The organism is Rhizobium sp. ERR 1071 (genome assembly GCF_007828675.1).
Lineage (GTDB): Bacteria > Pseudomonadota > Alphaproteobacteria > Rhizobiales > Rhizobiaceae > Rhizobium > Rhizobium dioscoreae.
Genome location: NZ_VITM01000012.1, coordinates 57,672 through 143,190 on the forward strand (window position 1 = coordinate 57,672; position 85,519 = coordinate 143,190).

The window sequence follows — 85,519 nt, forward strand, 5'->3', positions numbered from 1 at the left end:
TGCGGGCTGTCATAAAGATAAACCTTCGGCATAGGCAGGCCGGCATTGCGGGCGAGATCGCGAACGATGCGGTAGAATTCCGGCGCGCTTCGCTCATCGACCTCCTGCGCACCATAGGTGGACAGCACCATGCGGTCGGAATTCCAGTAGGAAAAGAAATTCATGCCGGCGGCGGCGACCAATGCGATCAGCATGCCCGATTGGCCGCCGATCAGATAGCCGACGCCCATGAAGAGCGCGGTCATGAAGGCAAGCAGCATGGCAGTACGCATGAGATTCATCGAGGGGTCTCCAACACGATCGGCAGTCCGAACCTTTTTCTTTGCGGCCGGACGCACTATGATTTGGCTATTCCTCCCTCCATTTCAATATTTCGGAGGTCGCGCGAGACCATGCAAACCGCAGATAACGACAATAGACTCGACACCGAAGCCGGTGAAATCACCCGCAAGCCGCTCTCACCCGCGGCCAAGCGCGCCCTCGCCGAAGCAGAAGAGCGCCGCAAGGCGCAGGAAGCTCAAGCACAGGCCGAGCTTCCCCCCGAAATCGGCGGCCGCGGCGGCGCCGACCCCGCACGCTTCGGCGACTGGGAAATCAACGGCCGCGCGATCGATTTTTGAAATGAGTTTAGGTTAGCCGTAATTCGATGAGAGAATAATGCCTGTAGGTTTCTCTCAAGGTCTGTCCTTTGATAGGAAACGCGCAAACTGGAGCCGGACGGGCCACCGCCCTTTGGCTTGGTGCGCGTGGTATCCGGCCAATGATGATGCGGTCGAAATCGCACCCTCGCCGTCCTGGTTCAAGCAAAAGCCGGTCGCGCCCAACGCGCCGATGAAGAAATCCACCGATGCGCGCTCTCTGGTGTTGCTGTCTCACGGATCGGGCGGCCTTGCCATTGGCCTGGAATGGCTCGGACATCGTCTGGCGCAGGCCGGCTTTGTGGCCCTGGGCATCGATCATCACGGCCACACAGGTTCAGAACCTTACAGAGCCGAGGGATTTCTCTGTCTCTGGGAGCGGGCGGCCGATCTGACCGCCTTGCTCAATGCCAATGACTGGAGAGAGGTTTTGGGCGGGGCTATCGAAAAGCATGCCTACGTCGCGGGTTTCTCCGCCGGCGCCTATACCGCGATGCTGCTCGTCGGCGCGCGCGTTGCGTACTCTCAGTTCGAACCGGATAACCCTCAGAAGAGCCCGATACGAGGACCGAGAGAATTCCCTCATTTGGCGGATCACATTCCCTCGCTTCTCCAATATGAGATATTCCTGGAATCATGGAATCGACGACGGGACAGTTTTAGGGATGATCGATTAAAAGCCGCTTTGGCGATCGCGCCAGGTCGGTCGGTTCTCGGCTTTTCCAAGGAAAGTCTCGAGGAAATAACAGCACCAGTTCAGGTCGTTGGCGGCGATGCGGATGTCATAGCGCCGGCCCATGAATGCTGCACATGGCTCCACGAGAATGTGCGCTCGAGCTCCCTTGAAATCATGGGCGGCGGGGTGGGCCATTATACGTTTTTGCCTGAACCCACGCCGCAAGGCCTGAAGGCCGCACCAGCTGTCTTTACCGATGTTGCTGGCTTGGTGCGAGAAAACGTGCACAACTATGTTGCTCAAATGGCAGTTGCTTTTTTCAGCACCGCAAGATGAAAGATTTAGGCGAGAGCCAAGCTCTCGCCTAATGTCAAATGACCCAGTGCCCCCTGGCTCAACCTACGCCGCATCCGCCTTGTTCTGCCTGTTAGCGATCAGATCGTCGACGACAGCAGGATCGGCGAGCGTCGAAGTATCGCCAAGCGCGCCGAAATCATCTTCGGCGATCTTGCGCAGGATGCGGCGCATGATCTTGCCGGAGCGTGTTTTCGGCAGGCCAGGGGTAAACTGGATCTTGTCCGGTGAGGCGATCGGGCCGATTTCGGCGCGGACATGCTTTATCAGTTCCTGTCGCAGCGCTTCAGTGCCTTCCATCCCGACCATCAGCGTGACGTAGCAATAGATGCCCTGGCCCTTGATGGAATGCGGATAGCCGACGACGGCTGCCTCCGAGACATGCTTGTGCGACACCAGCGCTGATTCCACCTCTGCCGTGCCGAGACGGTGGCCAGAGACGTTGAGCACGTCGTCGACGCGGCCGGTGATCCAGTAATAGCCGTCCTCGTCGCGACGGCAGCCGTCGCCCGTGAAGTACTTGCCCTTGTAGGTGGAGAAATAGGTCTGGATGAAGCGCTCGTGGTCGCCATAGACGGTGCGCATCTGGCCGGGCCAGCTGTCGGCGATGACGAGATTGCCGTCGGCCGCCCCTTCCAGCACGTTGCCTTCATTGTCGACCAGCTGCGGCTGCACGCCGAAGAAGGGCAGCGTCGCCGAACCGGCCTTCAGATCGGTCGCGCCCGGAAGCGGTGTGATCATGTGGCCGCCCGTTTCCGTCTGCCACCACGTATCGACGATCGGGCAGCGGCTGTCGCCGACCACCTTGTAATACCATTCCCATGCTTCGGGATTGATAGGCTCGCCGACGGTGCCGAGGATGCGCAGGCTGGAGCGCGAGGCCCGCTTGACGAAATGGTCGCCGGCGCCCATCAGCGAACGGATCGCTGTCGGCGCAGTATAGAAGATATTGACCTTGTGCTTGTCGATCACATCCCAGAAACGGCCCTGGTCCGGATAGTTCGGCACACCTTCAAACATCAGCGAAGTCGCCGCATTGGCGAGCGGCCCGTAGACGATATAGGAATGGCCGGTCACCCAGCCGACATCCGCCGTGCACCAGTAGATATCGCCGGGGTGATAGTCGAACACATATTCATGCGTCATCGCCGCATAGACGAGATAGCCGGCCGTCGTGTGCAGCACGCCCTTCGGCTTGCCCGTGGAACCTGACGTGTAAAGGATGAAGAGCGGGTCTTCCGCCTTCATCTTTGCCGGCGGGCACTCCGCCTTCACCTTGGCGGTTTCCTCGTGATACCAGACATCGCGGCCGGGCTCCCAAGCAACCTTGCCGCCGGTGCGCCGCACGGCGATGACGGTCTTGACCGCGACCTTCTGCTTGGCGGCGATCTGAATGGCCTTATCGGTGTTTTCCTTCAGCGGGATGGACTTGCCGCCGCGGACACCTTCATCGCAGGTGATGACGACGGTCGAGGCGCAATCGACTATACGGCCGGCGAGCGCTTCCGGCGAGAAGCCGCCGAAGACGACCGAATGCACTGCGCCGATACGGGCACAGGCCAGCATCGCATAGGCGGCTTCCGGGATCATCGGCATGTAGATGGTGACGCGGTCGCCCTTCTTGACGCCGTGCTTCTTCAGCACATTCGCCAGCCGGCAGACCTGCTCGTAGAGCTCGTTATAAGTGATCTTCTTGTCGATATAGGGGTTGTCGCCTTCCCAGATGAAGGCGACGCGATCGCCATGCTTCTTCAGATGCCGGTCAATGCAATTATAGGAAACGTTGGTGACGCCATCCTCGAACCACTTGATCGAGACCTTGCCGGTAAAGGACGTATTCTTGACCTTGGTATAGGGCTTGAACCAGTCGATGCGCTTGCCGTGCTTGCCCCAGAACTTGTCGGGATCCTCGACGCTCTGCTCATACCATTTCTGGTACTTCGCCTTGTCGATCAGGGCGCGCGCCTTGACCGGTTTCGTCACGGGATGGATCTTCTCCGACATTGTTTCCTCCTCAAATCCTCGCACGCCGATTTTGTAACCGCGAGTGCTCTTTCCGCGCAATAAATAGCAGGTCAAACTACGACAGCAATTGGACAAAGTGCATTTCATGCGCAAAGAATTGCAATTCCGCGACACTATCGCTATATAGGGCCGTATTTCCCGGACAATGTGGTGTTACACCCCGGACCGCGACACCGGCGCGGACTGACAGAAGGACTATATCCATGGCTCAACAATTGCTCATGCCGAAGGCAACTGCCATCTGGCTTGTCGACAATACGGCCTTGTCATTCGACCAGATCGCGCAGTTCTGCAAGCTGCATCCGCTCGAAGTGAAGGCCATTGCCGATGGCGAAGCAGCGCAGGGCATCAAGGGCCTCGACCCGATCTCGACCGGCCAGCTGACCCGCGATGAAATCGCCCGTGCAGAAGCCAACCCGAACCATAAGCTGAAGCTTTCCGAACCGAAGGTCCGCGTGCCGGAATCCAAGCGCCGCGGCCCGCGTTACACGCCGGTCTCCAAGCGTCAGGACCGTCCAAACGCTATCCTCTGGCTGGTGCGCAATCATCCTGAACTGAAGGATGCGCAGATCTCACGCCTCGTCGGCACCACCAAGTCGACCATCGAGCAGATTCGCGACCGCACGCACTGGAACTCGGCCAACCTGACGCCGATGGATCCGGTCACGCTCGGCCTCTGCAGCCAGATCGACCTCGACATGGAAGTCGAAAAGGCATCGAAGGGCCGTCCGCTGCCGACCGCCGCCGAACTCGGCGCAACCCTGCAGCCGGCTCAGGAAACCGAAAAGCTCGGCTTCAGCTACGATCGCGAAGAAGAGAAGGAAAAGGAAATCGACGCCGACGCTGTTTTCGCCAAGCTGAAGTCGCTGAAGTCGACCAGCCGCGACGACGAGGACGACGATCAGTTCTGAGATCCGGCATAGCGGATAAGAATGCAAAGCCCCGGCCGAACCGGGGCTTTTTTTGTTTGTCGGAGAGCATTGTAGACGTCGTCTCCCAGCAGGCGTTGAGAGGGGACAATTCCATGATTGCCTTCTTCAGGACTGAGGGATTCCGTCAAATCTCCAATCCAAGCCAGTCCTGTGCTCCACACACCAAGGCCTTCCGCACCTTTTGTTTTCGGCAGAACTACCGCGCCCCAAAAATCGCCGAGCCGACCCGGACGCTTGTCGCGCCGAAAGCGACGGCGATTTCGTAGTCGCTGGACATGCCCATGGAGAGCTTTTCGACACCGGCCTGCTTGGCAAGCTTGGCCAGCAGGGCAAAATGCGGCCCCGGATTTTCCTCCGCCGGCGGAATGCACATCAGGCCCTCGATCGAAAGCCGAAGCTCTTTGCGGCACAGCTCGACGAAAGCGAGGGTATCATCGGGCGCGAGCCCGGCCTTTTGCGGTTCTAGCCCGGTGTTGACCTGCACATAAAGCCTCAGTGTCTTGCCCTGCCGCTTCATCTCGTCGGCGACAGCGCGCGCGATCTTTTCCCGGTCGATGGTCTCGATGACATCGAACAGCGCCACCGCATCTGCGGCCTTGTTCGATTGCAGCGGCCCGATCAGATGCAGCTCGATCCCGGGCGTCTCCGCCTTCAATTCCGGCCACTTGCCCTGGCTTTCCTGCACGCGGTTTTCGCCGAACACGCGCTGGCCGGCCGAAATGGCGGGCCGGATCTGATCGGCAGCGAACGTCTTGGAAACGGCAACGAGCTGCACCGAGCCGGGAGCTCGGCCGGCCTGACGCTCGGCGGCTGCGATATGGGAACGGACTTCGTTCAGGCGCTCTTGAAGTTCCATCTTTTCGCCTCGATATTTGGCTTGCTTCTCAAACTTTGCAGTAATGAGGCTCGCAGGCTTTGCCAAGGGCGAATGCACCCGAATCCGGCTTTGCTTTGCAAGATAAGGCACTTGCTGCACCTGCTAAACTTGACGCTTGGGTGGTTTCGTGGTGAAGGTCACGCCTTAATCCCCATGATTTTCCGGAATACAAGAACAGATGACTAGCGAACGTTATAATCCGCGCGACGCCGAGCCCCGCTGGCAGGAAAAATGGAACGAAGAAAAGGTCTTCGTGACAGACAATGCCGATCCGCGTGAGAAGTACTACGTTCTAGAAATGTTTCCCTATCCCTCAGGCCGCATCCACATGGGCCATGTGCGCAACTACGCCATGGGCGATGTCGTTGCGCGCTACAAGCGTGCCCGCGGCTATAACGTGCTGCATCCGATGGGCTGGGACGCCTTCGGCATGCCGGCGGAAAACGCAGCGCGCGACAACAAGGTGCATCCGAAGGAATGGACCTACCAGAACATCGCCTCGATGCGCACCCAGCTGAAGGCCATGGGCCTGTCGCTGGACTGGAGCCGCGAATTCGCGACCTGCGATGTCGATTATTATCATCGCCAGCAGATGCTCTTCATCGACATGATGGAAAAGGGCCTGGTCTACCGCAAGAAGTCCAAGGTCAACTGGGACCCGGTCGATAACACCGTTCTCGCCAATGAGCAGGTCATCGACGGGCGCGGCTGGCGTTCCGGCGCGCTCGTCGAGCAGCGCGAGCTGACGCAGTGGTTCTTCAAGATCACTGAGTTCAGCCAGGAATTGCTGGATGCCCTGGATACGCTGGATCATTGGCCGGAAAAAGTGCGGCTGATGCAAAAGAACTGGATCGGCCGCTCCGAGGGCTTGACCGTTCGCTGGGAAATTGTGCCGGAAACAGCTCCCAATAGCGATCGCGAAATCACCGTCTACACGACCCGTCCGGATACGCTGTTCGGCGCCTCCTTCCTGGCGATCTCGGCCGACCATCCGCTCGCCAAGGAAGCGGCGGCCAAGGATCCGGCCATCGAGGCCTTCTGTGAGGAATGCCGTCGCGCTGGCACCTCGCTGGCAGCCCTGGAGACGGCCGAGAAGAAGGGTATGGACACCGGCATCCGCGTCCGCCACCCCTTCGACCCATCCTGGGAACTGCCCGTCTACATCGCCAATTTCGTGCTGATGGACTATGGCACGGGCGCCATCTTCGGCTGCCCGTCCGGCGACCAGCGCGATCTGGATTTCGCCCGCAAGTACGGCTTGCCGGTCGTTCCCGTCGTCATGCCTGCCGATGGCGATGCGGCGAGCTTCACCGTCGGCGATGTCGCGTATGACGGCGACGGCGTGATGATCAATTCCCGTTTCCTCGACGGCATGAGCACCGACGAAGCCTTCGAAACCGTAGCAACGAAGCTCTCCGAGACCAGCCTCGGCAATGCACCGCAGGCCGAGCGCAAGGTGAATTTCCGCCTGCGCGACTGGGGCATCTCCCGTCAACGCTATTGGGGCTGCCCGATCCCGGTTATCCACTGCGATGATTGCGGCGTGCTGCCGGTGCCGAAGAAGGATCTGCCGGTCAGGCTGCCCGACGACGTGACCTTCGATCAGCCGGGCAACCCGCTCGATCGCCACGCGACTTGGCGGCATGTCGCCTGTCCGCAATGCGGCAAGGACGCCCGTCGTGAAACCGACACGATGGACACCTTCGTCGATTCAAGCTGGTATTTCGCGCGCTTCACCGCCCCCTGGGAAAGCCAGCCGACGGATCCCAAGGCCGCCAATCATTGGCTGCCTGTCGACCAGTATATCGGCGGCATCGAGCACGCGATCCTGCACCTGCTCTATTCGCGCTTCTTTACCCGCGCCATGCGCGAGACCGGACATCTTGACGTGAAAGAACCCTTCAAGGGCCTGTTCACGCAGGGCATGGTCGTGCACGAAACCTATAGCCGCGGAAGCGGCCTCACGCGCGAATGGGTGTCCCCAGCCGATATCAAGATCGAGGAAGTGGACGGCCAGCGCCGCGCGACCCTGCTGTCGACGGGCGAGGACATCGCCATCGGCTCGATCGAAAAGATGTCGAAATCGAAGAAGAATGTCGTCGATCCCGACGATATCATCGCCTCCTATGGTGCCGATACGGCACGCTTCTTCGTACTCTCCGATTCGCCGCCCGATCGCGACGTCATCTGGTCGGAAGCTGGTGTCGAGGGCGCGCATCGTTTCACGCAGCGCATGTGGCGTCTGGTGTCCGAAGCCGCCGACGCCCTGAAAGCGGCCGAATCGACTCCGGCTAAGGAAGGCGAGGCACTGGCGATTTCGCAGATAGCCCATCGCACGCTGAAGGCCGTTCAGGGTGATTACGACAAGCTCGCCTTCAACAAGGCCGTGGCACGCATCTATGAATTCGTCAATGCGCTGGCGGCACCGCTGACGAAAGTGGCCGCCGGCCAGGCGGATGGCGCCTATCGTTCTGCCGTCCGCGAAGCCGTCGAGATCCTGATTGCTTTGGTTGCACCGATCACGCCTCACCTGGCCGAGGAATGTTCGGCCGCCCTCGGCAACACGCATATGGTCGCGACTAGCCCATGGCCGGTCTATGACGAAGCTCTCGTCATCGAGAACGAGATCATCTATCCCGTTCAGATCAATGGCAAGAAGCGCGCCGAATTGACAATCGCGCGCGATGCAGACCAGAATGCCGTGCAGCAAGCCGTGCTCGCCCTGGATGCCGTTACGAGCGCATTGAATGGTCAGGCGCCAAAGAAGATCATCGTCGTTCCACAGAGGATCGTAAACATTGTCGTCTGATAGTCTTTTCAAATTCGCCCGCATCGCCAGCGTTGCGTCTCTTGTGGCCGTTGCCAGCCTTCTGTCGGCCTGCCAGGTTCGGCCGCTCTATGCCGTCAGCACTGGCGTCACGCAGAAGCTGTCGGAGGTTTCCTTCTCCGACGTTGGCTCGCGCGTCGGTCTACAGGTGCGCAATCAGCTGATCTTCATTGCGGGGCGTGGCGCAGGCGAGACCAAGACGCCGAAATACAATGTCGATCTGAGCGTCAGCTCCGGTACTGGCGGTGTGCTTTATCTTCCGTCTTCGAGCACGTCGGCCGCAGGCCGCACGACTGTGACCGTCTCGTTCACATTGAGGGAGATCGGCACCGGCAAGGTCATCAAGTCCGGCAGCCGTTCGGTGACGTCGCTGGTCGATTTCCCCACGCAGGAATTCGCCAAGCAGCGCGCAATTCGTGATTCGGAAGACCGTGCTGCCCGCGAAGTCTCCGAGATGGTCGCAGCCGATATCGCTGCCGCACTCAGCCGCTGATAAAGAGCGCGGCATGGCAGAGATCAAGTCTCACGAATTTGATGGATTCCTGCAAAACGCCGCGCGCAATTATCGGGTCTTCGTAATCTACGGCCCGGATCGCGGCCTCGTTTCCGAACGTGCCGCACAGATTGCCGCCAGGACCGGCGTCGATCTCAATGATGCCTTTTCCCTCATCAAACTCGATGTCGGTGACCTGCAGAACGATGCGGGTCGCCTGCTCGACGAAGTCAACGCCATCGGTTTGTTCGGCGGCGAAAAGCTCGTCTGGATTCGCGGCGCCGCCAATGAAAAAGCATTGGTCGATTCGCTGCAGATCATTGCCGAAAGCCCGCCGGAGGCAAGCTTCGTCATCATTGAAGCCGGCGATCTGAAGAAGGGCGCAGGTCTGCGCAAAGTGGCGGAACCGACGCGCTCGGTCGCAACCATTCCCTGCTATGCCGACGATGCCAGAGCGCTGAATGGTCTGATCGATACGGAACTGGCAAATGAAGGGTTGCGCATCGCCCCCGCAGCCCGTCAGGCATTACTCGAGCTTCTGGGCGGCGACCGGATCGCCTCTCGAAACGAGGTGCGCAAACTGGCGCTTTACTGCCGCGGGCAGGGCACAATCGAAGAGAACCATGTCATGGAGATCATCGGCGATGCCAGCGCGATTTCCACTGACGATGCCGTCGATGCCATCTTGAAGGGGGATTCCGAGGCCTTTCTGCATGCCATGCAAAAGATCGCCTCCTCCAAAACTCCGATGTTTCTCGTGCTGCAGAGCTGCCTGCGGCAATTTCAGATGCTCGATACGATGCGAGCCGAAATGGATGAAAAGCGCGTTGCCCCGGCACAGGTCATGCAGACACATGGGCGCCATCTGCATTTCAGGCGTAAGCCGATCATTGAACAGGCCCTCAAGACCTGGTCGGGCCCTGCGATCGCCCGCGAGATGAACAGGCTGCAATCCGCCATTCTCCAGACACGCCAGCGTGCGAGCCTCGAAGACACAATCGCAACACAAACCCTGCTTGCGACCACATTGCAGTCGGCGCGCAGAGGCTGATGTTTCACGGGAAACGGACTTGGACAGGCATCCGCCATCCGGACGCCGCAGCAGCCTATCCCATTGTTTTTACAGAACTATAGTAACCTTCCGCACAATTGTGGAGAAGCAAACAGCGGGAACCATTTGACGTTCCATACAGAGCAGAGCCGTCTTAGCGGCGCTCCAGAAGCCGGCAAATTTCCTCGAGTTGTTCCAGCGTCTTATAGCTGATCTTCACCTGGCCACCATTGCCGCGATGATTGATGGAAACATCGAGCCCTAGCGTGTCAGACAGCGTACGCTCGAGCGCCAGCGTATCGGAATCCTTCTCATCCCGGCGCGCGCCGACGGGGCGGGGGTCGTTCTGAGCCTTGATGTCATTCTGCGCGAGACGTTCCGCATCGCGAACTGACATGCCCTTGGAAACAACAGTTCGCGCCAGCGCGGTCGGATCGGAGGTCGAAACGAGAGCGCGGGCATGGCCGGCGGAAAGCGAGCCTGCGGCAAGCATATCACGTACCGGGTCAGGAAGCTTCAACAGACGCAGAGAGTTGGCGACATGGCTGCGGCTCTTGCCGATGATTTCGCCAAGATCGTTTTGTGTATAGCCGTGTTCAGCGATCAGTTGCTCGTAACCGAGCGCCTCTTCCAATGGATTGAGGTCCGCGCGTTGGACATTCTCGACAATGGCGATCTCAAGCGCGGTCTTGTCATCGACGTCGCGAACGATCACTGGAATTTCGATCAGACCCGCAAGCTGTGCCGCTCGCCAGCGCCGTTCACCGGCAATGATCTCATAGCGATCGGAAGAGATGGTGCGGACCACGACCGGCTGCACGATGCCGTGCTGGCGAATGGAGCTGGCGAGATCATGCAGCTCTGTCTCGTCGAAATAGCGGCGAGGATTACGTGGATTGCGGCTGATGAATTCGATCGGCACCAGGCGATCGGGATTGACGGCCGGTCTGCCGGCATCCACAGGCGTCGGCTGATCCATCTCCCCGATGAGAGCCGCCAGTCCGCGCCCGAGACGCCGCTTCGAAAGATCATCATTCATCGCCGATACTCACTCTGGAACAAATACTACGTCATATCAGGCGGCAGCTTTTCGCTGCCGCTCTCTTTGGATTACTTCCGAAGCGAGCTGCAGATAGGCCTGACTACCCGCGCACTTCAGGTCGTAAAGAATGGCGGGCTTGCCGTAGGACGGCGCCTCGGACACGCGAACGTTGCGTGGAATCAACGTATGGTAGACCTTCTCGCCAAGATGAGTCCGTACATCGGTGACAACCTGCTGCGCCAGATTGTTGCGGGAATCGAACATGGTCAAGACGATTCCCTGGATATCGAGGGACGGATTGACCGTGCGCCTTACCTGATCGACCGTCTCCAGCAGCTGGCTGAGGCCTTCCAGGGCGAAAAATTCGCACTGTAACGGCACCAAAACAGAATGAGCCGCGGCCATTGCATTCATCGTCAGAAGGTTAAAGGAAGGCGGGCAGTCCACCAGAATATAGGAAAAGGCGAGGGCGTCCGACGCATTCAGTGCGCGCCGCAGCTTGAAAACGCGGTCCGGTTGCTGCGCGATCTCCATCTCAATACCAAGCAGATCCATGGTCGATGGCACGATGAAGAGATTCGGAACGGCCGTCTCCTGAACCGTATCCATAATCCCGTGGCTACCTACCAATAGATCGTAAGAAGACAGCTTGCGGTCACGCCGCTCGATGCCCAACCCCGTGCTGGCATTGCCTTGGGGATCGAGATCGACAATCAGGACGCGCTCACCAATGGCGGCAAGAGCCGTCGCCAGATTGATCGCGGTCGTGGTCTTGCCGACGCCGCCCTTTTGATTTGCGATGGTAATAATCCGGTTTCGCTCGCCGATCATCTGCCGCACATCCAATTATGGTTAAATCAGGCGTCGAAGGCGACTGAGCTCCAGAATAACGGAATCTCGCTCAACGACACTCTGATGTTTTACCAGATCGAATTGCCAACGACCACGGGCTTTCTGCAGCTCGCGTTCGTAATCCCGGCCTTTGTGCAGGAAGAGACGCAGATTTTCGTTGCGCTCGAGCCAAGGGGCTGCGTAATCCAGCAGCATTTCAAGCTCCGCAAGAGCCCGCGCTGAGATAACGTCGCAGGTCTGGATCGCTGCCGGTGCCTCTTCGATGCGAGTGGCATGAACAGCGCCCCGGGCCGCGCATTCCCGCAGGCAGACCCGCAGAAAAGCAGCTTTTTTCTGATTGCTTTCAACCAGATCGACGTGTCCCGCACCTTTTTCCGCCAACAGGATTGCCGTTATCACACCCGGAAATCCACCACCACTCCCCAAATCTACCCAATGATCCGTTGTCGGATGCAGCTGGAAAATCTGCGCACTATCCGCGATGTGACGGCGCCAGAGATCGTCAATCGTGGATGGCGCAACAAGATTGATGGTCTTCGCCCATTTCTGGAAAAGCTGCGCAAAATGCTGCAGCCGTTCCTGTGTTTCACGTGAAACACGTACACCGTTCAGTTCCATGCTATGGACTCTCTAACCTTGTAGTATTGTCAGGAAACGAGCTTCTGTTCTTCCGACACGCTCATTTTCCTCAGATAAGCCAATAACAAAGAAATAGCCGCCGGCGTCATACCGTCGATTCGCGAGGCCTGGGAGATATTCTTCGGCCGGGCTGCTTCCAGCTTCTGTTTCAGCTCATTGGACAATCCTGAAAGAACCGAAAAATCAAATTCCGCCGGAATGACGCGCTCTTCTTCCCTGCGGGCCTGAACGATATCGGCTGTCTGACGATCCATATAGACGGCATAAGCCGCCTCGATCTCGATGGCCTCGGCTATGTTGCCCTCGATGGACTGCAATTCCGGCCATAGCCGCGACAGGTTCTCTACGGATTGACCAGGATGAGAAAGAAGCTCATAGGCCGAACGCCGCTGACCGTCCTTGTTAAGATGCATACCTGCCTTTTCGGCTTCGTTCGGTGTTACCGTCAGGCTTCTCAGCTGGTCACGCGCCTGTTCAAGCCTCTTTACATATTGGCCGAAACGCGCTGCACGGCTGAAACCGACGCAGCCCAAGGCCAGTCCGACGGGCGTAAGACGGACGTCAGCATTGTCAGCGCGGAGCGACAACCGATATTCCGCACGGGACGTGAACATACGATACGGCTCCGCCACACCCCGAGAGGTCAAATCGTCGATCATCACACCGATATAGGATTCCGTTCGGCTGAACTCGATGGCTTTGCCACCGCTGGCGAGACGCGCGGCATTCAGCCCGGCGACGAGACCTTGAGCTCCAGCTTCCTCATAGCCCGTCGTGCCGTTGATCTGGCCCGCTAGGAAAAGTCCCGGAATCTTTTCCACTTCGAGGGACAGCTTCAATTCGCGCGGATCGACGTGGTCATACTCGATGGCATAGGCGTGCTGGAGAATACGGACTCGTTCCAGACCCGGAATGGTCTTGATAAATTCATCCTGAACATCCTCGGGCAGGGAGGTCGATATGCCGTTTGGATAGACCGTGCTATCATCCAATCCCTCCGGCTCAAGGAAGATTTGATGACCGTCGCGTTCGCCGAATTTGACGATCTTGTCTTCGATCGAGGGGCAATAGCGTGGTCCGACGCCTTCAATCTGACCAGAATACATTGCTGAACGCTTCAGGTTTTCAGCAATGATCCTGTGGGTTTCGGACGTGGTTCGGGTTACCCCGCATTCGATCTGAGGATTCACGATGGAATCGGTCATGAAAGAGAAGGGTGTTGGATCTTCGTCCGCCCCCTGACGTCCGACGGAATTCCAATCGATGGTCGTTCCGTCAAGGCGAGCAGGCGTTCCAGTTTTCAATCGCCCCAGAGCAAGGCCGTGTCGCAGCAATGTGGCAGAAAGCCCAAGCGATGGCTCCTCGCCAACGCGGCCCGCCGGGATCTTCTTGTCGCCGATATGAATGAGACCGCGAAGAAAAGTGCCTGTGGTCAGAACAACAGCACCGCAGCGGATGGCTCGCCCGTCCTTCAAGATCACCGCGGCCACCCTGCCGTGCTCGAAGGTCAGATCGAAAGCATCGCCCTCGATAACATCAAGATTATCAATTGCGCCGATTTCCGCCTGCATGGCTAGACGATAGAGCTTGCGGTCCGCCTGAGTGCGCGGACCGCGTACGGCGGGACCCTTCTTGCGGTTGAGCATGCGGAACTGGATGCCGGCAGCATCCGCAACACGACCCATTAAACCGTCGAGAGCGTCAATTTCCCGGACTAGGTGGCCTTTGCCGAGACCGCCAATGGCGGGATTGCAGGACATCACACCGATCGTGTCGCGCTTATGTGTTATCAATGCCGTGCGCGCACCGAGGCGTGCGGCCGCAGCTGCAGCCTCGCTGCCCGCGTGGCCGCCACCCACAACGATCACATCATACGCTTTATCGAACATCATCAGGTCCTCGGTCGTGCCGCACTTGTTTGGCACACCAATTTCAGGAGTCAAGAAGGTTTCACGTGAAACGTCCAGCGAGAGTATATGACTCTCTGTTTCACGTGAATCATTTTCCTATGCAGAATTCTGAGAAGATCACGTCCAGCAAATCTTCCACATCGACGCGGCCGGTGATGCGTCCAAGGCTTGTGGCCGCCCGTCTTAGGTATTCGGCTCTGATATCCAGGCCGCGATCTTCCGAACCTAGCGCAGCCTCAATTGCATCAAGGCTCTCTGCAAGTAGGGTGCGATGACGCAGTCGACTCGGCAAAGCGAGCGATAGCGCCCCAGAACGGGCCTGCAGATCCTGCCGCAGAAGGTTATGCAATTCCGCCAGGCCTGAGCCGGTGGTCGAGGAGATCAGCAAATCATATTGATTGGTTTTCTCGGCGTGAATATCGGCTTTCGTACCGACAGTCAGGACCTTGCCGGCAAAACCCGGAAAACTCCGCTGTGCCTCACCGCCAATCTCGGCCAGAGACAGAACAAGGTCTGCATCCGCAACCGTCCGCAGTGCCCGACGAATGCCCTCACGCTCCACCACCTCATCCGTATCCCGCAACCCAGCCGTATCATAAAGCTTAACGGCATACCCTGCTATATTCAGATCGACATGTAATACGTCACGGGTCGTGCCGGCGATATCGGTGACGATCGCCACCTCGCGCTTTGCCAAGGCATTCATGAGACTGGATTTGCCAGCATTAGGCGCGCCTGCAATGACCACCTTCAAGCCATCCCGGATGATCTCGCCGAGATCGGCGCCTGCGAGATGGTCGGAAATTTCAAGACGCAGCCGCTTCATCTCGGCCCATACCATATCGGAGACCGAACCAGGCACATCGTCTTCATCGGCGAAATCGAGTTCCGCCTCGATCAGGGCGCGTGCCCGCGTCAGCCTGTCGGCCCAACCGTTATAGAGATCCGACAGCCCGCCGGCCGCATGCTCCAGCGCAAGCCGGCGCTGCATCTCCGTTTCCGCGCCAATGAGATCGGCAAGGCCTTCCACCTCTACCAGATCCATCTTTCCATTCTCGAGTGCGCGCCGCGAAAACTCGCCATGTTCCGCCATTCGGCAATGCTCGAAGGTCGAGAGCTCTTCCAGAAGCGCGTTCACCACAGCTTTACCGCCGTGGACATGAATCTCAACGCAATCTTCGCCCGTAAAAGAGGCTGGACCAGGAAAAATCAGGACAAGGCCGCGGTCTATCACCAGACCGTTACGAATCCGAATCGTTCTCAGCGCGGCCTGCCTCGGCTGCGGCAGCGTACCGGCAAGGGATTCGGCAACACGGAGCGCCTGACTTCCGCTGATACGGATCACAGCAACGCCGGCCGGTAAACCGCCGCTGGACAAAGCATAGATCGTCTCATTCATCGTCAACATAAGATTGATCCGCATCCGAATCGATTGTCGAGCGACCCTTGAACCCGACTTCCGATCCCACAAAACAAAATCGGGCTGCAATTCGCAGCCCGATCATAACAGCATGGAAGCACCGCTGAAGCGGCAATATAACGAATCCGGCTAAGGATTACGTATTCATCGAATCGAAGAAATCCGGATTGTTCTTTGTCTGCTTGAGCTTGTCGATCAGGAACTCGATCGCGTCGGTCGTGCCCATCGGCGCGAGGATACGGCGAAGAACGAAGATCTTCTGCAGATCCTGGCGCGGCACCAGCAGGTCTTCCTTACGCGTACCGGACTTGAGGATATCCATCGCGGGGAAGATGCGCTTATCGGCAACCTTGCGGTCAAGCACGATTTCCGAGTTACCGGTGCCCTTGAATTCTTCGAAGATCACTTCGTCCATACGGCTGCCGGTATCGATCAGGGCCGTCGCAATGATGGTCAGCGAGCCGCCTTCTTCGATGTTACGCGCAGCACCGAAGAAGCGCTTCGGGCGCTGCAGGGCATTGGCGTCGACACCGCCGGTCAGAACCTTACCGGAAGAGGGGACCACGGTGTTATAGGCGCGGCCAAGGCGGGTGATCGAATCGAGCAGGATGACGACGTCACGGCCATGCTCGACCAGGCGCTTGGCCTTCTCGATGACCATTTCGGCAACCTGGACGTGGCGCACGGCCGGCTCGTCGAAGGTCGACGAGATGACTTCGCCGCGCACGGAGCGCTGCATATCAGTCACTTCTTCCGGACGCTCGTCAATCAGGAGAACGATCAGGTAGCAGTCCGGATGATTGGCGGTAATGGAATGGGCGATATTCTGCAGCAGGACGGTTTTACCCGTACGCGGCGGTGCGACGATCAGGCCTCGCTGGCCCTTGCCGAGCGGCGCCACGAGATCGATCACGCGGGGCGAAAGATCCTTCGAAGTGGGAACGTCGAGTTCCATACGGAAACGCTCGTTCGGATAGAGCGGCGTCAGATTGTCAAAGTGAACCTTGTGACGGATCTTTTCGGGATCATCAAAATTGATGGTGTTGACTTTCAGCAGCGCGAAATAGCGCTCGCCTTCCTTCGGTCCGCGGATCGGTCCCTCGACCGTATCGCCCGTCTTCAAGGAGAAGCGGCGGATCTGGGAGGGGGAAATATAGATGTCGTCCGGACCGGGAAGATAGTTTGCGTTAGCGGAACGCAAGAAACCGAAGCCATCCTGCAGAACCTCGACGACGCCCTCGCCGATGATTTCTACGTCCTGGCTCGCCAGTACCTTCAGGATCGCAAACATCAATTCCTGTTTGCGCATCGTGCTGGCGTTTTCCACCTCGAGCGATTCGGCAAAGGCCAGAAGATCGGTCGGGGATTTATTTTTCAGTTCCTGAAGCTTCATTTCAGCCATGAAGGGAATTACTCATTTTTTAGGAGGGGAAAGGCAATGTTGTTCGTATTCAGAACCGCGATAGGGGCGCTCGCGGGCGACAGAATGGATACATGCCACGAAGAGAAGATGGCGGGAAAATAGCGACTCACTTTCTGAACCGCAAGGGGGGCACGCAAAATGAAAGAAATTTTACGTCACCCTAATACAGCCCCACCTCATGCAAATGGCTTGACGACCACAAGAATGACGATTGCGATCATCAACAGCGTCGGCGCCTCGTTCATCATTCGCCAATAACGCGCCGAGCGCTTGTTTTCATCCCTGGCGAAGGCGCGCACTGCAGCGCTGAAATGGCCGTGAACGGCCGATAGAAGCACAACAAGTCCGATCTTGGCGTGCAGCCAGCCGCCCTGGAAATCATAGACAGACCAGGCAAGATAAAGCCCGAATATCCAGGTCAGGATCATCGCCGGGTTGATGATATAGCGCAGCAGACGCTGCTCCATCACCTTGAAGGTCTCGGATTGCTGCGATCCCGGCGCGGCATCGGTGTGATAGACAAACAGCCGAGGCAGATAGAACATGCCGGCCATCCACGAGATGACGGCGATGATGTGCAAAGCCTTGATCCAGAGATAGAGATCGGCCGGATGCCAGGCGAACAGACCGATCGCCAGCACCGCAAAGATCAGGATCATGAAATAGGCCCGCCGTCCGGCCTTCTGGCCCGGCGCGGAATCCGTCTGCTTTTCCACCGTCATCAGCTCCTCCATCCCCGCACGCGTTCGACCAGCGCCGCCACATTGGCCGGATCGGCCTGGGGCGTGATCCCATGCCCGAGATTGAAAATCAGCGGGCCATTTCCGAGTTGCTGCAGGATATCGTCGATACCGTCGTCCAAAACCTTGCCGCCGGCAACCACGCGCATCGGATCGAGATTGCCCTGCACCGGCCCGTCCTTCTGCAGTTCCCGAGCAAAGGCCAAAGGCACCGACCAGTCGAGGCCGATCGCATCGGCACCCGTCTTCTGCCGATAGGTTTTCAAGAGATAGCCCGCACCCTTGGCGAAGGCGATCACCCGAGCCTGTGGCCGCCGCGCCTTGATCGATGCGATCATCTTCGCAACCGGTTTAACGGCAAAAGCCTCGAATTCTTTCTCACCAAGCACACCGGCCCAGGAATCGAAGATCTGCACGGCATCCGCACCGGCATCGATTTGCGCCACGAGATAATCGGCTGATATGTCGGCAAGCAGCATCAGCAGATGTTCGAAGGCCTTGGGATAGCGATAGGCAAATAGCCGCGCAGGGGCCTGATCCGGCGTGCCGTGTCCGGCGATCATATAGGTCGCAACGGTCCAAGGAGCGCCGCAGAAGCCGAGAAGCGTGGTTTCCTGAGGCAAGTCCTGCCGCAGCCGGCGCACCGTCTCCATGACAGGCTCCAGATACGCCGTGATGCCCTCCGGTTTCAAAGCCATGATGCCCGTCTCGTCGATCGGGTCCATTTCCGGCCCATGTCCTTCGGTGAAACGCACATTCCGCTTCAGCGCATCGGGGATGACGAGAATATCGGAAAAGAGAATGGCCGCATCAAAGCCATAACGGCGGATCGGCTGCAGCGTCACCTCGACGGCGTGATCCGGCGAATAACAGAGATCGAGAAAGCTTCCCGCCTTCGCACGCGTTTCACGATATTCAGGTAGATAACGGCCTGCCTGTCTCATCAGCCAGAGCGGGGGAGGGGTGAGCGTTTCTCCGCTCAAGACCCGCATGATCTTCCGGCGTTCATCAGTCACAGACGTCGTCCTATATAAAACCAAACATATATTGAAAGGTTTCTATTTCTTAGAGTCGGTGAGTAGCAAGGATTAAAGTTCATCCCTTGCCTGTCCAATTTGTCGCGCCTCGCGCATAAATTTGGAGAGATTTCGAGATCGCAAGCCAATATGTGGATAAGAGAGGTGATTTTTCAATCTTTTGAGGAGGTTGAGGAGAAATTCAGCTTTTCGTCTTCTGGGGACAAGTCGGGGATGAGCGAGGTGTTGTCGATCTTATCCACATTGCCCACAGCCGCCGTGAAAGCCTCCTCTCGAAAATTCCAAATGTGGAAAACTCGGCCGTTTTCCACTTGCCCAAGATGGCCCCCTTCTCGTACCTCTCTTTTCTCCCGAGATATCAACAGGCGATGGAAAGTAGCGTGGAAAACCGAACTAGCTTCTTTCATCTGCATCTGATTTCTGACTCAACGGGCGAGACTCTCATCTCCGCCGGCCGCGCGGCCTCTGTGCAATTCCATGCTAGCCAGCCGATTGAGCACGTCTATCCGCTGATCAGAAATCGCAAGCAGCTTCTGCCTGTATTGGAAGCGATTGATCACAGCCCCGGCATTGTCCTCTATACGATCGTCGATCGCGAACTTGCCGATTTCATCGCCGAGCGCTGCAGGGAGATGGGCGTACCATCCGTCAATGTTCTCGAGCCGGTCATGAACGTCTTCCAGACCTATCTCGGCACGGCGTCGCGTCGGCGCGTCGGCGCGCAGCATGTGATGAATGCGGATTATTTCGCCCGCATCGAAGCGTTGAACTTCACCATGGATCATGACGACGGCCAGATGCCCGATGACTATGATGATGCCGATGTCGTCATCATTGGTATCAGCCGCACCTCGAAAACGCCGACGAGCATCTATCTTGCGAATCGCGGCATCAAGACGGCCAATATTCCGATCGTCCACGGCGTGCCATTACCGGAAAGCCTGATCAAGGCGACAAAGCCGTTAATCGTCGGATTGGTGGCGACGACGGACCGGATCTCGCAGGTTCGCGAAAATCGCCTCCTCGGTACGACTCCTGGCTTCGACCGCGGCGACTACACCGATCGGGCCGCCATCTCCGAAGAGCTGAAATATGCCCGCTCGCTCTGCGCCAGACATAACTGGCCGATCATCGATGTCACGCGTCGTTCGATCGAAGAGACTGCTGCCGCGATTGTTGCCCTCCGACCCAAGCTGCGCTAAGCGCTGCACATGATTATCTCGGAGGCAGCCGTCATGACCTGGCCCCTTATCCTCGCATCGTCCAGTCCGTTCCGCCGGATGCTGATGGAAAATGCTGGACTGCATTTTCAGGCTATTGCTGCCGATATCGACGAGCGCGTGATCGAAGCACCCCTGGAAATGGGTGGTGCCAGCCCGGATGCTGTCGCGCTCGTGCTGGCAAAGGCGAAGGCAAAAGAGGTGAGCGATCGCTTCCCCGGATCGCTCGTGATCGGTTCGGATCAGACCATGTCGCTCGGTGCTCAGGTCTTTCACAAGCCGAAGTCGATGGCCGAGGCGGAAAATCATCTGCGGACACTATCGGGTAAAACCCATCGGCTGAACAGCGCCATCGCTTTGGCACGCAACGGCGACATCATCTGGGAGCATGTATCCCACGCCGATCTGACCATGCGGGAGCTGCCGGCCGATTTCATCCATCGACATCTGAGCCGCGTCGGGGAAAAGGCATTGTCGAGCGTCGGCGCCTATCAGCTTGAGGGCGAGGGCATCCAGCTTTTCTCGAAAGTCGACGGCGATTATTTCACCATCGTCGGTTTGCCGATGCTGCCGCTTCTGGAAAAACTGCGAGAGTTGGGGACGATCGATGGATGATTCACGTGAAACACAGAGCGTAAACGCTTTCGTAACGGGTTATCCGGTCCGGCATTCGCGCTCGCCCTTGATCCACGGTTACTGGCTGAAGCAGCTCGGGCTTGCCGGTAGCTACCGGGCACACGAAGTTCCCGTAGAGGCTTTCGAAGCCTTCATCTCATCCTTGAAGGATGGTTCCAGCGGCTTCGTCGGCGGCAACGTCACCATCCCTCATAAGGAAGCAGCCTTCAAGCTCGCCGATAGGCCCGACGAAATTTCGGAAGAATTGGGCGCGTCCAACACCCTGTGGCTTGAAAATGGCAAGCTGCATGCAACGAATACCGATGGCCGCGGCTTCACAGCGAATCTCGACGAGCGTCATCCCGGTTGGGATCGCAATGATCGTGCGGTCATCCTCGGAGCAGGAGGTGCCAGCCGCGCTGTCATCCAGGCGGTGCGCGACCGCGGCTTCAAGGAAATCCATGTGGTCAACCGCACGGTTCAGCGAGCGCAGGAACTGGCGGATCGCTTTGGCGCGAGCGTTCATGCGCATCCGATGGCCGCACTCGGCGAGGTCATGCAGGGTGCCGGCCTCTTTATCAATACGACCTCGCTCGGCATGGATGGCGAAGTGGCACCCCGGATCGATTTCTCTCCTCTTGTGGAAGGCGCCGTCGTCACCGACATTGTCTATGTACCGCTGAAGACGCCGCTTCTCGCTCAGGCCGAGGAGCAGGGCTTCGCCATCGTCGATGGTCTTGGCATGTTGCTGCACCAGGCCGTGCCGGGCTTTGAAAAATGGTTCGGAAAGCGTCCTGCGGTCGATGAAACCTTGAGGGCATTGATCATCGCCGATATGGAAAAGCACTAGCATGATCAGGATCGGACTGACGGGATCGATCGGTATGGGAAAGTCGACCTCGGCGAAACTCTTCGTTGAAGCCGGAATTCCGGTGAACGATTCCGATGCGGTCGTGCATGATCTCTATAGCGGCGAAGCCGTTCCCTTGGTCGAAGCTGCTTTCCCCGGGACAACGGCTGACGGCAGGGTCGATCGGCAGAAGCTAAGCCGAAAGCTTGCTGGCGATCCCTCTGGCTTCAAGCGTCTCGAAGCCATCGTTCATCCGCTGGTGCGCGATCGCGAGCGTCAGTTTCTGGAACGTCAGCGCAAGGCCGGCGCCGATATGGTGGTGCTGGATATCCCGCTGCTCTTCGAAACCGGCGCCGACAAGCGATTGGATAAGATCGTGGTCGTCAGCTGTGATCCACAGATTCAGCGGGAGAGGGTGCTTGCTCGACCGGGCATGACGGAGGAAAAATTCAACATGATTCTCTCCCGCCAGACGCCGGATGCGGAAAAGCGGGCACGCGCCGATTACGTCATCGATACCAGTGGAAGCATCGAGGCGGCCGGCGAACAGGTCAAAGAGATCATCGCGGATCTGCGGCGCAAACAGCAGAGCAAGAAATAGGAAAGCGGAGTTTCGATATGCGCGAAATCATTTTCGATACGGAAACCACCGGCCTCGACAACAGGGCTGACCGTATCATCGAAATCGGCGGCATCGAGCTCTTCAACCATTTTCCGACCGGAAAGACGCTGCACATCTATATCAATCCGGGCGACCGCAAAGTGCATCCCGATGCTCTGGCCGTGCACGGCATTACCGATGAGTTCCTGACGGGCAAACCCCTCTTCGAAACCGTCGCGGACGAAATTCTTGAATTCTTCGGCGACGCCAAATGGATCGCGCACAACGCCACCTTCGACATGGGCTTCGTCAACGCGGAGTTCGCAAGGCTTGGCCGCCCGCCGATCCTGCCCGACATGGTGATCGATACGCTCGCCATGGCGCGCCGCAAGCATCCGATGGGGCCGAATTCGCTGGACGCGCTTTGCCGTCGATACGGCATCGACAATTCGCACCGCACGAAACATGGAGCGCTGCTCGACTCCGAACTGTTGGCCGAAGTCTACATCGAGATGATCGGTGGCCGGCAGACGGCGCTCGGGCTCGGCAGTTCTGTCGGTTCATCGGCGCGCTCGCGCCAGAGTGAGGATGCTGGAGAGGTGGTCGTCGATATCTTTACTCGACCCAATCCATTACCCATTCGGCTGAGCGAGGAGGAGCTTTCGGCTCATGCTGCACTGGTCAGCAAGCTCGGCGCGAAGGGCATCTGGTCCAAATATCGCACATCCGAGTAAATTGCTTTTCTAGCGTACAAAAAGAAATGCCCGGATTGGTGTCCGGACATTCCTCTTTCCAAGAGATGGAAATCTTAGTTCGGAACAGCCGAAACCTGAGCGCGGGCCTGTTCTTCGGCCATGCGCTGCGTGAACATCTGCGCAAAATCGATCGGGTCGATCATCAGCGGCGGGAAGCCGCCATTGCGCGTGACGTCGGCGATGATCTGACGTGCGAAGGGGAACAGCAGGCGCGGGCATTCGATGAAGAGCAGCGGCAGCATGTGTTCCTGCGGGAAGCCGGTCACGCGGAAGACGCCGCCATAAACCAGCTCAGTGTGGAAGAGAACGCGCTCGCCATCCTTGGCTTCGGCACTCAGCGTCAGGACCACGTCGAAATCGGAATCCGACAGCGGGTTGGCGTTGACGTTCACATTGATATTGATGTCGGGAGCATTTTCCCGGGCCTGGAGCGAGCGCGGAGCACCCGGATTTTCGAAGGAAAGATCCTTGGTGTACTGAGCAAGGATGCTGAGGCTCGGGCTGGCTGCGCCGTTGCCGTTGGTCTCGTTGGCCATGGGGGTGTCCTCTCACGTCTCGATGGGTGTCGCCATCTAGCATTTAGAAAAGGGGCTTACAACCCTTATGGCTCCGGCGCTCCGGAGGCCGTTGTCTAGTCTTCCAGCCGCTTTTGATCCGACCAGGGCGAGTTGCGGTTCGGCTCCCGATGGAAATCGCCTTCGTCGAGATCGACGACGTTTCCGGGTTTGTTCGGCCGGCCTTGCGGTCCGGCGCCCGGGCTTTGCCCGCGGCGGAACGCCCGCGAATTGCCGACGACGACGATGCGCTTGCGCATAACCTGCCAGGCGAGATCACGTACGGCCGGGATGAAAAGCAGCAAGCCGATGATATCGGAGATGAAGCCGGGCAGCATCAGGAAGAAGGCGGCAACGACGATCATGGCGCCATGCACCATCTCGCGGCCGGGATCGCCGCCGTTGCGGCTTTCGGCCGAGATGCGCTGAAGAATACCGATGCCCTGTATCCTCAAGAGAGCGGCACCGAGTAATACGCTGAGGATGACGAGCCCCAGTGTCGCCCAGACGCCGATCATCTTTCCGACGACGATGAATCCGGCGATTTCAGCCAGAGGCATCAGAAAAACGACGACAGGAAGAAGTGATAGGCGCATGTTACGGTGGTCCTGAGAGCGGGTTTCTTCGCGTAAGCGTTGGTTTCTCGCATATAATAAAGAAACCGGGCCGCTATTTGAATGATAGATCGATGCGGACTATATGGGGACTGATCTTTTAATTTTAACGGTGGTTCCGATACGAGATGGGTGCAAACGACTTTGTGACGATCTTTTTCCTGGTGGCGGCGGTGCTGATCTTCTTTCAGCTGCGCAGCGTTCTTGGCCGCCGCACAGGAAATGAGAAGCCGCCGCGCGATCTCTACGGCTCCGCAGATCCGGTAAACGGCCCGACGCCGCCGGATGCCGGCAAGGTGGTGACCTTGCCGCGGCGCGATGGCACCGAAGAGGAAGACCGTTTTGCCGCCATCGATGCCTTCACCCCGGCCGGCACGCCGCTTAATGATTCGCTGCGCGAAGTGAGCAAAGCCGATCCTTCCTTTAATCCGAAGGAATTCGTCAACGGTGCCCGCATGGCCTATGAGATGATCGTCATGGCCTTTGCCGAGGGCGATCGCAAGTCGCTGAAGGGACTGCTGTCGCGTGAGGTCTATGAGGGCTTCGATGCCGCCATCGCCGATCGCGAAGCCAAGGGTGAAAAGGTCAAATCGACCTTCGTCGGCATCGACAAGGCCGATATCGTCACCGCCGAAGTGAAAGGCACGGATGCCCTGATCACCATGCGCATCATCAGCCAGATGATCTCTGCCACCTACGACAAAGCTGGCACCTTGATCGATGGCGATGCTGAAGCTGTTGCCGAGATCAGCGACCTCTGGACCTTTGCCCGCGACACACGTTCGCGCGATCCGAACTGGAAACTCGTGGCGACCGAATCGGAACAATGACGAGCCCATCGCAGGAATTCAGGCTGGAGCCGGTAACCTTCGCCAATCTGAAGGGCTGGGAGGAGGACGATCCTTCCAGCCTTTTTCGCGCCATGAAGGACTGTCGCACTCACATCCGCGATGTGAAGCCCTATCGCACGGGGGCGGTGGGACTGACGGCCGACGATCTCCTGACGCTCCTCGATGCCGCAGAAGGGAAGGAACCGCGCAATGCGGCAGAAGCCCGTGCTTTTTTCGAGGAGCACTGCCAGCCTTTCTTCATTCGCCGGGATGGCGGTGCCAGTGGTTTCGTGACCGCTTTCTTCGAGCCGGAAATAGCCGTTTCGGCTGTGCCAGACGGAACCTATCGGTACCCCTTCTATCGCAGACCGGATGATCTGATCGATTTGGATGATAGCAACCGGCCCGCCGAAATTGATCCGTCCTACATGTTCGGCAGGCTTCAGGGTGGCGCAATTTCCACCTATCCAGACCGCGGCGAGATCGATCGGGGCTATCTCGAGGGCAAGGGGCTGGAAATCGCCTGGGCGAAATCCAAGGTCGACGTCTTCTTCGTGCATGTACAGGGCGCGGCGCGTCTGCGCTATCCGGACGGGCGCCTCGGCCGCATCACCTATGCCGCCAAGGCTGGTCATCCCTTCTCGGCCGTCGGGCGTTTGCTGATCGACCGTGGGCTGCTGGATCGCACGACGATCTCCATGCAGACGATCCGCGACTGGCTCTACGCACATCCGGAGCAGGTCGATGAAGTCCTCTGGCACAATCGGTCCTATATTTTCTTCCGTGAGGCCGATGTCAGCGATCCCGCTCTCGGGCCGATTGCAGCGGCGAAGGTGCCGCTGCTGGCTGGCCGTTCTCTTGCGGTCGACCGGCTCATTCACACTTTCGGTTTTCCCTTCTTCATTCGGTCTGAAAGCCTGACCCATCTCGATGCCGGCAAGCCCTTCGCCCGGCTGATGCTGGCGCTCGATACGGGCTCCGCTATCGTCGGGCCGGCGCGCGGGGATATCTTTACCGGTTCGGGCTACGATGCAGGCGAGCTGGCCGGCACCGTGCGCAACGATGCCGATTTTTATATACTCATTCCGAAGGCGGCGGCGCAGAGGTTCGGCTGATGGCCCCGGAACGGAAGGACAAGGAACGAAAGCTCAGCGCGGAGGATCGCATCCTCTGGGGTAAGGTCGCCAAGAGCACGCGCCCTATGCCAGGACGCGTGGCTGATATCGAGGCCTTCGAAGCCGCACTGCAGGCAGAAGCCGAAAGCGAGGAACGCACCCGGGCTGCAAAGACGAAACCCGTATCTCCCTCGGCTGAAACGCAGGAAGCCCCGGCGCCGGCCAAGCAGCCCGCCGGTCGTCATCATCCGCTCGAACGTCCCGTCAAACGCAAGATCGCGAGGGGTCATCTGGCGCTGGAGGCGAGGATCGACCTTCACGGCCTCTTCCAGAGCGAGGCCCATGGCATGCTTCTGGATTTCCTGATGCGCGCCCATAGCCGCGGCCTGCGCCATGTGCTCGTCATAACAGGTAAGGGCAGCTCCATGGGCAGCGAGGGGGCGCTGAAGCGTGCCGTGCCGCTGTGGTTCTCCAAACCTGAATTCCGGTTCCTGATTTCTTCCTACGAGACGGCAGCGCAGCATCATGGCGGCGAAGGTGCGCTCTATATTCGCCTGTCGCGCCTGAAAGGGGAGAAGCCTTGACCCCGTTCGGCGAAGCGGTTCGCAAGCTGCGCCTGCGCAAGGGCGTCTCGCAGAAGCAGATGGCGGCTGCGCTGAACGTGACTCCGGCTTATTTATCCGCCTTAGAACACGGAAAGCGTGGTCTGCCAACCTTCGATCTCCTGCAGCGCATCGCCGGCTATTTCAACATTATCTGGGACGAGGCCGAGGAATTGTTCCTGCTCGCACGATTTTCCGACCCGCGCGTTGTCGTCGATACATCCGGGCTTGCACCGGAATATACGGCCTTTGTCAACCACTTGGCGGGCAAGATCCGCAACCTTGACGCGGCAACGATCCGCGAACTGTCAAAGGTTCTGGAAAATGCCGGAAAAACCGGCTGAAAACCGCCTTAATCCCCTGTTTTATACCTGATTTCGGGGCCTTCCGTTTGGAACTTCAGGGTGAAACATCCTATATTCAGGCTAGGAAAAACCGCTGATTCGCAAGGGATTGGCGATATTCTCTAAACGCTGGAAAGACTTCAATAAAATGACCGATATTACCGATAATGGCGGCAATGCCGAATATGGTGCAGATAGCATCAAGGTTTTGAAAGGCCTTGATGCCGTGCGCAAGCGTCCGGGCATGTATATCGGTGACACGGATGACGGCTCGGGTCTGCATCACATGGTTTATGAGGTCGTCGACAACGCAATTGACGAAGCCCTGGCCGGCCATGCCGATATCGTGACGGTGACGCTCAATCCCGACGGCTCCGTTACCGTCACGGACAATGGCCGCGGCATCCCGACGGATATTCACAGCGGCGAAGGTGTTTCGGCGGCTGAAGTTATCATGACCCAGCTTCACGCCGGCGGTAAGTTCGACCAGAATTCCTACAAGGTCTCCGGCGGCCTGCACGGCGTCGGTGTTTCGGTCGTCAACGCGCTTTCCGTCTGGCTGCGCCTGAAGATCCGCCGCCAGGGCAAGATCCATGAGATGAGCTTTACCCACGGTGTTGCCGACGCGCCGCTGAAGGTAACAGGCGATGCCGGCGAAGCCACCGGCACCGAAGTCAGCTTCATGCCGAGTGCCGAAACCTTCACCATGACGGAATTCGATTACGGAACGCTGGAGCATCGCCTGCGCGAACTCGCTTTCCTGAATTCCGGCGTCCGCATTCTCTTGACCGACAAGCGGCATTCCGACGTCAAGCAGGAAGAAATGCTCTATGACGGCGGCCTGGAAGCCTTCGTCTCCTATCTCGATCGCGCCAAGAAGCCGCTCGTCCAGAAGCCGGTATCGATCCGCAGCGAGAAGGACGGCATCACTGTCGAAGTGGCGATGTGGTGGAACGACAGCTACCACGAAAATGTGCTCTGCTTCACCAACAACATTCCGCAGCGCGACGGCGGCACCCATATGGCCGGCTTCCGCGCGGCTCTCACGCGTCAGATCACCTCCTATGCCGATTCGTCTGGCATCACCAAGAAGGAGAAGGTGACGCTGACGGGCGACGACTGCCGTGAAGGCCTGACCGCCGTGCTGTCGGTTAAGGTTCCCGATCCGAAGTTCTCCTCGCAGACCAAGGACAAGCTGGTTTCCTCTGAGGTTCGTCCGGTCGTCGAAAGCCTGGTCAACGAAGCCCTCAGCACTTGGCTCGAAGAACATCCGTCCGAAGCCAAGGTTCTGGTCGGCAAAGTCGTCGAAGCTGCTGCGGCTCGCGAAGCCGCCCGCAAGGCGCGCGAACTGACGCGCCGCAAGGGCGCACTGGATATTGCCTCGTTGCCCGGCAAGCTTGCCGACTGCTCCGAGCGCGATCCCGCCAAATCCGAAGTCTTCCTCGTCGAGGGTGACTCGGCAGGCGGTTCGGCCAAGCAGGGCCGCTCGCGCGAAAACCAGGCCATCCTGCCGCTGCGTGGCAAGATCCTGAACGTCGAGCGCGCCCGCTTTGACAAGATGCTGTCGAGCCAGGAAATCGGTACGCTGATCACCGCACTCGGCACCGGCATCGGTAAGGATGAATTCAACGCCGAAAAGCTGCGCTATCACAAGATCATCATCATGACGGACGCAGACGTCGACGGCGCGCATATCCGCACCCTGCTGCTGACCTTCTTCTTCCGGCAGATGCCCGATCTCATCGAGCGCGGCCATCTCTACATCGCCCAGCCGCCGCTCTATAAGGTGACGCGCGGCAAGTCGGTGCAATATGTCAAGGATGAGAAGGCGCTGGAAGAGTATCTCATTGGCCAGGGCACCGAAGATACCAGCCTGCGCCTCGGCAACGGCGAAGTCCGTACTGGCCAGGATCTGCGCGAAGCGATCTATGATGCGCTGCGCCTGCGCACGCTGATCGATAATCTGCATTCCCGCTACAATCGCGCCGTGGTCGAACAGGCTGCAATCGCAGGGGCCCTCAACGCCGAAATGGTCAGCGATCCCACGCGGGCGGAAGCGCTCGTCAACGACGTTGCCAAGCGGCTCGACGTCATCGCCGAGGAAACCGAACGTGGTTGGAGCGGTGCTGTGACCGGCGAGGGCGGCCTGCGCTTCGAGCGCACGGTGCGTGGCGTCAAGGAAGTCGTCTTCCTCGACATGGCGCTCATCGGTTCACAGGATGCCCGCCTGATCGACCAGCTCGGCTCGCGGCTGAAGGAAGTCTATGTCACACCGCCGAAGCTTGTTCGCCGCGATGGCGAGACGGAGATTTCCGGTCCCCGCCAGCTACTGGACACGATCTTTGCCAGCGGCCGCAAGGGGCTGACGCTGCAGCGCTATAAAGGTCTTGGCGAGATGAATGCCGAGCAGCTCTGGGAAACGACGCTTGATCCGAACGTGCGCTCGCTGCTGCAGGTAAAGGTCACGGATGCGACCGATGCCGACGGTCTGTTTGCCCGGCTCATGGGCGATGAGGTCGAGCCGCGGCGCGAATTCATTCAGGATAACGCGCTGAGCGTTGCCAATCTCGACATCTGATCGTTTACATCACATGCAAAAAGGGCCCGCCGGATGTTTCGGCGGGCCCTTTTCTTTTCATCGGTTACTTGGCGATGAAGGTGCCGTTGAAAGCAAGTTCCGAAAGTGGTTTGCGCTGGCTCGGCACCTCGCGCTCGCGCAGCTTTTCCGGAAGCTGGTTCTTGTCACCGATCTTGCCAATCGCGACGGCCGCTTCGACGCGGAAGCCATCCGGAATACCGAGGACTTCATAGGATTTCTCGACGTGGAAGCCAGTCATGCCATGGGCTTCATAGCCGGCTAAATGTGCCTGTATTGCCAGGAAACCCCAAGCCGTTCCGGCGTCGAAGGAATGGCTGTAGCTCGGCTTCTGTTCGGCCGAACCAAGCTCGCCGCTGTGGGTGCGGGAAATGACGAAAAGCAGCGCGCCGGCGGATTTCACCCAACCTTGATTGAAGTCGATCAGGACGCTCAAAAACCGATCCCAATGTTCCGAGCCGCGCAGCGCATAGAGGAAGCGCCAGGGCTGCAGGTTCGAGGCGGAAGGTGCCCAATGCGCTGCTTCCAGAATGGTCAGCAGGTCTGCTTCCGGCATCGCCTCGTTGGAATAGGCGCGCGGCGACCAGCGGTCGAGAAAGAGCTTATCGATCGGATATTGGGATTCGCGGCTGTTGCTTGATGTCATGAGGGCTTCTTTCCTTGGAGATGATTGGCCGTGGGCGGTCGAAGCTGGCCGTTGGCTGGTTATGAAAGGGACGGAAACTTAAACTGGAGCAGTCCAGCTCACGTCAAGCTCCTCGCGGAAGGCGAAGCGCTTGAGGTGGTCGGCAACGACGTTCTGCATGCGCTCAAGGTCTTCGGGCTTTTCGACCGTCAGCGTCATGACGAGGGTGCCGGGCTCGGCTGCCAGATCGAGGAAAGTTTCCGCGCTGAACGGCACCTTGCCGACAGCCGCATCGAATTCCACGCTGAAGCGATGGCTCCAATGCTTGCAGAGCTGCTGGAGATAGCGACTGGCATGGTCGGTCCTGACGTGGGAAATGGATTTTGCCATGGGATTTCTCCGATAAACCTGTTCGCAAACGCGTTGTTTGATACATAGAGGCATCTACATTCGCCAGGTAGACAGTCTGTTTCAAGTTTGCGTTATTCCGGTGAAATTCTGTTTCGCTATGCTGAGCGTCGATAGGAACGTGTGCGACGCGGAGATAGAGTCTTGCTGGTAAATGGAAAATGGACTGAGGATTGGCAGCCTGTCCAGGCCAAGGATGAGAAGGGCGGTTTCGTTCGCCAGATTTCGAGCTTCCGCAACTGGGTGACGCCGGATGGCCGGCCGGGGCCGACGGGCGAGGGCGGTTTCAAGGCGGAAGCTGGCCGCTATCACCTCTACGTCGCGCTGATCTGCCCCTGGGCGTCGCGTACCCTGATCGGCCGCAAGCTGAAGGAGCTGGAAGAGGCTATTTCGGTTTCCGTGGTCGAGCCGGCGCTCTCCAATCAGGGCTGGCGGTTCGGCGATTATCCCGGCGCGACAAAGGACCTTATAAACGGCGCTACCTATATGCATGAAATCTACACGAAGGCCGATCCTCACTTTACCGGCCGCGCCACGGTGCCAGTCCTATGGGACAAGCAGAATGGCACGATCGTCAACAACGAGTCCTCAGATATCCTGCGCATGCTGAATGACGGCTTCGGCGATCTTGCCCGCAACGAGATCGATCTCTATCCGGCCGGCAAGCGGGACGAGATCGACAGCTTCAATGCCCGGATCTATCCCGCGCTCAACAACGGCGTTTACCGCGCTGGCTTTGCAACGACGCAGACTGCTTATGAAGAGGCCTTCAATGAGGTGTTCGATTGCCTCGATCAGGTAGAGACGGAATTAGAGGGCAAGGACTTTCTCTTCACCGGGCATCCAACCGAAAGCGATATCAGGCTCTTCGTCACGCTCGTCCGTTTCGACGTCGCCTATCACGGCCTGTTCAAATGCAATCTCCGCCGGCTGTCGGACTATGCCAATCTCCAGTCCTTCTGTCGCCGGATGCTCGATTGGCCGGGTGTTGCCGAAACGGTGAATTTCGATCATATCAAGCGCGGATACTACTCGATTTCGACGCTCAATCCCACCGGTATCGTGCCGCTCGGACCGGCGCTGGACGAGCTGTTCTGATACTCGACCGAGTTCCAAAACCGGTCTAAGGTCCCCTCGTTCGATGGATCAGGGAGGATCGTCATGAACTGGGAAGAGTTCCGGCAGTGGTCGGAGAAAGCGGCACATTGGGGCGCGGATTACCGCGCATCGCTTCGTGACAGGCCGGTCCGGGCGAAGATGGCGCCGGGCGAAATATCGGCGCATATAGCTGATTCTCCACCGGAATCGGGCGAAGCGATGGAGGATATCTTCAAAGATTTCGAGGATATCCTGGTGCCCGGCATGACGCACTGGCAGCACCCGCGCTTCTTTGCCTATTTCCCAGCCAACGCCGCTCCCGTCTCGGTGGTTGCCGAATATCTGGTCAGCGCCATCGCCGCTCAATGCATGCTCTGGCAGACGTCACCTTCCGCCACCGAGCTTGAAACGAAAGTTGTCGATTGGCTGCGGCAGGCCCTCGGTCTGCCGGAAAGCTTCACCGGCGTCATTCAGGATTCCGCCTCGACAGCAACGCTTGCCGCCGTCCTCGTGATGCGCGAAAGGGCGCTGGACTGGCAGGGCAACAAAAGCGGACTTGCGGCCAACAAAGCGGTGCGCATCTATTCGACCGATCAGGTCCATACGTCCATTGACCGCGCCATCTGGATTGCCGGGGTCGGGCAGGAAAATCTGATGCGGATTCCCTCTGGTGGTCCCAACAAAGCCATGGATCCGAAAGCACTTGCCGATGCGATCGAGCGTGATCGCGCTGCTGGACTGCTGCCGGCCGGCGTCATCGCCTGTGTCGGCGGCACCAGCGTCGGTGCCTGCGATGATATCGCGGCTGTCGTTAAGGTGGCCCATGCGCATGGGCTCTACGTCCATGTCGATGCCGCCTGGGCTGGCTCGGCAATGATCTGCCCGGAGTTCCGCACCCTGTGGCACGGCGTCGAGCATGCCGATTCCGTCGTCTTCAACCCGCATAAATGGCTCGGCGCGCAATTCGATTGCTCCGTCCAGTTCGTGCGCGAGCCGGAGACGCTGGTCCGCACGCTGGCGATCCAGCCCGAATATCTCCGCACGCATGGCCATGACGGTATCATCAATTACTCGGAATGGTCGGTGCCGCTTGGGCGCCGCTTCCGCGCGCTCAAACTTTGGTTCCTGTTGCGCTATCACGGCCTGGAAGGATTGCGGACGATGATCCGAAATCATGTGTCCTGGTCGCAGAATCTGGCTAAGCGTCTCGCCGCCGAGCCCGATTTCGAAATCGTCACCGAACCGTTCCTATCGCTGTTTTCCTTCGATCACAAGGCGCCCGAGGGTATCGATCAGGAAAGCCACACCCAGGGGCTACTCAATGCCATCAACAATGATGGCCGCATCTATCTGACGCAGACCCGCGTTGGCGGCAGGTTGGTCATCCGCTTTCAGGCCGGCCAGTTTGAGGCGACGGCTGATGACATCAATATGGCTTTCGATGCCATCGTCGAAATCGCCAGGTCATTATCCCCGAACTAGAAAAGCTGTTTTTCCGGCGCGAAGAGCCGAGCCGTGCTAGGCTCCTCAAAATCGATTGGTGACACTGGTGAATAACTCGTTCATATATGGTGCCAGCAATTTTATCGTAAGAGTAATATCGTCTTTGAAGATGCAGGGAAGGAAAATCCATGAAACTGTTGCGTGTTGGCGAAGTCGGCAAGGAAAAGCCGGCGCTTCTGGATAGCGACGGCAAGATCCGAGATCTCTCCGCCCACGTGGCCGATATCGGCGGTGAGGCCATTTCGCCCGCAGGTCTCGCGAAGATCGCAGCCCTTGATCCGAAAAGCCTACCTGAATTGCCGGAAGGCCGCCTCGGTGCCTGCGTTGCGGGCACCGGCAAGTTCATCTGCATCGGCCTGAACTTCTCTGATCATGCCGCCGAAACCGGCGCGACCGTGCCGCCGGAGCCGATCATTTTCATGAAGGCAAGCTCGGCCATCGTCGGCCCGAACGACAATGTGCTGATCCCGCGCGGCTCCGAAAAGACCGACTGGGAAGTCGAGCTTGGCGTCGTTATCGGCAAGACGGCAAAATATGTCAGCGAAGCCGATGCGCTTGATTATGTCGCCGGTTACTGCGTTTCCCACGACGTCTCCGAGCGCGCCTTCCAGACCGAGCGCTCCGGACAGTGGACCAAGGGCAAGTCCTGCGACACCTTTGGCCCGATCGGCCCTTGGCTGGTCACCAAGGATGAGATTGCCGATCCGCAGAATCTCGGCATGTGGCTGAAGGTCAACGGCAAGATGATGCAGAACGGCTCGACCAGGACCATGGTCTATGGCGTTGCCCATCTCGTCTCCTATCTCAGCCAGTTCATGTCGCTACATCCCGGCGACGTCATCTCCACCGGCACGCCTCCGGGCGTCGGCATGGGCATGAAGCCGCCGCAGTACCTGAAGCCGGGCGATGTCGTTGAGCTGGGCATAGAAGGCTTGGGCACGCAGCGCCAGACCTTCCTGGCCGACGCGTAAGGCGTGCGAAGCTCAGGAACTTTAACCTTTTGAGATCATTCTTGATGCCGGGGAAGCAATTCTCCGGCGTTTTTTATCGATAAGAACCAATTGTAGTTATGTTGCTCTGCAGCAAAAACTGCTAGGTTGGATTATAGGAAGGATAATGATCGCGCACGAGGAACCGTCATTATCCTGCTGCACAGCGCGACCGGAGGAGCGCCGCAGTGAAGGCAGCGACACGCAAGGCGCGTGCGCTTCAATGATTTAGGTGATCTGCGCGGCCGAATGCCCTCGCATCACGAAAGGTAAAGCCCCCATGTTTTATCAGTTTTACGAACTCAATCACGCCGCTCTCGCACCCTTTCGCGCCGCGGCGGACATGATGCGCCTGGCCTATGCCAATCCCCTTAATCCCCTTTCGCATACGGTATTCGGCCGCACCTTGACGGCCAGTCTCGAAGTTTTCGAGCGCACCACCCGGCGCTACGGCAAGCCGGAATTCGGCCTTCCGGAGACGGTGATCGACGGCAAACCGGTCTCGGTTCACGAAAAGATCGTCTGGAAGAAGCCCTTCTGCAATCTCATCCATTTCGAGCGCAGCCTGCCCGCCGGCCACAGCGCCGATCCGCGCATCCTGATCGTCGCGCCGATGTCGGGCCATTATGCGACGCTGCTGCGCGGCACCGTGGAAGCACTGCTGCCGGGTGCCGATGTCTACATCACCGATTGGATCGATGCCCGCATGGTGCCGATGACTGAAGGCACCTTCGATCTCGACGACTATATCGATTACATCATCGAGATGCTGCACCACCTCGGGCCGGATACGCATGTCGTCGCCGTCTGCCAGCCGTCGGTGCCTGTCCTGGCCGCCGCTGCTGTGATGGAAGCGGCGGGTGATCGCCTGGCACCCTCATCCATGACGCTGATGGGTGGCCCGATCGATACCCGCATCAATCCGACGGCGGTCAACCAGCTTGCCAAGGAAAAGCCGCTGGAATGGTTCGCCGACAATGTGGTCATGAACGTGCCCTGGCCGCAGCCGGGCTTCATGCGGCCGGTCTACCCCGGCTTCCTGCAGCTTTCCGGCTTCATGTCGATGAACCTCGACCGACATATGATCGCGCACAAGGACTTCTTTGTGCACCTCGTCAAGAATGACGGCGAACCGGCGGAGAAGCACCGCGATTTCTACGATGAATATCTGGCGGTCATGGATCTGACGGCGGAATTCTATCTGCAGACGGTCGATCAGGTCTTCATGAAGCATGCGCTGCCAAAGGGCGAGCTGATGCATCGCGGCGAGCGCGTCGATCCCTCAGCTATTCGCAACGTCGCGCTTCTAACCGTCGAAGGCGAAAACGACGATATCTCCGGCGTCGGGCAGACGCATGCGGCGCAGACCATCTGCACCAATATCCCCGACCATATGCGCATGCACTACCTGCAGCCGGATGTCGGCCACTACGGCGTCTTCAACGGCTCGCGCTTCCGCCGCGAAATTGCGCCGCGCATCCTGGCCTTCACCCGCGAACATGCCCGCACCGGCCGGTCGGTGGTCAAGCGGGTCATCAAGGGCGGAAAATCCGCTTGAAAGAAGTAAGATCAAATAGATAGGGCAGTTCGGAACTTGTTGATGAGCCGAACTGCCCTACTATGCAAAATATTAGCTTTTGTTGAATTATCCGCGCCGATTCAAGCACTTGTCCGATTCCATCAAGCGATCCCATTGAAGCCTCACGAATAGGTTACCATCTCGATTCCGGCGGTACCGCAGAGATGATCGGGCCGTTTACCGCGCCGCGCGTCCTTGGAACGCGCTGAGATGCAGGTAGAGCTTTAAAAACCGCGCAGAAGCCTGACCATTGACCGGTGTCGGTCGAGGGGCAATGCGCAGTGCGAGGATACCTGACAATGAACCAATCTGCATTGCTTCGCCCGGATTGGACTCCGGCTACTATTGCCCTGATGGTGCTTGGCTTCGTGGTCTTCTGGCCGCTTGGCTTCGCCATGCTCGCCTATATTCTCTTCGGAGAACGTTTGCGGGAATTCAAACGGGATGTGAATGAAAGGACCGACGGCATGTTTGCTGGCTGCGGACGCTATCGCAATCGTCATCGCCATTCCTTTTCCTCCACCGGCAACGTCGCCTTCGACGACTGGCGCCGGGCAGAGCTTGAGCGCCTCGAACAGGAGCGCCGCAAGCTGGACGAAATGCGCGCCGAATTCGATGCTTATGCTCGCGAACTGCGCCGCGCCAAGGATCAGGAAGAATTCGACCGCTTCATGCGCGAGCGCAACAGCGTCAAGCGCAATGACAATGGCGGCTCGCCAACCGAGTTCAAGACGCCGTGACGGGAGTTCCGTCACGAGGTCAAAACCGGCATCGCTCGATGCCGGTTTTTCTTTGCCAGAAATCCCCGCGAATCATATAAAACTGCCTCATGTTTCCGCTGCTCTCCAGACCCCGCAAACCGCAAGCCAAGGTGGCCGCACCGGAAACGCGTACGCTCGATGTTGCCGGCCGGTTGATGCCCCTGACGATCCGCCAGCACGAGCGCGCCACCCGCATCACGCTCCGGATCGAGCCTGGCGGGCGATCGCTGAAGATGACCATCCCGCGTGGCCTGGCGGCACGCGAGGTCAATGCCTTCCTCGATAGGCATCAGGGTTGGCTGCTGACCAAGCTCGCGAAATTCTCCGTCGACAACAGCCTGCGCGGCGGCAGCGAAATCCTCCTGCGCGGCGTGCGCCACCGGATCGAGCACACCGGAACCTTGCGGGGCCTCACCGAAGCCATCGTCGTCGAGGGCGTTCCGGTGCTGCGCGTCAGCGGCATGCCGGAACATGCCGGCCGCCGCATCGCCACTTTCCTGAAGAAAGAGGCCCGCGCCGATCTAGAAAAGCTCGTGACTGTCCACGCCAAGGCCATCCGCGCCAGCGTCACGTCCGTCACCATGAAGGATACCCGCAGCCGTTGGGGCTCCTGCTCCTCGCAAGGGAACCTGAGCTTCTCCTGGCGCATCGTCATGGCGCCGCCCCTGGTCATCGATTACCTCGCCGCCCACGAAGTCGCACATTTGCGCGAAATGAACCATGGCCCGCGCTTCTGGGCGCTCTGCCGCAAACTCTGCCCCGATATGGACGAGGCCAAAGCCTGGCTGAAGCGCCACGGCAGCCAGCTGCATGCGATTGATTTTGATTGAGCTGCATAGAGGTGCGCAAGGCAATCGCATATAGGCAGGTTGGCCCATCATCCGTCCTCTCACAGTTCGCTTCGCTCAACTGTTCGAGTCCACCTTCTCCCCGCACGCGGGGCGAAGGAGTTTTGCCAGATTGCCCCTCTTCCCGTCAAAACGGGGAGAGGGCTGGGTGAGGGGCACTTTCTATTTCATATACGATGGCCTTGGAGCCACGCAAAAATCCCCCCAACGTCGCCTTTAGGCTCGACTCTTGCGAAATTTCGTGTCACTCCGCTGCCATGAACCCCGATATCAAAATTTGTGGTCTGAAGACGCCGGAGGCGGTGGATCGTGCTCTTGAGCGCGGTGCTACCCATATCGGCTTTATCTTCTTTGAAAAAAGCCCGCGCTATATCGAGCCGGATCTCGCCGGCGAGCTTGCCGAGCGCGCGCGCGGCAAGGCGAAGGTTGTCGCCGTCACGGTCAACCCGACCAATGACGATCTCGATGAGATCATGTCGTTGGTGAAGCCGGATATGCTGCAGCTCCACGGCAATGAGAGCCCCGAGCGTGTCTTGACCATCAAAGCGGTCTATAATGTCCCCGTCATGAAGGCCATGTCGGTGCGAGACGCCGACGATCTAAAGCGGGTGGAATCCTATATCGGTATTGCCGACCGCTTCCTGTTCGACGCCAAGCCGCCTGTTGGTTCGGAGCTGCCGGGCGGAAATGGCGTATCCTTCGATTGGAGCTTGATGAGTTGGGTCGACGATCGGGTGGACTATATGCTGTCCGGCGGTGTCAACAAGGACAATGTCGCCGAGGCACTGGCCTCCACCAAGGCCAGCGGTATCGATCTTTCCTCGGCGCTGGAAAGTGCGCCTGGTGTGAAGGATCTCGGCAAGATCGACCAGTTTTTCGACGCTTTTGCAGAAGCATGTCTGCCGGAACCGGCAGCAGGGAGTAGAAAGTGAACCAGACGCCTAAACTCAATTCCTTCCGCTCCGGCCCCGACGAGGATGGCCGTTTCGGCATTTACGGCGGACGTTTCGTAGCCGAAACGCTTATGCCGCTGATCCTGGATCTGCAGGAGGAATGGGCGAAGGCGAAGGACGATCCGGCCTTCCAGGCAGAGCTGAAGGCTCTCGGCACGCATTATATCGGCCGCCCGAGCCCGCTTTATTTCGCCGAGCGCCTGACGGCCGAGCTTGGCGGCGCCAAGATCTACTTCAAGCGTGAAGAGCTGAACCACACCGGCTCGCACAAGATCAACAACTGCATCGGCCAGATCCTGCTCGCCAAGCGCATGGGCAAGACCCGCATCATCGCTGAAACCGGCGCCGGTCAGCATGGCGTGGCCTCGGCGACGGTTGCCGCCCGCTTCGGCCTGCCCTGCGTCGTCTACATGGGCGCGACCGATGTCGAGCGCCAGGCGCCGAACGTCTTCCGCATGAAGCTCTTGGGCGCCGAGGTTGTTCCGGTAACGGCCGGCAGCGGCACGCTGAAGGACGCCATGAACGAAGCCCTTCGCGACTGGGTCACCAATGTCGACGACACCTATTATCTGATCGGTACGGCCGCCGGCCCGCATCCCTATCCGGAAATGGTTCGCGATTTCCAGGCCGTGATCGGCACCGAAGCCCGCGCGCAGATCCTGGAAGCCGAAGGCCGCTTGCCGGATCTCGTCATAGCGGCTGTTGGCGGCGGCTCGAATGCCATCGGCATCTTCCATCCGTTCCTGGATGACGAGGGCGTCAAGATCGTCGGCGTCGAAGCCGGCGGCAAGGGCCTGCAGGGTGATGAGCATTGCGCCTCCATCACCGCCGGTTCGCCCGGCGTGCTGCATGGCAACCGCACCTACCTGCTGCAGGATGGCGACGGCCAGATCAAGGAAGGTCATTCGATTTCGGCCGGCCTCGATTATCCCGGCATCGGCCCGGAACATTCCTGGCTGAACGATATCGGCCGCGCCGAATATGTGCCGATCATGGACCATGAGGCGCTCGAAGCCTTCCAGACGCTGACGCGCCTCGAAGGCATTATCCCGGCGCTCGAGCCGAGCCATGCGCTCGCCGAAGTGATCAAGCGCGCCCCCAAGATGGGCAAGGATGAGATCATCCTGATGAACCTCTCCGGCCGTGGTGACAAGGACATCTTCACCGTCGGCAAGATTCTGGGAATGTGAGTTAGACGCCATGACCGCACGTATGGACAAACGCTTCGCCGCTTTGAAGGCTGAAGGCCGCCCGGCACTCGTCACCTATTTCATGGGCGGCGATCCCGATTACGAGACCTCCCTCGGCATCATGAAGGCGCTGCCGGAAGCCGGCGCCGACGTTATCGAACTCGGAATGCCCTTTTCCGATCCCATGGCCGACGGTCCCGCGATCCAGCTTGCCGGCCAGCGCGCCCTGAAGGCCGGCCAGACGCTGAAGAAGACCCTGCAGCTCGCCGCCGATTTCCGGAAAGTCGATGCCGATACGCCGATCGTGATGATGGGCTATTACAATCCGATCTACATCTACGGTGTCGAAAGGTTCCTCGATGATGCGCTGGCTGCCGGCATCGACGGCCTGATCGTCGTCGACCTGCCGCCGGAAATGGATGACGAGCTTTGCATTCCGGCGATCCGCAAGGGCATCAACTTCATCCGCCTGGCAACGCCGACCACCGACGACAAGCGCCTGCCGACGGTTCTGAAGAACACGACCGGCTTCGTCTATTACGTCTCTATGAACGGCATCACCGGTTCGGCGCTGCCGGATCCGTCGCTTGTGTCGGGCGCCGTCAAGCGCATTAAGCAGCACACCGAGTTGCCGGTCTGCGTCGGCTTCGGCGTCAAGACCGCCGAGCACGCCAAGCTGATCGGCGCTGCCGCCGATGGCGTCGTCGTCGGTACCGCGATCGTCAATCAGATTGCCACCAGCCTCACGAAGGATGGCAAGGCAACGGCAGACACCATCCAGGCTGTCGCCACCCTGGTGCGCGGCCTGTCGACGGGAACGCGTTCCGCCCGCCTTGTTGCCGCCGAATAGTTTCCCCATATAGGCCTCTCAGCAATCCCCTGCGGATTGAGGGAAAAGCCCTATGGGCATTTGGTGACGACTAGGATATCGATTAATTCGGTCGATTAGGAGTTTCGAATTGAACTGGATCACGAACTACGTCCGCCCGCGGATCAATTCCATGCTGGGCCGTCGCGAGGTTCCGGAGAATCTCTGGATCAAGTGCCCGGAAACGGGCGAAATGGTCTTCCATAAGGATCTGGAAGAGAACAAGTGGGTCATCCCCGCATCCGGCTTCCACATGAAGATGCCGGCCAAGGCCCGTCTTGCCGATCTCTTCGACAATGGTGAATACGAAGCCCTGCCGCAGCCGAAGGTCGCGCAGGACCCGTTGAAGTTCCGCGACTCGAAGAAATATACCGACCGCCTGAAGGACAGTCGCCTCAAGACCGAGCAGGAGGATACGATTCTTGCCGGCCTCGGCAAGGTCCGTGGTCTGAAGCTCGTGGCTGTCGTGCATGAATTCAACTTTATCGGCGGTTCGCTCGGCATGGCCGCCGGCGAAGCCATCGTGAAGGCTTTCGAGCGCGCTATCGCCGAAAAGTGTCCGCTGGTCATGTTCCCGGCTTCGGGCGGCGCCCGCATGCAAGAAGGCATCCTGTCGCTGATGCAGCTGCCGCGCACGACGGTCGCCGTCGACATGCTGAAGGAAGCTGGCCAGCCCTACGTCGTGGTTCTGACCAACCCGACGACCGGCGGCGTCACGGCCTCCTACGCCATGCTGGGTGACATTCATCTCGCCGAACCCGGCGCCGAAATCGGCTTTGCCGGCAAGCGCGTGATCGAGCAGACGCTGCGCGAAAAGCTTCCCGAGGGCTTCCAGACCTCGGAATACCTGCTGGAGCACGGGATGGTGGACATGGTCGTCAAGCGTCATGACATTCCGGACACTTTGGCGACGCTTCTGAAGATCCTGACCAAGGCGCCGGCAAACGACGTATCGGTCAAGAACAAGAATGGCGCGGCACTGGCGATAGCAGCGAGCGCCTGACATCATCGATTGCCGACGGGCGGAGGTGCGGGATGACGTCTATGGATCAGTCCGCAATGAGCGAGGCAGCACGCGAGATCGAGAAGCTCATGGGATTGCATCCCAAGGGCTTCGATCTGTCTCTGGAACGAATAACCCGCCTGCTCGACGTCCTCGGAAATCCCCACCAGAAATTGCCGCCGGTGATCCATGTCGCCGGCACCAATGGCAAGGGTTCGGTGACGGCCTTTTGCCGTGCACTGCTCGAAGCGGGTGGCTATAGCGTCCATGTCCATACCTCGCCGCATCTCGTCAACTGGCACGAGCGCTACCGTATCGGCGTCAAGGGTGGCCGCGGCAAGCTCGTCGACGATACCGTGTTCGCCGATGTGCTCAGGCGCATCGCCAAGGCGAATGAGGGGCAGAAGATCACCGTCTTCGAAATCCTGACGGCCGCGACCTTTCTCCTCTTTGCCGAGCATCCGGCTGATGTCGCGATCATCGAGGTCGGACTTGGCGGCCGTTTCGATGCCACCAATGTCCTTTCCGATCCGGCCGTTTCCGTCATCATGCCGATCTCGCTCGATCACCAGCCCTATCTCGGCGACCGCGTCGAACTGATCGCAGCGGAAAAGGCAGGCATCATGAAGCCGGGCCATCCCGTCGTCATCGGCCATCAGGACTATGATGCCGCGCTCGACGTGCTGATCTCCACGGCCGAGCGGCTTCGTTGCCCGACCGCCGTCTTCGGCCAGGATTTTTCCGCCCATGAGGAATATGGCAAGCTGGTCTATCAGGACGAGTTCGGTTTGGCCGATCTGCCGCTGCCGCGGCTGCCGGGCCGTCACCAATATGGCAATGCCGCTGCCGCCATCCGCGCCGTCAAGGCCGCTGGTTTCGTCGTCACCGAAGCGATGATGGAAAAGGCGATGACATCGGTCGAATGGCCGGGCCGCCTGCAGCGGCTGACGGAAGGCGATCTGGTGGCAAATGCGCCCGAACGCGCCGAGATCTGGATCGATGGCGGCCACAATCCTGGCGCCGGCGAAGTCATCGCCGAGGCCATGGCCAATTTTGAAGAGCGTCAGCCGCGGCCCTTATTCCTGATCATTGGAATGATCAACACCAAGGATCCAATCGGCTATTTCAAGGCTTTTGCCGGTCTTGCGGAGAAAGTCTATTGCGTGCCGATTCGCGGCAGCGAAGCCATGGTCGATCCGGTCATCCTGGCGAATGCCGCCTACGATGCCGGTCTGATCGCAGAGCCCATGTCGACTGTGGGCGAGGCGCTGGATGCGATCAAGGCTATGACTGTGGCGAATTCGCCGGCACCGCGCATCCTGATCGGCGGTTCCCTCTATCTGGTCGGCGATGTTCTTGCCGACAACGGCACGCCGCCGCGGTAATTCCGGCGGGGTTGTTACTCACCACCTGCTCTCGTGCTTCGAGACGGCCCTGCGGGCCTCCTCACCATGAGGGCCGCTCCTCATCTGGTTGGCAACTCGCTCCACCTCATCCTGAGCCTGTCGAAGGATCAGGGCGGCGGCCCATGAGCAAGTGCAAGCACAACACCGTTGTTGAGGCGCGAAGCCTCGAAGGGAGAAGATGGCCTGTGCTCTCCGACCAACAAAAAACCCCGCCGAAGCGGGGCTCTTGTTCCATACAATCGATACGGATTAGGCTGCGCTGGAGATCCAGCTCTGCAGGGCCGTCTTGGGAGCGGCGCCGACCTTGATGTCAGCGACTTCGCCAGCCTTGAACATGGCGAGCGTCGGGATCGAGCGAACGCCGAACTGGGCGGCCAGTTCCGGATTCTCGTCGATGTTGAGCTTGGCAACCTTGACCTTGCCTTCGAACTGCACGGCGAGCTCTTCCAGAGCCGGGGCGATCATCTTGCACGGACCGCACCATTCGGCCCAGAAATCAACGACGACAGGCTCTGCAGACTGCAGCACTTCGGTGGCGAAGTTGGAGGTATCGACTTTAACGGTAGCCATAGGCTGCTCCTTACCAGGATTTACGGGTTGCTAGATATGTGATGGTGCGGTGCCCAGATTTCAATATCTGGTATTTCACTTTGTCTCGAGCTCCGCAAGCGCCAATGCAAGCACCTCGTCCGACAGCGTGTAGATCGAGGCATTTTCGGTATAGACCAGCATGCAGTCGATGCGCTTTCCCGGATAGAGCGGCGAAAGGATCTCGCGATAGATGGCAAGCTGCGCCTTATGCGCGAAGGGGATGTTGCTTTCCCAGTCAGGCGGCACGCGATTCGTCTTATAGTCGAGGATGACGACGCGGTCGTCCAGATCAGCCAACCGGTCGATGCGGCCGGAGACGGCATAGGATTGGTTGCCGAGCTTCAGCGTACCCATGATCGAGACTTCGGCTTGCGCATGGGTGCTGAAGGTGCCCTGCAGGTCAGGATGCGACAGCAGCGCCATGACGGACTTCACCAGCGCCTCTTGCTCGGCCTGAGGCCAGAAGCGCGCCGCTCGTTCGGCATAGCGACGGGCGGCATCGGCGCGCTCCTCGGGCGCGATTTCGGGCAAGGTCTGCAGCATGCGGTGAATGAAACGGCCTTTCTGAAGGGCGCGGTCGGTTTTGGTTTTCTCGCCGAAAAGCGCCGAAGTCACCAACAGATCGTCGGCTTCCTCGTCGATGACGGTGCCGACGCCGGAGGGGCTGAGCGGCCGCGGTAGGCTTTTTTGCGGCGGCAATGGCCGGCTGAGACCCGCCGGCAGGCCGACGCGCTCCGAACGCTTCTCATGCTCTCTTGCGGTCTCGAATTCGAGCTGAACCTGGGCAACCCGCCAGCTCAAGCCCTGCCAGTCGCCATCCGGGCCGGTGAAGGTCTTCTGCGTGCAGTACAGTTCTTGCCCGCGCAGCGCCGCGGAAATCATCGCATGCCAGGTATCGGCATTCTCGCGGATGCCGCGGTAGCCGCAAATGATCAGGCGGTCGGCGGCGCGTGTCATGCCAACATAGAGCAGGCGGCGATATTCCTCCTCCGCCAGTGCCTGCAGCCGCGCCGTATCGGCCTGCGTCAGCGAATTGGCGAGCGCCGAGATCGGCACCCAGACCGGCAGCGGGATTTCGTCCCTATCGGCTTCGATCAGCCGCAGCTTCGGCAGATGCGTATGGGTAAAGGCCTTGCCGCCACCATCGACGAGGAAGACGATCGGTGCCTCCAGCCCTTTCGAGGCATGCACCGTCATGATCCGCACTTCGTTGCGGCCCTTGTCCTGCTCGCGCTTGACCGTCGGTGCTTCCAGCTCCAGCGTCGAGATGAAGGATTGCAGGCCGGGCAGGCCGCTGGTTTCATGATCGAGCGTGAAGGTCAGGAATTCGTCGAGAATATCGCTGACTTCGGTGCCGAGCCGCGCCAGAAATTTCCGCCTGCCGCCGAAGCTGCCAAGCACGCGGGCATAGAAATCATGCACGGGCAGGCTCTTGGACAGAGCAAGAAAGGTTTTCAGCCGTTCGACCACCTGCCTGAAGCGGTCATGGCCGTCGGCGGCAAATCTCTGCAGATGGCTCCAGACGCCTTCCTCGTCATCGCGATAGGCGGCGACCGCAAAGACATCCTCTTCGCTGAGGTCGAACAAGGGGCTCTTCAGCAGCGCACAGAGCGAGAGATCGTCCTCCGGCAGCAACAGGAAACGGCCAAGCGCCAGAAGATCCTGAATGGCGATATGGCTCGTCAGCACCAGACGATCGGCGCCGGCGACGGGAATGTTGCCGCGCCGCTTCAGCGCTCGGGTCAGCGCGTTGACGAAGCTGTCGCGCTTGCGCACCAGCACGAGAATGTCGCCGGCCTCGATGAAACGCGCCTTACCCTTCTCAATGATCGTTTCCCGGCCGATGAGATTGCCGATCGTATGCGCCATCCGCCGCGCCAGGATGGCAGCAGGTGCGCTCTCCGGGGTCGAATCGAACGGTGCCGTCCAATCCTCTTCCTTGGCGGCCGGCTCCGGCGCAATCATTTCCCAGAGATCGACGGCGCCGGGGTGGCCGATGCGGCTGGAACGATGCACGACAGGCTCGTTAACGGCGCTAAGCCCCCGAGCATTCTCCGGACTGGTAAAGACATGATCGACGGCGCCGAGCACATCGGCCGTCGAGCGGAAGGACAGCGGCAGGCGGATCGATGAGAATTGCTGGCCGCTCGCCGCCACGCGCCGTCTTGTGCGGTCGCTCTCCTCGGAGAATCGTTCGGGCCGGGCGCCCTGGAACGAATAGATCGACTGCTTCTCGTCACCCACGGCAAAGATCGTGCGCAGCGTCGGCCGGGCGCTGTCACCGGAGAAGAAATCCTCCGCCAACGACTGGATGACGCTCCACTGGATCGGGCTCGTATCCTGCGCTTCGTCGACGAGAATGTGATCGATGCCCTGATCCAGCTTGTAGTGGATCCACGGCCCGACATCCTTCTTGGTAAGAAGGTCGGCCGTGCGGGTGATGAGGTCTTCGAAATCGAGCTGGCTGCGCCGCTTCTTCAGCTCCTCATAGTCGCGATTCAGACGATCGGCGAGAATGAGCGCAGCATGGGTGGCCCGATACATCCGCATCAGCTTCAGCCGGTCGCGGCTGGCAACGACATGGGCGCGCGCCGCAGCCACGGCATCGGCGAGGGCAGGCACATCGGCGAGCATTGCCTTGACGAAGAACTGGCTGTCCGATTTCGGCTCGCCCTTGGCGGTCAGCATGGCCTTTTCGAGGATCTCGGCGCGGGCAAGCGGATCTGCCTCGCGCTTGGCAAGGCGCAGCGCATAAGCCACTTCCTGAGCCTTGGCACCGCCCTTCTCGTCGGCAAGCGTTAGGTAAAGCTCCAGCGTTGCACCAGACAGACCGGGCAACGGCCAATATTGCTCGGCAATGCTCCTTTCCGTCTCACCGGGCGAAAGGCCAAGCCGAGCAAGCAACGCAGTTTCGACACCGCCGTTGCGTTCGGCCGTCTCGGTAAAGCGGCGGATCGCATTGCGATTGGCAATGATATCGCCAAGTAGCGTCTCAAGTCCCGATTCGTCACCGAGATCGAGGACATAATCGAAGGCCCGCGCCAATTCGGCGTCGCCGTGGGGCGTCGTGGATGTCAGCAGCGCACGGCGCGCATCGTCGAGCAGGACTTCGGCCGCCCGATCATCGAGTACGGAGAAGTGGCCGGCGACATTGGCCTCGAGCGGGAACTGATGCAGCAAGGCCTCGCAAAACGCGTGGATGGTCTGGATCTTTAGTCCGCCTGGCGTTTCCAGCGCCTTGGCAAAAAGCCGCCGCGCCGCTGCGAGCTTGAATAGATCCGGCTCCTTGCCCTCGATATCGGCAATACGCGTCTTCAGCTCGTCGTCCGGCATGGTTGCCCAGGCAGCGAGCCTGTCGAAGACGCGGTTGGACATTTCGGAGGCCGCGGCCTTGGTATAGGTAAGGCAGAGGATCGCCGAGGGCCGCGCGCCGGAAAGAAGCAGGCGGATGACGCGTTGCGTCAGCACATGCGTCTTGCCGGAGCCGGCATTGGCCGAAACCCAGGCCGAGCGTTCGGGGTCAGAGGCGATCGATTGCTGGATCGTCGTCCAGCTGATCCAGACGCCGGGATCGTCGCTTTCGGGCAGGATGGCGATATCATCGGCGGGAAAGTCACTCATCGCCGCCGCCTTCCTGCTCGGTCTCGGCCGTCGACCATTCCGAAACGCGGGCGAGGTGATCGTAGTCACCGCCATATTCGAACTGCTGGGCGGGGATCAGCCGCGAGGAAAACCCCTTGTCGCCCGATTGCAGCAGCGACACGAATTTCACCAGCTGGTCCATCGATTCCTGCGCGAGATCCATAGCCGACTTGGTTTCCGCCTTGCCGCCGCGGCTGGAATGCTCGTTGTTGACCTGGTCGACCTTGAAGCGATCGCCGGGCCGCAGCCTAACATAAAGCAGGTTCTCGGGGATCAGTGCGCCGATATTGCGGAAAGCACCGGCCTTCAGCGCATAGGCTTCCAGTGCCAGCTGTGGATCGAGCAGCGCACGCGCTTGTGGCGGAGAGGGATTGTAGCCGGTCTTGTAGTCGATGAGGTCTGCGCCCTTGTCGTTCTTAATGTCGATACGGTCGGCAACGCCGGTCAACCGAATGCCGATCGGCTCGATCTCCACGCCGGCCGGCACTTCCGTCGCCGTCTTGCGAACCGCCGGCCGCCGTTCCGCTTCCCAATCAAGGAAGGCGCGCGCCACCTCGCGAAAGCGCGGGCGCCAGACGCTGTCGATATGGACGGGCAGCCGCTCGGCATCGAAGAGCTCGGCGATGATCCGATCCATGGCCAGCGCCGCATCCGCCGTGCCGGCCACATGCCCTTCGCGGACGAAACGATCGATGATCTTGTGATAGAGCGTACCACGTTCGGCTGGGCCGGGATCGCGATTGAACGGCTCCACAGGATCGAGCCGCAGCACGCGCCGGGCATAGATGGAGTAGGGGTCCCGCCGCAGCCGGCCCACTTCGCTGAAGGAATAGCTTTTCGGCTGCAGTTCCGCCGGCGGCTTCGGTGCCGGCCGCAGCGCCGGAGCCTGATTTTCGCCCTCGTCGATCATCCCTGCCCAATGGCGATACTGGTCGCCGCGCGCCTTCATTGCGTCCTCTAATTCTTTGCCGCCAAGCGCTATCAGCCGCTGCAGCCAGCGCGACGCGACTGTCGGTGTCGAGCCCTGACGCAGCGCGCGGGAATAGATCAGATCGCGCGTGCCGTTCGCCATTTCGAAATCGTGCGCGAGCTGGCCGATGCGGCGCTCCGGCGGCTCCAGGCCGATCTCTGTCTTCATGCCGCGCGAAATGAAGGGATTGTTTGCCGTCTGCCCCGGCCAGGATCCTTCGTTCAACCCGCCGAGGATCAGCGTGTCGACGCTCTGTAGGCGTGCTTCCAGCGTACCGAAGATGAAGAGGCGAGGATGGCTGAGCGCCCGCGGCTTCACCGCTTGGCCGACGCAGAGCGCGGCCATGATATCGATCCACTGCACGCCATCGGCCTCAAGCTGACCCTCGGTCTCAATGATATCCCGGAGTAGGCTGGCAAGCGTGTCCCCGGCTTCGCCCGCCCAAAGGCCTGCCAGGCTGCCACGCTCGTCGACGGCGACGGCTTCCAGGGCACGGCCGGTGCGCTCCGCCCAATCCGAAAGTGTGAGGAGGCCTTCTGACGCGGGCAGGGAAAGCGTCGATACCAGAGGTTCGCATGCCGCGGTCACTCGCTGGGCCAGCGCCCGCGCATGCTCGATGGTCTCAGGCGGCAGTGCTTTGCGCCATTGCGGCGTATGGCGGTCATTGGCCTGCTCCGCCACGCGGTCGTCAAGCAGGGCTCCCAGCCGACTGATCTCGACGTGATCGACGCCGCCCCTGAGCGCAAGAACCTCCAGCGCATCGACTCCTGGCTGGTGTATTTCCGCCGACAGGCCGAACAAGGCGAGGGGATGCTTGAGCAGTGAGACGACGGCAACGGGATCGCCAGGGCGAAGGGATGCCTCCAGCAGCAATTGCAGCAACGTACCCTGTGGCGTGGCATTCAGCGGCGTCCCGGCCGAATCGTCGGCGGTGATGCCGAAACGGGCAAGCTCGGCCGTCACACGCCGGGCGAGATTGCGGTCGGGCGTGATCAAGGCCGCCTGGCTTTCACCGCCGTTGCGCCCCGGCTTATCCAACGCCAGCCGCAAGGCGATGGCGATCGCGGTCGCCTCCTCGCGTTCATTGGCTGCTTCGATCAGCGCGACATCGGCAAATGCGCCCGAGATCGCATCGGGAGCGAGCGTCTTGCGCCAGCTTCCCCAGCCGCTCGTCGCCTTGGCCGGCGCCAGCGCTCGAGACAGGATCTGCGCCCGCATCTGCATGGTTTCAGACGCATCCGCGACAGTTTCGACATCACGCCGGGTGACCTGCAATCGTTTCAGCAGCAGCGAAAGACCATATTGCGGATGGCTGCGTGTGGTCGGATCGGCTCTCTCGCCAATCGATGTCTCCGGCGCCACCAGCTGCCAATCTTCCTCAGGCATCGAAAGATCGAGGCCGGGGAGCACGATGACACCTTGCGGCAGGGCGGCAACGGCTGCGATCAGCTCAGCCGTTGCCGGCACCGAGCCCGTCGAGCCGGCAATGATGACCGGGCCGGGATGGCGCATGGTGGACATGCGCTGCGCTTCCGCACGCAGAATGGCGTTGCGGTTGCGGGTGGGCGATGATTTGCCGAGTTCTTCGAGGCGCGCCGGCCAGAAGGCGCTTGCGATCGCCAGAAATTCGGCCGTCAGCTGCCACCAGAGCGCATGATCCTCCGCGCTGAGGCTGGCAAGCTCGCTCCATTCGCGATCCTCGGTCTCCAGCGAGTCGATGAGCTCGGCGAGATTGCGTGCGAGCCATATGGCATCCGCTGGGCTCGCGGGTGCGACTAGCGGCGAATCGGAGTGAATGTCGCGGACGATCTGCGGCAGCTTGTTGCGCCACGCAAGGATCAGCCGCGCCAGCTCAAGAAGTCGCGCCGTATTGGCAAGCGGTTGCGCGAGATCCGCCGTTTCGGGCAAGGCTTCTTCGAAATAGCCGCTGTCGTCATCGGTTTCTCCAAGAGGGCGAATGACCGGCAGGATGGCGGAGCGGCCGCCGAGCAGATCGACGAATTCCGAACGCAGCACGCGCGCCGCGCGCCGCGTCGGCAGGAAGATGCTGACCTTGGCGAGCGACAACGGGTCGCTCGGATCATGGTGGAAATGCTCGGTCAGCCGGCCATCGCAGAGAGCCGACGCCAGCGTTTTCAGGAAGGGCAGGCCTGCCGGAATCGTCAGAATGCGCTGCCGGTGTCCGCCTGCCATAGGCTCACGCAAACGCCCGGAAATTCCGGATCGCTTCCTCCGCCTCGCCGATTGCTTCCGGCGTACCGACTGTCAACCAGTGACCATCCATCAGGGTGCCGTAGAGCCGGCCGCGCTCGATGGCCTTGTCGAAGTAGATATTGACGTTGAAAGCATCATCAGGCGCATCATCGAGGAAAGAGGGGCTCATCGCAATTGCGCCGGCATAGACGACGCCGTCGCGTCCGACATCGCGGTAGCGGGCGAGCCTTCCGTCTTGCGCCATGGCGAAGTCATTCTTGCCGTTATGGCCAGTAGTCCGTTCTAGTTCGACGCAGAGCATAGCCATGTCCATGCGCTGCTCATCGTAGAATCCGGCTAACTTTTCCAGATTGGTGGGATGGCCTGGCTTCTCACCGATCCAGAACAGATCGGCGTTCATAACGAACACCGGATCGCGGCTCAGAAGTTTCAGGCCTTTGACGAGGCCGCCGCCATTGTTCATCAGCGCGTCCCGCTCGTCGGAAATCAGGATTTCAAGCCCGCGATAGCTGCGGAGATGCGCCTCCATCTGGTCGGCATGGTGATGGACGTTGACGACGGCCCGCTCGACCCCCGCCTGCACCAATGCATCCAGCGTATAATCGATCATCGGCTTGCCGGCGATCTTCACCAGTGGCTTCGGGATGGTGTCAGTGATCGGTCGCATGCGGGTTCCAAGCCCCGCGGCCAAAACCATGGCTTGCTTGATGGTCATTTCGTCTCGAACTTTCGATTCATATCTTCTTTCCATAGCACAAGGCCGGAAAGCCGTCGCCAGTCTTGGTTCGGTAGAGCAGTTCTGCTTTTCTTCGCCGCCACGCGTCGAGTCCTTTCCAGCCATTGCCGCCAATCCGGCCGTCAGAGCGATCGCATCTGAGCCAAGTGTCCTATCGAAGGTGTTGTCGCGAAGTCAGTACCAATTTTTAATGGATTGATACTCCACTTCTCGGCTAGCAGCGATGGATTATCCTCCGAGCCAAAAATCCAACGGTCGTATAAAGGATCGGATGCTTTGGTGAGATACTCCGGTGTAAGCGCCGAAATTTCCGGCAGGCCGAGATCCATTTCATCGCGCGTTGTCGCGCCAAAATTCAGAGTAACGGTACCATCGGCTACGCTGAAAGCCCGCTCCATTGCGCCGTGGCGTGCGCGTTGCCATACTTGAGCGTTGACCACTCGATAAGAGGCAAAATACTGGGCATCGCCAAATCTATTCGACAGATCGCATAAAGCTTTCCGTAAAGCCTCGCTATCACCATCAACGTTTAGCCCTGTGACAACGAGCGTCCAGCCATTGATTGGTGGGCACACAAAAACGGGAACTCCCTTCGGGGGATAGGCATGAGTTTCTTCGAGCCCTCGTCGCCATGTCGCGGCCTGCACCTGGGTTAGTCCGAGTTGATTAATGACCGCAGTCGTATCACTGGTGCTAATTGCCAACCAACCAGTCTTGTAGCCGAAAGGCTCTGGCTTATCAGGACTGGCCAAATCGTCTCCAAAACCGCGCTTTACCAAAAACATAAAGCCGGAAAGCCAAGCAATCGAAAATAACGTCCGGCGTCCTAAAAGCATGTTCCGATTTTGCCTATTGCAAAGTCTCCATAACTCAAACCTGGCCAATGCCGGCCTTTTCGCACCATTCTCGCAGAGGTGCGAGCGCTTCGTGTTCGAGAGCGATGGCGAGGTAGGCGAGTGTGCGCGGCATGTGCTTCAGATATCCCGGCTTGCCGTCGCGCTGCAAGAGCCGGACCCAGAGACCGGCAAGCTTGCAATTGCGCTGTGCCGACATGATCGCCCAGCTCTTCAGGAATTTCGTCTCGTCGAAGTCGCCTTGGGCATGACGAAGTGCGAGATAGTCGACCAGAAGCTGGTCATGCAGGTCGCGTTCGATCGTCACGCGCGCATCCTGCACCAGCGAGGCGACGTCGTAGGAGGTCGGCCCGATCATCGCATCCTGGAAGTCGATGAGGCCGATACGCTTTATGCCCTGTTCATGCGCCCGCCAGATGATGTTTGGCGAATGCATGTCACGCAGCAGCAGATTCTTTTCCGCATCTTCGAGCTGATCGATCAGCTTGTCCCAGATCGCGAGATAGTCGGCCCGTTCCTCATCGCTTGCCGGCGTGCCGCGCTTCCAGGGCAGATGCCAGTCGAGCAGCAGCCGCGCTTCCATCTTCATGGCGGTCCGGTCGAAATCCGGAATGTGATGGATGTGATCCGGCGTGACTGGAATATCGCCGGGAATCGAAAGGCTGTGTAGGTGCGCAAGGCAGGCAACGCTGGCCCGATAGCGCTCGGCAATCGGCTTGCCTTCGGCATCGAGAACGCCATCGGTGCCGAGGTCCTCGATCAGAAGAATGCCCTGGTCGTAATCGGCGGCAAAGATTTCCGGAGCGGCAAAGCCGTTTTGGCGGAGGATATTGGCGATCGCCACGAAGGGATAGGCATCCCAAGCGAGATGCGCGACCTTCGGATAGGGTTTCCCATCGAGCACCGGCGGCCCTTCCGGGAGGCGCGGCCAATCCATCAGGATCACGCGGCTGCCGCCATCCTTTGGATAGATGGACTCATAGGCACGCAGCGAGGCATCGCCCGTGAGGAAACGTCTGGCGGAACCGCGATAGCCATGCGAATCGAGAAAGGCGCGTATAGCCAGTACGCGCTCGATGCGTGCGATCCGCTTGGCCGGTGCCGTGATGATGGCGCGCCGTCCTTCGCCTTCATGCGTTAGCTTGAGGTCGATGCGCTCCTTCGGCAGCTCGCCTTCGGCCATTTCAGGCCATTCCACAAGGCAGATGCCGGTCTGGAGGGCCTCGTCGAAGCCGAGTTCCGTTAATTCGCTGGGATCGCCGAGGCGATAGAGATCGAAATGCGAGACCGGGATGCGCAGCTCGTAGGATTGCACGAGCGTAAAGGTCGGGCTCGGCACGTCCAGTTCGGAATCGTCGGCCATGGCGCGCAGCAGCGCGCGTGCCAGCGAGGATTTCCCCGCGCCGAGATCGCCTGATAGCGCCAGACAGTCGCCGACCCTTAGGGCCAGCGCCAGATCCTCGCCGAGCTGCGCCGTGGCGGCGTCATCTGCGAGGAAAAGGGAAATGCTGTTGTCGGAGGCTGTCATTCTGCTGCGACGGAGTGAGGCAGCTCGGCCGAAGGAATCCGGCAGGTGACCGTCGTTCCCTTGCCCGGCTGGCTTTCGATCGAAACCTCGCCTTCATGCAGGCTGACGAAGCTTTCGACGATGGAAAGGCCAAGGCCGGCACCGCTGCGCTTGCCGCCCTTGCCACCGGAGGCGAAGCGGTTGAAAACCGTGTTGATCAAATCCTCGGGAATGCCGGGACCCTTGTCCGAGACGGAGAAGACGAAATCCGTGCCTTCGCGTCCGCATCTCAACGAGATCGTCGATCCCTCGGGCGCGAAATTGGCGGCATTGGTCAGAAGTTTCAGCAGGATCTGCTTCAGCCGCTGCTGATCGGCAACGATAGAGCCGAGGTGCGCCGGCACGGTGATTTCAAGCATCACGCCGCTTTCCTGCAGCCGGTCGGCGATCTGCATCGAGACTTCGTCAAGCAGGTCGGAGAGCACGATCTCGGAATAGTTCAGCCGCATGATGCCGGCGTCGAGCGTCGCGAGATCAAGGATGTCGTTGACCAGCGTCAGCAGCACGGAAGACGAGGTCGAGATATGGTCGATATATTCGGCCTGCCGCTCGTTCAGCGAGCCGATGCCCGGCGTCTTCAGGAGGTCGGTAAAGCCGATGATATTGGTCAGCGGCGAACGCAGCTCGTAGGAGACGTGCTGGACGAAATCGTTCTTCAGCTCGTCCGCCTTCAGCAACGCTTCGTTCTTCTCGGTCAGGGCGCGCTCGGCGCGCACGCTGTCGGTCTTGTTGACAAATGTCAGCATGGTCTGCGCATTCGGCAGAGGAATGACGGCGTAGTCGAGTACAAGATTGGAGTAAAGTTCCAGAGTGCCCTGCGATGAGGGCCGCTCGTCGTTGAAACTGGTGATCTGCTCGGCAAACCGCTTCCACCCGTCCGGCCGGTCGTAAGAAGGCGCGCACGCCTCGGCCAGGGCTTGAATATGCGTCCCGGGCTTCGCCTCTGCCTCTGTGATGTTCCAGAGAATGCGGAAGGCCGGATTCGACAGGCGGATGCGGCCATCGGGACCGAAAACGGCGACGCCTTCGGACAGATGGTCGATGGTTTCGCCCTGAACCTTGACCAGGGTGTTGTAGCGGGTTTCGAGATCGACCTGTTCAGTCAGGTTCTCGAACACCCATGTCGCACCCCCTTGAGGATGCGCCGTGGCGAAGACCCGGAGAATCTGGCCGTTGGGCAGATGCCAGAGATCGGTCTGTGTATCGAGTGCGCGATAGACCGAAAGTACGCCGTCCTTCCATGTCTTCCAGTTCAGCTGCTCGGGCAGCTTCTTGGCGCTGCGCAGCCTGTCCAGAAGCTCGCTGTTGTCGGGTCGCTTTTCGAGGAACGCGATGTCGAGTTCCCACAACTGGACGAAAGCCTGATTGTAGAATTGCAGCCGCCGCTCGCCGTCGAAGATCGCAACCGGCGTTGCCAGATGATCGAGTGTTTCGGCATGGCTCTTCAGCGTGCGTGCGAGCTCCGCTCGAACGCCTTCTGCCTCGGAGACGTCGATGGCGATGCCGGCGGAACCGTTCGGAGCCTTCACATCGACGACATCGAAGAAAGTGCGGTTGCCATGCACGACGGTTGAAATCTTGTCGTGGAATGGCGACTCCGGCGTGGCCGCCGCACGAATGCGCTCGCGGGTCACGGTCGTCAGGAATTCCCGTCCCTCGCGCACCGCTTCATCGGTCGAAACCGCTTCCACGGCCTCGCCATAGGCCTGATTGACCCAGGTGAGCTTGCCTTCCGCATCGCGCTGCCAGACCGGCAGGTCGATGGCATCGAGCAAATTCTGGAAGGTAGAGATCGAGGTCATCAGCCGGTCGCGTTCGATCTTCAGCTCGGCGAGTTCGGCGCGCAGGTTGTTGAGCGCGATGAAGCGTACAAAAGCGCGCCCGCCGGAAATGCGGCCCTGCGCCTCCAGAATTTCGTCGCGATTGGTCTCGACCACCATGTCGAAGCTCTGGCCGCCGCTGCGCAGCGTGTCGATAGCCTTGTCAAGCTCGCCGGCCGACCATGATTTCAGCCAGCGACCGAAGGCGAGGAATTCATTGTCCTGCGGCGCGCCGGTCTCGACCGGAAGCTGTCCGAGCAGTTCGGGCCGCGCATTCGGGCCATCCCAGATGACGATGCGGCGGTTCTTGTCGGCAATCAGCGCCTGATATTGCGAAATACGCTGGTTGGCATCCGAAAGGGCCGTGCGGATCTCGCGGCTTTCGCTTTCCATGTTGCCGCGCTGTCGGACCATCCACATGGTCGAGAGGAGTGCGGCGGAGATCACGCCGATAATGACGGAGAAGATGGCCATTTCCGAAGAGGTGAAGAGGCGCATGCTCGCCTGCGCGGCATCATTGCTTTGAGCGAGAACGGGACCTGCCAGGCCGGTCACGAGACCGCCGAAAACGCTGAGCTGCAGTAAGCGGCTCAGGCGCACCAGCCAACCTTTGCCCAGCTTCGCTTTTGCCGAAAGCCAATATGCACCGCCCTGCCGCAACCGCGTCGCCACTCGATGTAGCGCTGGTTGATGCAGGTTGTCTTCCCCTTCAAACATAAGAGGTCTGTCTCCGTCCTATAATGTGCCGCATCCTGACAAGACATCCCATTTTCATGGCTCCGGGCACGCCCGGTTCGTCACGAATCAAGTGTAAAAACAATACTGCCTAGGAGAATCTGGGGGAAGGGAGCTGGCTAAAAAATAAGCCCCGGCATTTGTCAATGCCAGGGCCACAAGATGTTGTGGATACTGTTTTAATAATCAGTATCTGTAGTGGTCAGACTTGAATGGGCCCTTCGGCGTCACGCCGATATACGCAGCCTGCTCTTCCGAAAGCTCCGTCAGCTTCACGCCGAGCTTGGCAAGATGCAGACGGGCAACTTTCTCGTCGAGGTGCTTCGGCAGTACGTAGACTTCGTTCTTGTAGTGCCCGGGCTTGGTGAAGAGCTCGATCTGCGCCAGCGTCTGGTTGGTGAAGGAAGCCGACATCACGAAGGATGGGTGGCCGGTGGCGTTGCCGAGGTTCAGCAGGCGGCCTTCCGATAGCAGTATGATACGGTTGCCCTTGGCAAATTCGACCATGTCGACCTGCGGCTTAATGTTCGTCCACTTGAGGTTCCGCAGGGCGGCAACCTGGATCTCGTTGTCGAAGTGGCCGATGTTGCCGACGATCGCCATGTCCTTCATCGCGCGCATATGGTCGATGCGGATGACGTCCTTGTTGCCGGTCGTGGTGATGAAGATGTCGGCCGAGGAAACGACGTCCTCGAGCTGAACGACTTCATAGCCGTCCATGGCGGCCTGCAGGGCGCAGATCGGGTCGACTTCGGTGACCTTGACGCGGGCGCCGGCGCCGGAGAGCGAAGCGGCAGAACCCTTGCCAACGTCACCATAGCCGCAGACGACGGCGACCTTGCCGGCCATCATGACGTCGGTAGCGCGGCGGATACCGTCGACCAGCGATTCCTTGCAGCCATACTTGTTGTCGAACTTCGACTTGGTGACGCTGTCGTTGACGTTGATCGCCGGGAAGGGCAGCAGGCCCTTCTGGCTGAGCTGATAGAGGCGGTTGACGCCCGTGGTGGTTTCTTCGGTCACGCCCTTGATGGCGTCGCGCTGCTTGGTGAACCAGCCGGGCGTTGCCTGCAGGCGCTTCTTGATCTGTGCGAAGAGGATTTCCTCTTCTTCCGAATGCGGATGGGAGAGTACGTCCTCGCCGGCTTCGGCGCGGGCGCCGAGCAGGATGTACATCGTGGCGTCGCCACCGTCGTCGAGGATCATGTTGGAGAGACCGCCATCCGCCCACTGGAAGATCTTGTCCGTGTAGGTCCAGTAGTCCTCAAGGCTCTCGCCCTTGACGGCGAAGACCGGAACGCCGGAAGCGGCGATGGCCGCGGCGGCATGGTCCTGCGTCGAGAAGATGTTGCACGATGCCCAGCGCACCTGAGCGCCGAGGGCCACCAGCGTCTCAATGAGAACGGCCGTTTGAATCGTCATATGCAGGGAGCCAGTGATGCGTGCGCCCTTCAGCGGCTGCGCTTCGCCGAATTCGGCGCGGCAAGCCATCAGGCCTGGCATCTCGGTTTCGGCGATTGCGATTTCCTTGCGACCATAGTCGGCAAGGCCGATATCGGCGACGATGTAGTCCTTTTCAGCGCTCATCAATGAGTCTCCAGCCTGAACGATGCAATCGCGCCGCGGGCAGACGCCTCAGCCGAATGCAACAAGAATTGCACGCTATAGCGTGTAGGAATGATGCCGTGTAGCAGGCTTCAGGGTGGAAATCAATAATGATATAAAGAAGTCTTTATGTCTTTATATCCACAGGGGAGGAGGCGGAAAAGCCTAGATTTCCTCGCCGAACTTGTTGGCGACGAGCTGGTCGAGCGCCTCAAGCGCTTCGGCGGCCTGATTGCCGCTTGCCGTGACAAGCACGCTGCAGCCGGGGCTGGCGGCAAGCATCATGAGGCCCATGATCGAGGTGCCGCCGACGGTGGTGCCGTCCTTTGAAACGGTGATGGCGGCGTCGTAGGCTTCGACGGTCTGCACGAATTTCGCCGACGCACGGGCATGCAGACCCCGCTTGTTGATGATCAGGAGTTCCCGGGAAAGCTCGGTCATGGGGGCGGTGTTTGCCTCGTTATTTGCCACTGAGCACACGGCTGGCCACGTTGATATATTTACGCCCGGCCTCTGAAGCTTCCACCAGGGCCCTTTCCATGTTGTTGTCGCCGCGCACGCCTGCAAGCTTGATCAGCATCGGCAGATTGACGCCGGCGATAACCTCGGTGTGGCCGCTATTCATGACGGAGATTGCGAGATTGGAAGGAGTGCCGCCGAACATATCGGTGAGGATGATGACGCCGTGCCCGTCGTCGGCACCGGCAACGGCCTGCAGAATATCCTGCCGCCGCTTGTCCATGTCGTCTTCGGGACCAATGCATACCGTTTCTATGAACTTCTGCGGACCAACGACATGCTCGACAGCATGCCGAAACTCTTCAGCCAGCTTGCCATGAGTGACAAGCACAAGTCCAATCATGATATTACTGCTCCCATCGCATACGCAAACAGGTGGCCCATATCGCAATGCAGCAATGTCGTCCACCAGTGGGGGGACATCTTGGCGATGAAAAGACGAAGTGCAAGCTTAAAATACAGGATTTACGCGCCTATGCGGGCCTAAATGGCCGATTCACCAAAACTTGCGCCGGTTTTCGCCATTATTACGGCAAGCGGATTCGCAGAGGTTGCAGCCAATCGGATCAACGGCAACCGAGCAGACGCGGTAATATCGATCTGCTCATCCTCGGGTGGTAGTCTTTCCGCGGTTGCCGGGTCGACAGGGCGAACGGCAAAATGCATTTCGGCCTCGGAAATATAAGGCATGCGAACGATACCGGTGTAGCGGATTTCCATAAGCCCTGCGATCGAGGGCGGGCATTTCGCAATAATGGAGCCGTTCTGTTCGGCAATCAGCACGCGGTCGTCTGCGACCAGGCTTGCCGTCAATCCCAGCGGCTTGGCAGCCGCAAGGCAGGAGAAGGCGAGGGCGGATTTGCCGCTGCCCGAGGGGCCAAGGAACAGCAGCCCTATCCTGCCAATGACGATCGCCGTTGCGTGGGAATTGGTCGCCTCACCCGTCATGCGGCCGCTCACGCCGTCGTCTGGGCTGGCAGCGACAGGATGAAGCGGGCGCCAAGCAGCGTCGAGCCATCGCTGTCGACGATATTCTCGGCGCGCAGCGAGCCACCATGCGCTTCGGCGATCTGCCGGCTGATCGACAGGCCGAGGCCGGAATTCTGCCCGAAACCTTCGGATTCGGGCCGGTCGGTATAGAACCGTTCGAAGATGCGGTCGATATTTTCGGCCTGAATGCCGGGACCGTTATCCTCGATATAGATGACACAGCGCGTCCGCGTCCGCGTCAGCCGCACGGTGATCTTGCCGGTTTCCGCGGGGACGAAGGATCGTGCGTTTTCGATGAGATTGGTGACGATCTGGCCGATGCGCAGGTCGTGGCCGTCGACGGAGAAGTTCGCCTTATTGCCTGGCTTGCGGTCGACAATATAGTCGATCTCGACAGATTTCTTGCTGTGCCCGACCTGTCTGGAAATATCGATCATGTCGCGCAGCAATACTTCCAGATCGAGCGACTTGGCATCCGAACGTGCAAGCTCGGCATCGAGGCGCGATGCATCGGAGATATCGCTGATCAGGCGGTCGAGGCGGCGAACGTCATGCTGGATTACATCCATCAGCCGCTTCTTGGAATCGTCGCTCTTGGCGAGCGGCAGCGTTTCGACGGCGCTGCGCAGAGATGTCAGCGGATTCTTGAGTTCATGGCTGACATCGGCCGCAAAGCTTTCGATCGCATCGATGCGATCGTAGAGCGCCGATGTCATATCCCGCAGCGCGATCGACAGATTGCCGATCTCGTCCTGGCGAGCGGAAAAGTCCGGAATCTCCTCGCGCTCCTTCGCCCCGCCGCGGCGCACGCGGATGGCCGCAGCCGAGAGCCGGCGTAGCGGATTGGCGATGGTGGAGGACAAAAGCAACGACAGCACGACGTTGACGAGCGTCGCGACGCCGAAGACGCGCATGATCGCGAGGCGCTCGGCATGAACGATCTTGTCGATATCGCCGGCCTGGGTCGACAGCAGCAGCACGCCGAGCACGGCGCGGAAGCGCTGGATCGGCACGGCGACCGAGACGATCAGTTCGCCCTTCTCCGTGGTGCGGACCACGGCGCCGCGCACGCCGGTCAGCGCATTCATGACCTCGGGATAGATGGAGCCGTCGCCGCCGGGCGCTTCCTTATAGACAGGCAGGTTACCCGGCTGCAGCATCTTGTTGAGCAAGCCGCTGAACCAGTCGGACCAGCTCTGCTTCTCGTCGTCGACGGGTGGCAGATCGTAGCGCAGCACCTGGCCGCGGGAATAGAGATGGCGGCTGTCGAGCAGCAGGTTCGCGTCGGCATCGAAGATGCGTGCGCGCGTGCGCGTCGGCGAGATCAGCCGCGTCAGCACCGGCGCCACCTTTTCCGGATCGATCGGGAATTCCAGATCCTCGTCGTTCGGAACGGGCGTGATGCTCTGGCCGGCCTGCAGCTCCAGCAGCTTCTGCGGATCGATGGTGATGGAGTTGGTGTCGACCGATGCCGAAGCCGAGACGGCACCGGCGATGATCTCGCCCTGCGTCAAAAGGCTTTCGACACGGGCATCGATCAGGCCCTCGCGGAACTGATTGAGATAGAGAATGCCGCCGACCAGAACGACGAGGGCGGCCAGATTGAAGAACAGGATGCGTCGCGTCAGGCTCGAAAAGACGGCATTGCCGAAGATGCGGCGGATCAGGACGAAGGGATGGGTCCAGCGCCGGCGCGCGATTCGAGCGCCGCTCGGGCTTTCCGAGTCGTCTATATCCCTGTCCTGCACCAGCTGTGCCAAGCCTACGGCCCTTTCGAAGAACGGGGTCGGCGACCCCGTCCGCATGCTCTTAATCCATTGTCCGCCGTATGGTCCAGTTAACTATCCGTATGGTCTAGCTAACTATTATGCTGCTTCGCGGAAGCGATAGCCCACGCCATACAGCGTCTCGATCATATCAAATTCGAGGTCGACCATCTTGAATTTCTTGCGCAGCCGCTTGATGTGGCTGTCGATCGTGCGGTCGTCGACATAGACTTGCTCGTCATAAGCTGCATCCATCAGCGCGTCGCGGCTCTTGACCACGCCGGGGCGCTGGGCAAGCGAATGCAGGATGAGGAATTCGGTGACGGTGAGCGTCACCGGCTCGCCCTTCCAGGTGCAGGTATGGCGTTCCTGGTCCATCACGAGCTGCCCCCGTTCCAGCGAGCGGGCCTGCTGCACAGCACCCGGCTTGGCGGCGGCTGCGCCGCCGGCAGCGTTTGCGGCGTCTCGGGCGGAGGCACGGCGGAGAACAGCCTTGACGCGTTCGACCAGCAAGCGCTGCGAGAACGGCTTGGTGATGAAGTCGTCGGCGCCCATCTTCAGGCCGAAAAGCTCGTCGATCTCTTCATCCTTCGAGGTGAGGAAGATCACGGGCAGATCGGACTTCTGCCGCAGGCGGCGCAGGAGCTCCATGCCGTCCATGCGGGGCATCTTGATATCGAAGATCGCCAGTTGCGGCGGCCGGGCAAGCAGGCCGTCCAGCGCCGAAGCTCCGTCCGTGTAGGTTTCTACCTTATATCCCTCTGCTTCCAAGGCAATCGATACGGAAGTCAGGATATTGCGGTCGTCGTCAACGAGCGCGATTGTCAACATGGTGTTCGTCTCCGTCATCAGTGCGCGTCTCCCGGATTTGGAATCCAGCCCAGGCGGTCTGCCAGCTCGGTCGGCGGTAACCTGGCGCGCTTATGGGGATAAAGGTGGAACAAATTGTGGCAAAGATAAAGGGGAGGATTGTTGTGAGGAAAAACCCTTGCGCAGAGGTTGTGTGACATGACGTCCCTCCACCCTCTATTCAAACGATTTAAAATTGAGGAAATTTATTTAAATCGATTAAATAACTGATATCATTAAATATTTCTCGCTTCTAGCTCTTGTGCTTTTAAAAAGAGCCCTCTACGCTTTAGTTAGTTCTAACGGCCAAGCCCCTTTGTAGAGGAAAAAGTGATGGAGCAATTCGGCGTCCGCAATCCCGCGACTGAACTGGGATCGATCGGCCTGGGAGCCGCCGCCAGTGTGCGCTACAACCTCATGGAAGCTCACCTTTACGAAGAGGCGATTCGCCGCCGCGAAGCCGATCTGACCGCCCATGGCGCGCTCAGGGCCTTGACCGGCCAGCACACCGGCCGTTCTCCGAAGGACAAGTTCGTGGTGCGCAATGCCGCCACGGAAGACCAGATCTGGTGGGATAACAACAAGCCGATGTCGCCGGAGCATTTTGAGCTCCTGCATGAGGACATGCTGGCCCATGCCCGCGGCAAGGATCTCTTCGTGCAGGATCTGATCGGCGGCGCCGATGTCGACTATGCTTTGCCAACGCGCGTCATTACCGAATTCGCCTGGCACTCGTTGTTCATCCGCAACCTGCTGATCCGCCCGGATCGCGCGGCGCTGGAAAGCTTCGTGCCGCAGCTGACGATCATAGACCTGCCGAGCTTCCGCGCCGATCCGGAGCGCCATGGCTGCCGCACGGAAACGGTGATCGCCTGTGATCTCGTCAATGGCATCGTCCTTATCGGCGGCACCTCCTATGCCGGCGAAATGAAGAAATCGGTCTTCACCGTCCTGAATTACCTGCTGCCGGAACGCGGCGTCATGCCGATGCATTGCTCTGCCAATGTCGGTCCCGAAGGCGATGCCGCGATCTTCTTCGGCCTGTCGGGCACGGGCAAGACGACGCTGTCGGCCGATCCGACCCGTACGCTCATCGGCGATGACGAACATGGCTGGGGTGAAAACGGCATCTTCAACTTCGAAGGTGGCTGCTACGCCAAGACCATCCGTCTTTCGGCCGAGGCCGAGCCGGAAATCTACGCCACAACGCGCCGCTTCGGCACCGTCCTGGAAAACGTCGTGCTCGACGAGCATGGTAGGCCGGATCTTGATGACGGTTCGCTGACGGAAAACACCCGCAGCGCCTATCCGCTGCATTTCATCCCGAATGCATCGGAATCCGGCATCACCGGTCATCCCGAGACGATCATCATGCTGACGGCCGACGCTTTCGGCGTCATGCCGCCGATCGCCAAGCTGACGCCGGATCAGGCGATGTACCACTTCCTGTCCGGCTACACCGCCAAGGTCGCCGGCACGGAAAAGGGCGTCGTCGAGCCGGAAGCCACCTTCTCGACCTGCTTCGGCGCTCCTTTCATGCCGCGCCATCCGGCTGAATATGGCAATCTCCTCAAAGAGCTGATCGCCCGCCACGGCGCCCGTTGCTGGCTGGTCAACACCGGCTGGACCGGTGGCGCCTATGGCAAGGGAAGCCGCATGCCGATCAAGGCGACGCGCGCTCTGCTCGCGGCGGCTTTGAAGGGCGACCTCGATAATGTCGAATTCCGCACGGACGCGAATTTCGGCTTCGCGGTTCCGGTCGCGGTCGACGGTGTCGATACTGCGATCCTCGATCCTCGCTCCACCTGGGCCGATGGCGAAGCCTACGATGCCCAGGCCAAGAAGCTAGTACAGATGTTCGTCACGAACTTCGCCAAGTTCGAAGATCATGTGGACGGCAACGTCCGTGATGTCGCCCCGGGGATGCCGGTCGCTGCAGAATAATCATCCAGAGCGGAATGACTCACGTGAAACCCGGCGACCGATTCGCCGGGTTTCGTTTTATCCGGTAGTGGTTTTCAACCGCGCATCAATGTGGGATAGACAGGCGCGGAGAAAATCATGGCCAGCGAAGCGCTTTACATTAACGACCGGATCACGATTGCCGGCTGGGAGCTGACGGAACAATTCGTTCTGGCGAGCGGTCCCGGCGGCCAGAACGTCAACAAGGTCGCAACCGCAGTTCAGCTTTTCTTCAACGTTCAGAATTCCCCATCGCTGACGGATCGCGTCAAGGCGAATGCGGTTAGACTTGCCGGTCGTCGCGTCTCCAAGGAAGGTGTTCTGATGATCGAGGCCAGCCGCTTCCGCAGCCAGGATCGCAATCGCGAGGATGCGCGCGAGCGGCTGAAGGAACTGATCCTCGAAGCGGCCGCTCCGCCCCCGCCGCCGCGCCGAAAGACCAAGCCGACGAAGGGATCAATCGAGCGCCGGCTGAAGGAAAAATCCGGACGCTCCGAGGTCAAGAAGATGCGCGGCAAGGTCGGCGGCGACTAGGGTTGGCTTTCGGGCTGCAGTTTTGAGTTGGCTGAGTAAAATGAGGCTTGTCAGGCGAGTCCGGCGTTGCTGTAGTTCTGTGCCTGGACTCTCATCCTAGCCTTCTCTCGGCATGCGGGAGAAGGGACGACAGCGTGAAACAATAAGTCTCCCTTTGAGGCGGCTAAGTTGAGGCAGATTAGACCCCCTCGCCCTGCCGGCGGGGAGAGGGTTGGGGTGAGGGGCCATGCATGAAGGCGCGGCAATGGCGCACTGACCTGACCAGTGTTGCGCAAAGGAAGTATGGATGCTGCTCCCCAACGGAATTCGCCATCTGCCCGGATATCTCGGCCGTCCCGCCCAGGAAGCGCTCGTCGAGACGATTCGCGATATCGTGGCCGAGGCGCCGCTGTACACACCGGTCATGCCGGGTACCGGCAAAGAAATGTCGGTGCGCATGACCAATTGCGGTTCGCTCGGCTGGGTGACGGACAAGCAGCGCGGCTATCGCTATCAGCCGACGCATCCGGTCACCGGTCGCCCCTGGCCGGCCATGCCATCGCAATTGCTGGATTTCTGGCACGATATAGCAGGCTATGAAAAGCCGCCGGAAGCCTGTCTCGTCAATTTCTATGGCGACAATGCCCGCATGGGCCTGCATCAGGATCGTGACGAACAGGATCTCAAGGCGCCCGTACTATCGATCTCGCTCGGGAACACCTGCCTCTTTCGCGTCGGTGGCCTCAACCGCAATGATCGCACGCTATCCTTCAAGCTGGCGAGCGGCGATATCGTCGTTCTCGGCGGCGAGGGAAGATTGTGCTTTCACGGTGTCGACCGCATCTATCCTGCAACCTCGACATTGCTGAAGAATGGTGGGCGGATCAACCTGACTTTAAGGCGTGTTCAGCCCTGAGCCTCAGAGTTTCCTCAACGCCACCTGCTCGATCAGATGATTTTTCCCCTTCTGCAGGATGAGGTCGGCGCGCGGCCGCGTCGGCAGGATGTTCTGGCGCAAATTCTTCAGGTTGATATTCTTCCAAAGCCCCTCGGCAATCGCCAAGGCCTCGTCCTCGCTGATCGAAGCATAGCGATGGAAGAAGGAGTTGGGGTCGCGGAAGGCCGTCTCGCGCAGCCGCATGAAGCGGGCGACGTACCAATTGTGGATGAGCTCCTCGTCGGCATCGATATAGATGGAGAAGTCGAAGAAATCCGAGACCATCGGCACGATCTTGCCGTCAGCAGGCAGATGCCGCGATTGCAGCACGTTGATGCCTTCGAAGATCAGGATATCCGGGCGATCGACCGTCTTGAATTCGTTCGGCAGCACGTCATAGACGAGGTGCGAATAGGAGGGCGCCTGCACATTCGGCTGGCCGGCCTTGATCGCCGAGAGGAAACGCAGCAGTGCCGCCGTATCGTAGCTTTCCGGAAAACCCTTGCGCTGCATCAGGTTGCGGCGCTGCAGCTCGGCGTTCGGATAGAGAAAGCCGTCCGTGGTGACGAGATCGACCTTCGGGCTCGATGGCCAGCGGCCCAGCAGCTCCTTCAGGATACGGGCCGTGGTGGATTTGCCGACAGCGACCGATCCGGCGATGCCGATGACGAAGGGCGTCTTGGCGATATCGGAAAGACTGAGGAAGCGATTGCGCTGCTCGAAAAGGATCTGCGAGGATTCCACATGCGAGGACAAAAGCCGTGACAGCGAAAGATAGATGCGCCGGACTTCGTCGAGATCGATCGGGTCGCCCATGGAGCGCAGCCGCGTCACTTCGTCGGCGGTCAGCGTCAGCGGTGTGTCGGCCCTGAATTTCGCCCATTCTTCCGAGGAGAAGAAATAGTAGGGCGAATAGGCTTTCGCCTGGAAAATATCGAGCGTCTCGTGTGTTGGCTCGGTCTTGGTCGCTATCGTCATCGGTTTTACCGGCTTGCCTTCTCTTGAAGGCCGGATTGACTGGTGCGCCTCTCGAGCTCACCCATGACATTCTCTAACGGAATGCCGGCAATCTTCAATACGACTAAAAGATGATACAGCAGATCGGCCGCCTCATAGGTGAGGTTGTCGCGATCATTGACGACCGCCGCCATCACCGCCTCGATCGCCTCTTCGCCGAGCTTCTTCGCCGCTTTCGGCTGGCCGGCAGCAAAAAGCTTTGCCGTCCAGGATTCGCCCGGCGAGGCCTTGGAGCGTTCCTCGACGATCCGTTCGAGGTCGGAAAGGGTAAATCCGCTCATCGCTCGCTGTCTCCTAATCCAGCCGCATGGGAATGCCGCGCTCGGCCATGTAGCGCTTTGCTTCGCCCACCGAATAGGTGCCGAAGTGGAAGATCGACGCCGCAAGTACGGCCGTCGCATGACCTTCCTTGACGCCTGCGACGAGGTCGTCGAGATCGCCGACGCCGCCGGATGCAATGACGGGCACGCGCACCGCATCGGCGACCGCCCGCGTCAGCTCCAGATCGTAGCCGACTTTGGTGCCGTCCCGATCCATGGAGGTGACGAGCAACTCGCCGGCGCCGCGCTCCACCATCCTGCGGGCAAAATCGACGGCATCGATGCCCGTCGCATTGCGGCCGCCATGGGTATAGATCTCCCAAGCGCTCAGATTGTCGCCTCCGAGCGCCTCGGTGCGTCGCCGCTTGGCATCGATCGAAACGACGATGCACTGGTTGCCGAATTTGTCGGCCGCCTCGGCCACGAAATCGGGATTATTGACTGCCGCCGAATTGATCGAAACCTTGTCGGCGCCGCAAAGCAGCAGCTTGCGGATATCGGCAATAGTGCGCACGCCGCCGCCGACCGTGACCGGCATGAAGCATTGTTCTGCCGTGCGGGCCACCACGTCGAAGATCGTGTCGCGATTGTCGGAAGAAGCAGTGATATCTAGGAAGCAGAGTTCGTCGGCGCCGGCAGCATCATAGGCCTTGGCGGCTTCGACGGGATCGCCGGCATCGACGAGATTGACGAAGTTGACACCCTTGACGACGCGGCCGTCCTTGACGTCGAGGCAGGGGATGACGCGGGCTTTCAGGGTCATTGCGCTGCCTCCTTGGCCTGTTTGATCAGCGCCAGTGCTTCCTTCGGATCGATCCGGCCATCATAAAGCGCGCGGCCGGAAATCGCACCTTCCAGTTTGCGGGCATCCGGCTGAATCATGCGGCGGATATCGTCCAGCGAGGCAAGCCCGCCGGAGGCGATGACGGGGATGGAAACGGCATTGGCCAGTTCGAGCGTCGAGTCCCAGTTGATGCCAGTCAGAATGCCGTCGCGGTCGATATCGGTGTAGATAACGGCGGCAACGCCAACGCCCTCGAATTTCTTGGCGAGTTCGATGACGCCGAGTTCGGAAGCCTCCGCCCAGCCCTCGACTGCCACTTTGCCGCCTTTGGCATCGATGCCGACGGCGATGTGACCCGGATAGCGCCTACAGGCTTCGACGACCAGCGCCGGGTCACGCACGGCAACCGTGCCGAGGATGACGCGGGCAAGCCCGCGCGACAGCCAGTTTTCGATATGATCGAGCGTGCGGATGCCGCCGCCGAGCTGCACCGGATTTTTCGTCGCCTTGAGGATGGCGTCGACCGCAGCGCCGTTCACGGTTTCGCCGGCGAAGGCACCATTGAGATCGACGACATGCAGCCATTCGAAGCCCTGGTCTTCAAAGGCTTTCGCCTGAGCGCCGGGATCGGGATTGTAGACGGTCGCCTGCTCCATGTCTCCGAGCTTGAGGCGCACGCATTGGCCGTCTTTTAGGTCGATAGCGGGAAAAAGAATCATGATGTCTGTCCTTGGAGCGCGAGCCTTATGGCTTCCAGCGCAGGAAATTGGCGATCAGGGCAAGGCCGAGTTTCTGGCTCTTTTCCGGATGGAACTGAGCGCCGGCAATGTTGTCTCGACCGACGAAAGCGGTCATCGGCCCGCCATAATTCGTCGTCGCGATCACGTCGTCGCTGTGGTCGGCGGCCAGATGGTAGGAATGGACGAAATAAGCGTGCAGGCCGTCAGGCCCGGTCTCAATCCCGTCGAAGAGTGCGTGCGGATGGCGAATATCCAGTGTGTTCCAGCCGATCTGCGGGATTTTCAGGTCGGGATCGCTCGGCGTCATTTCCTTGACGTCGCCCTTAATCCAGCCGAAGCCTTGCGTGATCGTCTTTTCCAGCCCGCGCGATGACATCAGCTGCATGCCGACGCAGATGCCAAGGAAGGGGCGGGCCTTGTGTTCCACGACGTCGATGACGGCTTCCGTCATGCCGGGAACGGCATCGAGGCCGCGACGGCAATCGGCATAGGCACCGACGCCGGGAAGCACGATGCGATCCGCGGTGGCGACGCGCTCGGCGTCATCGGTGAGGTCGATCTCGGCGTCGATGCCCGCCTCGCGGGCCGCCCGCTCGAAAGCCTTGGTAGCTGAGCGCAGATTGCCGGAACCATAGTCGATAATCGCGACGCGCATGGTCAGCGTCCTCCATCATAGCCGGGAAGGCCGAAGCTCGGGCCTTGGCGGCTGGTATTCGTGTTGGTGGCCGAGATATCCCAATTTTTCACATGGATATTCGGGTTGGGCGCCTGCGCTAGTTCGGAAAAATGGATTTCCTCTGCTGTCGCCAAATCGTGTGCCGAGACGAGGTTTTCAACCGTCCAGCCGCGGGCGAGGAGATGATTGCTGATCGCGTGCCGGCCCTCAAGAGCCGCAAGGACATGCACGCCAAGCAGAAGTGCTGCCCCTGCGGCGAAAAAGCCCGGCTGCCGCATCAGCTCCAGCGCGATGCCCTGCAGCAGAAAGGCGGCGACCGCATACAGCCACAGCCGATGAAAGAGCATCCAGAGCGTCGGAAATAGAAACGCCGTCCATGAAAAGCCGTCGCGGATGAATCGCGTGTCATCGCGATACCGATCCGATGCTTCGGACCGGTTCGTCGCTCCGGGCGGAGTCAAAATCAGATAGCTTGCCATTTCCTCAATTCCCCAGTTCGGGGCTCAGGCGAGCGTGCCTTTCGTCGAAGGCACGCGGCCTGCCTGCCGCGGATCGATCTCGGTTGCGGTGCGCAATGCGCGCGCAACGGCCTTGAAGCATGTCTCGGCTATATGGTGATTGTTGGCGCCATAATGGTTGAGGATATGCAAGGTGATACCGGCATTCTGCGCTAAGGCCTGGAAGAATTCGCGCACCAGCTCGGTATCGAAGGTGCCGATCTTCGGGGCGCTGAAGGAAACGTTCCAGACGAGAAAGGGCCGGCCCGAGAGATCGACGGCCGCCTTCGTCATCGTCTCGTCCATGGCGAGGTCGATCGAGGCATAGCGGGTGATGCCGCGCCGGTCGCCCAGCGCCTTGGCAATGGCCTGGCCGATCGCGATCCCGGTATCCTCGACGGCATGGTGATCGTCGACATGCAGGTCGCCCTTGGTGTCGATCTCCATATCAATCAGCGAATGTCGCGACAGCTGTTCCAGCATATGGTCGAAGAAGCCGACCCCCGTCGAAATCGTCGATTTACCGCTGCCGTCGATGTTGACGGAAACGGAGACCGAGGTCTCGTTGGTTTTGCGGGAAACGCTTGCCGTGCGGCTCGCTGCGGTCTCTGCCATGGGCTGCTCCATCGGAATACGGCCGTTCCTTATCAGGCGTATCGGGAAATATCCAGAAGTTACGCGCGGGGCTTATGCGTTTAGCCGGCTTGACGGCATCATTCGGGCGCGGTTGCCATTTGCAATCGCAAAAACCCCTCTTACATAGGTGCTGACGGGGCCGATACGCGGCCCGGCAGAAAGCCCGCCGAAACGGGGGCAAACAGGTGTTAAATGACGACAATCGTGACTATTCGCAAGGGTGGCAAGGTGGTGATGGCTGGTGATGGCCAGGTGAGCCTTGGCCAGACCGTGATGAAGGGCAATGCGCGCAAGGTTCGCCGCATCGGCAAGGGCGATGTCATCGCCGGTTTCGCCGGCGCGACCGCCGATGCCTTCACTCTCCTCGAACGCCTCGAAAAGAAGCTCGAACAATATCCCGGCCAGCTGATGCGTGCCGCCGTCGAGCTTGCCAAGGACTGGCGCACCGACAAATATCTGCGCAACCTCGAAGCCATGATGCTGGTTGCCGACAAACAAGTGACGCTCGCCATCACCGGAAACGGCGATGTGCTTGAGCCCGAACATGGCGCCATGGCGATCGGTTCCGGCGGCAATTATGCGCTCGCCGCCGCACGCGCGCTAATGGATAGCGACAAGTCAGCTGAAGACGTCGCCCGCCGCGCTCTCGATATTGCTGCCGACATCTGCGTCTACACCAACCACAATGTGGTCGTCGAAACGCTCGATGCCGAAGCCTAAGACGTTCCTCTCTTGATAGTTTCCAGCCCTGATAGGGAACATACGAAATGACCACTTTTTCCCCCCGCGAGATCGTTTCCGAGCTCGATCGCTATATTGTCGGCCAGCACGAGGCCAAGCGCGCCGTGGCGATTGCCTTGCGCAACCGCTGGCGTCGCCAGCAGCTCGAGCCTGAACTGCGCGACGAAGTCATGCCCAAGAACATCCTGATGATCGGCCCGACCGGTGTCGGTAAGACGGAAATCTCCCGCCGCCTTGCCAAGCTCGCCGGCGCCCCCTTCATCAAGGTCGAGGCCACGAAGTTCACCGAGGTCGGCTATGTTGGCCGCGATGTCGAGCAGATCATCCGCGATCTCGTCGAAGTCGGCATCGGCCTGGTGCGGGAAAAGAAGCGCGCCGAGGTGCAGGCCAAGGCACATATGAGTGCCGAAGAGCGCGTGCTCGATGCGCTGGTTGGTGCCACCGCCTCGCCGGCAACGCGCGACAGCTTCCGCAAGAAGCTGCGTGATGGCCAGCTCGACGACAAGGAAATCGAGATCGAAGTGGCCGATACCGGCTCCGGCATGCCCGGCGGCTTTGAGATTCCCGGTATGCCCGGCGCCAATATCGGCGTGCTCAACCTCTCCGAAATGTTCGGCAAGGCGATGGGCGGCCGCACGAAGAAGGTGCGCACGACCGTCAAGGATTCCTACAAGGAACTGATCCGCGACGAGTCGGACAAGCTGATCGACAATGAGGCGATCCAGCGCGAAGCCGTGCAATCGGCCGAGAATGACGGCATCGTCTTCCTCGACGAGATCGACAAGATCGCCGCCCGCGATGGTGGCATGGGTGCCGGCGTCTCCCGTGAAGGCGTACAGCGCGACCTGCTGCCGCTTGTGGAAGGTACGACCGTTTCGACGAAGTATGGTCCGGTCAAGACCGACCATATCCTCTTCATCGCATCGGGCGCGTTCCATGTCTCGAAGCCTTCGGACCTTCTGCCGGAACTGCAGGGCCGCCTGCCGATCCGCGTCGAGCTCCGTCCGCTGACCAAGGAAGACTTCCGCCGCATCCTCACCGAGCCGCAGGCGAGCCTCATCCGCCAGTACAAGGCACTGATGGAAACCGAAGACCTGAAGCTCGACTTCACCGATGATGCCATCGACGCGCTCGCCGATGTCGCGGTGCATCTGAATTCGACCGTCGAGAATATCGGCGCCCGTCGCCTGCAGACGGTCATGGAGCGGGTGCTCGACGAGATCTCCTACAATGCCTCGGACCGCGCCGGCGTATCGGTGACCATCGATGCCGCTTATGTCCGCGAACATGTCGGCGACCTCGCCAGTAACACCGACCTGTCCCGCTTCATTCTGTAAGCGGGCCGGCAAAGGCGATCTAAACAGTAGACACTCGACAACGGGCCGTTAACTTTTTAGTTAGGGGCCCGTTTCCTTATGTCGGATGGCTTTATTCGGCCAAGATTATCCGCCAGTCCGTCGCACGGAAACATCGGTTGAAACTTCGACGGGGCAGCCATCGTGCGACGCATACTGATCACTCTCCTTCTGGCGGTCGCCAGCTTCTCCTGGATACCAGCCCATGCGGATGCGGCGACCACGGTGCCTCCGGGCAACCGCAATGCCGAGCAGCCGCCGGTTCCCGGCGCCTCCGTCCGGCGCACGCGCGGCACGAATTCGACCTTCGAACGCAAGTACCAAAAGGTCCGCGAACTGCTGGCGACCGATACGAAGCTGATGTCGAAGATCAAGTCGACGGCGCGGGCCTACGGCATCGATCCGATCCACATCATCGGCGCGCTCGTCGGCGAGCATACCTATAACGTCGATGCCTATGACGGCCTGCAGTCCTATTATGTCAAGGCTGCCTCCTATGCCGGCCAGAGCTTCCGCTTCGCTTACAACGGCGAAAACGTCGATGATTTCGTTGCCCGGCCGCAATTCGATGCCTGCAAGGGCAAGGGTGATTCCTACAGCCTCTGGACCTGCCGCGAGGATGTCTGGGAAGATGATTTCCGCGGCAAGACAGTTGGTGGCAAATCCTATCCCGACAATCGCTTCAGCGCCGTCTTCTTCCAGCCCTTCTATGCCGGCCAGACCTTCGGCCTCGGTCAGGTCAATCCGCTGACGGCGCTTGAACTCTCCGATCTCGTCAGCCGCACCTCAGGGATTCCGAAGCTGGATGAAAAGGATGCCGGCGGCGTTTACAAGGCGATCATGGATCCGGATCTGTCGCTCGCCTTTGTCGCCGCCTCGATCCGCAAGTCGATCGACGACTATCGCTCGATCGCCGGCATGGATATTTCGGGCAATCCGGGCATCACCGCGACGCTCTACAATCTCGGCAATTCCCGCAAGCGCGCTGCCGCCCTTGCCGCCAAGAACCGTGGTTCCTCGCAGCCGGTCTGGCCGGAGGAAAATTACTATGGGTGGCTCATCAATGATAAGCTCAGCGACCTAAAATCGCTTTTATAAGCGCGCAGCGCGACGTTTTATCGTCTGGATTTTGCCGGCGGCGTTCCCCATATCGGATGGGCACGCCGTTCCAGCGGCTTAGATTAAGCAACGGCTGCTTTTCGAGGAGAATTGATCTGATGGACATGATTCCGGAAGCCTTCTCCCCGCCGGCACCGATTCCGCGCACCGTGCCGCCCTCTCGTTTAACGATCATCCGCACGATCCTGCGCAATCCGCTCGAACTCTGGGGCGAGCCCTCCTACACGCTGCCCTGGATCAAGACCAAATTCTTCAACGAGCGGACGCTGATCGTCAATGATCCCGGCCTGATCAAGCATGTTCTGGTCGACAATGCCGCCAACTACCGCATGGCCGATATCCGCCAGCTCGTGCTCCGGCCGATCCTGCGCGACGGTCTGCTGACGGCGGAAGGATCGGTTTGGAAGCGCTCGCGCAAGGCGGTGGCGCCGGTGTTCACGCCGCGTCATGCCCAGGGTTTCGCCGGCCAGATGCTGAGCCAGAGTCTAGACTATGTGAAGAAATACGAGGATGTCAGCAAGGAAGGCGCGGTGTTCGATATCGCTGCCGACATGACGGAGCTGACCTTCGCCATTCTGGCGGAAACCTTGTTTTCCGGCGAGATCGTCACTGAAGGCGAGCATTTCGCCGATGAGGTCAATGAGCTCCTGCATCGCATGGGCAGAGTCGATCCCATGGATCTTTTGCGTGCCCCCGCCTGGGTGCCGCGCATCACCCGCATCGGCGGCCAGCGCGTGCTCGACAAGTTCCGCGGCATCGTCCGCACCACCATGGACCAGCGGCTGGAAAAAATGCGGAGGGACAGAGCCAGCGCACCCGATGATTTCCTGACGCTGCTTCTCGAAAAGGCCGGTCCGGATGGACTGACCATGGAAGAGATCGAGGACAATATCCTCACCTTCATCGGCGCCGGTCATGAGACAACGGCTCGTGCATTGGCCTGGACGCTCTATTGCGTCGCCAACAGCCCGCACATTCGCGAGGCCATGGAAGAGGAAATCGACCGGGTACTCGCAACCGATGCGGAGCCAGTCGCCTGGCTCGATCTCATGCCGCATGTCCGCGCCGCTTTTGAGGAGGCGATGCGCCTCTATCCGCCGGCACCCTCGATCAACCGCGCCGCGATCGCCGATGACGAATGGACAAGCGCCAAGGGCGAGCGCGTGACGATAGAGAAAGGCATTACCGTCCTGATCATGCCCTGGACGCTGCATCGCCATGAGCTTTATTGGGAAAAGCCGCGCGCCTTTATGCCGGAGCGCTTTCTTCCGGAGAATCGAACAAAGATCAATCGCTTCCAGTACCTGCCTTTTGGCGCAGGTCCCCGCGTCTGCATCGGCGCCACATTCGCGCTTCAGGAAGCGGTCATCGCCCTCGCCGTGATGATGCGCCGCTTCCGCTTCGATCTGACCGAAGAAACCAATCCCTGGCCTGTGCAGAAGCTGACCACGCAGCCGCGCGGCGGTTTGCCGATGCGGGTTACGAGACGATAGAACTGTTTTTGCCGCCTGCCAGCTAGCGGCTCGGCCCGGAAGGGTGCAATAACGGCATCGCATTGCATTCAAGAGCTGGATATTGCCGTGACATCTCATTTCCTGCTCGGCATCGATACGGGTGGAACCTACACCGATGCCGTTCTCTTCCATGAAACCGATGGCGTAATCGCCAAGGCGAAATCGCTGACCACGCGGCATGATCTGGCTGTCGGCATTGCCGGCGCCGTAGATGCCGTCATCGCCAAGGCCGGCATTCCCGTTTCGGCCATCGGCCTCGTATCGCTGTCGACGACGCTTGCCACTAATGCGCTTGTCGAAGGGCAGGGCGGTCGCGCCGGGCTGGTCATGATCGGTTTTGGCCCCGAGGATCTCAAACGTGATGGCCTTGCGGAAGCGCTGGGCTCCGATCCCGTGCTCTTCCTCCCCGGCGGTCACAATGTTCATGGCAATGAAAATCCGCTCGATTTGACGGCTCTGCGCGACGCGTTGCCGGAACTGGCGAAATCGGTCTCCTCCTTCGCTGTTGCCGGCTATTTCGCGGTCAGGAATCCGGCTCATGAAATCAAGGTGCGCGACTGCATCCGCGAGCTCTCGCATCTGCCCGTCACCTGCAGCCATGAGCTTTCTTCAAAGCTTGGCGGCCCGCGCCGCGCCCTGACGACGCTGTTGAATGCCCGCCTCGTGTCGATGATCGACCGTCTTGTCGGTGCCTGCGAAGGATTTCTGACGACGCGCGGCATCTCTGCGCCGATGATGGTGGTGCGCGGCGATGGCGCCCTCATTTCCGCCGATGAAGCCAAGCTGCGGCCGATCGAGACCATTCTGTCTGGTCCCGCCGCAAGTCTTGTCGGAGCTCGCTATCTTACCAGCCTCGACAATGCCGTCGTTTCCGACATCGGCGGTACCACCACCGATGTCGCCGTCATGGAAGATGGCCGGCCGCGGCTCGATGCCGATGGTGCTGTGGTCGGAGGCTACCGCACCATGGTTGAGGCAGTCGCCATGCGCACCTACGGCCTTGGTGGCGATTCCGAAGTCAAGATCAACGATCGCGGCCTTATCGCTGCTTTCGAACTCGGCCCGCGCCGCCTGCTGCCGCTGAGCCTTGCCGCTCATACGCATGGTGCCGTCGTGCTTGAGGTCTTGGAGCAGCAGCTGCGGGCGACGCATCTCGCCCGTAACGCCGGCCGTTTCGCGCTCCGCACCGGCGTACCCGATCATCTTGCAAGCGGCCTCACCGGGCCAGAGCAGACGCTGTTCGATCGCATCGGCAGCGTGCCTGTAGCACTCGATAAGCTTCTGGCGATGACGTCGCAGAAGGCGACGCTGGATCGGCTTGTCGCGCGCGGTCTTGTGCATTTGAGCGGCCTGACGCCTTCCGACGCCATGCATGTGCTTGGGAGGCAGGGGCAATGGAACGCTGAAGCGGCCCGCCTCGGGCTGGCCTTGGCGATGCGGCTGAAGGATGGCTCTGGCCGTCCGATCGCCGAATCCGTCGAGGAGCTGGCGAAGAAGATCGTCGATCGCCTCACTCGCCAGTCGGCCGACGTCATTCTTGCCGCCTGCTTGGCCGAAGATGGCGTAGCCGATCTCGATCCCGCAAAATCCATCTCCATCGATCGCGCGCTTCGCCGCGCGCCGGGGATCGCCCGCTTCGCCATTTCGCTCGATCGGCCGCTGGTCGGCCTCGGTGCTTCCGCTCCGGTCTATTACCCCGCCATTGCCGAGATGCTGGCGACCGAGAGTGCCATTCCCGGCGATTCGGATGTGGCGAATGCCGTCGGTGCTGTCGTCGGCCAGGTCCGCACCAGCGTCACCGTCTTCGTCACCATGCCGGAGGATGGCATTTATGTGCTGAATGGTGCCGGTGAGAGCCTGCGCTTTACCGACGAGAGCCACAGTTTCTCCGATGCCCGCGCGCGGGCGATGGAAGCTGCAACGGCGCAGGCAAGGCTGAATGGCGCGGTCGACCTCGTCGTGACAGTGGATGAGCAGGTGGATGCACCCGAGGTGGAAGGCAGTCGCAAGCTGATCGAGGCCCGGTTCGTGGCAACCGCCACGGGCCGTCCCCGAATCGCCATGGATTGATTATTTCCATAAAGGCATAAATCTTTCGAACTATTGCCAAATTGACAGAAGTGAAACCGTGAGCAAAGTGGCAACATGTTAAAATTGAGCCGTAGCACGGCCTTGAGGAGTATATGGCATGAGCCGCATTGAAAAACACGGGCTTCAGATCGAACAGGTCCTCTACGATTTCCTCGTTAAGGAGGCGCTTCCAGGTTCGGGCGTGGATGCCGACGCCTTCTTTGCCGGTTTTTCCAAGATCGTCCATGATCTCGCGCCAAGGAACCGTGAGCTTCTCGCCAAGCGGGACCGCATGCAGGTAGCGCTTGACGATTGGTACCGCAAGAATGGCGCGCCCGTCGATCTCGCCGCCTACGAAGCCTTCCTGCGCGAGATCGGCTATATCGTGCCCGAAGGTCCGGCCTTCACGATCTCGACCGCCAATGTCGATCCGGAAATTTCAGAGATTGCCGGCCCGCAGCTCGTCGTTCCCGTCATGAATGCCCGCTATGCCCTGAACGCGGCCAATGCCCGCTGGGGATCGCTCTATGACGCTCTCTACGGCACCGATGCCATTCCGGAGACCGCTGGCGCCGAAAAGGGCAGGGGCTATAATCCCAAGCGCGGCGAGAAGGTCATCGCCTGGGTTCGGGATTTTCTTGATTCCACCGTTCCGCTTGATGGCGCAAGCTGGAAGGATGTCACAGGCTTCGCTGTGAAGGATGGCGCCTTGGCGGTTACGACCGAGGGCGGCGCCGTAAAGCTCGCCGATGGCAGCCATTTCGCCGGCTATCTCGGTGATGCCGCTACCCCCACCCATATCCTGCTGAAGCAGAACGGCATCCATATCGAAATCGTCATCGACACGAGCACCGCCATCGGCAAGTCCGACCCGGCCGGCATTTCCGATGTCCGCCTGGAATCGGCGATCACGACGATCATGGATTGCGAGGATTCGATCGCAGCCGTCGATGCCGAGGACAAGGCGGAGGTTTACCGCAACTGGCTCGGCCTGATGAAAGGCGATCTGACCGAGGAAGTCGCCAAGGGCGGCAAGACCTTTACCCGCCGGCTCAACCCCGATGTCACCTATACGGCGCCGAATGGCGGCACGTTCGATCTGCATTGCCGCTCGCTTATGCTGGTGCGCAATGTCGGCCACCTGATGACCAATCCGGCCATTCTCGACCGTGATGGCAATGAGGTGCCGGAGGGTATCATGGATGCCGCCATCACCGGCCTGATCGCGCTCTATGACATCGGCCCCAGTGGCCGCCGCAAGAATTCCCGCACCGGCTCCATGTATGTCGTCAAGCCAAAGATGCACGGGCCAGAAGAAGTCGCCTTCGCGGTGGACATCTTCTCGCGCGTCGAGGATCTGCTTGGGATGCCGCGCAATACCATCAAGATGGGCATCATGGACGAGGAGCGCCGCACGACGGTCAACCTCAAGGAAGCGATCCGCGCCGCCCGCGAGCGCGTCGTCTTCATCAATACCGGCTTCCTCGATCGCACCGGTGATGAAATCCATACTTCGATGGAAGCAGGCCCAATGATCCGCAAGGGCGATATGAAGCAGGCGGCCTGGATCGGCGCCTATGAGAACTGGAACGTCGATATCGGCCTGGAATGTGGCCTTTCCGGTCATGCCCAGATCGGCAAGGGCATGTGGGCCATGCCGGATCTGATGGCGGCCATGCTCGAGCAGAAGATTGCGCATCCCAAGGCGGGTGCCAACACCGCCTGGGTGCCATCCCCGACGGCCGCGACGCTGCATGCTACCCATTATCATCGCGTCAATGTTGCTGATGTGCAGAAGAGCCTGAAGAGCCGCGCCCGCGCCAAGCTCTCCGACATCCTCTCCGTGCCGGTCGCCTCGCGGCCGAACTGGACGCTGGAGGAAATCCAGCGGGAAATCGACAATAACAGCCAGGGCATCCTCGGCTATGTTGTGCGCTGGGTTGATCAGGGCGTCGGCTGCTCCAAGGTTCCAGACATTAACAATGTCGGCCTCATGGAAGACCGCGCCACGCTGCGCATCTCGGCGCAGCACATGGCCAACTGGCTGCATCACAAGGTCATCACGGAAGCGCAGATTCTGGAAACGATGAAGCGCATGGCGGCTGTGGTTGACCAGCAGAATGCCGGCGATCCTAACTACGTTCCCATGTCAGGCAATTTCGACGGCTCCGTCGCCTTCCAGGCCGCTCTCGATCTCGTCCTCAAGGGGCGCGAGCAGCCGAATGGCTATACCGAACCGGTCCTGCATCGCCGCCGCATCGAGCTGAAGGCAAAGCAGGCGGGGTAACTTCATCCCGTCGGAGGTCACCTCGATCGTTCGAGGCCTTGTCCTCTGCGCTGACGCTTTGACTGCAAGGCAACTCGCGATGAGGTGGAGGGGCTCTTGCGGCCAGCGGAAAAAGTGAGCCCTCATTCCGAGGCGCGCAGCCAAGGGCGGAGCCTTGAAGGATGAAGGCGAGTCCTGACGATTGGGATCGATCCAAATCCCTCAAGCAAAAAAGCCGCCGGATCAGTATCCGGCGGCTTTTTCAATTCGAATGTCCAGTGATTACTGGATAACGATAACCTTGGTGCTGCGGCCGGGAAGAACGCGGCTGTAGAGATCGATCACGTCCTGATTGATCAGGCGGATGCAGCCCGAGGAGGCAGCGGTGCCGATCGAAGCCCATTCCGGCGTACCGTGCAGGCGGAACAGCGTGTCCTGGCCCTTTTCGTTGTAGAGATACATGGCGCGTGCACCGAGTGGGTTGGAAAGGCCCGGGTTCATGCCGCCATCGACATACTTGGCGATTTCTGGACGGCGGACAGCCATTTCCTTCGGCGGATGCCAATTCGGCCATTCCTGCTTCCAGGCGACGTATGCGGTGCCGGACCAGGAGAAGCCCTGCTTACCGACGCCGATGCCGTAACGCATCGCTTCGCCATTGCCGAGGATATAATAGAGGTGACGCTCGCGTGTATTGACGATGATCGTGCCTTCCGCTTCATCCGTCTTGTATTCGACGATCTGACGGCGGAACTGCGGCTTCACCTTCTGGATCGGGATCGCCGGCAGCTGAAAGCCATTGTCGGTCGTCACGCCGTAGTCGCCATCGAACGTCTTGATGGTTTCGGTGGCCGAATTTGCGGTGGCGGCCGGCGCTGCTGCGGCGGTGGTGGCATAGCCAGCCGATGCGAGCATTGCGACAAGGCCGAGTGCGGTCATAGCATTACGGATGCGCATGGAAGTCTCTTGAATTTTCGTGGCGGGAAATGGATGGCTGTAAACCATCTTTGTCTAAAGTTTATTTTCCATTAAACTTGGCTTTGCAAGCTGCTCTGGCCCTACAAAAATAGGGCCGGCGCGCAAATTAGAAGGACATGGTTTTTTTGCAACAACGCCAAGCCTGTCCCCGAGACAATTCATGACGATTTTGAACGTTTACAATAACAATCCGTTAATAGATGGCCGGCAGTCGGAACGGGCCATGCTTGTACGCAAAGGCGTGCAACTATTACTGCACGAAATGCGTCACGCCGTGCTACCGGAGCTGCCGCTCGCCAGCGGTCGCCGCGCCGATCTCGTCAGCCTTTCGGAGAAGGGCGAGATCTGGATCATCGAGATCAAGACCTCGATCGAGGATTTCCGCGTCGACCGCAAATGGCCCGAATACCGGCAGCATTGCGACCGGATGTTCTTCGCGACGCACAAGGATGTGCCGCTGGATATCTTCCCGGAGGATTGTGGGCTGTTTCTGTCGGACGGCTACGGCGCCCATATGCTACGCGAGGCGCCGGAGCATCGCCTGCCGCCGGCGACGCGCAAATCGGTAACGCTCAATTTCTCTCGCGCCGCCGCCCAGCGCTTAATGCTGGCAGAATGGGCGACGGGTAAAGATTTTGCCTTCTCCCCTCGGGGAGAAAGCGCCCGAAGGGCGGATGAGGGGGGTGAGACGCCTTAGCTTCGAGCGCCTTTGAAGCTTGCACTTACAGCGTCCTCTCCCGATACAATAGTATGCTCTATTTCGGCGCCCGCTTGGCAAGGATGCGCTGTAAGGTGCGGCGATGCATGTTGAGGCGCCGGGCCGTCTCGGAAACATTGCGCTCGCACATTTCATAGACACGCTGGATATGTTCCCAGCGCACGCGGTCAGCAGACATCGGATTTTCTGGCACTTCGGCCTTCTCGCCGGGGCGCTGCGTCAGCGCGGCATAGACGTCGTCGGCATCGGCAGGTTTGGCGAGATAGTCGAGCGCGCCAAGCTTGACGGCGGTGACCGCAGTCGCGATGTTGCCATAGCCCGTCAGCACCACGATATGCGTGTCGTCCCGCCGCTGACGGATGGCTTCGATCACATCGAGCCCGTTGCCGTCGCCGAGGCGAAGGTCGACCACGGCATATTTCGGCGGGGTCGCCTTGGATTTGGCAACGCCTTCCGCCACCGATTCCGCCGTCTCGACCACAAAGCCGCGTGCCTCCATTGCCCTCGCCAGCCGGCGTAGAAAGGGACCATCGTCATCGACGATCAGCAATGTAGCATCCGGGCCGATATGGGCCTCGGCATCCTTGGCCCCGACCGGCGGAGCAGCACTTTCCTTATCCGTCATGTTATCTTCTATCCCGGCGACCATCCGCCTGCGTATTCAACCGATTTTGACGATGGCAGTTTTAAGCCGCGAAAATCATTTTGTCGAATTACTGTCGATTAATACGCGCGGCCATTCGACGCGGACGCGCGCTCCCGGCGTTTCCGGATCGCGATTGCCGAAGGAAAGTGTGGCGCCCGAGCGCTCGAGCAACGTCTTGGCGATGAAGAGCCCAAGCCCAAGGCCGCCTGCCGTGTCATCCCGCTGGCGTGAGGTGACATAGGGTTCGCCGATCCGTGCCAGTATTTCAGGCGAGTAACCGCCGCCATCGTCCTCGATGATAATAGTCAGAGTTTCGGCGGTGTATTCCACCGTCACCGTCACAGTCTTGCGGGCATAATCGACCGCATTTTCGATGAGGTTGCCGAGGCCATACATCATGCCGGCATTGCGTGACAGAACAGGTTCGCCCGCCCGCGGGCTCTTCTCGATGAATTCCAGGTTGATCCCGAACTCGCGGTGCGGCGCGATCACTTCTTCCATCATCGACGACAGCGTCAGCCGCCTCATATGCGCTTCGTCCTCGGAGGAGAGCGTCGTCAGCCGCCTGAGAATATCGCGGCAGCGCTCGCTCTGGCTGCGCAGCAGCGCCACATCCTCCCGGAAACGGTCGTCCTCGCGCAGTTCCCGCTCCATCTCCTTGGCGACGACGCTGATCGTCGCAAGCGGCGTGCCGAGCTCGTGTGCCGCCGCCGCCGCCAGCCCGTCGAGCTGCGACAGGTGCTTTTCCCGCTGCAGCACCAGCTCCGTCGCCGAAAGAGCATCCGCAAGCTGGGAGGCTTCCATGGAGACGCGATAGGCATAAAAGGCGGCAAAGGCCATGGTGGAGGCGATAGAGCACCACACGCCCAGCTGCATGACGCTATGCACGCTGACCGAAACGCCCTCATACCAGGGCAGGGGGAAGGGAGAGAATGCCAGACCGGTAATGCAGATCATTGCAAGTACGATGAGCGGCATACTGTAGCGGATCGGCTGCGATGCGAAGGAGATGATGACAGGCACGCAGACGAGCGCCGAGAAGGGATTGGCAAGCCCGCCGGTGATCAGCAGCAGTCCGCAGAGCTGCAGGAGATCGAGGCTGAGCAGCGCAAAGGCTGCCGGCGGCTCCAGTCGGTGCGTGGGCGGATAGCGCAGCGTCAGGAAGAAGTTGATCCAGGCAAGGCAGGCGATCAGTACGCAGCAGGGCAGCAGCGGCATGGGAAATTTCAGCCAGAAGGCGACGATCATCACGGTTACCGTCTGACCGCCGACCGCAAGCCAGCGCAGGCGCACCAGCGTCTGCAGTCTCAGCCGCCGGCTGGTATGATGGCCCTCCTGCGCCTTCATTTCGGCTTCGGAGAGCTTTTCCAGTCCCCGGAAGAAGCGTGCCATCGTCATGTCCCCCTTGGCTTGGCGCGTGTCGTCGGCAAGGCCTCGGCCGGATCTTCCGGCCAGGGGTGCCTGGGGTAGCGGCCGCGCATATCGGCGCGCACATCCTTCCAGGATCCGGCCCAGAAGCCCGGCAGGTCGCGTGTCGTCTGGATCGGGCGATGTGCCGGCGATGTCAATTCCAGCACCAGCGGCAATCTGCCGCCGCCGATGGCCGGATGCTGCTTTAGCCCGAACAGCTCCTGCACCCGAATGGTCAACAGTGGTTCCTCGCCATCATATTGAATGGGATGGCGGTGGCCGGTCGGCGCCTCGAAATGCGTCGGTGCCATTCGAGCGAGGTCGCGCTGCAGCTCGTGCGGCACGAGAGACATCAACCCGTTGGAAAGGCTGCCCGCGGAGATATCGGAGAGGCCGCGCGCGTCGGGCTGAAACGGCATGAACCATTCCTCAAGCCGAGCAAGCAGCGCCTCGTCGCTCATATCGGGCCACGGATCGCCGATCGTCCGATGCAGGAAGCCGATCCTGTCCCGCAGCTGCGTGGCTTCCTTGGAAAACGGCAGGACACCGATCCCGAGTTCCCGTATGCCGTCGGCCAGCGCCTTGGCCGCCGGCTCGCCGGTGGGCCGCGGCAGAGGCGTCTCTTCGAAGATGATGGCACCGAGCCTTGTCACCCGCCGCGCCCGCACCTGCCGGCTCGCTCTGTCGAAAAAGCTCTGGTCTTCGGTGCGAATTTCGCCCGGCAAATGCTCTTCGACATCGGCGCGGGAAATCTCCGCCGCAGCAAGAACGCGCGCGTGCGCCGCACGTCCCGTCAGGTCCGCGACGACAAGCATCTGGGAGCCGGCAAGCCGCTCGGTCTCCGGCAACTCTGCGCCGCGCCCATTGGCCATGACGAAACGTCCCCGCCCGCCACGCTGCAGCGCGATGCGGTCGGGAAAGGCATGCAGCAGCAGCGCGCCGACAAGCGGAGGAATAGAGGAAGGGGTGCCGCCGTTGCCACCGGCCGCTTGAGCGAGACGCCCGGCAAGACGACGCGCGGCCTCGGCCCGTTCACCCTTCTCGGTCTTGAAGCGCCGCAGCCGGTCTTCCACGTCGATGCTCTGCCCACCAAGCCCCTGTTCCGTCAGCAGTACCGCAAGCAGCGCCGCTTCGCGCGCCTGGCCGAATTCGCCAGCCGAAATCACCATCGCCGCCAGTCGTGGCGGCAGGGCGAGCTCGCGCATCAGCCGTCCGCGCGCCGTCAGCCCGTTTTCCGCGTCGAGCGCACCCAGCTGTCGCAGCAGGGCTCGTGCTTCGGCAAGCGTGGTCGCAGGCGGTTGATCGACGAAGGCAAGCGTCGCAGGATCTTGCACGCCCCAATGGGCCAAATCGAGTGCCAGGCCGGAAAGATCGCTCGAAAGGATCTGCGGCGGCGTGAACGCCGGAAGCGCCGCGGTCTGCCCCGGATGCCAGAGCCGGATGGCGATGCCCGGTTCGGTTCGTCCGGCGCGGCCGGCGCGCTGATCGGCCGAGGCGCGCGACACGCGCACCGTCTCGAGCCGCGTGATACCAGTGGAAGCCTCGAAAACGGGCAGGCGCTGCAATCCGCTGTCGATAATGATTCGCACGCCATCGATGGTGATGGAAGTTTCGGCGATCGAGGTCGCCAGCACGATCTTGCGCGTGCCCTGCGGCGCTGGCCGAATTGCCGCATCCTGTTCCTTCTGGCTGAGATTGCCGTAGAGCGGCGCAATCATCGTCTCCGGCCGGAAGCGGCCCTCCAGCCGCTCCACCGTGCGGGTGATTTCCGCCTGCCCGGGCAGGAAGGCGAGGATGGAGCCCTGTTCGCGCGCGTGCGCATCAAGTATTGCCCGCGTCACCGTATCCTCGATCCGCTCTCCCGCTGGCCGATCCTGATGACGGATATCGATCGGGAAGCTGCGACCCATGCTTTCGATCACGGGCGGGTGGTCGAGGAGTGCAGCGACACGCTCCACATCGAGCGTTGCCGACATGACGAGAATGCGCAGATCCTCTCGCAGCGCCGCTTGCACATCGAGCGCCAGCGCCAGGCCGAAATCCGCATCCAGCGAGCGCTCGTGGAATTCGTCGAAGATGACGGTGGAGATGCCTGAGAGTTCGGGGTCGTCGAGGATCATCCGCGCGAACACACCTTCCGTCACCACCTCAATGCGCGTCTTAGGAGAAATGCGGTTGTCGAGCCGCATGCGGTAGCCGACTGTATCGCCCACCTGTTCGCCGAGCAGTGAGGCCATGCGGGCAGCAGCGGCTCTTGCGGCCAGCCGCCGCGGCTCCAGAAGAATGATCCTGTCATCGCCGCGCCAGGCTTCGTCCAAGAGATAAAGCGGTACCAGCGTCGTCTTGCCGGCGCCGGGCGGCGCGGAGAGCACGGCACGCCGCTCTTCAGCGAGTGCCGCACCGATATCGGCGAGCACATGCGAGACAGGCAGCCCCGGCAATGAAGGTACTCTATATGTCACGCCTGCCCGCTCCGCATATGTTTATGGGCGAAAGCTGGCGTTTGCCGGTTCGACCCCGCCTGTGCCCGCCTTTTATCGAGAAGCACCATATCTGCTCCCTTCAATCTCTCGATGTCTATTAGGTCCTGGGTGTCCGGCTGGCAATGCGAGCCGGATCCAATGCTTGCAATAGGCGCAAGTGGCCCTTTAGGAGCGCTTATCTGGATGATTCCGGCAGATGGCGTAAAATGAATCCTGAAATCGTGACCAATCGCGAAAAAATCTCCAAGATTTTGATCGCGTTCACAAATCCCCTTTTTAATTCAATCACTTACAAAAATGTCAGAATTTTTACAGTTGGAGTGTTGACTATATCGGGTTGGGGGGTCTATAAGCCCGATCACTGACGAGGGCGGCGGCGCTGCTGGCGACGAAGTCTCTCGCTCTGGTGTTTCCTG

The 85,519-nt window shown here is 60.0% G+C and carries 76 protein-coding genes (1 of these 76 running past the window's edge); 37 read left to right on the top strand and 39 right to left on the bottom strand.

Translation table 11 applies throughout. The annotated features are described in order from the left end of the window. Positions 1–281, bottom strand: partial view of a zinc metalloprotease HtpX gene (gene htpX / locus FBZ99_RS28115; protein ID WP_145636188.1) — the start only. 718 nt of this gene lie to the left of the window's left edge; only the first 281 of its 999 coding nucleotides appear in the window; its start codon is at positions 279–281; the stop codon falls past the left edge of the window. Positions 282–392: 111 nt separating this feature from the next. On the opposite strand from htpX, the gene FBZ99_RS28120 reads away from it, so the two are divergent. Then, positions 393–620, top strand: coding sequence for a DUF1674 domain-containing protein (locus FBZ99_RS28120; RefSeq protein ID WP_069613897.1), 228 nt, complete (start codon positions 393–395; stop codon positions 618–620). Between the two features lie 37 nt (positions 621–657). Further along, positions 658–1,650 (top strand): alpha/beta hydrolase family protein, encoded by a 993-nt coding sequence (locus tag FBZ99_RS28125; protein ID WP_145636190.1) that lies wholly within the window; start codon positions 658–660, stop codon positions 1,648–1,650. Positions 1,651–1,713: 63 nt separating this feature from the next. On the opposite strand, the gene acs is transcribed toward FBZ99_RS28125, so the two are convergent. Beyond that, positions 1,714–3,672, bottom strand: a complete 1,959-nt coding sequence (gene acs, locus FBZ99_RS28130; RefSeq protein ID WP_113389667.1) for an acetate--CoA ligase — start codon at positions 3,670–3,672, stop codon at positions 1,714–1,716. Between the two features lie 224 nt (positions 3,673–3,896). Here acs and FBZ99_RS28135 point away from each other — a divergent pair, with 224 nt between their 5' ends. Then, positions 3,897–4,604 carry a DUF1013 domain-containing protein gene (locus tag FBZ99_RS28135; RefSeq protein WP_095433387.1) on the top strand — a complete coding sequence of 236 codons (708 nt, stop codon included), beginning with the start codon at positions 3,897–3,899 and terminating at the stop codon, positions 4,602–4,604. Between the two features lie 217 nt (positions 4,605–4,821). On the opposite strand, the gene FBZ99_RS28140 is transcribed toward FBZ99_RS28135, so the two are convergent. Next, positions 4,822–5,481 carry a YggS family pyridoxal phosphate-dependent enzyme gene (locus FBZ99_RS28140; protein WP_113352909.1) on the bottom strand — a complete coding sequence of 220 codons (660 nt, stop codon included), beginning with the start codon at positions 5,479–5,481 and terminating at the stop codon, positions 4,822–4,824. 199 nt (positions 5,482–5,680) lie between these two features. Between FBZ99_RS28140 and leuS the strand changes: the two genes are divergently transcribed. From leuS to holA, 3 genes are read left to right on the top strand one after another with little or no spacing between them, the layout of a single operon-like run. Next, complete coding sequence (gene leuS / locus FBZ99_RS28145; protein WP_113389666.1) at positions 5,681–8,311, top strand: leucine--tRNA ligase; 2,631 nt, start codon at positions 5,681–5,683, stop codon at positions 8,309–8,311. Continuing rightward, positions 8,301–8,822, top strand: a complete 522-nt coding sequence (gene lptE, locus FBZ99_RS28150) for an LPS assembly lipoprotein LptE (RefSeq protein WP_145321731.1) — start codon at positions 8,301–8,303, stop codon at positions 8,820–8,822. Before leuS ends, lptE begins: the two co-directional genes overlap by 11 nt. Positions 8,823–8,835: 13 nt before the next feature. After that, on the top strand, positions 8,836–9,873 hold the full coding sequence (holA, locus tag FBZ99_RS28155) for a DNA polymerase III subunit delta (RefSeq protein ID WP_145636192.1): 1,038 nt from the start codon (positions 8,836–8,838) through the stop codon (positions 9,871–9,873). 154 nt (positions 9,874–10,027) lie between these two features. On the opposite strand, the gene FBZ99_RS28160 is transcribed toward holA, so the two are convergent. The 8 genes from FBZ99_RS28160 to hemE form a co-directional block, all read right to left on the bottom strand. Then, on the bottom strand, positions 10,028–10,912 hold the full coding sequence (locus FBZ99_RS28160) for a ParB/RepB/Spo0J family partition protein (RefSeq protein ID WP_069613904.1): 885 nt from the start codon (positions 10,910–10,912) through the stop codon (positions 10,028–10,030). 36 nt (positions 10,913–10,948) lie between these two features. Continuing rightward, positions 10,949–11,746 (bottom strand): ParA family protein, encoded by a 798-nt coding sequence (locus FBZ99_RS28165; RefSeq protein ID WP_113333436.1) that lies wholly within the window; start codon positions 11,744–11,746, stop codon positions 10,949–10,951. Between the two features lie 21 nt (positions 11,747–11,767). Further along, on the bottom strand, positions 11,768–12,385 hold the full coding sequence (gene rsmG / locus FBZ99_RS28170) for a 16S rRNA (guanine(527)-N(7))-methyltransferase RsmG (protein WP_113333435.1): 618 nt from the start codon (positions 12,383–12,385) through the stop codon (positions 11,768–11,770). A 29-nt stretch (positions 12,386–12,414) separates the two neighbouring features. Further along, on the bottom strand, positions 12,415–14,295 hold the full coding sequence (gene mnmG / locus FBZ99_RS28175) for a tRNA uridine-5-carboxymethylaminomethyl(34) synthesis enzyme MnmG (RefSeq protein WP_145636225.1): 1,881 nt from the start codon (positions 14,293–14,295) through the stop codon (positions 12,415–12,417). Positions 14,296–14,404: 109 nt separating this feature from the next. Then, positions 14,405–15,739: a tRNA uridine-5-carboxymethylaminomethyl(34) synthesis GTPase MnmE gene (gene mnmE / locus FBZ99_RS28180; protein WP_145636195.1), complete on the bottom strand. Its 1,335-nt coding sequence runs from the start codon at positions 15,737–15,739 to the stop codon at positions 14,405–14,407. A gap of 133 nt (positions 15,740–15,872) precedes the next feature. After that, positions 15,873–17,138 carry a transcription termination factor Rho gene (rho, locus tag FBZ99_RS28185; RefSeq protein ID WP_004127423.1) on the bottom strand — a complete coding sequence of 422 codons (1,266 nt, stop codon included), beginning with the start codon at positions 17,136–17,138 and terminating at the stop codon, positions 15,873–15,875. A 197-nt stretch (positions 17,139–17,335) separates the two neighbouring features. Further along, entirely contained in the window at positions 17,336–17,881 is a 546-nt protein-coding gene (hemJ, locus tag FBZ99_RS28190; RefSeq protein ID WP_173004663.1) for a protoporphyrinogen oxidase HemJ, read from the bottom strand. Continuing rightward, entirely contained in the window at positions 17,881–18,915 is a 1,035-nt protein-coding gene (gene hemE, locus FBZ99_RS28195; RefSeq protein ID WP_145321727.1) for a uroporphyrinogen decarboxylase, read from the bottom strand. Before hemE ends, hemJ begins: the two co-directional genes overlap by 1 nt. Positions 18,916–19,316: 401 nt before the next feature. On the opposite strand from hemE, the gene FBZ99_RS28200 reads away from it, so the two are divergent. Genes FBZ99_RS28200 through dnaQ form a run of 5 tightly spaced genes read left to right on the top strand, consistent with a single transcriptional unit; the run spans position 19,317 to position 22,956 of the window. Continuing rightward, positions 19,317–20,138, top strand: coding sequence for a pyruvate, water dikinase regulatory protein (locus FBZ99_RS28200; protein ID WP_145636197.1), 822 nt, complete (start codon positions 19,317–19,319; stop codon positions 20,136–20,138). 33 nt (positions 20,139–20,171) lie between these two features. Then, a complete protein-coding gene (locus FBZ99_RS28205; protein ID WP_145636199.1) occupies positions 20,172–20,771 on the top strand; it encodes a Maf-like protein in 600 nt (199 codons plus the stop codon). Further along, the gene (locus FBZ99_RS28210; protein WP_145636201.1) at positions 20,764–21,621 is read left to right on the top strand and encodes a shikimate dehydrogenase; all 858 of its coding nucleotides are present in this window, start codon (positions 20,764–20,766) and stop codon (positions 21,619–21,621) included. The genes FBZ99_RS28205 and FBZ99_RS28210 overlap by 8 nt, the downstream gene beginning before the upstream one ends. Position 21,622: 1 nt before the next feature. Continuing rightward, complete coding sequence (coaE, locus tag FBZ99_RS28215; RefSeq protein ID WP_113352857.1) at positions 21,623–22,222, top strand: dephospho-CoA kinase; 600 nt, start codon at positions 21,623–21,625, stop codon at positions 22,220–22,222. 17 nt (positions 22,223–22,239) lie between these two features. Further along, positions 22,240–22,956 carry a DNA polymerase III subunit epsilon gene (gene dnaQ, locus FBZ99_RS28220; RefSeq protein WP_113352858.1) on the top strand — a complete coding sequence of 239 codons (717 nt, stop codon included), beginning with the start codon at positions 22,240–22,242 and terminating at the stop codon, positions 22,954–22,956. 74 nt (positions 22,957–23,030) lie between these two features. Here the strand turns inward: dnaQ and secB are convergent, their stop codons facing one another. Beyond that, a complete protein-coding gene (secB, locus tag FBZ99_RS28225) occupies positions 23,031–23,513 on the bottom strand; it encodes a protein-export chaperone SecB (protein ID WP_069613913.1) in 483 nt (160 codons plus the stop codon). Positions 23,514–23,608: 95 nt separating this feature from the next. Then, complete coding sequence (locus FBZ99_RS28230) at positions 23,609–24,127, bottom strand: FxsA family protein (protein WP_145636203.1); 519 nt, start codon at positions 24,125–24,127, stop codon at positions 23,609–23,611. Positions 24,128–24,273: 146 nt separating this feature from the next. Between FBZ99_RS28230 and FBZ99_RS28235 the strand changes: the two genes are divergently transcribed. The 5 genes from FBZ99_RS28235 to gyrB all read left to right on the top strand — a co-directional run bounded on the left by FBZ99_RS28235 (position 24,274) and on the right by gyrB (position 29,614). Then, positions 24,274–24,975 carry a Tim44/TimA family putative adaptor protein gene (locus FBZ99_RS28235; RefSeq protein ID WP_113333427.1) on the top strand — a complete coding sequence of 234 codons (702 nt, stop codon included), beginning with the start codon at positions 24,274–24,276 and terminating at the stop codon, positions 24,973–24,975. Then, positions 24,972–26,090, top strand: coding sequence for a murein transglycosylase A (gene mltA / locus FBZ99_RS28240; RefSeq protein WP_113395796.1), 1,119 nt, complete (start codon positions 24,972–24,974; stop codon positions 26,088–26,090). Before FBZ99_RS28235 ends, mltA begins: the two co-directional genes overlap by 4 nt. Beyond that, positions 26,090–26,674 carry a Smr/MutS family protein gene (locus tag FBZ99_RS28245; RefSeq protein WP_113352861.1) on the top strand — a complete coding sequence of 195 codons (585 nt, stop codon included), beginning with the start codon at positions 26,090–26,092 and terminating at the stop codon, positions 26,672–26,674. The genes mltA and FBZ99_RS28245 overlap by 1 nt, the downstream gene beginning before the upstream one ends. Next, positions 26,671–27,036: a helix-turn-helix domain-containing protein gene (locus tag FBZ99_RS28250; protein ID WP_113333424.1), complete on the top strand. Its 366-nt coding sequence runs from the start codon at positions 26,671–26,673 to the stop codon at positions 27,034–27,036. Before FBZ99_RS28245 ends, FBZ99_RS28250 begins: the two co-directional genes overlap by 4 nt. Before the next feature lie 148 nt (positions 27,037–27,184). Beyond that, entirely contained in the window at positions 27,185–29,614 is a 2,430-nt protein-coding gene (gene gyrB / locus FBZ99_RS28255) for a DNA topoisomerase (ATP-hydrolyzing) subunit B (protein ID WP_113352863.1), read from the top strand. Between the two features lie 64 nt (positions 29,615–29,678). Here the strand turns inward: gyrB and FBZ99_RS28260 are convergent, their stop codons facing one another. Together FBZ99_RS28260 and FBZ99_RS28265 are read right to left on the bottom strand one after the other, a co-directional pair. After that, positions 29,679–30,278, bottom strand: coding sequence for a nitroreductase family protein (locus FBZ99_RS28260; protein ID WP_113389657.1), 600 nt, complete (start codon positions 30,276–30,278; stop codon positions 29,679–29,681). Positions 30,279–30,356: 78 nt separating this feature from the next. Beyond that, positions 30,357–30,647: a DUF2218 domain-containing protein gene (locus tag FBZ99_RS28265; protein WP_145636206.1), complete on the bottom strand. Its 291-nt coding sequence runs from the start codon at positions 30,645–30,647 to the stop codon at positions 30,357–30,359. Between the two features lie 162 nt (positions 30,648–30,809). Here FBZ99_RS28265 and FBZ99_RS28270 point away from each other — a divergent pair, with 162 nt between their 5' ends. The 11 genes from FBZ99_RS28270 to FBZ99_RS28320 all read left to right on the top strand — a co-directional run bounded on the left by FBZ99_RS28270 (position 30,810) and on the right by FBZ99_RS28320 (position 42,842). After that, entirely contained in the window at positions 30,810–31,763 is a 954-nt protein-coding gene (locus FBZ99_RS28270) for a glutathione S-transferase family protein (protein ID WP_113389656.1), read from the top strand. A gap of 63 nt (positions 31,764–31,826) precedes the next feature. Then, positions 31,827–33,245 carry a pyridoxal phosphate-dependent decarboxylase family protein gene (locus FBZ99_RS28275; RefSeq protein WP_145636209.1) on the top strand — a complete coding sequence of 473 codons (1,419 nt, stop codon included), beginning with the start codon at positions 31,827–31,829 and terminating at the stop codon, positions 33,243–33,245. Between the two features lie 149 nt (positions 33,246–33,394). Continuing rightward, the gene (locus FBZ99_RS28280) at positions 33,395–34,237 is read left to right on the top strand and encodes a fumarylacetoacetate hydrolase family protein (RefSeq protein WP_113333418.1); all 843 of its coding nucleotides are present in this window, start codon (positions 33,395–33,397) and stop codon (positions 34,235–34,237) included. A gap of 298 nt (positions 34,238–34,535) precedes the next feature. Then, positions 34,536–35,813 carry a polyhydroxyalkanoate depolymerase gene (phaZ, locus tag FBZ99_RS28285; RefSeq protein ID WP_113389653.1) on the top strand — a complete coding sequence of 426 codons (1,278 nt, stop codon included), beginning with the start codon at positions 34,536–34,538 and terminating at the stop codon, positions 35,811–35,813. Positions 35,814–36,133: 320 nt separating this feature from the next. Then, positions 36,134–36,574, top strand: a complete 441-nt coding sequence (locus FBZ99_RS28290) for a DUF2852 domain-containing protein (protein WP_113333416.1) — start codon at positions 36,134–36,136, stop codon at positions 36,572–36,574. An 89-nt stretch (positions 36,575–36,663) separates the two neighbouring features. Continuing rightward, on the top strand, positions 36,664–37,425 hold the full coding sequence (locus tag FBZ99_RS28295; RefSeq protein WP_113389652.1) for a M48 family metallopeptidase: 762 nt from the start codon (positions 36,664–36,666) through the stop codon (positions 37,423–37,425). Positions 37,426–37,700: 275 nt separating this feature from the next. Then, entirely contained in the window at positions 37,701–38,375 is a 675-nt protein-coding gene (locus tag FBZ99_RS28300; RefSeq protein ID WP_069613928.1) for a phosphoribosylanthranilate isomerase, read from the top strand. After that, a complete protein-coding gene (gene trpB / locus FBZ99_RS28305; RefSeq protein ID WP_113352870.1) occupies positions 38,372–39,586 on the top strand; it encodes a tryptophan synthase subunit beta in 1,215 nt (404 codons plus the stop codon). The genes FBZ99_RS28300 and trpB overlap by 4 nt, the downstream gene beginning before the upstream one ends. A 10-nt stretch (positions 39,587–39,596) precedes the next feature. Beyond that, positions 39,597–40,436, top strand: coding sequence for a tryptophan synthase subunit alpha (gene trpA / locus FBZ99_RS28310; protein ID WP_113389651.1), 840 nt, complete (start codon positions 39,597–39,599; stop codon positions 40,434–40,436). Positions 40,437–40,545: 109 nt separating this feature from the next. Further along, positions 40,546–41,457, top strand: coding sequence for an acetyl-CoA carboxylase, carboxyltransferase subunit beta (gene accD, locus FBZ99_RS28315; protein WP_069613931.1), 912 nt, complete (start codon positions 40,546–40,548; stop codon positions 41,455–41,457). Between the two features lie 56 nt (positions 41,458–41,513). Further along, positions 41,514–42,842, top strand: a complete 1,329-nt coding sequence (locus FBZ99_RS28320; protein WP_173002577.1) for a bifunctional folylpolyglutamate synthase/dihydrofolate synthase — start codon at positions 41,514–41,516, stop codon at positions 42,840–42,842. Positions 42,843–43,112: 270 nt separating this feature from the next. Here the strand turns inward: FBZ99_RS28320 and trxA are convergent, their stop codons facing one another. From trxA to FBZ99_RS28385, 13 genes are all read right to left on the bottom strand, one after another. Then, positions 43,113–43,433, bottom strand: coding sequence for a thioredoxin (trxA, locus tag FBZ99_RS28325; protein WP_069613933.1), 321 nt, complete (start codon positions 43,431–43,433; stop codon positions 43,113–43,115). A gap of 75 nt (positions 43,434–43,508) precedes the next feature. After that, the gene (addA, locus tag FBZ99_RS28330) at positions 43,509–47,075 is read right to left on the bottom strand and encodes a double-strand break repair helicase AddA (RefSeq protein ID WP_113389650.1); all 3,567 of its coding nucleotides are present in this window, start codon (positions 47,073–47,075) and stop codon (positions 43,509–43,511) included. Continuing rightward, positions 47,068–50,259, bottom strand: a complete 3,192-nt coding sequence (gene addB, locus FBZ99_RS28335) for a double-strand break repair protein AddB (RefSeq protein ID WP_145636211.1) — start codon at positions 50,257–50,259, stop codon at positions 47,068–47,070. The genes addA and addB overlap by 8 nt, the downstream gene beginning before the upstream one ends. 4 nt (positions 50,260–50,263) lie before the next feature. Continuing rightward, positions 50,264–50,995, bottom strand: coding sequence for a nucleotidyltransferase family protein (locus FBZ99_RS28340; protein WP_113352875.1), 732 nt, complete (start codon positions 50,993–50,995; stop codon positions 50,264–50,266). 143 nt (positions 50,996–51,138) lie between these two features. After that, positions 51,139–51,852 (bottom strand): hypothetical protein, encoded by a 714-nt coding sequence (locus FBZ99_RS28345; RefSeq protein WP_113352876.1) that lies wholly within the window; start codon positions 51,850–51,852, stop codon positions 51,139–51,141. A 34-nt stretch (positions 51,853–51,886) separates the two neighbouring features. Further along, the gene (gene tsaE, locus FBZ99_RS28350; RefSeq protein WP_113389646.1) at positions 51,887–53,398 is read right to left on the bottom strand and encodes a tRNA (adenosine(37)-N6)-threonylcarbamoyltransferase complex ATPase subunit type 1 TsaE; all 1,512 of its coding nucleotides are present in this window, start codon (positions 53,396–53,398) and stop codon (positions 51,887–51,889) included. Continuing rightward, positions 53,395–55,974, bottom strand: a complete 2,580-nt coding sequence (locus FBZ99_RS28355) for a PAS domain-containing sensor histidine kinase (RefSeq protein ID WP_145636213.1) — start codon at positions 55,972–55,974, stop codon at positions 53,395–53,397. The genes tsaE and FBZ99_RS28355 overlap by 4 nt, the downstream gene beginning before the upstream one ends. Before the next feature lie 204 nt (positions 55,975–56,178). Beyond that, on the bottom strand, positions 56,179–57,579 hold the full coding sequence (gene ahcY / locus FBZ99_RS28360) for an adenosylhomocysteinase (RefSeq protein WP_113352879.1): 1,401 nt from the start codon (positions 57,577–57,579) through the stop codon (positions 56,179–56,181). Between the two features lie 183 nt (positions 57,580–57,762). Beyond that, a complete protein-coding gene (locus FBZ99_RS28365) occupies positions 57,763–58,038 on the bottom strand; it encodes an HPr family phosphocarrier protein (protein WP_069613940.1) in 276 nt (91 codons plus the stop codon). A 19-nt stretch (positions 58,039–58,057) separates the two neighbouring features. Beyond that, a complete protein-coding gene (locus FBZ99_RS28370) occupies positions 58,058–58,459 on the bottom strand; it encodes a PTS sugar transporter subunit IIA (protein ID WP_015338202.1) in 402 nt (133 codons plus the stop codon). A gap of 140 nt (positions 58,460–58,599) precedes the next feature. After that, positions 58,600–59,064 (bottom strand): HPr kinase/phosphorylase, encoded by a 465-nt coding sequence (locus FBZ99_RS28375; protein ID WP_113333405.1) that lies wholly within the window; start codon positions 59,062–59,064, stop codon positions 58,600–58,602. Between the two features lie 8 nt (positions 59,065–59,072). Further along, positions 59,073–60,866 carry a sensor histidine kinase gene (locus tag FBZ99_RS28380; RefSeq protein WP_186450364.1) on the bottom strand — a complete coding sequence of 598 codons (1,794 nt, stop codon included), beginning with the start codon at positions 60,864–60,866 and terminating at the stop codon, positions 59,073–59,075. 105 nt (positions 60,867–60,971) lie between these two features. Further along, positions 60,972–61,703 carry a response regulator transcription factor gene (locus tag FBZ99_RS28385; RefSeq protein ID WP_197044218.1) on the bottom strand — a complete coding sequence of 244 codons (732 nt, stop codon included), beginning with the start codon at positions 61,701–61,703 and terminating at the stop codon, positions 60,972–60,974. Between the two features lie 351 nt (positions 61,704–62,054). Here FBZ99_RS28385 and FBZ99_RS28390 point away from each other — a divergent pair, with 351 nt between their 5' ends. From FBZ99_RS28390 to FBZ99_RS28400, 3 genes are all read left to right on the top strand, one after another. Beyond that, the gene (locus tag FBZ99_RS28390; RefSeq protein ID WP_145636215.1) at positions 62,055–63,665 is read left to right on the top strand and encodes a phosphoenolpyruvate carboxykinase; all 1,611 of its coding nucleotides are present in this window, start codon (positions 62,055–62,057) and stop codon (positions 63,663–63,665) included. Positions 63,666–63,782: 117 nt separating this feature from the next. Then, positions 63,783–64,217, top strand: coding sequence for an alternative ribosome rescue aminoacyl-tRNA hydrolase ArfB (arfB, locus tag FBZ99_RS28395; RefSeq protein WP_145636217.1), 435 nt, complete (start codon positions 63,783–63,785; stop codon positions 64,215–64,217). 286 nt (positions 64,218–64,503) lie between these two features. Further along, complete coding sequence (locus tag FBZ99_RS28400; RefSeq protein ID WP_113395809.1) at positions 64,504–65,112, top strand: alpha-ketoglutarate-dependent dioxygenase AlkB family protein; 609 nt, start codon at positions 64,504–64,506, stop codon at positions 65,110–65,112. A gap of 3 nt (positions 65,113–65,115) precedes the next feature. On the opposite strand, the gene coaA is transcribed toward FBZ99_RS28400, so the two are convergent. The 7 genes from coaA to hisB are packed head-to-tail and all read right to left on the bottom strand — an operon-like array spanning position 65,116 to position 69,782. Continuing rightward, positions 65,116–66,111 carry a type I pantothenate kinase gene (gene coaA, locus FBZ99_RS28405; RefSeq protein WP_069613947.1) on the bottom strand — a complete coding sequence of 332 codons (996 nt, stop codon included), beginning with the start codon at positions 66,109–66,111 and terminating at the stop codon, positions 65,116–65,118. 5 nt (positions 66,112–66,116) lie between these two features. Next, positions 66,117–66,431 (bottom strand): phosphoribosyl-ATP diphosphatase, encoded by a 315-nt coding sequence (locus FBZ99_RS28410; RefSeq protein WP_113352884.1) that lies wholly within the window; start codon positions 66,429–66,431, stop codon positions 66,117–66,119. A gap of 13 nt (positions 66,432–66,444) precedes the next feature. Beyond that, positions 66,445–67,233 (bottom strand): imidazole glycerol phosphate synthase subunit HisF, encoded by a 789-nt coding sequence (gene hisF / locus FBZ99_RS28415; protein ID WP_145636219.1) that lies wholly within the window; start codon positions 67,231–67,233, stop codon positions 66,445–66,447. After that, a complete protein-coding gene (gene hisA, locus FBZ99_RS28420) occupies positions 67,230–67,973 on the bottom strand; it encodes a 1-(5-phosphoribosyl)-5-[(5-phosphoribosylamino)methylideneamino]imidazole-4-carboxamide isomerase (RefSeq protein WP_145636222.1) in 744 nt (247 codons plus the stop codon). Before hisA ends, hisF begins: the two co-directional genes overlap by 4 nt. Positions 67,974–67,998: 25 nt before the next feature. Further along, positions 67,999–68,649 carry an imidazole glycerol phosphate synthase subunit HisH gene (gene hisH, locus FBZ99_RS28425; RefSeq protein WP_113397783.1) on the bottom strand — a complete coding sequence of 217 codons (651 nt, stop codon included), beginning with the start codon at positions 68,647–68,649 and terminating at the stop codon, positions 67,999–68,001. Between the two features lie 2 nt (positions 68,650–68,651). Then, positions 68,652–69,149 carry a DUF2628 domain-containing protein gene (locus tag FBZ99_RS28430; protein WP_113389641.1) on the bottom strand — a complete coding sequence of 166 codons (498 nt, stop codon included), beginning with the start codon at positions 69,147–69,149 and terminating at the stop codon, positions 68,652–68,654. Positions 69,150–69,173: 24 nt separating this feature from the next. Further along, positions 69,174–69,782 carry an imidazoleglycerol-phosphate dehydratase HisB gene (gene hisB, locus FBZ99_RS28435; protein WP_015338215.1) on the bottom strand — a complete coding sequence of 203 codons (609 nt, stop codon included), beginning with the start codon at positions 69,780–69,782 and terminating at the stop codon, positions 69,174–69,176. Positions 69,783–69,995: 213 nt separating this feature from the next. On the opposite strand from hisB, the gene hslV reads away from it, so the two are divergent. The 6 genes from hslV (at position 69,996) to FBZ99_RS28465 (ending at position 78,889) form a co-directional block, all read left to right on the top strand. Beyond that, complete coding sequence (hslV, locus tag FBZ99_RS28440) at positions 69,996–70,523, top strand: ATP-dependent protease subunit HslV (protein ID WP_113333876.1); 528 nt, start codon at positions 69,996–69,998, stop codon at positions 70,521–70,523. 47 nt (positions 70,524–70,570) lie between these two features. Next, the gene (gene hslU, locus FBZ99_RS28445) at positions 70,571–71,881 is read left to right on the top strand and encodes an ATP-dependent protease ATPase subunit HslU (protein WP_069613954.1); all 1,311 of its coding nucleotides are present in this window, start codon (positions 70,571–70,573) and stop codon (positions 71,879–71,881) included. A 162-nt stretch (positions 71,882–72,043) separates the two neighbouring features. Further along, entirely contained in the window at positions 72,044–72,997 is a 954-nt protein-coding gene (locus FBZ99_RS28450; protein WP_113389640.1) for a DUF1402 family protein, read from the top strand. 119 nt (positions 72,998–73,116) lie between these two features. Continuing rightward, a complete protein-coding gene (locus FBZ99_RS28455; protein ID WP_113389639.1) occupies positions 73,117–74,511 on the top strand; it encodes a cytochrome P450 in 1,395 nt (464 codons plus the stop codon). An 87-nt stretch (positions 74,512–74,598) separates the two neighbouring features. Continuing rightward, positions 74,599–76,602, top strand: a complete 2,004-nt coding sequence (locus FBZ99_RS28460) for a hydantoinase/oxoprolinase N-terminal domain-containing protein (RefSeq protein WP_113389638.1) — start codon at positions 74,599–74,601, stop codon at positions 76,600–76,602. A 118-nt stretch (positions 76,603–76,720) separates the two neighbouring features. Next, on the top strand, positions 76,721–78,889 hold the full coding sequence (locus FBZ99_RS28465) for a malate synthase G (RefSeq protein WP_113389637.1): 2,169 nt from the start codon (positions 76,721–76,723) through the stop codon (positions 78,887–78,889). 261 nt (positions 78,890–79,150) lie between these two features. Here the strand turns inward: FBZ99_RS28465 and FBZ99_RS28470 are convergent, their stop codons facing one another. After that, on the bottom strand, positions 79,151–79,825 hold the full coding sequence (locus FBZ99_RS28470; protein ID WP_095436107.1) for a L,D-transpeptidase: 675 nt from the start codon (positions 79,823–79,825) through the stop codon (positions 79,151–79,153). 181 nt (positions 79,826–80,006) lie between these two features. Here FBZ99_RS28470 and FBZ99_RS28475 point away from each other — a divergent pair, with 181 nt between their 5' ends. After that, entirely contained in the window at positions 80,007–80,543 is a 537-nt protein-coding gene (locus FBZ99_RS28475) for an MmcB family DNA repair protein (protein ID WP_113352892.1), read from the top strand. 58 nt (positions 80,544–80,601) lie between these two features. Here FBZ99_RS28475 and FBZ99_RS28480 read toward each other — a convergent pair whose 3' ends face one another. The 3 genes from FBZ99_RS28480 to hrpB all read right to left on the bottom strand — a co-directional run bounded on the left by FBZ99_RS28480 (position 80,602) and on the right by hrpB (position 85,082). After that, positions 80,602–81,189: an ActR/PrrA/RegA family redox response regulator transcription factor gene (locus FBZ99_RS28480; RefSeq protein WP_113333884.1), complete on the bottom strand. Its 588-nt coding sequence runs from the start codon at positions 81,187–81,189 to the stop codon at positions 80,602–80,604. A gap of 75 nt (positions 81,190–81,264) precedes the next feature. Continuing rightward, positions 81,265–82,557: an ActS/PrrB/RegB family redox-sensitive histidine kinase gene (locus tag FBZ99_RS28485; RefSeq protein ID WP_173002575.1), complete on the bottom strand. Its 1,293-nt coding sequence runs from the start codon at positions 82,555–82,557 to the stop codon at positions 81,265–81,267. Positions 82,558–82,604: 47 nt separating this feature from the next. Further along, entirely contained in the window at positions 82,605–85,082 is a 2,478-nt protein-coding gene (hrpB, locus tag FBZ99_RS28490) for an ATP-dependent helicase HrpB (protein ID WP_113389635.1), read from the bottom strand. Between the last annotated feature and the right edge of the window lie 437 nt (positions 85,083–85,519).

Excerpts from the sequence above, each read along its gene's own strand:
- FBZ99_RS28120 (WP_069613897.1), top strand. The coding sequence starts at position 393 with ATGCAAACCGCAGATAACGACAATAGACTCGACACCGAAGCCGGTGAA.
- FBZ99_RS28125 (WP_145636190.1), top strand. The coding sequence starts at position 658 with ATGCCTGTAGGTTTCTCTCAAGGTCTGTCCTTTGATAGGAAACGCGCA.
- acs (WP_113389667.1), bottom strand. The coding sequence starts at position 3,672 with ATGTCGGAGAAGATCCATCCCGTGACGAAACCGGTCAAGGCGCGCGCC.
- FBZ99_RS28135 (WP_095433387.1), top strand. The coding sequence starts at position 3,897 with ATGGCTCAACAATTGCTCATGCCGAAGGCAACTGCCATCTGGCTTGTC.
- FBZ99_RS28140 (WP_113352909.1), bottom strand. The coding sequence starts at position 5,481 with ATGGAACTTCAAGAGCGCCTGAACGAAGTCCGTTCCCATATCGCAGCC.
- leuS (WP_113389666.1), top strand. The coding sequence starts at position 5,681 with ATGACTAGCGAACGTTATAATCCGCGCGACGCCGAGCCCCGCTGGCAG.
- holA (WP_145636192.1), top strand. The coding sequence starts at position 8,836 with ATGGCAGAGATCAAGTCTCACGAATTTGATGGATTCCTGCAAAACGCC.
- FBZ99_RS28160 (WP_069613904.1), bottom strand. The coding sequence starts at position 10,912 with ATGAATGATGATCTTTCGAAGCGGCGTCTCGGGCGCGGACTGGCGGCT.
- FBZ99_RS28165 (WP_113333436.1), bottom strand. The coding sequence starts at position 11,746 with ATGATCGGCGAGCGAAACCGGATTATTACCATCGCAAATCAAAAGGGC.
- rsmG (WP_113333435.1), bottom strand. The coding sequence starts at position 12,385 with ATGGAACTGAACGGTGTACGTGTTTCACGTGAAACACAGGAACGGCTG.
- mnmG (WP_145636225.1), bottom strand. The coding sequence starts at position 14,295 with ATGTTCGATAAAGCGTATGATGTGATCGTTGTGGGTGGCGGCCACGCG.
- mnmE (WP_145636195.1), bottom strand. The coding sequence starts at position 15,739 with ATGCGGATCAATCTTATGTTGACGATGAATGAGACGATCTATGCTTTG.
- rho (WP_004127423.1), bottom strand. The coding sequence starts at position 17,138 with ATGGCTGAAATGAAGCTTCAGGAACTGAAAAATAAATCCCCGACCGAT.
- hemJ (WP_173004663.1), bottom strand. The coding sequence starts at position 17,881 with ATGACGGTGGAAAAGCAGACGGATTCCGCGCCGGGCCAGAAGGCCGGA.
- FBZ99_RS28205 (WP_145636199.1), top strand. The coding sequence starts at position 20,172 with ATGACCTGGCCCCTTATCCTCGCATCGTCCAGTCCGTTCCGCCGGATG.
- FBZ99_RS28210 (WP_145636201.1), top strand. The coding sequence starts at position 20,764 with ATGGATGATTCACGTGAAACACAGAGCGTAAACGCTTTCGTAACGGGT.
- coaE (WP_113352857.1), top strand. The coding sequence starts at position 21,623 with ATGATCAGGATCGGACTGACGGGATCGATCGGTATGGGAAAGTCGACC.
- dnaQ (WP_113352858.1), top strand. The coding sequence starts at position 22,240 with ATGCGCGAAATCATTTTCGATACGGAAACCACCGGCCTCGACAACAGG.
- secB (WP_069613913.1), bottom strand. The coding sequence starts at position 23,513 with ATGGCCAACGAGACCAACGGCAACGGCGCAGCCAGCCCGAGCCTCAGC.
- FBZ99_RS28230 (WP_145636203.1), bottom strand. The coding sequence starts at position 24,127 with ATGCGCCTATCACTTCTTCCTGTCGTCGTTTTTCTGATGCCTCTGGCT.
- FBZ99_RS28235 (WP_113333427.1), top strand. The coding sequence starts at position 24,274 with ATGGGTGCAAACGACTTTGTGACGATCTTTTTCCTGGTGGCGGCGGTG.
- mltA (WP_113395796.1), top strand. The coding sequence starts at position 24,972 with ATGACGAGCCCATCGCAGGAATTCAGGCTGGAGCCGGTAACCTTCGCC.
- FBZ99_RS28245 (WP_113352861.1), top strand. The coding sequence starts at position 26,090 with ATGGCCCCGGAACGGAAGGACAAGGAACGAAAGCTCAGCGCGGAGGAT.
- gyrB (WP_113352863.1), top strand. The coding sequence starts at position 27,185 with ATGACCGATATTACCGATAATGGCGGCAATGCCGAATATGGTGCAGAT.
- FBZ99_RS28260 (WP_113389657.1), bottom strand. The coding sequence starts at position 30,278 with ATGACATCAAGCAACAGCCGCGAATCCCAATATCCGATCGATAAGCTC.
- FBZ99_RS28265 (WP_145636206.1), bottom strand. The coding sequence starts at position 30,647 with ATGGCAAAATCCATTTCCCACGTCAGGACCGACCATGCCAGTCGCTAT.
- FBZ99_RS28275 (WP_145636209.1), top strand. The coding sequence starts at position 31,827 with ATGAACTGGGAAGAGTTCCGGCAGTGGTCGGAGAAAGCGGCACATTGG.
- FBZ99_RS28280 (WP_113333418.1), top strand. The coding sequence starts at position 33,395 with ATGAAACTGTTGCGTGTTGGCGAAGTCGGCAAGGAAAAGCCGGCGCTT.
- phaZ (WP_113389653.1), top strand. The coding sequence starts at position 34,536 with ATGTTTTATCAGTTTTACGAACTCAATCACGCCGCTCTCGCACCCTTT.
- FBZ99_RS28290 (WP_113333416.1), top strand. The coding sequence starts at position 36,134 with ATGAACCAATCTGCATTGCTTCGCCCGGATTGGACTCCGGCTACTATT.
- FBZ99_RS28295 (WP_113389652.1), top strand. The coding sequence starts at position 36,664 with ATGTTTCCGCTGCTCTCCAGACCCCGCAAACCGCAAGCCAAGGTGGCC.
- FBZ99_RS28300 (WP_069613928.1), top strand. The coding sequence starts at position 37,701 with ATGAACCCCGATATCAAAATTTGTGGTCTGAAGACGCCGGAGGCGGTG.
- trpA (WP_113389651.1), top strand. The coding sequence starts at position 39,597 with ATGACCGCACGTATGGACAAACGCTTCGCCGCTTTGAAGGCTGAAGGC.
- FBZ99_RS28320 (WP_173002577.1), top strand. The coding sequence starts at position 41,514 with ATGAGCGAGGCAGCACGCGAGATCGAGAAGCTCATGGGATTGCATCCC.
- trxA (WP_069613933.1), bottom strand. The coding sequence starts at position 43,433 with ATGGCTACCGTTAAAGTCGATACCTCCAACTTCGCCACCGAAGTGCTG.
- addA (WP_113389650.1), bottom strand. The coding sequence starts at position 47,075 with ATGAGTGACTTTCCCGCCGATGATATCGCCATCCTGCCCGAAAGCGAC.
- addB (WP_145636211.1), bottom strand. The coding sequence starts at position 50,259 with ATGGCAGGCGGACACCGGCAGCGCATTCTGACGATTCCGGCAGGCCTG.
- FBZ99_RS28340 (WP_113352875.1), bottom strand. The coding sequence starts at position 50,995 with ATGACCATCAAGCAAGCCATGGTTTTGGCCGCGGGGCTTGGAACCCGC.
- FBZ99_RS28345 (WP_113352876.1), bottom strand. The coding sequence starts at position 51,852 with ATGCTTTTAGGACGCCGGACGTTATTTTCGATTGCTTGGCTTTCCGGC.
- tsaE (WP_113389646.1), bottom strand. The coding sequence starts at position 53,398 with ATGACAGCCTCCGACAACAGCATTTCCCTTTTCCTCGCAGATGACGCC.
- FBZ99_RS28355 (WP_145636213.1), bottom strand. The coding sequence starts at position 55,974 with ATGTTTGAAGGGGAAGACAACCTGCATCAACCAGCGCTACATCGAGTG.
- ahcY (WP_113352879.1), bottom strand. The coding sequence starts at position 57,579 with ATGAGCGCTGAAAAGGACTACATCGTCGCCGATATCGGCCTTGCCGAC.
- FBZ99_RS28365 (WP_069613940.1), bottom strand. The coding sequence starts at position 58,038 with ATGACCGAGCTTTCCCGGGAACTCCTGATCATCAACAAGCGGGGTCTG.
- FBZ99_RS28370 (WP_015338202.1), bottom strand. The coding sequence starts at position 58,459 with ATGATTGGACTTGTGCTTGTCACTCATGGCAAGCTGGCTGAAGAGTTT.
- FBZ99_RS28375 (WP_113333405.1), bottom strand. The coding sequence starts at position 59,064 with ATGACGGGTGAGGCGACCAATTCCCACGCAACGGCGATCGTCATTGGC.
- FBZ99_RS28385 (WP_197044218.1), bottom strand. The coding sequence starts at position 61,703 with ATGTTGACAATCGCGCTCGTTGACGACGACCGCAATATCCTGACTTCC.
- FBZ99_RS28390 (WP_145636215.1), top strand. The coding sequence starts at position 62,055 with ATGGAGCAATTCGGCGTCCGCAATCCCGCGACTGAACTGGGATCGATC.
- arfB (WP_145636217.1), top strand. The coding sequence starts at position 63,783 with ATGGCCAGCGAAGCGCTTTACATTAACGACCGGATCACGATTGCCGGC.
- FBZ99_RS28400 (WP_113395809.1), top strand. The coding sequence starts at position 64,504 with ATGCTGCTCCCCAACGGAATTCGCCATCTGCCCGGATATCTCGGCCGT.
- coaA (WP_069613947.1), bottom strand. The coding sequence starts at position 66,111 with ATGACGATAGCGACCAAGACCGAGCCAACACACGAGACGCTCGATATT.
- FBZ99_RS28410 (WP_113352884.1), bottom strand. The coding sequence starts at position 66,431 with ATGAGCGGATTTACCCTTTCCGACCTCGAACGGATCGTCGAGGAACGC.
- hisF (WP_145636219.1), bottom strand. The coding sequence starts at position 67,233 with ATGACCCTGAAAGCCCGCGTCATCCCCTGCCTCGACGTCAAGGACGGC.
- hisA (WP_145636222.1), bottom strand. The coding sequence starts at position 67,973 with ATGATTCTTTTTCCCGCTATCGACCTAAAAGACGGCCAATGCGTGCGC.
- hisH (WP_113397783.1), bottom strand. The coding sequence starts at position 68,649 with ATGCGCGTCGCGATTATCGACTATGGTTCCGGCAATCTGCGCTCAGCT.
- FBZ99_RS28430 (WP_113389641.1), bottom strand. The coding sequence starts at position 69,149 with ATGGCAAGCTATCTGATTTTGACTCCGCCCGGAGCGACGAACCGGTCC.
- hisB (WP_015338215.1), bottom strand. The coding sequence starts at position 69,782 with ATGGCAGAGACCGCAGCGAGCCGCACGGCAAGCGTTTCCCGCAAAACC.
- hslV (WP_113333876.1), top strand. The coding sequence starts at position 69,996 with ATGACGACAATCGTGACTATTCGCAAGGGTGGCAAGGTGGTGATGGCT.
- hslU (WP_069613954.1), top strand. The coding sequence starts at position 70,571 with ATGACCACTTTTTCCCCCCGCGAGATCGTTTCCGAGCTCGATCGCTAT.
- FBZ99_RS28455 (WP_113389639.1), top strand. The coding sequence starts at position 73,117 with ATGGACATGATTCCGGAAGCCTTCTCCCCGCCGGCACCGATTCCGCGC.
- FBZ99_RS28465 (WP_113389637.1), top strand. The coding sequence starts at position 76,721 with ATGAGCCGCATTGAAAAACACGGGCTTCAGATCGAACAGGTCCTCTAC.
- FBZ99_RS28470 (WP_095436107.1), bottom strand. The coding sequence starts at position 79,825 with ATGCGCATCCGTAATGCTATGACCGCACTCGGCCTTGTCGCAATGCTC.
- FBZ99_RS28475 (WP_113352892.1), top strand. The coding sequence starts at position 80,007 with ATGACGATTTTGAACGTTTACAATAACAATCCGTTAATAGATGGCCGG.
- FBZ99_RS28480 (WP_113333884.1), bottom strand. The coding sequence starts at position 81,189 with ATGACGGATAAGGAAAGTGCTGCTCCGCCGGTCGGGGCCAAGGATGCC.
- FBZ99_RS28485 (WP_173002575.1), bottom strand. The coding sequence starts at position 82,557 with ATGAAGGCGCAGGAGGGCCATCATACCAGCCGGCGGCTGAGACTGCAG.